Origin of the sequence: Herbiconiux liangxiaofengii (genome assembly GCF_041927335.1) — a bacterium.
Taxonomy (GTDB): domain Bacteria; phylum Actinomycetota; class Actinomycetes; order Actinomycetales; family Microbacteriaceae; genus Herbiconiux; species Herbiconiux liangxiaofengii.
Window position 1 is genome coordinate 1 of record NZ_JBHFHD010000016.1, and the last position, 114240, is coordinate 114240.

Genomic DNA, 114240 nt, shown 5'->3' on the forward strand with positions numbered 1-114240 from the left:
GTGTTTCGGCGGCCATAGCGAGAGGGAAACGCCCGGTCACATTCCGAACCCGGAAGCTAAGACTCTCAGCGCCGATGGTACTGCAAGGGGGACCTTGTGGGAGAGTAGGACACCGCCGGACTTACTTTAGAAAGGGCCACCTCCGGGTGGCCCTTTCGCTTTAACACGACATATTTGAACAGTGACCCAGCAGGAGGATCTGACGTGAGCGAACCCGAAGACGACAAGGGTCGATCCGACGATCGAGCGCGACGCCCTCACGGTTCGCGCCCTGCTGGATCGAACTCGGACAAGAGGCCGTTCGAGCCTCGCCGGGACAGTAGTTCACGGCCCGACCGCGGTGCTCCGCGAGGTGATCGCCCGCAGCGCGGGGAGCGGCCCTCCGGTGATCGTCCGCAGCGAGGTGGCGATCGTCCGTCGTACGGTAATCGTCCGGCACGGGGTGCTGATCGCCCGTCGCGGGACGGCGACCGCCCGCGTAGCGGGGATCGTCCGTCGTACGGGGATCGTCCGCAGCGTGGAGGCGACCGTCCGTCGTACGGGGACCGTCCCGCGCGGGGTGGTGACCGTCCGTCCTACGGGGATCGTCCCGCGCGGGGTGGCGACCGTCCGTCGTACGGGGACCGTCCGCAGCGTAGTGGCGATCGTCCGTCTAATGGGGATCGCCCTGCTCGAAGCGGGGATCGTCCGTCGTATGGGGATCGCCCGCAGCGCAGTGGGGATCGTCCGCAGCGTAGTGGGGATCGTCCGTCGTATGGGGATCGTCCGCAGCGTAGTGGGGATCGTCCGTCGTATGGGGATCGTCCGCAGCGTAGTGGGGATCGTCCGTCGTATGGGGATCGTCCGCAGCGTAGTGGGGATCGTCCGTCGTACGGGGATCGTCCGCAGCGCGGGGGCGATCGTCCGCAGCGCGGGGGGTCGGACCGTGGAGGCTCGGGGGAGCGGCGGCTGTGGACCCGGGACGGGCAGCCGGCTCGCGGTGACTCGAGTGCGTCGCGGTTCGAACGTCCGGAGCTGACCGAGGAGGAACTGCGGGCTCGCGAGCTGCGCATGGTGCGTCCTCGTCACGACGACCCGATCATCCCCGACGACGTGACCCCGCGCGACCTCGACAAGGTCGCCCGGATGGAACTCAAGACGCTCAACAAGGAGAACGCGGAGGAGGTGGCTCGCCATCTCGCGATGGCCGCCCGCCTCATCGAGGACGACCCCGAGCTCGCCCACCAGCACGCCGTCTCAGCTGCTCGACGAGCGGGCCGGATCGCCGTGGTGCGCGAGACCCTCGCCATAACGGCTTACAGCACGGGAGACTTCGCTCTCGCCCTGCGGGAGCTGCGAACCTACCGGCGCATCTCCGGGTCGAACGAGCAGCTCGCTCTGATGATCGACAGCGAGCGCGGCATGGGGCGTCCTGAGCGTGGCCTCGAAGAGGGTCGCGCCGTCGATCGTTCGACCCTGTCGGTTCCGGCCCAGGTGTCGGTGGCCATCGCGATGTCGGGCGCCCGTCTCGACCTCGGCCAGGTGGACGCGGCACTCGGCGAGCTCGAGATCCCTCAGCTGAACCCCGACGTCGCCTACTCCTACAGCCCGGCACTGTTCGACGCTTATGCGGAGGTGCTCACCGAGCTCGGCCGCGATGCCGAGGCGGCAGACTGGCGTCGGCGGGCTGAGTTGGCCGAATCCGCGCTCGGTGGCGGCGATGGTGACGACATGATCGAGGTGTTCGACGAGGAAGGCGACGACGATGAGCCTGTTCGCATCGAAGAAGACTGAGCACGTGCATCCGCTCGACGGGGTCGACGCCGTTCTGGCCGACCTCGACGGTGTGGTCTACCAGGGCGCCGACGCCATTCCGTTCGCTGTGGACGCCCTGAACCGGGTGGCCGCCGACGGCCTGCGGGTGGGCTACATCACGAACAATGCCTCGCGTACCGACGTGCAGGTGGCTGAGCACCTGTCGAGCTTCGGGCTCGCCGTGCAGGCCGACGACGTGGTGACGTCGCCCCAGGCCGCCATGCGCGTCATGCGCACATTGGTGGACCCCGGCTCGCGCATCCTCGTGGTGGGCGGCGTGGGCCTCGTGTCAGAGGTCGAGAAGGCCGGTTTCGAGCCGACCCGTTCCGCTGAGGACTCGCCTGCGGCCGTGGTGCAGGGGTTCGCGCCCGAGGTGGGCTGGACGCAGTTGGCCGAGGCCGCCTTCGCTCTGCACGACGCATCCGTTCACTGGGTCGCCACGAACACCGACTGGACCATTCCGGTGGCCCGTGGCATCGCTCCCGGCAACGGCACCCTCGTGTCGGCCGTGCACACCGCTGTGGGACGTCTGCCGGTCGTCGCCGGCAAGCCCGAGACGACGATCTTCGAGGTGGCGGCCGATCGGTTCGCGGCATCGAACGCGGCGTTCATCGGCGACCGGCTCGACACCGACACCCTAGGAGCGAAGCGGGCGGGGCTGCGCGCCATCCATGTGCTGACCGGCATCGACCGGGCGAAGCAGTTGCTCGCGGCACCGGCCGATTCCCGCCCTGACTTCATCCTCGACGACCTCCGACAGCTGTCGGAGCCGTACCCGGTGGCGCGCGTCTCGAAGGACGGCAGTGAGACCAAGGTGGGCTCGAGCGTGGTGCGGGTGGCCGGCAACCGGGTGCGCGTGGTCAAGCCGGGCGACTCCGCCGTAGACCTGCTGCGAGCGGGATGTGCGATGATCTGGGGTTCGGGTATCTCCATCCACGCGCTCGACGTCGACCCGGCGCTGTACAGCTGAGCCGGTCGCCGTCAGCGCCGACGGCGGTGGGATGCGCCCGCGCCCGCGATGTGGCAGGAACTCGGTGGCGGGTGACCGCCACGGCATGGAACGGCCGGTACCGGCGGCCCTAGGCTCGAGCCATGGCGATCGTTCCTGACACGAAGAACTGGACCTGGGTGCTCGAGCGCGAGTGCCCCGAATGCGGATTCGACTCCTCCGCCACTCCGGCACACCTGGTGCCCGGACTGCTGCGCGCGAACGCCGCGGCGTGGCCGGCGGTACTCGAGCGTTCCGACGTGACTGAGCGGCCGGACGCCGAGACGTGGTCTGCGCTGGAGTACGCCGCCCACGTGCGCGACGTGTTCCGCATCTTCGCGGTGCGGCTGCAGCTGATGCTGGAGCAGGACGAACCCCGCTTCGCCAACTGGGACCAGGACGAGACCGCCGTCGCGGAGCGCTACAACGAGCAGGATCCGGCCACGGTGTCGGCTGAGCTGACGGCGGCAGCCGAGGTGATGGCCTCGGCCCTCGAGGCGGTGCCCGCCGACGCGTGGGACCGCACCGGATTCCGGGGGGACGGCTCGACGTTCACGGTCGACACCCTCACGCGCTATTTCATCCACGACCCCGTGCATCACCTGCACGACGTGCGCGGTTAGTCGACGTTCTCGATCAGGTGCAGCTGGGTTCCGTCGAGGTCGACGAGGAACCCGGCTCGCCGGCCCCACTGCTGGGCACGCACCGGATGCAGCCGTGGGCATCCGGTGGACTTCTCCTCGACTCCCGCCTCCCTGATGTGCGCGTACAGGGCGTCGACGTCGTCGACGCGCAGGCTGCACATGAAGGAACTCTCGGCGGGCACGAGCTCCAGGAAGGGGAAGAACTCCAGCTCGAGCTCTCCGCGTCGGAGGATCAGCCAGTCGACGTAGCTGTAGGCCGGCTCGAAACCGAACGATCCGTAGAACGCGATGGTGGCCTCGAAGTCGCGGGAGGGCAGGTTCGGCGTCGCATGATCGACCATGCCCACAGCCTAGGCCGCCGCCGAGTTGCGCCAAATCGCCCCTTGCGAGCCCGCAAGAGGGCGATTTGGCGCAACTCGGCGAAGGGGTGGGGCCAGGGGGCTAGGCGGGGTCGCCGATGCGTTCGAGGGCGTCGACGATGAGCGACCAGAAGCGCTCGTGGTCGAGGTCGACCGCGACGTGGGTGGTGCAGTCGTCGGGTGCCGGTGCCCGGAAGTCGGCGACGGTCATGCCGAGGGTGAGTGTTCCGGAGAGCTCGACGTCGAGTGGCACGCGACGGGTGGTCATGACGGCGGGGTCGATGACGAGCGCCACGGCGCACGGGTCGTGGACCGGCGGATGCACGAAGCCCTGCGCCTCGAGGTAGGTGTGGGCGAAGAACTCCAGCAGCTCCTCGACGAACCGCGAGGGCCCGGTGCCGATGGCGCGGATGCGCTCGACGACCTCGGGGGTGGCCAAGGCCTGGTGCGTGAGGTCGAGGCCCACCATGGTGAGCGGCCATGACTCGTTGAACACGATGTGTGCGGCCTCGGGATCGATGATGATGTTGAACTCGCTCGTCGCGCTCCAGTTGCCGACGTGGTAGCCGCCGCCCATCAGCACGACCTCCTTGACGCGGGGCACGATGCGCGGCTCCTTGCGTGCGGCGAGGGCGATGTTCGTGAGGCCGCCCGTGGGCACCAGGGTGACCGTGCCGGGCTCGTGCGCCATGATCGTGTCGATGATGAGGTCGACGGCGTGCCGGCCGTCGACCTCGATCTCGGGCTCGGGCAGCACGGGGCCGTCGAGGCCCGACTCGCCGTGGATGTCGGGTGCGACCTCGACCGACCGCACCAGCGGCCGGGCGCATCCGGCTGCGAACGGGACGCCCGTGATACCCGCCACGCGGGCGACCGAGAGAGCATTGCGTGTGACCTTCTCGAGCGTCTGGTTGCCGACCACCGTGGTGACCGCGAGCAGCTCGATCTCGGGGCTGCCGTGCGCGAGGAGGAGGGCGATGGCGTCGTCGTGGCCGGGGTCGCAGTCCAGGATGATCTTCTTCGGCACGGGTCTCCAGAGGTCGGGTGGGATGCACGTCGGGCAGGATGCGGATCGAGCCCGACCGGTTCTGTGATCATATATGAAACACGCGTTCATCTGTGCAATACTCGCGCCATGACTGATGCCCCGATGGATGCCCGAGCAGACGACCCCACCCGCGCCCTGGCCGCCAGCGGCGCCGCCCGGGTGGAGTGGATCCGGTCGCGGATGCCGTTGCTCGCCCAGGCCAGGGAAGACCTCGCGCGAACCCGGCCGTTCGAGGGCCGACGGATCGGGATGTCGCTGCACATCGAGCCCAAGACGGCGGTGCTGCTGGAGACGCTGGCCGCCGGCGGAGCCGAGATCGTGGGCACCGGCAACCACGGGTCGACCCAGGACGACGTGGTGGCCTACCTCAACACGCTCGGGCCGACCCTGTTCGGCCGCCGCGACGACACCCTCGAGGAACACCACGCGAACGTGCAGCGGGTGCTCGACGCCGAGCCCGACATGCTGCTGGACAACGGCGGCGACCTCGCGGCCGGGATCGTGGCTCGGGGCCGCACCGCCTCAATCCTCGGCGGCACGGAGGAGACCACCTCGGGCGGCGACCGGCTCCGCGGAGAGCTGGCCGGACAGGTGCCCTTCCCGGTGATCGTGATCAACGACAGCCTGCTCAAGGCCATCGGCGAGAACAAGCACGCCGTGGGCCAGTCGGTGGTGGAGAGCTTCATGCGCATCACCAACCTGATGGTGCCCGGCCGGCGGTTCGTGGTGTTCGGCTACGGCTGGTGCGGGCGCGGGGTGGCGCACTACCTGCGCGCGCTCGGCGGCAAGGTGGCCGTGGTGGAGGTGGACGAGCTGAAGGCCTTCGAAGCCGCACTCGACGGCTTCCGGGTGTCCGACGCGCTGTCGCTCGCATCCTGGGGCGACGTGTTCATCACCGCCACCGGGCACCCCGACGTGCTCACCCTCGACGCGATCTCGCTGATGCAGGACGGCGCGGTTCTGGCCAACTGCGGTCACTTCCCGTGGGAGATCGACGTGGCCGCTCTGCGCGCCGAGGCGGTGCAGAGCCGGGAGATCATCGACGCGGTCGAGCGCATCGACCTGCCGAACGGGCGGCACGTGGTGCTGCTCGCCGGAGGGCGGATGTTCAACCTCGCGGGCAAGGAGCCCAAGGGCAACTCGCTCGAGTCGATGGACCTCGGGTTCTTGCTGCAGACCCTCTCGCTCGAGCGGGTGGCGACGGATGCGGCGGGGCTCGTCGCCGGCGCGCAGCCGGTTCCCGACGACATCGACCGCACCATCGCGCGGCGCATGCTCGCGGCGATGCACGCCTCGGAGTGACGGCCGCATGAGTGGGGCGGACCCCGAGAAGGGCAGCGGGCCCGAGTACGCGGTGCCGGCGCTGGACAAGGCCCTCGACATCCTCGAGGTGCTCTCCGGCCGGCGCGACGGGATGAGTCAGGTGGAGATCGCGGCCGCCGTGGAACGCTCGCCCAGCCAGATCTTCCGGGTGCTCAGCACGCTCGAACGACGGGGCTACCTCTTCCGCGATCGGCAGACCGCGCTGTACTCGCTGTCGCTCCGGCTGTTCGATCTGGCGCACCGTCAGGAGCCGCTGCGGGCGCTGACCACGGCGGCGCTCGGGCCGATGCGGCGGCTCGCCGACGAGACCGGGCAGTCGTGCAACCTCAGCGTGCTGGACGTCGATCGCGTGCGGGTGGTGGCCCAGGCGGAGTCGCCGGGGGACTTCGGGTTCCGGGTGCGGGTGGGGGCCACGTTCTCAGTGGAGGACACGGCCACGGGCGCGGTGCTGAGTGCCTTCGACGGCACCGGGGTCGGCAGCGGGGGTTCGGGAGGCGTGGTGGTGGGCGATGCCGGTGACGTGCTGGCCGACATCCGGAATCGCGGTCATCTCGAGCGGGCGGATGCGCTGCAGCCGTCGATCACGGATGTGGTGTTCCCGATTCTCGGGGCGTCGGGCGGGGCCGTGGCGGCGCTGACCGTGCCGTATGTGGCGACGAGTTTCAGCGCGGTGAGCGCGGAGCGGGTGCGGGAGGCGGCCGGGCGGGCGGCGGCCGAGATCTCGGCGAGCCTGGGGCTCTAGGGGCTCTCAGGCCAGGCCAGGCGGGGCCCGGCCGTGCCGCCGTCAGTCGCACTCGGCGGCGGTGGCGATCTGCTCGTCGGTGGGGCGCCCGTAGGCCTCGATTCCCGAACCCGGAAGGTCGAAGCCCTGGGCGATGGCCCAGGCGGTGGCCCAGGCCTCCTGGTCGTTCGCGAACACCGGGCCCGAGAACAGCGGCTGGCAGTTCGGGCGGTAGATCTGGGTGTGGCCCACCTCGTGGGTCACGAGCGCCCGGGGATTGGGGTCGGAGTACCAGTCGTCCTCGACCGGGTAGTTGAGGGAGATGATGGCCCAGCCGCCGTCGGAGTCGAAGGTCTGGGCGGTGCCGGAGTACCAGCCCTCGCCCTTGCCGCTGACCTCAGGCGACCAGTCGAAGTCGAGCGTGATCCCGTGGCTGATGGAGCGGGCGTAGGCCTCGATCTCGTTGCGCACCGCCCACGCCGGGTCGGCGAGCTGGGCGGCGATGGTCTGCTGGGAGGCCTCGACGTCGCGCTCGGCCGCCACGAGCTCGACGAGCAGCGGGCCGGTGTGCGCGGCGGGCTGGGTGAGGTCGTCGGCCTGCTCGACCAGGCGGGTCAGGGCCACCGTGGAGCGTTTGGTGGCGAGGGTGTTGTTCGCGATGGTGGTGCGGGCTTCGGCGGCGACGGCGGTGAAGTAGGCGTCGGAAGCGTCGCCGAGGGCGTCGTCGGCGGTGGCGGTGCGGTCGGTGAGGTCGGTGAGAGCGGCCGTCGAGGCGGTGATGTCGTCGGCGATGCGCGCGATCGAGTCGGCCTCGGCGGTCACGTCCCAGGGTGGGCGCCAGCCGTCGGCGGAGGCGGGGGCGGCCCAGTCGTCGTCGGTGTTCTGGCTCTCGGCCTCGGTCTCGAGGTCGCCCAGCTCGGTGGTGCGGGACTGCAGGGGCTCAGACTCGGGGAGGGGATCGGCCGCGAACTCCGCGGTGGACACCACGGACCGGGTGCGCACGAGTGTGGAGTGCGCCGAGCGCAGGCGTGCCTTGAGGGCGGCCGAGGCGTCGTCGTGGGCCTCCAGGGCCGTGGCGTAGTCGGTGCGCGCCTCCACCGAGCGGTTGTCGGCGAGCACCGTCCAGGCGTAGAACCCCGCGGCCAGGAGCAGGGCGAGCAGGGCTACGAGGAGGGCGACGAGCCACGGTCGGGGCCGCCGGCGGCCTGAGGGGGAAGGAGCCGGAGCCTCGGTGGGCACGCCGGCCGTGGCGGGTGATGAGGCGGGCACGGGGGCCGCATCCGTTCGGCCCGGCTGTTCGCCTGGTTCGCCCGGGGTGCCGGGGTGCGTGGTCATGGTGCTCTCCTCGTGCCGCACGCGCCCCCGCGGGCGCGGCTCGCACAGCTTAGCCGCGCCGGCCTGCGCTCAGGCGGGGATGAGGCGCCGCTCGCGGAGGTCGCGGAAGATGCGCAGGAACATCTCCTCGGTCTCGACGTACTCGTGGAAGCCGGCCCGCCGCGACTTCGAGGTGTCGGCTATGACGTCGTAGTCCCAACCGAACACGAAGTCGCCGAACTCCCACGACGACACGTCGGAGTAGGGCGTGCGGATGAGGCCGTGCCGTTCGGTCATCCTGTTCCAGAGTGCCTCCTTGTCGGCCATCACCTCGGTGAGCTGCAACGGCAACGGGGGCGCGACCTCCAGGTCGAAGAACGCCGCGATCCTCGGCCACATCGACGACCAGCGGAACATGTCGCCGTTGGTGATGTTGAACGCCTCGCCTCGACCGCCCGGATCGGTGGCGGCCCAGACGGTGGCCTTCGCGAGCAGGTCGGCATCCGTCATCTCGATCAGGCTGTCGTAGGCCCCCGGTGCGCCGGGGAAACGGAACGGGACCCCCAGCTCCTTGCTGATGGAGGCGTAGACGGCGATCACCAGAGCGAGGTTCATCGGGTTGCCGAGCCCCACTCCGGCCACCACCGAGGGGCGCAGGGCCGACCACGACCAGGCGGCGCCGGCCGCCCGGCGCTCGAGCAGCTGCTGCTGGTCGACATTGAACTCGGGCGGCATGTGCGGCGGGTCGGACTCCTTCGCCGGCGTGGCGAACGGGCCGAGGTGCGCGCCGTAGACCTTGTAGCCCTGCATCAGGCTGATGTGTTCGAGCGTGGGTGCCGATGCGATGGCGTCGACGACGTTCGAGAGCATCGCGAGGTTCGGCTGCACCAGTTCGGCCCAGGTGGCGCGGTGCTGGTAGGCGGCGTAGAAGACGTGGGTGACGTCGGTGTGCGGCTGCAGCGCGTCGACGGTGGCGGCCGGGTCGAGGAGATCGACGCCGAGGTGTCGGACCGCTCCCCGGTCGGAGCCGCCGCGGCGCGAGACGCCGATGATCGACCAGTCTCCGAGTCGCTCGAGATGATCGATCAGGTTGCCGCCGATGACGCCGTGCGCACCGATCACCATCGCCGTCTTCCGAGGTCGCGCCGGGGTGGTCGTCTTGATCGTCTCGAGGGTCATGTCTCTCCTTGCATCGTGAATTACCGATGTACTGTCTAGCACATCATCGGTAAATCGCGATGTTGCGATAGACTTCGGACATGGCAGACCAGACAGAGCCGGACCTGGTGGCGGCGTTCAAGGCGCTCGGGCATCCGACGCGGCTCGCCATTCTGGGGTGGCTGCGGGAACCGGAGTCGTTTCCGCCGCAGGACCGACCGGCGGCGGAGGTGGGGGTGTGCTTGAAGCACATCCAGGCGCGCGCCGGGGTGTCGCAGTCGACCGCATCCCAGTTCATGGCCACGTTGCAGCGGGCAGGGCTCGTGACCTGCACCCGGGTGGGGCAGTGGTCGCACTACCGGCGCAACGAGGAGGCGATCGCGGAGCTCGGGCGCACGGTCTCCGTGACGGTGTGATCTGCGCGGGGCGGGGCTCGGTTCCGGCCCCGCGGCGGTGAGGTCCGGCACCTAAGCTGGTGCCATGACCAGCGCACCGGAGGAATACCTCGTTCCCGGATCAACCATCAGCTTCAACCGCCTGCCGAAGGTGTCGCTGCACGACCACCTCGACGGCGGGCTCCGACCCGCGACCATCATCGAGCTCGCCGACGAGATCGGCCTCGAGCTGCCCTCGACCGACCCGATCGACCTCGGCGACTGGTTCGAGGACACGGCCGACTCCGGCTCGCTGACCGACTACATCGCCACCTTCGACCTCACCATCGCCGTGATGCAGACCCGTGAAGGTCTCACCCGCGTGGCGCGGGAGTACGTGAACGACCTCGCCGCCGACGGCGTGCTCTACGGCGAGGTACGCTGGGCGCCCGGGCAGCATCTCACGAAGGGGCTCAGCCTCGACGAGGTCGTGGAAGCCGTTCAGGAGGGGCTCGAGCTCGGCAGCGACGACGTGCGACAGAGCGGCCGCGGCATCCGGATCGGCCAGCTGCTGAGCGCCATGCGTCACGCCGGCGACGGCCTCGAGATCGCCGAGCTGGCCGTGCGGCACCGTGACCGCGGTGTGGTGGGCTTCGACATCGCCGGAGCCGAGGCCGGCTACCCAGCGAGGAACCAGCTCGCCGCCTTCGACTACCTGGCGAAGAACTACGTGCCGGTCACCGTTCACGCCGGCGAGGCGGACGGGCTGGAGAGCATCCGGGGCGCGCTCTTCGACGGCCGGGCGCTGCGCCTGGGCCACGGCGTGCGCATCGCGGAGGACATCGCGGTGGAGCGGCAGGACGACGAGGCGACCTACGTGACGCTCGGTCTCCTGGCGCAGTGGGTGAAGGACCGCGAGATCACCCTCGAGCTCTCGCCCTCGTCGAACCTGCAGACCGGCGCGATCGCGGCCTGGGGCGACGACATCGCCGACCACCCGTTCGACCTGCTCTACCAGCTGGGCTTCCAGACGACGGTGAACACCGACAACCGATTGATGAGCAACACCACCATCAGCCGCGAGCTCGCCCTGCTCACCGACGCGTTCGACTACGAGCTCGCCGACCACGAGGTCTTCCAGCTCAACGCCGCCGCGGCCGCCTTCCTGCCGGTGGAGGACCGTGAGGACCTCGCCGACGCCATCTCCGAGGGCTTCGAGGCGCTCTAGGCCAGGAGGGCTCTGGGCCCGGAAGGGGCCTCCGGGCCCGGGCGATCAGGCGGCCGGTCGGTCGGGCAGCTGCTGCAGCGCCCACGTGTTGCCGTCGGGGTCTGCGAAGTAGACGAACCGGCCCCAGCCCTCATCGACCACCTGGCTGCACGTCACCCCGTTCTGTTCGAGGTGCGACCGGGCCTCGTCGGCATCCGGAACCACCACTTGGAGACCCTTCTGCGACCCCGGCGGCATATCGGTGATGCCCGTGCCGAACGCGATCGAGCACGCCGAACCGGGCGGGGTGAGCTGCACGAAGCGGATGTTCTCGGCCGGTGACGCGTCGTGGTCGGCAATGAAGCCCACCCTGTCGACGTAGAAGGCCTTGGCCCGGTCGACATCGGACACAGGGATGAAGACGAGTTCGATCTTCCAGTTCACGATCATGGTTGCCTGCCTTTCGTGCGTGCCGAGTCTGTTCGCCGGCACGCGGCGGAGTCAAGTGGTCGCCGTAGCCCCGGGTGCAGCCAACTCACCGGTTGGGCGGGGCGCGGGCTGGCAGAATGAACGGGCGATGACGTACCAGATGCCCCCGCTCGACAAGCTGCCGGAGGCGGCCATCTCGCTGCAGCAGTCAGTGGACGACTGGCAGGGGGCCGTTCGGGCGAGCGCTGCGGCACTGACCGCCATCGGAGCAGCCGACGCCTCGTACGGCGACCGGATGATCGCCATGATCCAGGAGTACGGCCCCTACATCGTGATCGCCCCCGGGCTCGCGATGACGCACGCGCGGCCCGGGCCCGACGTGCACGCGCCCGGCCTGGTGATCGTGACCCTCGCCGAGCCCGTGCACTTCGGGCACGCCCACAACGACCCGGTGTCGGTGGTGATCGGCATCGCCGCCACCGAGGCCGACGAGCACGTGGCCTCCGTCGCCGCCCTGGCGAACCTGTTCAACGACGAGACCGTGATCCCGGCGCTCGCCTCGGCCACCGATCCGGGCGCCGTGCGCCGGCTGCTCGCGGCGGCCTCGCGGCCTGGCCTATCCTGATCAGGTGAAGATCATCGCCCTCTGCGGCGCGGGCATCGGCACCTCCGAGATCCTGCGCGTGAATGCCGTGCGCGCTCTCGGCCGGCTCGACATCGAGGCCGAGGTGACGGCGTCGGATGTCGCGGGCATCGCCGCGGCCGCCGCCGACGCCCAGGTCATCCTCACCTCGCCCGAGCTGGTGTCGGCGATCGGCCGCACCAACGCCGACGTCGTGGTGATTCAGAACTACTTCGACCTCGACGAGATCACTGCCAAGCTCGAGGTGGCCGTCGGCTGAGGCTCAGCTGAACAGGCGCCGGAACACGTTGGTGTCGGCCAGGTCGACGAGTTCGTCGCCCCGCCCCGACATGATGGTGCGGATGGCGTAGAGCCCGAAGCCCTTGGCCTGCTGCACCGAGATGGTGGGTGGGATCGACAGTTCCTGACGCGCCGTGACGACGTCGATCAGCGCCGGGCCGTCGTGGGCGAAGGCCTCCTGCAGCGCACCCTCGAGGTCGTCGGGTTTCTCGACCCGGCGGCCGAAGATGCCCATCGACTCGGCCACGGCCGCGAAGTCGGGGTTGTCGAGGTCGGTGCCGTAGTTGACGAAGCCGGCCGCCTTCATCTCGACCTCCACGAAGTTGAGCGAGGAGTTGTTGAACACCACGATCTTCACCGGAAGCTTGCTCTGGCGAACAGTGAGCAGTTCGCCGAAGAGCATCGCGAGCCCGCCGTCGCCCGAGAGCGCCACCACCTGCCGCTCCGGGAACGCCGACTGCGCCCCGATGGCCTGGGGCAGGGCGTTGGCCATGCTGCCGTGGCTGAACGAGCCGATCAGGCGGCGACGGCCGTTCATCCGCAGGTAGCGGGCCGCCCACACCACCGGTGAACCGACATCCGGAATGAACACGGCATCGTCGCTGGCCAGCTCGCTGATGAGACGGGCGAGGTACTGCGGATGGATGGGGGCGCGGTTGCGGTCGTTGTCGGCCAGCTCGTCGAGACCCTTCCTGGTCTTGGCATAGTGCGCCAGGGAGCCCTCGAGGTGCTGGCTGCTGCGGGCAGAGGACTCGTCGAGCAACGGCAGCAGCGCCCGAACGGTGTCACCCACGTCGCCCACGAGACCCAGATCGATGGGGGTGCGCTTGCCGAGCTGCTCGCCGCGGAGGTCGAGCTGGATGATGGTGGCCTTCGACGGGAAGAACTGCGGGTACGGGAAGTCGGTGCCCAGCATGAGCAGCACGTCGCAGCTCTCCATGGCCCGATACCCCGACGAGAAGCCGAGCAGCCCCGTCATGCCCACGTCGTAGGGGTTGTCGTACTCCAGGAACTCCTTGCCGCGCAGGGCGTGCACGATCGGCGCCTGCAGCCGCTCCGCGAGAGCCACCACCTCGTCGTGCGAGCCCTCGACCCCGGCCCCGCCGAGGATGGTGACCTTCTTCGCGCCGTTCAGGATGCCGGCCGCCTTCGCGAGCTCGGAATCCGCCGGCCGGCTCACCGTGAGCGCCCGGGTGATGGGCGCCGACTTCTCCCGGCCCTCGCTCTGCTGCAGGAACAGCTCGCCCGGGATGACGACCACGGCGACGCCCCGCTTCTCGATGGCGGTGCGCATCGCGATCTCCAGCACGCGGGGGAGCTGCTCGGGCACGCTCACCATCTCGCTGTAGACGCTGCACTCGCGGAAGAGGTCTTGCGGGTGGGTCTCCTGGAAGTAACCGGTGCCGATCTCGGAGGCCGGGATGTGCGCGGCGATGGCGAGCACGGGCACCCGGCTGCGATTGGCGTCGTAGAGGCCGTTGATCAGGTGCAGGTTGCCGGGCCCGCAGCTGCCGGCGCAGACCGCCAGCTCGCCGGTGAGCGCCCCCTCGGCCGACGCCGCGAAGGCGGCGGCCTCCTCGTGCCGCACGTGCGCCCAGGCGAGCGCGCCCTTGCTGCGGCGGATCGCGTCCGTGAAGCCGTTGAGCGAGTCTCCGGGAAGCCCGTAGACCCGCTCGGCTCCGGCATCGTGAAGGATCTCGACGAGGGTGTCGGCAATGGTCGTCATGCTTCGAACCTACGTGCCCGACCTCCGAAGCGCATGCGACGGATGACGCGGGCCCGGCCGACAACGGGTCGGGGCCGGCGTCATCCGTTCGCCGTGTTTCAGCGGACGCGGGTCAGGAGATGCGGTCGCGCATGCCGCCCTCGAGCCGCTGCAGCAGTTCGACCACGGCGTCGCGCCGTTCGGCCACCCCGCCCTGCTCGCTCCAGGCGTCGAGGTAGATCTTGAGTTTCGGCTCGGTGCCGCTCGGCCGCACCATCACGCGCGCGCCGTCGAGGTTGAGACGCAGCACGTCGCTCGGCGGCACGCCGTCGACGCCCCGGCTGAGGTCGTCGATCGAGCGCACGGGCAGCCCGCCGATGTGGTCGGGCGGGTCGGCGCGGAGCCGGGACATGACCCGGTCGATCTGCGAGAGGTCGGTGACCCGCAGCGAGATCTGGGCCGAGCCGTAGTGACCGAAGCGCTCGCTGAACGCGTCGAGGTGCTGAGCGACGGAGCGGCCCGAGGCGGCCAGCGACGTGGCGAGGTCGAGGAAGGCGATCGCGGCCGAGATGCCGTCTTTGTCGCGCACGGTGCCCGGGTTCACCAGGTAGCCGAGGGCCTCCTCGTAGCCGAACAGCAGCCCGGGGGTGCGGGAGACCCACTTGAAGCCGGTGAGCGTCTCGGCGAAGCGCAGGCCGTAGGCCCGGGCGACCGCGCCGAGCGCGGGGGAGGAGACGATCGAACAGGCCAGAGCGCCGTCGACACCGGCCTGCGCGGCAGCCTCGGCCGCGCGCCAGCCGAGCAGCATGCCCACCTCGTTGCCGGTGAGTGCCCGGTAGCCGGTCTCCGACGCAGGGTCGGGGATGGCGACGGCCAGGCGGTCGGCGTCGGGGTCGTTCGCGATCACGAGATCGGCGCCCGCAGCCCGGGCCGTCTCGAACGCGAGATCGAGGGCGCCCGGCTCCTCGGGGTTCGGGAACGCCACCGTCGGGAAGGCGGCATCCGGCTCGATCTGGGCCGCGACGAGCGCCGGCGCGGTGAAACCGGCCGCCTCGAGCACGCGGGAGAAGGTCTCCCAGCCCACCCCGTGCATCGCCGTGTACGCCACTGTGAGCGGCGCGCGGTCGGAACGGTCGCCCGCCACGGCGGCCGTGGCCCGCACGTACTCCGTCACGAGCGACTCGTCGGCGAGCTCGTAGTCGTCGGAGCGCGGCAACTCGAGCACGCTCTGCGTCTCGGCCACGCGCAGGATGTGGGCGGCGATCTCGGCGTCGGAAGGCGCGACGATCTGCGACCCCTCGTCGGCGTCGCCGAGGTAGACCTTGTAGCCGTTGTCGCGGGGCGGGTTGTGCGAGGCCGTGACCATCACTCCGGCCGAGACGCCGAGCGCGCGCACCGCGAAGGCCACGAGGGGCGTGGGCAGCAGGCGCGGCAGCAGCACGGCGCGCACCCCGGCGCCCGCCATGATCTCGGCGGTGTCGCGTGCGAACACCTGCGAGTTCTTGCGGCCGTCGTAGCCGATCACGATCGAGGGCGGGGCATCCGGATGCGCGCGCTCGAGCAGGAAGGCCGCGAGCCCTGCGGCCGCCTGGCCCACGAGCACCCGGTTCATGCGGTTCGGGCCCGCGGCCAGCTCGCCGCGGAGCCCAGCGGTGCCGAACGCCAGCCGGGAGCCGAACCGCGCCCGCAGATCGGCCACGGCATCGGGATGGCTCGCACCCACCCGGCGGAGCAGCATGTGCAGCTCGTGGTGGGTCTCGGGGTCGGGGTCTTGGTTGAGCCAGGCCACGGCCTGCTCGACGAGCACCTCGACGTCGTTCAGGGCATCCGGATCGGTGCCGTCGGCCCCGTCGGTGCCGTCGGCGGCGCTAGGGGCCGCGTCGTGGAGGCCGCTCACAGCGCGGTGACCACCCGGGCGAGCAGGTCGCCGATGGCGGCCTCGGCGTTCTTGCCCGCCTCGATCACCTCGGCGTGGCTGAGCGGGGTCTTCTGGATGCCGGCGGCGAGGTTCGTGATGAGCGAGAAGCCCAGGATCTCCATGCCGGCCTCCCGGGCCGCGATGGCCTCGAGAGCGGTGGACATGCCCACGATGTGGCCGCCGATGGCCTTCGCCATCTGCACCTCGGCCGGGGTCTCGTAGTGCGGGCCGCGGAACTGCACGTAGACGCCGTCATCCAGGCCCGGGTCGACCGAGCGGGCGACGTCGCGCAGGCGGCTGGAGTACAGGTCGGTGAGGTCGACGAAGGTGGCCCCCTCGAGCGGCGAGTCGGCCGTGAGGTTGATGTGGTCGCTGATGAGCACGGGGGTTCCCGGCGTCCAGCTCTCCTTGATGCCGCCGGCACCGTTGGTGAGCACCATGGTCTTCGCTCCCGTGGCGGCGGCGGCGCGCACGCTGTGCACCACCCGGCGCACGCCGTGGTTCTCGTAGTAGTGGGTGCGCGCACCGATCACGAGGGCGTGCTTGCCGTTCGGCAGCCGCACCGATCGCAGGGTGCCCACGTGCCCGGGGACGGCCGGCATGCCGAAGCCCACCACGTCGGTGGCGGGGATGTTCGCGACCGTCTCGCCGATCAGGTCGGCGGCCTTGCCCCAGCCGCTGCCGAGGATGAGGGCGACGTCGTGCGAGGGCACGCCGGTCAGCTCGGCGATCTGCGCCGCGGCCTCGCGGGCGATGGCGAACGGATCGGCGTCGGGGAGGTCGAGGGGGTTGGGGGTCGGAGAGGACATTCGTCCACTCTATTAGCCCTCGCCGTTGGTTTGGCGGGGGTGCGCCGACACGGGAGAATGGCCGCATGGGCAATGAGTTCGAGCGCAAGCAGAGGGTCGTCGTCGTGGGCGGGGGCCCCGGGGGATACGAGGCGGCCATCGCGGGCGCGCAGCTGGGGGCGGAGGTGACGCTCGTCGAGCAGGTGGGGGTTGGTGGTTCCGCCGTGATCACCGACGTGGTGCCGTCGAAGACCCTGATCGCGGTGGCCGAGGCCACGAACGCCATCGGCGAGGCCGCCGACCTCGGGGTGCAGTTCTTTTCGCGCAATGACGCCGGCCGGCCGGTGCGACCCGAGGTGGCGGTGAACCTCGCGCAGGTGAACAAGCGGCTGCTCGGGCTCGCGCGCCAGCAGTCGGAGGACATGCGGGCGAACCTCGTGCGAGCCGGGGTGACGATCGTGAGCGGCCACGGCCGGCTCGACGGATCGAGCTCGGTGATCGTCTCGACCGCGGGCAAGGGCGGTACCGACTTCGACGCACTGGAGGCCGACACGATCGTGGTCTCCGTGGGCGCGAGCCCGCGCATCCTGTCCAGCGCGGTGCCGGATGGCGAGCGCATCTTCACCTGGACGCAGCTGTACAACCTGCAGTCGGTGCCCGAGCACCTGATCGTGGTGGGCTCGGGTGTCACGGGTGCGGAGTTCGCCTCGGCGTACACGGCGCTCGGGTCGAAGGTGACGCTCATCTCCAGCCGCGACCAGGTGCTGCCCGGCGAAGACGCCGATGCCGCCGCGGTGATCGAGAACGTGTTCAAGCGCAACGGCATGACCGTGCTGTCGAAGTCGCGCGCCGACCGGGTGGAGCGCACCGCCGACGGCGTGCTGGCCACCCTCTCCGACGGCCGCACCGTCGAGGGCTCGCACTGCCTGATGGCGGTCGGCTCGGTTCCGAACACCAAAGACATCGGACTCGAAGAGGCCGGCATCCAGCTCTCCGACTCGGGGCACATCCGGGTGAACCGGGTGGCCCGCACCAGCGCTCCGAACATCTACGCGGCGGGCGACTGCACCACCTTCCTGCCGCTGGCCTCGGTGGCGTCGATGCAGGGACGCACCGCGATGTTCCACGCCATGGGCGATGCGGTGAACCCCACCGAGTTGCGCAACGTGGCGTCGAACATCTTCACCCAGCCCCAGATCGCCACCGTGGGCTGGACCCAGCGGCAGATCGAGGAGGGCATCGCCCAGGGCGACATCTACAAGCTGCCGCTGTCGTCGAACCCGCGCGCCAAGATGATGGGCATCAAGGACGGCTTCGTGAAGCTGTTCGCCCGCACCGGGTCGGGCACGGTGATCGGCGGCGTGGTCGTGGCCCCGAACGCCTCGGAGCTGATCTTCCCGATCGCGCTCGCCGTCGAGCACCGGCTCACCGTGGACCAGGTGTCGCGGGCGTTCACCGTGTACCCGTCGCTGTCGGGGTCGATCTCCGACGCCGCGCGGGCGATGCACATCGTCCTGTAGCCGGCCGGGGCCCGTCGGCCCGCCGGCCCGCCGGCCCGCCGACTCAGTCCAGCGGGATGACCCGGAACGTCGTGGCGACGAGCGGCCCCGGATCCGTGGCCGACCATGCCGGGTCGGAGAGGTGCGCGCGCACGGCGTCGGTAAGGGTCTGGAAGTAGGCCACGTGGGCGGCGCGCCAGGCGTCGATCGACGGGGACTCCTGCAGGGCCAGCTCGGGGGTGACGTCGGCCAAGGTGGTCTGGACGACCTCGGTGTACTCGAGCAGGGCGGCGGGGTCGCCGGCCGAGTCGAGGAGGGCTCGGCGTTCGCCGACGCGGGGCACGGGGACGCCGCTGAGCGCATAGGCGGCCTCGAGCGTGGTCGAGCCGGTCTTGCGGCCCGAGAGGATGCGCTGCACCATCTGGTCGCGGAACGGGCCCGGATCGCCGAAGACCACCGGCACGAGTCCGGCGGAGGCCGCCCGGTCGAGTCGGGTGGAGCGGTCGGCGGCCTGGGCGGACGACGACGCGAGGATGCGGTCGCACAGGTCCATCGTGGCCACGTTGTCCCAGGCGCCGTCGGGTGAGATCGTGCCGGCGGCGACCGCGTCGGCGAAGGCGCGCACCTCGCCCACGAAACCGCGCAGGTACAGGTCGCGCCCGGTACCCGACATGGCGCTCTCGGCGGGCCGGAGAACGACGTCGCGCTCGGCGAGCGTGCCCCAGGCCGGGGGCGGCACCTCGGCCGGCGGCAGGTCGGCGCCCGGCGCGACGGCGACGGTGTGCAGGCGGAGGGTGTGCGCATCCGTCGTCTCGGCGAAACCGGCGTCGCCGATCACGCGCACGCCCTCGACCTCGTTCGCCCGGCTCGGCAGCCCCGTGAGGTCGAGGGTGCCGCTCACGCCCGAGGCGAAGCCGAGCGTGACCGACAGGGCAACGTTCGCCCCCTCGCCCGAGTTCACGGCGTGCACGGTCTCGACCTCGCCGAACAGGTAGCGCACCAGGTCGATCAGGTGGATGGCGGCGAGGGTGACGAACTCGGCCTCGGTGCGGCAGAACGGAGTGGAGTCGCAGCCGAACTGCACCGCGAACGAGCGCACGCTGCCGAGCGCCCCCTCGTCGAGCAGGGCGCGCAGCCGCTGGTAGACCGGCGCGTGGCGCTTCATGAAACCGAGCTGCACGCCGACACCGGCGTCATCCGACGCCCGGGCCACCTGCCGCGCCTCGGCCCCGGTGAGCCCGAGCGGTTTGTCGACGAACACCGGGATGCCGGCGGCCAGCGACTGCAGGGTGAGCTGCAGCTGGTCGTGGGGCTGGGCCACGATCAGCACGCCGTCGAGCCCGGGGTGGGCGAGCAGCGACTCGGCGGAGGCGTACGGAGTGCCTTCGGGGCTGCCGGCCAGCGCGAGCGCGCTCTGCGACCGCTCCACCGAACGCGTGGCCAGGGCGGCGAGCGGCAGCCCCGCCAGCCCGAGCGAGGGCAGGATGTTGGTGCGCGCGTGGAAGCCCGCCCCGATCATTCCGAGAACGGGTGGGCGGGCGCCGGCGTCGGCCACGATCAGGCCGTGATGTCCAGCAGCACGTGCCCCGAGGAGACCGTGCTGCCCACGGCGGCCGCGATGTTGGCGATCGTGCCGTCTTTGTGGGCCGTGATGGGCTGCTCCATCTTCATGGCCTCCAGCACGAGCACGAGGTCGCCCTTGACCACGGTGTCGCCGTCGGCGACCGCGATCTTCACCACGGTGGCCTGCATGGGCGCCTTCACCGAGTCGCCGGTGGCGCTCGAGACCCCACCGACGGATGCGCCCCGACGGCGCGGGGGAGCGCCGGCCGAGCGGCTCGCCCCGGCCGCGGCCGAGCGGGCCCCCGCCGCCACGAGCGTGCTGGGCAGCACCACCTCGACGCGCTTGCCGTCGACCTCGACGATCACCGTGCGGCGTTCGGCCGGCTCGGGCGAGTCCTCCAGGGAGCCGCTCCACGGCTCGGCCGGGTTGACGTAGTCGGTCTCGATCCACCGGGTGTAGATGGAGAACGGCTTACCGTCGGTGGGGGCGAAGGCCTCGTTGCGCACCACGTCGCGGTGGAAGGGCAGCACGGTGGGGAGACCGGCCACCTCGAACTCGTCGAGGGCGCGGCGGGAGCGCTCGAGCGCGTCTTCGCGGCTCGAGCCGGTGACGATGAGCTTGGCCAGCAGCGAGTCGAACGAGCCGGAGATGACGTCGCCGGCCTGCACGCCGGAGTCGACGCGCACGCCGGGGCCGCCGGCGGGCTTGAAGACGTGCACGGGGCCGGGGGAGGGGAGGAAGCCGCGGCCCGGGTCTTCGCCGTTGATGCGGAACTCGAAGGAGTGGCCGTGCGGCACCGGGTCATCGTAGTCGAGCGTGCCGCCCTCGGCGATCCTGAACTGCTCGCGCACCAGGTCGATGCCCGTGACCTCCTCGGAGACGGGGTGCTCGACCTGCAGGCGGGTGTTCACCTCGAGGAAGGAGACCGTGCCGTCTTTGCCGATCAGGAACTCGCAGGTGCCGGCGCCGAGGTAGCCGACCTCTTTCAGGATGGCCTTCGAGGCGCTGTAGAGCAGGTCGTTCTGCTCGGTGGTGAGGTACGGCGCCGGGGCCTCCTCGACCAGCTTCTGGTGGCGGCGCTGCAGCGAGCAGTCGCGGGTGGAGACCACGACCACGTTGCCGTGGGCGTCGGCCAGGCACTGCGTCTCGACGTGGCGCGGCTGGTCGAGGTACTTCTCGACGAAGCACTCCCCACGGCCGAATGCGGCGATGGCCTCGCGGGTGGCCGACTCGAACTGCTCGGGCACCTCCTCGACGGTACGGGCGATCTTGAGGCCGCGACCGCCGCCGCCGAAGGCCGCCTTGATGGCCACCGGCAGGCCGTGCTCGGCCACGAAGGCGAGCACATCGTCGGCACCCTCGACCGGGTCGATGGTGCCGGGGGCGAGCGGGGCGCCCACCTTCTCGGCCACGTGACGCGCGGAGACCTTGTCGCCGAGCTTCTCGATCGCCTCGGGCGACGGACCGATCCAGGTGAGACCGGCGGCGATGACGGCGCGGGCGAAGTCGGCGTTCTCGGCGAGGAAGCCGTAGCCCGGGTGCACGGCGTCGGCGCCGGAGCGGCGGGCCACGGAGAGGATCTTCTCGATCACGAGGTAGGTGTCGGCGCTCGAGGTGCCGTCGAGCGCGTAGGCCTCGTCGGCCAGCTGCACGTGCAGAGCGTCTCGATCCTGGTCGGCGTAGACGGCGACGGAGCCGATCCCGCTGTCTCGGGCGGCGCGGATGACGCGGACCGCGATCTCGCCTCGGTTGGCGATGAGGACCTTGGTGATACGGGGCATAGTGACCTAGCTTATTGCCGCCGACCATCCCCGATTTGGCATGTGCGCACAAAATCGCCGCGGTGGGCAGGTGTCATGTCTACAACGGCAGTCGCTCAGCGGGGCCGGATGGCGGCTCCCAGAGGTCGGTCCAGGTGACGCCGAAGCCGGCCAGCAGGTCGCGCAGCACCGGCAGAGACATGCCGATGACCGCTGAGGGCGCTCCGGTGATGCTGCGGATGAACGGAGCGGCCAGCCCGTCGATGGTGAACGCCCCGGCCACCAGCAGCGGTTCACCCGAGGCCACGTACGCGTCGATCTCGGCCTCGGAGATGTCGTCGGCGAACGTGAGTGCGGCGTGGTCGGTGCGGCCGGCGGCCCGCCGGCGCGCACCGCCCCGGTGGTCGACGAGCCAGTGCCCGGAGTGCAGCACGCCGGTGCGGCCGCGCTGGGCGAGCCAGCGTTCGCGGGCCACCTCCGGCCGGTGCGGCTTGCCGTAGGAGACGCCGTCGAGCTCGAACGCCGAGTCGCCGCCGAGCACGAATCCGTCGACGGGCACGCCACCCGGGAGGGCGTCGACCGGGAGGGCTGCCAGCGCGTCGACCACGGCCTCGGCCTTGGCCTCGGCGAGCAGCTGCACCATCGCATCCGTCGTCAGCGGGCCCTCGCCGGAGGCGGCCCGCTCACGAAGGGCGGCTTCGACCACGGCGTCCTCGTCGACCTCGGAGGGCACGACGATCGGCTCGACGCCGATCTGGCGCAGCAGTGCGAGCCGGGCGGGAGAGGTGGAAGCGAGGTAGAGGCGCACGCCGTCGGCCTTTCGCGATGAACGGGGGATGGAGGGAGCTGGAGGTGCGGTGAGCTGGAGTCGCAGCCGGCTGTGGGATGCTCGCCTGATGGCTGACAACGACAACGAGCTGATCGAGCTGACCATCGACAATGTAGCCCACGGCGGGGTCTTCGTGGCCCGGCATGAGGGCCGGGTGGTGTTCGTCGCCGACGCCGTTCCGGGTGAACGCGTGCTGGCCCGCGTGGTCGACGCGAAGTCGTCGTTCTGGCGCGCCGACACCGTCGAGGTGCTCGAGGCCTCGCCTGATCGCGTGCCGCACGTCTGGCCGGCGGCCGCGCTCGAGCGCGACCCCTCCGCCCGCGCCGGCGGAGCCGAGTTCGGTCACATCGCCCTCGCGCGTCAGCGTGCGCTCAAGGGCCAGGTGCTGACGGATGCGCTGCAGCGGTTCGGCAAGATCGACCGCCCCGTCGAGGTGGAGGCGATCCCGGGTGAGGCCGACGGCACCCGGTGGCGCACCCGCGTGCGTCTGCACGTGGGCCGCGGAGGCCGGGTGGGCCCGTACGCGGCGCGCTCGCACGACATCGTGCCTGTCGACTCGCTGCCCCTCGCCACGCTCGCCATCGAGGAGGAGGCCCGCTCGGTCGCCGGAACACTCGAGCTCGGCGGGCAGGGAGCGGTGGCCGTCGACCTGATCGAGACCTCGGGGGGCGAGCTGCGGGTGTCGCTGGTGCCCGAGGAACGCTCGAAGTCGGGGGGCGGCCGGGGCGGCCGTGGCGGACGCCAGAGCGGCGGCGGGCGGGGCCAGAGCGGTCGTAATGGTGCAGGTGGTCAGCGCGGCGGACCCCGGGGCGACGCGTCAGCGGCGGCCCGGGCATCCGGAACGGAATCGGCGGCCGGCGCACCCGCCACCATCGTGGAGCGCGTGGGCCAGCGCGAGTTCCGGCTGGCCGAGAACGGCTTCTGGCAGGTGCACCGGCACGCCGCCCAGACCCTCACGACCGCGGTTCAGGAGCTCACCCGCGCCGATCTCGTCGATCCGCGCGCGGCCAACCACGACCTCTACGGCGGGGTGGGGCTGCTCGCTGCGGCGTTCGCCGACCGCTTCGGTCAGGCCACCCGCATCACGAGCGTCGAGTCCGACGGGCTGGCCACCGACCACGCATCGGAGAACCTCGCCGAGTGGATCGGCGCCCGTGCCGTGACCGCCAGGGTGGACCGCTACCTCACCGAGCTCGAGCGCGACGCCTCGGCCGAGGACAGGCGCCGGCTCGCGGCCGCCACCATGGTGATCGACCCGCCGCGCTCGGGTGCCGGCCGCGACGTGGTGGGCTCGCTCACCCGGCTCGGCGTCGCCCAGGTGGTCTACGTCGCCTGCGACCCGGTGGCGTTCGCCCGCGACGTCGCGTTCTTCGGCGAGGCCGGGTACGTACTGGACACCGTTCGCGCCTACGACCTCTTTCCGAACACCCACCACCTCGAGACGGTGGGCGTGCTGGTCAAAGGCTGACGAGGGCGCCCGGCGTAGGATGGCGGGAGTCTTCTCAAGGGGTGAGCGGTGCACGACCAGACCACGCAGCAGACCACGAACCAGCCGACGGATGCGGGCGCCGGTGCCCCGGCCCCCGTCCGGGTCGCCATCGTCGACGACCACGAGTCGGTGCGCCTGGGCATCCGGGCCGCCTGCCAGGAGGCGGGCTTCGAGGTGGTGGCCGCCTCCGCCTCGGTGAGCGAGCTCTGGGTGGCCCTCGCCGGCCAGGAGTGCGACGTGGTGGTGCTCGACCTGAGCCTCGGCGACGGCTTCTCGGTGACCGAGAACGTGCAGCACGCCCGGTCGATGGGCGCGTCGGTGCTGGTTCACTCCATCGCCGACCGGGTGGGGCTCGTGCGCGAGGCGCTCGCCGCCGGCGCCGCGGGGGTGGTGCCGAAGTCGGCCGCCACGAAGACCGTGATCGCGTCGGTGGCCGCCGTGGCACGCGGCGACGTGCTCAACAACCTCGAGTGGGCGAGCGCCATCGACGCCGACCCCGAGTTCGGCAAGGCCCAGCTCGCCCAACGCGAGCGCGACGTGCTGCACCTGTACGCCTCCGGCCTGCCGCTGTCGCAGGTGGCGCTGAAGCTCAACATCAAGGTGTCCACGGCCAAGGAGTACCTCGACCGGGTGCGCGCGAAGTACGTGGAGGTGGGGCGACCCGCCCGCTCGAAGGTGGAGCTGCTGCGGCGCGCCGTCGAAGACGGCATCCTCGCGCTCGACGACGACGGACATGTCGGCTGACGCAGGCCGATCCGGGGCAGACCGCCCGGCGGAAGCCCGCCTGATGGGAGACCGCCCCGTGGGCGCCCGCCCGGCCGACCCGCTCGGCCGCAGTGCCCGGCGCATCCTCGCCGACGGTCGCACCCCGCTCAGCCGCGCCATGATCGACCTCGTGCTGGCCCGGCTGCAGGGCCTGTTCGGGTTCGCCTTCGCCCTCTTGTCCATCCCCGTGCTGGCGGACTCGGTGGACACCCTCAAACCGGAGTGGGCGTGGGGAGTGGCCATCGCCCTGTTCGGCGCGATCGGCGCCTGCTTCGTGTGCTCGCTCGCGGGCCGCGGCATCCGGGTGTCGATGGCGGCCTTCGCGGGGCTCTTCGCGCTCTCGTTGCTGCTCTGGCCGCTGGCGGTGCGGAGCCCCGAGGCGGCTCTCGGGGTGCAGCCGTGGCTCTGGTACATCGTGATCGTGGCGGTCGGTGCCGCCTCGATCGCCCTGCCCACCGCCTGGGCCGTGGTGTACGCCATCGGGGTGCCCGCCACGTTCTTCGTGCTGCGGCAGCTGCCGGCGGGTGGCCAGGCCTCCGTGCTGAACGCCCTGCTCGACACCGTCTACTCCCTGGTGCTCGGCGCGTTCCTGGTGATCGTGATCACGGGGCTCCGGGCGGCGGCCAGCCGGGTCGACGAGGCGCAGGCCCTGGCGGTGGAACGGTACGCGGATGCGGCCAAGCGGCATGCGACGGAGCAGGAGCGCACCCGGGTCGACACCGTCATCCACGACCGGGTGCTCTCCACCCTCCTCGCCGCGGCCCGGGCCGACTCCGCCGACGACCGGCAACGCGTGGTGGGCATGGCCGAGAGCGCCCTGGTGTCGTTGCAGAGCGCCGACGCGGAATCGGAGATCGCCCGCGACCGTCCGCTGTCGGTGCTCGTGGAGCGGGTGCGCGCGCTCGCCTCCGCCATCGCCGCCGACGTGGATTTCTCGGCCGAGGGCGACACCGGCCAGCTCGTTCCCGGCCGGGTGCTCGAGGGCTTCTACACGGCGGCCGTGCAGGCCCTCACCAACAGCGTGCAGCACGCCGGCGACCACGGGGTGACCCGACGGGTGCGGGTGCACTGTCGCGGCGCATCCGGATTCAGCGTGCTGATCGACGACGACGGAGTGGGCTTCGCCGCCGCCGAGGTGCCCGCCGACCGGCTGGGGCTGCGCATCTCGATCCGCGAACGGGTCGACTCGGTGGGCGGATCGGCCCGCGTGCGATCGCGGCCGGGCTCGGGCACGACGGTGCAGCTCGAGTGGCGCCCGGGTGCGGAGGGGGCCTCCGCATGATCTCCATTCCCCGGCTGCTGCTGGTGGGGCTCGCCGCCATCTTCTCGGCCTTCCACCTCGTGCTGGGCATCTCGGCGCTCGACGTGCCGGCGAACCCGTGGCCCGGACTCGTGGCGATGCTGCTGTACGCGCTGGCGACGGTGTTCAGCCTGGTGCCCTCGACGAGAGCGCGGATGCCCGCCGGCGTCGCCGCCGGGAACGTCGCGGTGACGGCGGTGTCGCTCATCCTGGTGCTGCCGCAACTGGAACCGCACGCCCAGAACGGGTATGCCACCTGGATCGTGGGGGCGATCGGCACCCTGATGACCATCACGGTGGTGCGTCAGCGACCATTGTTCGCCTGGACGGGGATCGGCGTGATGATCGTGGGGATGCTGGCCTGGGTGGGCGACCCGTTCGCGCTGCCCGCCCTCGGCGTGATCGGCGGCCCGGTCTGGGTGGGTATCGGCCATGCCGCCACCGCGGCCATCGTGCGGGCCACCCGGGATGCTCGATTGTTCGAGCTGGCCGAGCAGCGCGCCGTGGAGTGGCAGGCGCAGGAGCAGGCGGAGTTCTTCGAGCGCCGCGTGCGGCTCGCGCAGATGGACCGCACCGTGGCCCCGATGCTCAAGGCGATCATCGCCTCCGACGGCCGGCTCGACGAGGAGGAGCGGCAGGAGTGCCTGCACCTCGAAGCCGCGATGCGCGACGAGATCCGTGGGCGCCGGCTGCTCGACGACCGGGTGCGGCGTGAGGTGATGGAGGCCCGGCGCCGGGGCGTGGAGGTGACGCTGCTGGACGACGGCGGCATCGACGACCTCGACCGCGCCCAGCACGCCCGGGTGACGGCCGTGATCGCCGAGCAGATCGGCGGCAGCACCGCCGACCGTCTCGTGGTGCGCACCGGCCGGCCCGAGGACGACGTGGCCGTGACGATCGTGGGGCTTCGTGACGCCCCGGCCGGCGAAGGCGGCGAAGGCGGCGAGGGCGACGACGCGATGGTGGGTGGCGTCGGGCAGTTGGAGGAGGAGGCCGAGCTCGAGCTCTGGCTGGAGGTGCCCCGGGAGGCCGGAACAGAAAAAGAACCGGGGACCGATCGGAATCGGCCCCCGGTGTGAGATTTCGAGTCAGGACGATAACCCGAATATCGCCCTGACTCGCCCCCGGAACACGAGCCCGCTTACCCTAGTCGGCTCGTATCCGGCAGTGCCCCTCCGAGGAGAGACGCCTTGCATTACTTATTCTGCGGAAGTCATTGCAACCGCACAGTCGTCATTTGTGGGGACATTTTCGCCGACGCTCTCAGGGTTCTCCCGAGTTGCACCCAGGCTGAGGCTCGGCCGTGGGCCGCGCTGCGCGTCAGGCGCTGAACGAGCGCCAGGCGCCGGGCCCCGGATGCAGCGGGGCCCGAAGCCCCCGCTGGCTGCGTTCCCACGCCGAGGGGCCGACGACGGGTTCGGACTGCAGCGCCTCGAGCTCCTGCTGCACTGCCGCGTCGACGACCACCGTGACGGCGGCGAGTTCGCCCGCGGAGAGCCCGCGGGTGACCACCCGGAAGGGGGGTGTGGCGACGGTCGGATCACTCGATTCGTTCACATCGACGAGGCTACATTAGAACCCACTCAACGAAAGCGGGATCGTCGCCCATGAGGAAGACCTTCACCTTCGCGGGCCGGTACCTCGCGACCATTCCGCTCAGCCTCGGCTTCGCCGCCGTCATCCTGCTGACCTCTCTGGTGGTGGGAACGTTCTTCGGGCCGCCCTCGGAGGTGACGGCTGACACCTGGGCGGCCGGTGTGACCACCGTGGTCGACGAGGGCCACTGGTGGACGGTGCTGACGGCCCTGTTCATCCCGTGGGATCCCTACCAGCTGGTGGCGGGCATCCTGCTCTCGATCGCCCTGCTGGGTGTGGCCGAACGGCTGCTCGGGCCCCGCCGCCTCGTGCTGGCCTTCTTCGTGACCGGCCTCGTGGGCGTGGGACTCGGCGTGGTGCTGCAGTGGGCCGGGTCGCTCGCCGGCGAGTGGTGGGCCGACGGCACCAGCGTCGACCTCACCGTCGACCCGCTCACGCCGATCGTGGGGGCGCTCGTCGCGTCGAGCTCGCTCATGGGGCCGCTGTGGCGCCGGCGGGTGCGGCTCGTGGCGTTCGGCCTGCTCATCATGTTCACGCTGTACGTGGGGGACACCTCGACCGTCTATCGGCTGATCGCAGCCGTCGCCGGGCTCGCGATCGGTCACCTGATCTCGGGGCGCAGCCGCCGGATGGTGCTGCTGAAGAGCTCCTTCGGCGAGGTGCGCGTGCTGGTGGCCACCATCGTGCTGATCACGGCGATCGGGCCGCTGGTGTCGTGGCTCGACCCGAACGGCAGCGGCGCCTTCGGGCTGGCCGGCAGCTTCTACGGCGACATCTTCCCGGCCGCGGCCGACATCGACGAGTTCTGCGCCACGGCGGACTCCGAGGTCTGCGACGACATGAGACGGCTCGCCGAACTCGGCGGGCTCGGCCCGGTCGTGCAGACCTTCGTGCCTCTCGCGCTGCTGCTGGTGGCCTCCTGGGGGCTCCGCAAGGGCCGGCGGTTCGCACTGTGGCTGGGCATCGTGACGAACCTGGCCATGATCGCGCTGGCGTTCGTGTTCCTCGGCCTCATCCTCACCCTGGCCGGCGGATCGGGCGTCAGCGACGACACCCCGCTCGAGGCCGTCGACGTCGGGGAGTACATCGTGTGGGGCGGGTCGACCGTGGTGGTTCCGCTCGCGGTGGCCGTGCTGCTGTTCGTGGTGCGGCGCCGGTTCGCTCTCGCGGCGCCCCGGGAGGCGTTCATCCGGTTCCTGGTGGTGGTGGTCGGTGCGTTCCTGCTGCTGTCGCTCGCCTACGTCGCCGCGGGGGCGTTCGCCCTGGAGAGCTTCGTGCCGGGCGGCGCCACGGTGGTCGACCTGGTGTTCGACCTGCCGCGCCGCTTCCTGCCGGTGACGCTCGTGGGGGTGACGGGCGATGTGCTCGTGCCGGGCGCCGGCATTCCGCTGTTCCTGTTCCAGTGGGTGGGGCCGCTGTTCTGGGCGGTGTTCGCGGTGGCCTCGCTGCAGCTCATCGCGTCGACCGAGCAACGGGTGAATGTGGGCGACCACCAGCGCATCCGGGCTCTGCTGCGTCGCGGTGGCGGCGGCACGCTGGGCTGGATGACCACCTGGCCGGGCAACGTGTACTGGTTCAACGCGGCGGGCGATGCGGCCGTGGCCTACCGGGTGATCAACGACGTGGCGATCACCATGTCGGATCCGGTCTGCCGGCCCGGCAGCGAGCGGGAGGTGGTGCGGGAGTTCGTGACCTTCTGCGACTCCCGCAGCTGGATCCCGGTCTTCTACAGCGTGCACGAGAAATTCCTGCCCGCGTTCGACGAGCTCGAGTGGCAGCGCATGTCGGTGGGCGAGGAGACGCTGATGCACCCGCAGACCCTCGAGATGACGGGCAAGGCTTGGCAGAACGTGCGCTCGTCGCTGAACCGGGGAACCCGCGAGGGCATGACCACCGTGTGGACAACCTACGACGAGCTCTCGCGCAGCTACATGAGCCAGATCAACGCCATCTCGGAGGCCTGGGTGTCGGAGAAGGAGCTGCCCGAGATGGGCTTCACCCTCGGGGCGCTCGAAGAGATCAAAGATCCGGATGTCGCGCTGATGCTGGCCGTCGACGCCTCCGGTCGCGTCGCCGCCGTCACCAGTTGGCTGCCGATGTTCCGCGACGGGGTCGTCGTGGGCTACACGCTCGACTTCATGCGGCGGGCGGACGAGTCGATGGGCGGCACGATGGAGTTCCTCATCGCGTCGGCCGCGCTGCACATGAAGGAGCTCGGCGTTGAGGTGCTGTCGCTCTCGGGTGCGCCGCTCGCCCAGGCTCCGGTGCCCAAAGGCGAGGAGCCCCCGGCGCCGACCGTGATGACCGAGCTGAGCGACTTCCTGGCGAGAACCCTCGAGCCGGCTTACGGGTTCTCGTCGCTGTTCAAGTTCAAGGCGAAGTTCAACCCCACCTACTCGACCATCTACATGGCCTATCCCGACCCGCTCGCGCTGCCCACCATCGGCGGCGCCATCGGCCGCGCCTACCTGCCCTCCATGACCCCCAAGGAGACCGTAGCCCTGGTCCGCACCCTCGTGCGCTAACCCAATCCCACCCCCCTGCCGGCGTCGAGCCGTCGCAAACCGCCCTCTGAGAGAGGTCGAAGGGCGGTTTGCGACGGTTCGCCGGGTTAGAGGGGGATGTTGCCGTGCTTCTTGGGGGGCAGGCTCGCGCGCTTGGTCTTGAGGGCGCGGAGGGCCTTGATCACCGAGACGCGGGTGGCCGCGGGTTCGATCACGCCGTCGAGCTCGCCCCGCTCGGCCGCGAGGAAGGGGCTCGCCACGTTGTAGGTGTACTCGTTGGCGAGCTTCGTGCGCACGGCCGCGACATCCTCACCGGCCTCTTCGGCGCGCTTGATCTCGCCGCGGTAGAGGATGTTCACCGCACCCTGGCCGCCCATCACCGCGATCTCGGCGGTGGGCCAGGCGAGGTTGATGTCGGCCCCGAGCTGCTTCGAGCCCATCACGATGTAGGCGCCGCCGTAGGCCTTGCGCAGGATGACGGTGACCAGCGGCACAGTGGCCTCGGCGTAGGCGTAGAGCAGCTTCGCGCCACGGCGGATGACGCCCGTCCACTCCTGGTCGGTGCCGGGAAGGTAGCCGGGCACGTCGACCAGCGTGAGGATCGGGATGCTGAACGCGTCGCAGAACCGCACGAACCTCGAGGCCTTCTCGCCGGCCTCGATGTTGAGCGTGCCGGCCATGGAATTGGGCTGGTTGGCCACGATGCCCACCGAGCGACCCTCGATGCGGGCGAAGCCCACCACGATGTTGGGCGCGTACAGCGGCTGCGTCTCGAGGAATTCGCCGTCGTCGACGAGGTGCTCGATCACCGTGTGCACGTCGTAGGGCTGGTTCGGCGAGTCCGGGATGATCGTGTTCAGCTTGCGGTCGGCATCCGTGATCTCGAGCTCGACCTGGGAGTCGTACTCGGGCAGTTCGCCGAGGTTGTTCTGCGGCAGGAAGCTGAGCAGCGCCCGCGCGTAGTCGAGAGCGTCGTCCTCGTCGCTGGCGAGGTAGTGCGAGACGCCCGAGATGCTGTTGTGGGTGAGCGCGCCGCCGAGCTCCTCCATACCGACGTCTTCGCCGGTGACGGTCTTGATCACGTCGGGGCCGGTGACGAACATCTGGCTGGTCTTGTCGACCATGATCACGAAGTCGGTGAGGGCGGGGGAGTACACCGCTCCGCCGGCCGCCGGGCCCATGATGATCGAGATCTGGGGGATGACGCCTGACGCCGCCGTGTTGCGACGGAAGATCTCGCCGTACTTGCCGAGCGCCACCACACCCTCCTGGATGCGCGCGCCGCCCGAGTCGAGCATGCCGATGATGGGCACGCCGGTCTTCAGCGCCAGATCCATCACCTTGATGATCTTCTCGCCGGCCACCTCGCCGAGCGAGCCGCCGAAGATCGTGAAGTCCTGCGCGTACACGGCCACCTGGCGGCCGTGGATGGTGCCCGTGCCGGTCACCACCGCGTCGCCGTAGGGGCGCGACTTCTCCATGCCGAAGGCGTGCGTGCGGTGCCGCACGAACTCGTCGATCTCGACGAAGCTGCCGTGGTCGAGCAACTGCTCGATGCGTTCGCGGGCGGTCTTCTTTCCCCGCTTGTGCTGCTTCTCGATCGCCGCTTCGCCTGAGGCGGTGACGGCCTCGTGGTAGCGGTTCTTGAGGTCGGCCAGCTTTCCCGCTGTGGTGTACAGGTCGGGCTGCTCGGTGGTCGCGTCTTCACTCACGCCGTTCACTCTACCGGCCAGGCTCCGGGGCATCCGGTTGACGAAACCCTACAAATGCGGGCCGCCGGCTTGTCGCGAAGTAGCGTGGGCGCATGGATCTGCCGCTCTCCCGTGCCGTCGCCCCTCACCTCGACTGGCTGCCGCGTGCCGGCTCGACGAACGACGTGCTGGTGCAGTCGGCCGATGGCCGGCCCGACTTCTCCGTGGTGGTGACCGACGAGCAGACCGCGGGGCGCGGACGGCTCGGGCGCACCTGGGTGGCGCCGGCGGGGCGCACGTTGGCGATCTCGGTGCTGCTGAGGCCGCCGAGTGAGGTGGAGCGTGAGCGCTGGGGGCTTCTGCCGCTGGTGGCCGGAGCCGCGATGCGGCGCACCGTCGAGGCCGTGCTGCCCGCGCATCCGGTGGCTCTGAAGTGGCCAAACGACGTGCTGGTGGGCGAGAAGAAGGTGTCCGGCATCCTGGGCGAGCTGCTTCCGGATGCGCGGGGCCTCGTGCTCGGGGCGGGCCTGAATGTGACCCTGGCCGCCGACGAACTGCCCGTGCCGACCGCCACCTCCCTCACCCTCTCGGGCGCGGCTGCGGCGGATCTCGGGGCCGACGGCCTGCTCGCGCGCTACCTCGACGAGCTCGGCACGCTGTACCGGGCGTGGATCGCGCACGGCGGCGACGCGCGCGCCTCGGGGCTCCTCGACGAGCTCGCCGCCACTTCGGCCACCCTCGGCCGGGCCGTGCGCGTCGAACTCCCCGGCGGCTCGGTGCGCACCGGCACAGCGCGGGCGATCGACGACGACGGGCGGCTCGTGGTCGACACGGATGACGGCGCTCCGCTGGTGGTGGCGGCGGGCGATGTGACGCACCTCCGGCACAGCGACGGGGGGATACAGCGATAGGTGGGCTTCGGGCGAGCTCGATCCGGAGACCTCGCAAAAAATGAGATAGACTCAGGTCGCATGCGGGCTCGACTCCTGGTTTCTTCTGTCACGGTGTTCACCGTGCTTCTCTCGTTCGGTGGAGCGGGAGCGGCTTCGGCCTCACCGCGCGAGTTCGGTCTGCAGAGGTTGGACTCCACTACACCCAACCGCTTCGGCGACGGTGTCGGCGACATCGCGATCGACAGCTCCACGCAGCGCGCGTTCGTCCTCGACCAGAGGAACAAGGCGGTGCAGGTGTACGACATTGGCGGGCCGCGCTTCGAGTTCGTGGTCACCATCTACGGCGGTTTCACGTTCCCCGTGTCGGCTGCCGTGAACGAGACCACGCACACGCTCTACGTCGCCGACGCGGGGTCTGACACCATCGCCACCGTCGACGTCGATCCGGGTTCCGCCACCGCCGACTCCGTGACGGGCAGAATCGCATCCGGGGGGCTCTCCGTCGGGGCCACCGCCGTCGATCCGGTGCGTGACCGGGTGTTCGTGACCAACCGCTCCAGCCACGACGTGAGCATCCTGGACGGAACGGGGGTCACCCCTCTCCGGATCGTCTCGACGGGTCGGGAGCCGAGCGATGTCGTCGTCGACCCGGCCACGGGCCGAGCCTACGTGGCCAGCGCCGTGGACTCGTCGATCACCGTTCTGAACACGGATGGCTCCAGCACGGCCTGGCCGCTCGAGAATCGTCCGGAGTCGCTCGCGATCAGTGGCGGCTCGATCTTCGCCACGACAGACCGGCCGTACGCCGCGCACATCGAGAAGTTCTCGCTGGCGTCGAGTTCGTTGATCGCATCGTCACCACCCCTCGGAAACATGCCCGCTGAGATCGCGATCGACCCGGCACTCCACGTCCTCTACGCGGCGAACGCGGCCGGTGGCATTGCCGGCGTGGCCACGCTGCGGTCGACGGACCTCTCACTCGACGACGCAGGCCCTGAGGACTACTTCAACTCCGTCGTCGTCGATCCGACGACACACCGGATCCTGGTGGGTGAGACCCCGCGGCTCACTCGCCCCTCTGAAGTGGTGATGTTCGAGCCGAAGCCGAGGCCGCTGCCCTCGGCGGACCGGATCGGCGGCACCGACCGATTCGAGGTGTCGGCGAACGTAGCCGGCGACGCCTTCGCCTCCGGTGTGCCGGTGGTCTATGTGGCGTCCGGCGGGGCGTTCGCCGACGCGCTGTCAGGATCCGTGGCCGCCGGCGTGCAGCGCGGCCCGGTCCTTCTGGTGTCGAGGGACTCGGTGCCGCCGGTCGTCGCGGCACGGCTGAAGTCGTTGCGACCACAGCGCATCGTCATCCTCGGCGGACCGGCCAGCGTGAGCACGCTCGTCGAGAGGGCGCTCGCGACCTACAGCTCCTCGGTGACGCGTGTGGCGGGCGCTGATCGGTATGCCGTCTCGGCCGGGGTCTCCGAAGCGGCGTTCCCCGATGGCGCAGACGTCGCCTACGTCGCCTCCGGAGCCGTGTTCGCCGACGCCCTCTCGGCGTCCGCCGCGGCAGGGCTCGAAGGCGGCCCCGTGCTGCTCACGAAGAAAGAGGTCACGCCGCCCGAGGTGCTGGCCGAACTGACACGCTTGAAGCCGAACGTCGTCATCGTGCTCGGGGGCACGAACACCGTCGACGAGTCGGTGGTCGCTGCGCTTCAGGCGACGTGGGCGGTCATCCGCGTCGGCGGGGCCGATCGGTACGCCGTCTCCGCAGCGGTCTCGGCGAGATCGTTCGGCGACGACGTCTACACGGTGTACGTGGCTTCCGGTGAGGTGTTCCCGGATGCGCTGTCCGGCTCGGCCGCCGCCATCGTGAACGACGCTCCCGTGCTCCTCGTGCAGAAAGACGCCATCCCGGGCACTGTCGCGGCCGAGCTGGACCGCCTGAACCCGTATCGGAGCGTGGTGCTCGGCGGCGCCGAGACCCTCTCCGATACCGTTCAGTCGCAGCTGGAGAGCTATCTGCCGTGACGACGACGGGCGGCTCGTGGTCGACACGGATGACGGCGCTCCGCTGGTGGTGGCGGCGGGCGATGTGACGCACCTCCGGCACAGCGACGGGGAATCCGCGGGTTCTCGGTGAAGAATGGGCGTCATGTCCCGAACCGAGCGCGATGCCGACTTCACGTCGGTGCTGTTCGGCGACCCGGGGCCCGAGGCCGCTTCGGATGACGGCACCGGGCACGGCGCCGGCGCGCATCCGGGGTACGGCGGCTACACCACCGCGGTCGAGCCGCTGCGCGAGACCATCCTCGTGCGGGTGCGCCCGCACGCCAGGCGACTGACGCTGCCGGTGTTGATCCTCCTCGCCGCGTCGACGGCCTTCGGCTGGTTCTGGGGCGGTTTTCCCGAGGAGTGGCAGAACCAGGCCGTTCTCGGCGGGGCCGCGGCGCTGGTGTTCTTCGGCACGCTGCTGCCGTTCCTCGCCTGGCTCGGCCACCGGTACACCATCACCACGCGGCGCATCATCGCCCGGCGCGGGCTGCTCAGCCGGCACCGACAGGACCTCTACCTCACGCGGGTGACAGCGGTGCGGATGCGGCGGAACCCCGTGCAGGCCGCGTTCGCCACCGGCAACGTGTTCGTGGAGTCGGGGTCGGACCTCACCCTCGAGTTGCACGACGTGCCCTCGGCCAAGCTCGTGGCCGCGATGCTCGGCGAACTCACCGAGCACACGCCCGCGCCCCGCGGCTGAGCGCCCGATCCACACCAGACCCGTCACTTTCCGCCCCAAAACGGCCTGGGAAGGGCCGAAAGTGACGGAACTGGTGTGGCGCGGGCGGTGTCGTAGGGTGGTGGCGTGACTTATCGAGTGGGCGTTATCGGTGGTGGACAGCTGGCGCGCATGATGGTGCCGCCCGCGATCGAACTGGGCATCGACATCCGGGTGCTGGCCGAGGCTGAGGGCATGTCGGCGGCCATCGCCGCGACAGCAGTCGGCGACTACACCGATGTCGACACGGTGCTCGAGTTCGCCCGCACCGTCGACGTCGTCACCTTCGACCACGAGCACGTGCCGCAGCCGGTGCTGCGGGCGCTGGTGGAGGCCGGCGTGGCCGTGCATCCGGGGCCCGATGCGCTGCAGTACGCCCAAGACAAACTGCTGATGCGCGAACGCCTCGGCGAGCTCGGCGTGCCCATGCCCGAGTGGGCGCGGGTGACGGATGCCGCCGAGCTCGACGCGTTCATCGCCTCGCACGGCGGGCGCGCGGTCGTGAAGACGGCCCGCGGCGGTTACGACGGCAAGGGCGTGCGCGTGGTGTCGAGCGGCGCCGAGGCCTCGGACTGGTTCGGCACTCTCGCCGAGGACGGCCGGGGTGGGGCGCTGCTCGCCGAGGAGCTGGTCGACTTCACGCGCGAGCTCGCGCAGCTCGTGGCACGACGGCCGAACGGCGACGTGACGCTGTGGCCCGTGGTCGAGTCGATCCAGCGCGACGGCGTGTGCGCCGAGGTGCTGGCCCCGGCTCCGGGCGGTTTCGTGCGGGTGGCCGAGGTGGCGGCGCAGATCGGCACCTCCGTCGCCGAGCAGCTCGGGGTGACCGGGGTGCTCGCGGTCGAGCTGTTCGAGACGACGGATGGGCGCATCCTCGTGAACGAGCTGGCCATGCGCCCGCACAACACCGGCCACTGGACCATCGACGGTTCCACCACCAGCCAGTTCGAGCAGCACCTGCGGGCCGTGCTCGACCTGCCGTTCGGGGCGACCGGGCACACGCAGCCGTGGTCGGTGATGGTGAACATCCTGGGCGGGCCGGCCGACGGCGACCTCGACGCGCCGCTGCGGGCGGCCGCCGGCGCGCAGCCCACGGCGAAACTGCACCTCTACGGCAAGTCGCCGCGGCCGGGGCGCAAAGTGGGGCACGTGACGGTCTCGGGTGACGAGCTCGACGAGGTCGTGTACGAGGCGCGAGCGGCGGCCGCTTACTTCGACTGACAAATCCTCAATTCTGGTGGTAGCGTGGGCGGATGTCGCCATCCATCATTCGCCCCGTCGTTGCAGCTCTGCTCGGCTCGCTTTCCCTCTTCGGAATGTCGGCGCCGGCGTTCGCCGAAGAGTCGGTCGTCGGCTCGCCGCCCACGAATGCGCGCTTCGAAGAGGTCACGGCGGTGCTACCCAATGTGGAGTCGTACGGATTGGCGATAGACAACGCATCCCACCGCGTTTTCACCCATGACGTGCGCGATCGCACGGTGCGGACGTACGACATCTCGGGCGACGCGTTCACATCGACCGGGGGGATCGACGTCGGCGGCATCAAAGGCAAACAGCACGGCCTGCAGTTCAATGACATCGAGCAGGAGGTCTACTTGCTCGACCAGGGTGTCACGCGCGATGAGTTGGTCCTCGTCGACGTAGGTCCGTCACCTGCCTCGCCTAAACGGGTAGATCTCGGTGCGCTCGGTGCTTTTCGTCTCGGTGTCGACACTGCGGCACACCGCGTAGTGATTCTCAACACGCGCGCGCCGCAGGTTGTGATCCTGGACTTCGATGATGGATCGAGGACCTCGATCGATACCGGGGCGGTTCCGGTATCCGTGGCGGTCGACCCCGGAACGCAGACGGTCTTCGTGGCCAGCTCCGTCGACTCGTCCCTCGCGGCCATTCGGCGCGACGGCTCGTGGACCAAGACCCCTCTGAGCAACCCGCCCACCGAGATCGCGGTGGTTCGCAACCAGCTCCTCGTCGCGACAGCAGTCCCGTCGAACCGCCTGGACGCATTCGATGTCGTGACGATGGCCAAGCGCGGCACCTCGGAAGGATTGGCGGGTCGGGTCGTGGCGATCGCGGCCGACGTCGAGCGACACTCGGTCTTCGTCGCCTACGATTCGTTCGCTCCGATCGGTATCGAGGCCCTCCGCGAGGACAGTCTCTCGATTCTCGGTGGGGGGCCGGCCGGAAGCTACGGAGAACTGGTGCTGAATACGGTGAATCATCAATTGGTGGTCCTCAGAAACGGAATCGGGGCGAAGATGACCCTGCTACGGCCGGTCGTGACGCCGGTGCCCTCGGTGGACAGGGTGGGCGGTGCCGACCGATTCGCAGTAGCTGCGGAGGCATCCCGAGTCGCGTTTGAGCCCGGAGCGGCGCCTGTGGCGTATGTCGCGTCGGGGTCTGTCTTTGCGGATGCCCTGAGCGGTGCGGCGGCGGCCGGGGTTCGCGGAGGTCCGATGCTTCTGGTGACCAAGGGCGGGATCCCGGATGTCACGGCGGCCGAACTCAGGCGTTTGCAGCCCGGTGAGATCGTGGTGCTCGGTGGTCCAGAGAGCGTGAGCGGCGACGTCGAGGCGGCTCTGAGGCGCTTCGGGCCCGTGTCGAGGATTGAGGGTGCTGACCGGTATTCGCTCTCGTCATCGATTTCCGCGAAGACTTTTCCGGCTGGCGCCGGCGTCGCGTACTTGGCTTCGGGCGAGGTGTTCTCCGATGCCCTATCGGCGTCGCCGCTGAGCGGTCGGGAGGTGGGGCCGGTGCTACTGACCCGTAAAGAGATGCTGCCGCCGAGCGTGGCCGCCGAGATCGCCCGGTTGAACGCCCGATACGTGTACGTGCTCGGCGGGGAGGCGACCGTGAGTTCCGCTGTGATTGCGGAGATTGAAAAGTTGGCTGCGGTGGTCCGAATCGACGGGTCGGACCGTTTCGCAGTCTCGGCGGCGGCCTCGTCCCGGATGTTCAGGGCCGGTTCTCACACGGTGTACGTCGCGTCGGGTGAAGTGTTCCCCGACGCGTTGGCGGGTTCGCCGGCTGCGATCAGGGAGGGGGCGCCGGTTCTGCTCGTCCGACGGACCGATGTTCCTGCGGAGATCGACGCTGAACTGAACCGGTTGGCGCCCTATCGGATTGTGGTGCTCGGCGGGTCCAACACCATCGCAGAATCTGTTGTGTCTCAGTTGAAATCGTACTTGCCTGATTGAGAGCGACGATTCGGATGCTGAAGATTACTCATGTATGAGGTAGGCTCAGGGGATGAATCATCTGACTCGGGGTCTTCTTGCCGGGGCGCTCGTCGTTGTGACCGTCGCCGGTTCGGCGCTGGCAGCTGCTGCTGCCGACGATGCGGCGGAGCTGGCGGCCGGGCGCGGGGTGAGCTTCCGGATGCTCGACGAGATCGAGCCGGGAAGCGATCAGCTGTACGAGCTCGAGATCGACAGTGTCACGCGTCGGGCCTTCGTGCTCGACCGCCGAGCCCGCGCGGTGCGGGTGTACGACATCTCCGACGGCACGCTGAAGCCTGCCGGAGTGGTGCCCTTCGGCACCGGGGCCAGCAGCCCTGACGGTTTGGCCGTGAATGACGTCGAGCACGAGGTGTACGTCATCGACGACAGTTCAGGATTCGACGAGGTGGTCGGGATCGACGCCGATCCTGGGTCGGAGGGCGTGAATACGGTGATGTGGAGAGAGCCCACTCGTGGAGTGAGAGGCATCGCGATCGCCGTGGATACGTCGACGCACAGTGTGGCGATCGCGAATGGGACGTCGAAGGATGTGTCGGTCATCGACCTGGACGACGGAGCGCACCGGACAATTCCGATCGGCCTGTGGCTGCAGGACATAACAGTCGACCCGATCACGCACACCGTGTACGTCGCGAGTTCTGTGGACTCCTCCATCGTCGCCATCAAGGGCGACGGATCATGGACGACAACACCACTGCGCAACAGCCCGTCCACCGTTGAGGTGGTCAACGGCCAGCTCATCGTTGCGACCGACAGGCCTTCCTCGAACCACCTCGAGAGCTATGACCTGCCATCCATGACCAAGACCGGCGCATCGCCGGCCCTCGAGGGGTACGTGTCGGACATCACAGCGGACGTGTCCCGGCACGCCATCTACGTCTCGCGCTCCGCGGACGGGATGCCGGGGATCGAGGTCCTCCGTACGGGAGACCTGTCCCGCCAGGGGGCGCAGCCCGTGGGCAGCTACTACGGCCACCTCAGCGTCGATCCGGTCAGCCATCGCCTCATCGGCATCGACAACTCGATCTCGTCGTCGGTGGTGCTGCTCGAGGCGCGGCAGAGTCCGTTGCCCGCGGTCGATCGCCTCGGCGGCGCGGATCGATTCGCGGTGGCGGCCGCGGTGTCTCGCGACTCCTTCTCGTCGGGGGCCGCGCCGGTGGCCTACGTGGCATCCGGGGCCGTGTACGCCGACGCCCTGTCGGGTGCGGCCGCTGCCGGGCTCGAGGGAGGGCCCGTGCTGCTGGCCACCCGCGACTCCCTGCCGGAGGCGACCGTCACAGAGCTGCGCCGCCTGCAGCCGTCCTCCATCGTGATCCTCGGCGGCCCGGCATCGATCGGCGCCGGAGTGGAGAAGGCGCTCGCCGAGTTCGGCCGCGTGACCCGGCTGGCGGGAGCAGACCGCTACGCCGTCTCGGCGGCGGTCTCGGCGCGCGCCTTCCCTGAGGGCGCCGACATCGCCTACCTGGCCTCAGGCGAGGTGTTCCCCGACGCGTTGTCGGCGGCCCCCTCCGCCGGACGGGAGAAGGGCCCGGTGCTGCTCACGGGAAAAGACGCACTGCCCGGCAGCGTCGTGGCCGAACTGGCCCGCCTCACCCCGAACTACGTGTACGTGTTGGGTGGCCCGGCCACGGTGAGCCCGGCGGTGGTGACCGAGCTCGAGAAGACGACGACCGTCATCCGGATCGCGGGTGCCGACCGTTTCGCGGTGTCGGCGGCCGCCTCCGCACGAGCGTTCCGGCCCGGAACCGACACCGTCTACATCGCTTCGGGCGAGACGTTCGCCGACGCGCTCGCCGGAGGCCCGCCCGCGATCATCGGCGGCTCCCCGGTGCTGCTGGTGAGCCGGGACTCGATCCCGGCGGCCATCGATACCGAACTGAAGCGGTTGTCGCCGTACCGGATCGTGCTGCTCGGGGGCGAGAACACCGTGTCGAAGGAGATCGCCGAGAAGCTGACGGAGTACCTGCCCAATTGACCGGAACGAGCGGATTCGTCGCAGCTGAAGAGCCGCCGGGCGCGCGTGCCGTTCCCGGGAACTCGGGGGCTGACGCCTAGCATGGGGGCCATGCCCGAACAGAGACCCGTCGTGGGCGTCGTCATGGGGTCGGACTCCGACTTCACCGTCATGAGCGACGCCGTGCAGGTGCTGAAAGACTTCGGCGTGCCCCACGAGGTGCAGGTCGTGTCGGCCCACCGCACCCCCGAGAAGATGATCGCCTACGGGCGCAGCGCCCGGGAGCGCGGGCTCAAGGTGATCGTCGCGGGCGCCGGCGGGGCCGCCCACCTGCCCGGCATGATCGCCGCCGTCACCACGATCCCGGTGGTGGGGGTGCCGGTACCGCTGTCGCGGCTCGACGGCCTCGACTCGCTGCTGTCCATCGTGCAGATGCCCGCCGGCATCCCGGTGGCCACCGTCTCGATCGGCGGCGCCAAGAACGCCGCGCTCGTGGCTGTCAGCATTCTCTCGACCGGTGATGGTGAGCTAGCCAGCGCCCTCGACCGCTATCGTTCGGAGCTCGAACAGCTCGTCGATCAGAAGAACGAAGACCTTCAGACCCGCCTATGACCAGTACGACCGCCAGTCCGATCCGCTACCCGGACACCAGCTCCTCGAAGGCCATGACCGTTCGGGGCTGGTGGCTCGTGGTGATGAACGTGCTCGTCCCCGGATCGGCCCAGGTACTCGCCGGCAACCGAAAGCTCGGCCGCTTCGGGCTGTACTTCACGCTCGCGCTGTGGGCTGCCGCGGTGGTGGGCTTCGTGATCTACCTCATCTGGCCGCAGGTGATCTTCTCCATCGCGAGCAACAGCATCCCGCTCACCGTGGTGCAGGTGGTGCTCGTGGCGTACGCGGTTCTGTGGGTGGTGCTCACGCTCGACACGCTGCGCCTCATCCGTCTCGTGCGGGTGGGCGAGCGGGCGCGGCCCGCGCTCGCCGCGTTCTCGGTGCTGCTGCTGGTGGCCACCTCGGGCGTGGCCGCCGCGGGGGCCTATTACGCCAACGTGGCGCAGTCGGGGTTGAACTCCATCTTCTCGGCGCAGGCGGCCGCCGAGCCGCCCGTCGACGGGCGCTACAACATCCTGCTGCTCGGCGGCGACGCCGGGCCCGACCGCGACGGGATGCGGCCCGACAGCATGACGGTGGTGTCGATCGAGGCCGACACCGGCCGCGCCACCATGATCGGGGTGCCGCGCAACCTCGAGCAGGTGCCGATCGTGGCCGACTCGCCGCTGATCGGCAGCGACTATGCGCCCGACGGCTCCTACGACTGCGGCAGTGACTGCCAGATCAGCTTCCTCTACCCGCGGGTCGAGGCCTTCGACCAGGATCTCTACCCGAACGCCGAGGCCGAGGGTTCGAATCCGGGCGTCGAGGCCACGAAGGACGCCATCGAGGGCGCGCTGGGCATCACCATCCAGTACTACGTGATGATCGACATGCAGGGCTTCTCCGACCTCATCGACGCGCTCGGCGGGGTGGACATCAACGTCACCGAAGCGCTGCCCATGGGCGGCGACGAGGAGGGCAACGAGATCGAGGGCTGGATCTGGCCCGGCGAGCAGCACATGAACGGCTACACGGCCCTCTGGTACGCCCGCTCGCGCCACACCACGAGCGACTACGACCGGATGCAGCGGCAGGGCGAGCTGCAGACGGCCATCCTGCAGCAGTTCCAGCCGGTGAACGTGCTCACGAAGTTCCAGGGCATCGTGGAAGCGGGAACCCAAGTCGTGCAGACCGACATCCCGCAGTCGACCCTGTCGTACTTCATCGACCTCGCGATGAAGACGAAGGAGCTCCCGATCGACCGCATCGACCTCACCCCACCGCTGATCGACCCCGAGGAGCCCGACTGGGACCTGGTGCACCAGACGGTGGCGAACGCCCTGGTGCTCTCGAACGCGCCTGCCAGTTAGGGCGTGTTGCCGAGGGTGCCGGCGACCTCGACAGCGAGCGGGTACAAGGGCTCAGCCTTCGTCTGAGGCGGATCCACAGGTCTGCATGGTCCACAGGATGAAGGCCTGATAGTCCGGGTCACTCACCGCGTTCCGTGTCGCTTCGGACTGCGTGAACGCCGGATCGAGCCCGACATCCGAGACGAGACTGTCGGCCGGGAACCGGGCGAGGATCGCAGCGTCCTCCTCGGCCGCTGTCGCGAACAGCTCGGCGCCCGCGGCGACTTCCGCGCTCACGCCCTGCAGGGGGAGGAGCCCACGAATGGTGGACGCCTGCGCGCTGACCGCATTCAGATCCTCACCGACAGTGCCCGCCTTCGCGGCGGCGGCCGCGTCGTTCGCGGCACACAGAGCCGAATAGTCGACGTTCGCGGACGACTCAGGGGGCGGCGTGGGCGTTGTCGAGAGAGAAGCCGGTTCGGAGGCAGTCGGCTCCGGTGTGGCTGCCGGGTCGGAGCACCCGGCGAGGACGGCGGCCGTGGCCAGTGCAGCGCCACACAGCAGCGCGAACTTCGCGGGTCGCATCCTTGCCATCGATCTTTCACTCCTTCAGGTCGACGATGTAGGCACTGTGCAGTCTACGAGCCGAAGCCGACGAGCGATCCACGGTCGTCGAATCGCGCTGTGGGGGCCCAGGCGATTTCCCATCGGTTTTCTTCCGGATCGGCGATGTATCCGGAACGCCCGCCCCATTCGCGTGTTGCGGGGGTCGAGATCGGTGTGGCCCCGGCGTTCACGGCAGCCTCGAATGAGGTGTCGACATCTCCGGGGAGGTCGACATTGCAGGCGAGCGTCACTCCTGACCAGGCTGCCTGCCGATCGCCTGCTCCAGCCTCTGTCGCGAGCTCGTCGAACGGATACAGCGCGAACAGCACCCCGCCGACGAGGTAGGCCGCCCAGTCGTCATCGCTGCCGTCGATCTCTTCCCAGCCCAGGGCGCCAGAGAACGTCCGCGTCAGCCACAGAGACTCGCCCGATCCACCGACTCAGGCTAGAGGTCGGCGTGCAGCTGCCAGACCTTGTCGGCCGAGTCGCGCCAGGAGAAGGCGCGGGCGCGGTCCAGGCCCGAGATGGCGAGGCGGGCCCGGAGTGCGCTGTCGTCGGTGACCGCGTGGATCGCCTCGGCGAGGCGCGCCGGGTAGGAGTCGGCAGGGCCGCGTTCGACCACGAACGTCGAGCCGGCGGCCACCTCGAGCAGCGCGGGCACGTCGGCGTGGATGACGGGGGTGCCGAAGTTCAAGGCCTCGACCACCGGCAGCCCGAAGCCCTCCGCGAGGCTCGGGTACACGAACACGGTGGCCCGGTCGAGCACCAGCGCCAGGTCGGTGTCGCTCAGGAAACCGAGCACGCGCACCCGCGCCGGGTCGACGCCCGCGGTGGCGGTCACCTGGGCCACGTCGACGTCGCCCCAGCCCTCGGGGCCGGCGATCAGCAGCGGCAGGTCGCCGGTGGCCGGATGCGCGAGGGCCTCGATGAGCGAGCGGAGCCCTTTGCGCGGCTCCAGCGTGCCCACGGCGAGCAGGTAACGCTCGGGCAGGTCGAGTTCGAGTGCGCGCTCAGCCGGGTTCGACGGCAGGCGCAGTTCCTCGCTCACGGCACCCCCGATCACCCGGATGCGGTCTCCGAAGCGGAAGTACCGCGAGAGCTCCTCGGCCACGGCGTGCGTGGGAACCACGACGGCGTCGGCGAACCGCGCCGCCCGCTTCGCCATGGCCTTGTGCCAGCTGACACCGCGCGGCGTGAGGGTCTCCGGGTGCGTCCACGGCACCACGTCATGGATGGTGACGGCCGTCTGGGTGCCGAGGTCGGCTCGCCGGTCGTGCTTTCGCAGCGGTGCCATCAGGCTCGTGGCGTGCACCATCCCACTTCCGGATGAGCCGATGACGCCGTGCTGCCAGGCAGCCGAGAGCTCCCGCCGCGGCAGGGTGGCCCGGTGAAGTCCGGCGAGGCCCGGCAGCAGGGCCGTGATCTCGTCGGCCTTCTCCTGCGAGACGGCCGAGACGATGCCCTCGACGTCGCAGTCGCGGGGCGCCGTGGCGATCAGCTGTTTCGTGAGTTCGAGGGTGTAACGGCCGATTCCGCCGGGCACCGGGGCGACCAACTGGTCGACGACTACCCGCAGCGTGGCCATCATTCTCCAAAGACTCCCGAGGTCACCGCCTCGTGCAGGGCGGTGCGCCAGCTTCGCAGCGGCTCCAGACCCGCTCGGGACCACGCGTCGTGCCCGAGTACCGAGTACGCGGGCCGCGGGGCGGGACGGACGAACTGCGAGCTGTCCGTTGGCTTGACCTTATCAGGGTCGAGTCCGGCTTCCTGGAAGGTCGCCTGGGCGAAATCGAACCACGAACCCTCGCCGGAGTTGGTGCCGTGGTAGACACCGGCGGGGGCCGAGGAGTCGGCGAGTTCGACCAGTTTGGCGGCGAGATCGGCGGTCCAGGTGGGCTGGCCCACCTGGTCGTGCACCACGCTCACCGAGTCGCGTTCGCGGCCCAGTCGCAGCATGGTGGCGGGGAAGTTGGCGCCGTGCCGGCCGTAGAGCCAGGCGGTGCGCACGACGTAGCCGCCGGAGGGGTTGCCCGACAGCACGGCCACCTCGCCGCCGGCCTTCGTGCGGCCGTAGGCGTTCAGCGGGTCGCGCGGTTCGTCCTCCGGATAGGGCGACGTGGCGTCGCCCTGGAAGACGTAGTCGGTGGAGACCTGGATGAGCTTCGCGCCGGTGGCGTTCGTCGCCTCCGCGAGGGTGGCGGGGCCGACCGCGTTCACGAGGTGGGCGGCCTCCTCGTCGGTCTCGGCGGCGTCGACCGCGGTGTAGGCCGCGCAGTTGAAGACCACGTCGACGCCGGCGACGGCGGCCGCCACGGCCGCCGCATCCGTGATGTCGAGCTCGCTCCGGGTGAGCGCCACGACGTCGCGGCCGGCGAGGGCCTCCTGCAGGTCGCGGCCGAGCATGCCGGCGGCGCCGGTGATGAGATAGCGCGTCATGTCAGACAGCCCGGCCGCTCAGTTGAGTGCCGCGCGGGCCTTGAGGGGCTCCCACCACTGACGGTTGTCGCGGTACCACTGCACCACGTCGGCGAGGCCCTGCTCGAACGGAACCTGCGGCTCGTAGCCCAGTTCGTTCTGGATCTTGGAGATGTCGACCGAGTAGCGCAGGTCGTGGCCGAGGCGGTCGGCGACGCGGTCGACGTACGACCAGTCCTTGCCGGTCGCATCCAGCAGCAGCTGCGTGAGTTCTTTGTTGGTGAGCTCGGTGCCGCCGCCGATGTTGTAGATCTCGCCGGCGCGGCCGTTCACGAGCACCATCGCGATGCCACGGGTGTGGTCGTCGACGTGCAGCCAGTCGCGGATGTTGTTGCCCTCGCCGTAGAGCGGCACGTGCTTGTCGTCGATGAGGTTGGTGACGAACAGCGGGATGACCTTCTCAGGGAAGTGGAAGGGCCCGTAGTTGTTCGAGCAGCGGGTGATGGAGATGTTCATGCCGTGCGTGCGGTGGTAGCTGCGCGCGAGCAGGTCGCTGCCGGCCTTCGACGCCGAGTAGGGGGAGTTCGGCTCGAGCGGGCGGTCTTCGGCCCAGGAGCCCTCGGCGATGGAGCCGTAGACCTCGTCGGTGGAGACGTGCACGAAGCGGGGGAGGTTGTTGCGGAGCGCCGCGTCGAGCAGCTGCTGGGTGCCGAGCACGTTGGTCTCGACGAAGATCGAGGCGTCGCGCACCGAGCGGTCGACGTGGGACTCGGCGGCGAAGTGCACCACCGCGTCCAGACCGGGGAAGAGCTCGTCGAGCAGACCGCCGTCGCGGATGTCGCCCTTCACGAAGGTGTAGCGGGGGCTGTCGGCCACCGACGCCAGGTTCTCGAGGTTGCCCGAGTAGGTGAGGGCGTCGAGCACGACGACCTCGGCACCCTCGAGGCCGGGGTAGGCGTCTTCGAGCGTGCGTCGGACGAAGTTGGAGCCGATGAATCCGGCGCCGCCGGTGACAAGAATCTTCATGGTGGGGAGGTCTCCTCAGATGTGGTCGCCTCCGATTGTACGGGAGGGCCCGCCGGGCGCCTTCGGGCGCCGAGGGTGTCGTGAGGTGAACTCACGCCGAGCGCCTCTAGAGTGGCGAGCGTGATCCACCCCTCGCCCGTTCCGGGGCCGTTGCTGCGGCTCGTGCGCGACCAACGGGTGGCGTTCCTGCTGGTGGGTGCCACGAACACCGGCGTCGGATTCCTGATCTTCATCGCGTTCGACCTCACCCTCGGCCGCTGGCTCGACGCCACCGTGAACGAGACGGTCGGGTCGCTCGGCACGCTCGCCTGCGCCCACGTGCTGGGCGTGCTGTTCGCCTTCGTGCTCTACCGTCGCTTCGTGTTCAAGGTGCGTGGTCACGTCTGGCGCGATCTCGCCCGGTTCGAGAGCGTGTACCTCGTGGCCATCGTCATCAACGCCGTCATCCTGCCGGTGCTGGTGGGCTTCGGCTGGAACCGCATCCTGGCTCAGCTGTCGATCCTCGTGGTCACCACGTCGATCAGCTGGTTCGGCCACCGCGGGTTCTCGTTCCGCCGGGGCGCCGAGGAGGCCGAGGCCGCCACCGAACTCGACCTCGAGCCGAACACCGACACCGGCACCGACACCGACACCGACACCGACCACGACCGGAAGGCCCGCTGATGCCCAAGCTCTCCGTGGTGATCCCCGCGTTCGACAACGCCGACTACATCGGTGCCGCCGTCGAGTCGGTACTCGCGCAGGGGCACCCCGACTTCGAGCTGGTGGTGGCCGACCACTCCTCCACCGACGACACCCTCGCGCGGCTCGCGGAGTTCGAGGGCGACCCTCGGCTGACCGTGCTCTCCACTCCGGCCGGCGGCGGTGCCGAGGCCAACTGGCGGCGCGTCTCCGAGGCCGCCTCGGGGGAGTACCTCAAGCTGCTGCCCGGCGACGACCTGCTCTACCCGGGCGCCCTCGAGGCGCACTCCGACGCGCTCGACGCGCATCCGGGTGTGGTGCTGGTGTCGAGCCCCCGCGACATCGTGGATGCGCGCGGCCGGGTCACCATCCGCAACCGCGGTCTGCAGGGGGTGCCGCGCCGCGTGCAGCCCGGCGTCGAGGCGATCCGGCAGACGGTGCGGCGCGGCACCAACGTGTTCGGCGAGCCCGGTTGCGTGACGATGCGCCGCGCCGAGCTCGAGGCCGCCGGCGGGTGGGATGCCCGGTTCCCGTACCTCATCGACCAGACCACCTACTCGAAGGTGCTGCTGCGCGGCGACTACCTGCCCGTCGACCGCACGCTCGCCGTGTTCCGGGTGAACGACACCCAGTGGAGCGTGGCGCTGGTCGACGACCAGGCCACGCAGGCCAAGGCCTACCACGCGTGGTGCCGCAGCCAGGCGCCCGAGGTGATCAGCGCATCCGACGTGCGGTGGGGCGACCGCCGCGCCGAGTTCATGGCCCTGGCCCGCCGCGCCTACTACACGATCAACGCCCGCCGGATGCGGGCAGACGCATGAGAGCAGACGGATGACCGCCTTCACCACCCGCCTCGCCGCGGCCCGCTGGCTGCCGTACGCGGTCGCTGCGCTGATCTCGCTCGCGGCGCTCTGGTTCGGCCTGAACCTCTGGGCCGTGGACTGGAAGGTGCCCTTCTACTACTCCGGCGACGCGCTGGCGGTGGCGTCGCACTTCAAGACCATCATCGAGACCGGCTGGTTCACCCACCAGCCCGACCTCGGGGCGCCCTACGGGCAGTTCTACAGCGACTACCCGCAGGCCGACAACCTGCACTTCCTCGCCGCCGACGTGCTGCGGCTGTTCACGTCGGACTTCGGCGTGGCGATGAACGTGTACTTCGTGATCGGCTTCCCGCTCGCGGCGATCACGGGCCTGTGGTTCCTGCGACTGGTGGGCGTGGGCCGCGTGCTCGGGGTGGCGCTGGGCGTCGTGTACTCCATCGCGCCGTACCACTTCATCAAGGGCGAGGGGCACCTCTTCCTGGCCGCCTACTTCGTGGTGCCGCTGGCGCTGGGGCTGCTCTTCCTGGTCGCCACCGGGCGCCCGCTCTGGGGGCTGCGCCCGGTCCACCGCCCCGACGGGCGGCCCGAGCCGCGGTGGCTGCGCCCGGTGACGGCACGCAACGCCGCCACGATCGGCACAGTGGCCCTGCTCGGAACGGCGTCGAGCTACTACTCGGTGTTCGTGGCCCTGGTGCTCGCGGTGGCGGGACTGTCGAAGCTCTGGCAGACCCGGGCCTGGCGGAGGTTCTTCGGGGCGGCTGCAGCCGGTGTGCTGATCGCGGTGACGATGCTCGTGAACCTGACCCCGAGCATCCTGTACCGGCTGGCCAACGGGGTGAACGAGGCCGTGCTGGTGCGCAGCCCGCCCGAGGCGGAGCTGTACTCGTTCAAGCTCTCGTCGCTGCTGCTGCCGGTGCCCGGGCACCGGTTCGGGCCGTTCGCGACGTTGCGGCAGCTCTACGACGCCCACTACCCGCTGCCCTCCGAGGAGCCCGCGCTGGGGCTGATCGCCGCGGCCGGGTTCGTGGCCCTCGTGGTGGTGGGCCTGCACCTGCTGCTCACCGCCGGCCGATCGGGATGGGCGCAGCCGCGCCGCACCACCCGCACCCTGTCGATCCTCTCCGGGCTCACGCTCGTGGCGTTCCTGTTCGGAACCGTGGGCGGGCTGTCGACGCTGCTCTCGTTCGTCGACTTCCCCATCCGGTCGTGGAACCGCATCGCCATCCTGATCGCCATGCTCGCGCTCGCGGCCGTCGGCCTGCTGCTGGAACGCGTGGCCATGCGGATCACCGCCCGGGTGGCGGCGCGCCGGCGTGACGCCTCCGCGCGGCGGTGGCTCGTGACCGTGCCGCTCGCGCTGGTTCTGGTGCTCCTCGGTGTCTGGGATCAGATCCCGCCCGTCGATCCGGCCGCCCGCGCCGCCACCGTCGCCGAGTTCGACTCCGACGAGACCTTCACCGAGCAGGTCGAGGCGACCGTGCAGCCGGACTGCCTGATCTACCAGCTGCCCTACATCGCCTTCCCGGAGTCGCCGCCGGTGAACGGCGTCACCGACAGCGAGGAGCTGCGGCCGTTCCTGCACTCGGAGGACCTGCGCTGGTCGGCCGGCGGTATCAAGGGCCGCGCCCCGATCGACGAGGTGGGCGCCTACGCCTCGCTGCCGGCTCCCGAAATGCTGCAAGCCGTGGAGTCGATCGGCGCGTGCGCCTTCGTGCTCGACCGGGCGGCCTACACTGACCAAGGCGCCACGGTCGTCGAGCAACTGCGTTCGGCCATCGGGGTGCCGGTCACCGCATTCGACTCACCCGACGGTCGATTCACCTTCCTGGAGATCCCTCGGTCATGAACCCCGTCGAACCATCGAGCCCGACGCCGTCGCCGGTGTACACGATGTCGGTCGTGGTGCCCGTGTACCAGGGCGAGCGCACCCTCGCCGCCATGGTGGGCGAGCTCGTGCCGTACACCCACGGCGCCATCAGCCCCGACGGGGTGGCGTACCGCGTGAGCGAGGTCATCCTCGTGCACGACAACGGGCCCGACCAGTCCGACACGGTGATGCGCGCGCTCGCCGAGGCCCACCCGTTCGTGAGCATCATCTGGCTCAGCCGCAACTTCGGCCAGCACGCCGCCACCATCGCGGGCATGGCGGCCTCGAAGGGCCGCTGGATCGTGACGATGGACGAGGACGGGCAGCACGACCCGGCCGACCTCGGCTCGTTCCTCGACACCGCCATCCGCGAGCGGGCCGGCGTGGTCTACGCGCGGTTCACGAACGAGCGCCCGCACGGCTTCTTCCGTGCGGCGGCCTCGAAGTCGTCGAAGCGGATGCTCGGCACCACGTTCGGTCTGCCCGACGCCACCCAGTTCCAGAGCTACCGTCTCGTGCGCGGCGACATGGGCCGCAAGCTCGCCTCGTTCGCCGCGACCGGGGTGTACCTCGACGTGGCGCTGAGCTGGGTGACGAACCGGGTGGCCACCAGCCCCACGGTGCTGCGCTCGACCGACGGCCGGGTGTCCGGCTACTCGCTGCCGGCGCTGTTCGCCTACTTCTGGCGCATGGTGCTCACCAGCGGCACCACGGGCCTGCGTCTGGTGAGTGTGCTGGGCGGCGTGATCGCCGCGATCGGCCTCGTGATCGCGCTCTACATCATCATCTCGCCGGTGATCGGCCAAGACCCCGAGACGGCGGGCTGGGCGTCGCTGATGGTCGTCATCCTGCTCTGTTCGGGAGCCGTTCTGGTGTCGCTCGGGGTGATCGCCGAGTACATCGGCGTCTCGCTGAACGTCTCGATGGGGCGCCCGCTGTACCTGACGGTCGACAACCCGGAGACGATCATGCCCGATGAGGACGAGCGCGCCGATGCCGGAGGGGCGGGTCCCGATGTTCGATGAGATCGTCTTCAGCCGCCCGTTCCGGGCGCCGGGTGAGCTCGCCAACCTCGAGGCGGTGCTCGCCTCCGACCACTCGCACGGCGACGGCGCCTTCACCGAGCGCGCCACCGGCCGGTTGAAGGAGCTGACCGGCGCATCCGACGCCCTGCTCACCACCTCGTGCACGCACGCGCTGGAGATGGCGATGCTGCTGCTGGAGGTGCGGCCGGGCGACGAGGTGGTGCTGCCGAGCTTCACGTTCACCTCGGCGGCCACCGCGGTGGTGGCGCGCGGGGCGACCCCCGTGTTCGTCGACATCGAGGGCGCGAGCGGCAACCTCGACGTCCAGCAGGTGGCCGAGGCACTCACCCCGCGCACGAAGGCTGTGATCGCCATGCACTACGGCGGTGCGGCAGTCGACCTCGACGCGCTGCTGTCGGTGACCGCCTCGAGCGGCGTGGCACTGGTGGAGGACAACGCCCACGGCTTCGGGGGCACGGCGGGCGGGCACCGGCTCGGTACCGCCGGCGTGCTCGGCACCCAGAGCTTCCACGACACCAAGAACGTGCACTGCGGCGAGGGCGGGGCGTTGCTGGTGAACGACCCGGCGCTCTGGGAGCGTGCAGAGATCGTCCGTGAGAAGGGCACCAACCGCGCGCGCTTCCTGCGCGGCCAGGTCGACAAGTACACCTGGCAGGACGAGGGGTCGAGCTACCTGCCGAGCGAACTCAACGCCGCGGTGCTCGATGCCCAGCTGGCCGCGTTCGGCGAGATCCAGAAGCGCCGGCTGCGGGTGTGGAACGCCTATGCCGCCGGCCTCGCCGACTGGGCGGCACCGCGCGGCATCGGCCTCGTCTCCGACACCGCCGGGCTCGAGCACAGCGCCCACCTCTTCTACCTCGTGATGCCCGACCACGAGAGCCGGCAGGGACTCATCGACCACCTGCGCGGTCTCGGCGTTCGCGCCGCATTCCACTACGTGCCGCTTGACTCCTCGCCGGCCGGTCGGCGCTTCGGGCGCACGTCGACGTCGCGGGAACTCGACCGCACGGCGGCGTTCTCGTCGCGGCTGGTTCGGCTGCCGCTCTGGGCGGGGCTGACGGATGCGCAGGTCGAGCGCGTGGTGCAGGGCGTGCGCGCCTTCGAGCCGGTGGGCGCTGGGTTCGCGAGGACGACCGTCAGTACGCGAACTTCGCGAACGTGATGGTCGGGCTGCCCGGGTCGCCCGTTGCGTAGCACAGCGCGATCACCTCGGTGGTGTCGCCGCCCCCGAGCTGGATGTGGGTGTTGATCGCCGTGTCCACGCCATTCGCTGCCAGGAAGACGAAAGCGGGATCAAAAGGCTCAAGGGACGCCGGCATGCCCAACTGGTCTTTCGGCGCCGTGTCGAAACAGGTCTGATACGCGCCGGCGGGGTCGCCGATGGTGCTGGCGGCACGCGTCGGAGCCACCGACGGCTCCGCAACGGTGGGCGGACCGTCGGTCGTCTCGGCTTCGCCGGGGGCCGACTGCGCGCTCGGTGTCGATGTCGGAACCGACGGAGACGCCTCGACGGCCTGTGAGGTTCCGCTGGGCGTCGGCGACGGAGTGGACGATGCCGGTGAAGCCGCCGTACCCGTCGGGCCCGATTCTGCGGTGGCGACGCAGGCCGTCAGCGTGAGGGCGATGACGGAGCCCGCGGCGAGGGAGGGCAACCAGCGATTCATGCCGGCCTTTCGTCGTGTGGAGCGGGATTTCCTCGTGGTCATCAGTTCGATAACTGTGGATTAGTCTATCGCTTGGATTTCGCACGAAGTTCACAGGTGAAATGGGGAACGGTGAACACAGAAAACGACGAGCGCACGCGGAAGAATCGAAGGCGCGGGTCTGCGGGCAGGCTGTTCGCCGCCATGGTGGCGTGTCTGGCATGCATGGGCATCCTCCTCAGCCCGACTCTTGTGGACGCCCAGAGTGCGCAAGCGGTCTACATCGAACAGTGCGGAACGTCCTGCAACGACATCTCCGCGAACCCGCAAGTACTCGCTGCTCAGCTGGTGCAGTTCGGTGCGGCCGGCCAGTTCGAGGCCACATCGAACACGGTGAGGAACGACATCCTCGACCAGGAGATCGCCCCCATCGCCCGGGGTGAGAGCCGGGCCGGGTGCGGCATCGACGGTCGGTTGCTTCAGATGCTCGTCATCATGGTCAAGAACTACGGGTACCTTCGCGTCTCCGAGTTGAACCGCGGGTGCGCATTCATCTCGTCGGACGTGAGTTGCGCGAATTCGTCGTCCTTGCATTGTGAAGCTACGGCACGTGCCGTCGACCTCTACAGCATCGGTAGTTCGACTGGTGGAGGTTCGCGAGTCCAGGTAGACGGAGGTTCGGAGACCGAGCCCTATCTCGCCTTTCTCAATACGTTCATGCCGCCCCAGACGAACGCCCTGCAGGGTCAATGCGGTCGGACCAACGATTCACGATGGAACAACCTCGTCATCGGGTTCTTCGATGATTGCACCCACCAGCACATCGACCTGCGTGCAGCGAGTTCCGGTCTGACACTGGGCGCGGGAACCCCGAGCAATCCGACACCGCCGGCCATCCCGTTGAGTGGGATGCAGATGATCATCGACGGGAACTCGGCCGTGTGGGCGAAAGGCCCTGGAGACTATTCGACCAGCTGGAGCCGCGAGACAGGGGTGACCGGCGGCATCGTGAAGATCGCGGCAGGCGGTGGTATCCAGCTGGCCCTCGACAGCACCGGAAAGGTCTGGCAACGATCCGCCGTCAGCTCTGACACGGGCTGGACTGCCCAGACGGGCGCCAACGGAGCCAAAGACATCGCTGTCGGTTCCGACGGCACGCAGATGCTGCTCGACAACGTCGGCGCTGTCTGGGCGAAGACGAAAGACACGTCTCCGGGATCGTGGAGCATGGAGACCCCGCAGCCCGGTGGCATCGTCAAGATCGCGGCGAACGGAGGGATTCAGATGGCGCTTGACAGCACCGGCAAGGTCTTCACCAGGACGACCGTCAGCACGAACCAGACGTGGACGCTGCAGGCCAACGCCAACAGCGCGAAGGACATCGCCATCGGTTCGGACGGCACGATGATGATCATCGACACCGTCAGTGCGGTGTGGGCGAAAACGAAGGATGCCGCGCCCCTGAACTGGACTCGCGAGACGAGCCAGCCAGGCGGCATCGTGAAGATCGCGACCAACGGAGGAATCCAACTGGCTCTGGATAGCACGGGCAAGGTCTGGCACCGGAACTCCGTGAGCGCCAGCACGGCATGGACTGGAGAGACGGGAGCAAGCGGAGCCGCTCAGATAGCGGTCGGGTCGAACGGCATGCAGATGATTCTGGACACGGTCGGTCAGGTGTGGATCCAACCTCCTGGCCAGGTGTCATCGGGGTGGACCCGCGAGACGCCATCCGGCCATAGGGCAATCGCGGCAGGCTAGCGGTTCACCGCCGCAGCCGGTGGATGGGTGGGGCCTGCTCCCATCCATCCACCCCTGGGGTCGGCCATGAACTCGTCCGCATCTCGGACGGCGCGGTGGCTCTCACTCCGCCGCCGCTTGCTCACGCGCCCGGCGCTGGGCTGCCAGATCGGGGTAGAGGACGTCGAAGAACTCCTCTTTGAGGTCGAGCAGGCCGTGGTACTGGTTCGTCTCATCCATCACCATCGAGATCTCGACCGGCAGCTTCGCGAGAGTGTAGCCGCGGTCCCGGGCCCACCAGGTGAGCCACAGGTCATCCAGATAGAGGTAGCGGTCCGGGATGTCGGTGAAGAAGGAGCGATCCGAGAAGATCGCCGCATCCATCACCGAACCACCGGGGCCGATGTGGTCGACGCGTCCGCCAGGCTCGGCTGGAACACGGGCGAAGTAGGCGTCGCCGACGCTGAACGCCCACCAGGCGGTGATGGCCTTCGGGTCGAAGTGCTGCTGGGCGACGGAGACGAAGCTCGAGTCGAAGACCTCGTCGTCGTCGATCACGATCACCGGGGTGGAGCCGCGTTCGGCGGCGATGCGCCTGGCCAGGTAGAACCGGCCGATGGAGCCCAGGTTGTAGGGCGTGCGGGCGATCCAGGCGGAGCGGAGGGCCCCGGTCGGTCGGGCACGACGCAGCACGTCCCGGTAGTGGTCGTGGTCGAGCTTGTTGTTGTTCCAGATGTGAAGCTCGACACCGTCGGGCACATCCAGCTGACTGTCGAGCATCGCGATGACGTCGGCGAGCCGGGTCGGGCGGTTCCAGAGGCAGATCAGCACGGGCTGCGGCGCACGGGAGCCGGCCTCGGAATAGGAGAAGTGCTCCATCGCGAACCGGTCAGCCAGGAGACGACGCCGGAGCAGGGCCTTCACCGGCGTCTCGATTCGCCCTCTGAGTGTCATGCTGCCATTATGGCCGCGACCCTGAACTGAGCAAAACTTGAAAACGGGCCGCTGGGGGTGCGGGTACACTCGAACGGTGCAGATCCGTGAATTGACGATCCCCGACAGCTACGAGATCACGCCGAAGCAGTTCGGCGACGACCGTGGCGTGTTCCTGGAGTGGTATCGCTTCGACAAGCTCGAGGAGACCATCGGCCACTCGCTCGACCTGGCGCAGGCGAACACGTCGGTGTCGAAGAAGGGCGTCGTCCGCGGCATCCACTTCGCCGACATCCCGCCGAGCCAGGCGAAGTACGTCACCTGCACGCACGGGGCGGTGCTCGACTACGTGATCGACATCCGCGTGGGGTCGCCCACCTTCGGGCAGTGGGACTCGGTGCTGCTGGACGGCGTGGACCGCCGGGCCATCTACCTCAGCGAGGGCCTCGGCCACGCGTTCGTGGCGCTCACCGACGACGCCACGGTGAGCTACCTCGTCACCTCGACCTTCAACGCGGACCGCGAGCACGGCATCGACCCGCTGGATGCGCAGATCGGCCTGGTCTTCCCGCCCGAGGCGGGCGAGCCGCTGCTGTCGCCCAAAGACACGGATGCGCCCACGCTGGCCGAGGCGGCCGAGCAGGGCCTGCTGCCCACGTGGGATGAAGCGCGCGCGTTCTACGCGTCGCTGAACGAGAAGGGGCGCTGAGCATGCGCGGAATCATCCTGGCCGGAGGCTCGGGCACGCGGTTGTGGCCGATCACGAAGGGCATCTCGAAGCAGCTGATGCCGATCTACGACAAGCCGATGGTGTACTACCCCCTGTCGACGCTGATGATGGCCGGCATCAACGAGATCCTGATCATCACGACCCCCGAGTACAACGAGCAGTTCAAGGCCCTGCTCGGCGACGGCAGCGAGCTGGGCATCCGGCTGGAGTACGCCGTGCAGCCCTCGCCCGACGGCCTCGCGCAGGCCTTCATCATCGGCGAGGAGTTCATCGGCGACGAGAGCGTCGCGCTGGTGCTGGGCGACAACATCTTCCACGGTGTGGGCCTCGGCTCGTCGCTGCGCAACAACGAGGAGCTCGAGGGCGCCCGGATCTTCGCGTACCACGTGGCCGAGCCGCGGGCCTACGGCGTGGTGGAGTTCGACGAGAACTTCACGGCGCTCTCGATCGAGGAGAAGCCGGCCGAGCCCAAGAGCAACTACGCCGTTCCCGGGCTGTACTTCTACGACAACTCGGTGGTGGAGATCGCGAAGTCGATCGAACCGTCGGCGCGCGGCGAGCTGGAGATCTCGACGGTGAACGAGCGCTACCTCGAGCGCGGCGACCTCACGGTGCAGGTGCTCGACCGTGGCACCGCGTGGCTGGACACCGGAACCTTCGAGTCGATGATGCAGGCCTCGGAGTACGTGCGGGTGATCGAGGACCGTCAGGGCTTCAAGATCGGCTGCATCGAGGAGATCGCGTGGCGCGCCGGCTGGATCGACACCGAGCAGCTCGCGAAGCTCGCCAAGCCCCTCGTGAAGAGCGGCTACGGCGCGTACCTGCAGACGCTCATCGCGAGCGAAGCGGGCTGATCGCGGGGCGGTCGGGTGCTTCGGCGGTGGTGGCTCAGGAGCTGATGCGAGTCGTACCGCAGCAACAGGGCGGAGCCGCCCTACCGTTGGGACATGCGCGCCTCCGTTCTCACCTTGACCGCTCGACGATGCGCCGCCGCGGCCGGGGTTCTGGCGCTCGGGGCGGCTCTGCTGGTACCGGGGGCATCGCAGGCCGCTGAGGCCGCGCAGCCCGCGCCGGAGATCGCGGCCGGCGCCGCGGTGATGCCCTCGATCCTGCCTGGGTCTTTCGACGCCCTGGCGTCGGAACTGCCGCCTGCTCTCGCAGCAGCTGTCGAGCGCGACCTGGGCGAAGAGCCCTCCGAGTATCTCGCTCGGTCGGCGGCCGCAGATGCCGCCAGTGACGTGCTGGCCGCGCTCGCGTCAGAGGGGATGAACGTCTCCGCGTCGAGGCTCGACGGCACCGAACTCGTCGTGACGGTGTCGAACGACGTCGATGCCGCTCGCGTGCAGGCCGCCGGGGCGCGAGCCGAGGTCGGCGATCCGGCGGACGCCGCAGGCTACGACCATCTCCCGCTCCGGGCCCTGGCCGATTTGGAGGGTGGCCAGCCGTTCACCTTCTCCACGTTCACCGGCAGCACGCGCGTCACGTATGCCTGCTCCGCCGCGTTCAACGGTGTGGACGTCACGTCGCGTCAGTCGCAGCTGCTCACGGCGGGCCACTGCATCGCGCCGGATCGCACTGACGGCGGCGTCTTCTTCGATGCGCGGCAGACCTCCGCCGGCACGACCCCCTACCGGAACACCGTCCTCGGTAGTCCCCTGGAATCGGCGTTCCGGTTCGGCAGCGGCATGGATTCCGGATTGATCGCCACCGCCGCCACCTGGAACCCGCTTCCCGTGGTGGCCACGTGGGGCGGCGCGGCGGGAGCGCTCGGTGACGGCGATCCCGTCGTCGTCCGCGACACCGTGACGAGCGTCGCCGGTGCCCCGATCTGCAAATCGGGCCGGCAGACCGGCTGGACGTGCGGGGAGATCCTGGCCACCAACGTTCCGTCGCAGGTGTACAACCGGGACGGCGCACCCGTGATCGTGAACCTCACCCTGACCTCGGCGTGCATGCTCGCGGGTGACAGCGGCAGTGCGGCCGTGGTCGGCACATCGGCGCTCGGAGTCGGATCGTCCGGTTCGTTCGACGGAGATTGCGTGAACCCGACGGACGGCGAGATCAGCGCCTTCTTCTCGCTCCGCACCGACGACGGCAGCGCGAGTGTGGCGACAGCGAATCCCGGGTGGGAGCCGATCGTCGCGATCGACGCCCCCGTCGTGAAAGCCCCGGTCTTCGTGGGCGACAGCATCCGGGGTGTCCTGCCCGGTGGGGGCCCTCGCCACCGGATGACGGTCAAGATCGACGGGGTGTCGACGTTCACGGCCACCCCCGATTCCGAGGGGGCCTGGGCGGTTCCGGTACCGGCCTCCCTGTCCAGTGGGCGCCACGACTTCTCGGTGCAGGCGAGCTGGGGAACCTCGGTATCGACGGTCGTGGCCGGAGAGTATCGACTCGCGCCCCGGCCGAACGTGGAGCGCATCGCCGGACCCGATCGGTATGCGGTCGCGGCGGCCGTGGCTCAGGCGGCCTTCCCCGGGACCGCTCCCACGGTGCTCCTCGCCACGGGGGCGAACTATCCGGATGCGCTGAGTGCAGGCCCGGCGGCCGTGAAGCTCGGCGGCCCGCTGCTGCTCACCTCGCGCGACGCCCTCCCGGCGGTCACCGCGTCCGAACTCCGGCGGCTGCGACCGAGCCAGGTGATCGTCGTCGGGGGGCCGGCATCGGTCTCGGAAGACGTGCTGGCCGCCGTGCGGGACATCGTCCCCGACACGATCCGCCTCTCGGGGGCTGACCGGTACGAGGCGTCGCGCACCGTCGTCGACTACGCGTTCAGTTCAGCAGCGACCGCCTACCTGGCCACCGGCGCGAACTTCCCTGACGCCCTGTCGGCCAGTGCGGCCGCGGGGTCGCAGGACGCTCCGGTCGTGCTGGTGGACGGCGGTGCCGCCGGTGCCGATCAGCCGACGTTGACTCTCCTGGATCGCCTGAAGATCAGATCGGCGACGGTGGCCGGCGGCCCGAATTCCGTTTCGACCGGGATCGAGGCGTCGCTGGCCGCCCGGTACACGACGGTTCGCCAATCCGGGGCCGATCGTTACGCGGCATCCGTGAACATCAACAAAGCAGCCTTCACCACGAGTTCGACCGTGTATCTCGCGACGGGGCTCAACTATCCCGATGCCCTCGCCGGAGGCGTTCTCGCGGGATTGACGGACTCGCCGTTGTTCGTCGTCCCGACGACCTGCGTCCCTGGTCCGGTGCTCGCGCAGATCCGCACGCTCGGAGCGACCGACGTGGTGCTCCTCGGGGGACCGGTGTCGCTCAGCGGCGCGGTGGAGAAGCTCGTACCGTGCATCTAGGCACGCCTGGCCAGTCCAAAGGCCTGGCGCGAGAGATCATCCGCGGAGCCGACGGAGTCGGCGGCGCGCGGCGTCGGTGACCCGCACCTCGGGCCGTCTCATGAGCCGACCGAGATGAGCCTGCAATGCGGCGAGCTCGGCGGCGGAGATCTCGCGGTGCTCGCTGGTCTGGAAATGAGCCGTGCGCTCGGCGAGGAGTCGGGCCTCGGCCTCGTCGAGACGCCGACGGGTCTCCGCGAGCGCTGCGTCGGTCTCTTCGAGCAGGGCTCGTGCCGCGGCGCCCTCGTTCTGCGCGACCTCGAGCTCCGCGGCCAGCTGCCGTGCTCGAAGAGTCTGTGTCTCGGCTCGCGAGATGATCGGGCGAACGCGGCGCCACTCGTCGAAGGTCTCCGGCGGCAACGACACGTCGGGCACCGGAGAGTCGAGTCTGTCGGCGAGTACCCGCTCTTCGACGAGCCACCCTCGGGTGAGCCCCTCGTCGAGCTCCTCGGGCAGCGGATGACGCACGAGGTAGTACGCGAACAGTGACCCCTCGTGCTGGCGGCCCCGGTCGCGCATGCCGTGGTGGTCGGGGCCGGGGATCCGCTCGGGACTCAGCTCGTAACCCGTGCCGGCCATCTCGACCTTGCGGCGGAGCTGTGCCCACGAACGCCAGGGGAGGTGGAGGTTCTCGATCTCGAGCCCGGGTTCGGGGGATCCGAGCGACGCCAGGTCGACCAGATGGTTGCCCTGCCCGACCACGATGTCGGGATGCCCGACGTGGATCGCGTTCGGGATGGGCTGCGAGAGCAACCCCTTCTCACGGATCACGTCGGCCGGGCGCAGGTCGCGGTACACGAGTCGCTGCAATCCGGTTCCGTCGAGCGCCGGTTCGCCGACGAGGTTCACCGTCGACGCGGTGAAGGATGCGATCTCCTTCGGTATCCGTTCGAGCGCGTCGCGGAGCGTCAGGGTGCGGTCGCACGGCAGGAAGAACTCGTCGGCATCCGCATTGACGACCCAGTCGGCGCCGTGGACCGTGTACGCGTCGCGCGCCATCGTGGTCACGACCTCGGACTGCTGCTTGCGATGCTCGGAGTCGTGGCGCAGGTCCACCAGCCCGCGAGACTGGTACTCGCGGAGGATCTCGGTGGTGCCGTCGGTCGAAGCGTTGTCGGTGACGATCACGAGGTCGACACCCTGAGCGAGGTGATGGTCGAGCACGGGCGCTATGACGTCCGCTTCGTTGCGGACCATCATGGTCATCACGAGCTTCACTGGTTCTCCATCAGGTCGGGTCTGAGGTTCCCGACAGCCTACCCTGCCCCTCAGGTGGGGGTCTGGAAACGACTCTCGCGGCGTGCGGCCCGGGTGGCCAACCTCGCTCGGAGCGCCAGCCCGATCCTGATCGCGATCCGCACGGGCAGGAGGAGCGGGTGGGCGTATCGACCCGCCAGGAAGCGATACGCGCTTCGATGGTGTGCTTCGACCATGGCGGCGGATTCGCTCTCCGTGGAATGCCCGCCGGAGTGCTCGACGACGGCTGCCGGAGCATAGCGGTTGCGCCAGCCGGCCTGGCCGAGGCGGTAACCGAGGTCGACGTCCTCGAAGTACATGAAGTACCGCTGGTCGAAGCCGGAGACCTGGTCGAAGGCGCTCCGGCGTACCAGCAAGCAGGCGCCGCTGAGCCAGCCTGCGTCGCGCTCGGCCCCGTCCGTGGCATTGCCAAGGTGATAACGCGTCGTCCACCGGTTGGTCGGCCGCACGTTCGCGAGCAGCGCGTGGCCGATCCCGGTGGCGAGCGACGGTACGGCCCGGGCCGAGGGGTAGGGGACACCTCCCGTCATGACCAGGGGGCCGACGGCTCCGATGTCGGACGCAGCAAGGCCCGCGGCGACGAGCCGGTCGATCGAGTCGGGACCGAGCACGATGTCGGGATTGGAGACGAGGATCCACTCGACAGACGGGGAGAGCGCCCTCACCCCTTCGTTCACGGCTCCGCCGTAACCAGGGTTCGAGGGCAGCGGCAGGTAGCGTCCGCCACGTCCCTCTGTCATCTCGCGGACGGTCTCACCGGTGGGCTTGTTGTCGACGACGACGAGTTCGATCTCCTCCGACGTGGCACTGTCGAGCGACGCGAAGAAGTCGGGCAGGATCTCATCGGAACGATAGGCGACGGTCACCACACCGATGCGAGCCGTCATGCAGCCACCGCCGTGTAGCGCTCGACGTAGACGGCGCTGCACGCCGTCCAGGTGAATTCAGCGCTCCGCTCCCGGGCGGCCGCGGAGAGTTCTGCTCGTCGCGCACGGTCGCCCAGCAATGAGGAGAGAGCCCGCTCCAGCGAGAGCGCGTCCGGCTCCGAATACTCCACCGCGTCGCCGCCCACCTCGGGGATCGAGAGTCGCCGAGTCGTGAGCACCGGCGAGGCACACGCCATGGCCTCCAGGACGGGTAGCCCGAAGCCCTCGCCGAGGCTGGGGTACACGACGACCGTGGCGCCGCCGAGGAGTGCGTGCAGCGATCCGATGGGCAGATACCCCGCTTCCACCACATCCTGACGGACGGCGGGGTCGTCGAGGAGTCGTGACGCTTCCGCATCCCAGCCGCGTGAACCCGAAAGCACCAGACGTGGCGCCGACGGATCGGCGGCGCGGAGAGCTCGCACCGCCGAGATCAACGCCGGAACGTTCTTGCGCGGCTCGATGGTTCCGAGGAAGGCCAGATACTCTTCGCCGGATCGCAGGCCGACCGCGGTGCGCAGGTCGCCGATCTCCGAGTCGGTCGGAGGATGGAACACCGATCCGTCGACTCCGAGATGGGCTACTGCGACGCGGCGTCCCTTGCCGCCGGCCCGGCGGAGCACTTCGTCGGCGGTCGTCCGGCTGACGGCGACGAGGTCACCGGCGCGGCGCACGGCCAGGCGCGTCCAGGTTCGGAACAACAGCCCCTTCAGTCGTGAGTGCGCGGCGGGGTCGCTGAAGAAGGTGGCATCGTGCACGGTGACGAGGCATCGACCGGCCGCGGCGAGCGGAAAGGTGTAGTGCGGCGAATGGATGACTCCAGCGCGGAGCCGTCGGGCGAGACGCGGGAGTGCGATCTGCTCCCAGACCAGCCGCGCGGCACGCCGGCTGACGACGCGCGGAGCCAGATGGTAGCGGTGTCCTGGTGCCTCGTGCCGGAGGAAATCGAGGTCTTCGGCCTTCACGACGACGTCGATGGGTGCGCCGAGCTCGTCCAGCCCACTCAGCAACCCGGCCAGGAACCGTGCCACTCCACCGCGAGACGGCGGTATGGAGGTCGCGTCGAGCAAGACGCGGGGGAGTGCAGGCACGAATGACTTTCCTTCGGCGATCGAAGAGCGGATGCCTCATCCTACGGCGCGGCATCCACGCGTTCGGCTATCAGTCAGGGAAGGGGACTCTAAGCTAGATTGGTCTGCGGTCATCCGAGCCGCAATCACAGCGAGGGAACATGAACTATCTGAAGGAAGTCTTCCAGTCACGGGAGCTTCTGGCCAATCTCACGCTGCGCGAGATCCGTGGGCAGTACAAGCGCACGGTCTTCGGCCAGCTCTGGTCATTGGCCAACCCCCTGGCGGCGATGGTGGTCTACACCTTCGTGTTCGCCCTCATCTTCCGCGCGAAGCCGGATGTCGGTGACCCGAGTGGGCTCGACGTCTTCGCCCTGTGGCTGCTCTGCGGTCTGCTTCCGTGGACGTTCTTCGCCAATGTGGTCAACACCGGCATGGGATCGCTCCTGGTCAATGCCGGACTGGTTCAGAAGGTGTACTTCACGCGGATCGTCCTGCCGGTCTCGGCCGTGGGATCGATCGGGTTCAACTGGCTCTTCGAGATGGCGGTCCTCTTGATCGCCCTCTCGATCGCCGGAGCCTTCGTGCTCCCGTGGATTCCGATGATGCTCGTGACCATGGTGCTTCTGGCCATCTTCGCCACCGGCGTCGCGCTGATGCTGGCCGTGGCGAACGTGCACTTCCGGGATACCCAGTACTTCATGGGCATCCTGCTGCAGATCTGGATGTACCTGACCCCCATCGTCTACCCGATCAACCTGATCATCGAACGCTCCAACGAGGTCGGTGGTCTGTTCGGGTCGAACATCCAGATCGTCCAGCTGTACCGGATCAACCCGATGGAACGTTTCGTCGAGGTGTTCCGGTCGCTGCTCTATGACAACCGCTGGCCCGAACTGAACGACTTCGCCTACTGCGTGATCTGGGCCTTCGTGTCCCTCGTCATCGGCGTCATCATCTTCCGGCGAAATGAGAAAGGTCTGGCCGAGGCCCTATGAGCAACTCCGCTGTCACAGTCGATGATGTGAGCAAACGCTTCCGTATGTATAAGGAGCGCAACCAGACCCTCAAGGCGGCCGTCATGCGCGGCCGTCGCTCCGTGCACGAGGAGTTCTGGGCGCTTCGCGACGTCTCGTTCGACGTGCCGCAGGGATCGACGTTCGGTCTGATCGGCAGCAACGGTTCCGGCAAGTCGACCCTGCTGAAGTGCTTGGCCAAGATCTACTACCCCGAGAAGGGCAGCATCAGCGCCAACGGCAAGGTCGCGGCGCTCCTGGAAGTGGGCTCGGGTTTCCATCCCGAGCTCTCCGGCCGGGAGAACATCTTCCTGAACGGGTCCATTCTGGGCATGTCCAAGAAGGAGGTGGCGGCCCGCTTCGACGAGATCGTCGACTTCTCCGGAGTCGAGCAGTTCATCGATCAGCCGGTGAAGAACTACTCCTCCGGTATGTACGTGCGTCTGGGCTTCTCGGTGGCGATCAACGTCAACCCCGACATCCTGGTCGTCGACGAGGTGCTCTCGGTCGGTGACGCGGAGTTCCAGGAGAAGTGCCGCCAGAAGTTCAAGGACTTCAAGGCCGTCGGCAAGACGGTCATCCTGGTGAGCCACTCCATGGGAACCGTCAAGGACATGTGCGACCAGGTGGCCTGGCTCCGGCACGGTGAACTCGTCGAGACCGGCGAGGCGAAGACCGTCATCAACGCCTACCTCGATTCTCTCCCCGGGCGCGAACACCAGGGCTAGCCCTCGAGCCCTGGTCTCCCGTACAACGAGAACGGCCCGCTCCCGCCTTTCGGCGGAGCGGGCCGTTCTCGTGTTCGAGAGGGCGTCGCGGCCCGTCAGTCCTCCAGCTCGCGCTGCGAGCGCTCGCGCGTGGACATGCGGTTCTTCACCTTCTGGCGCAGCATGTCGACTCCGCCCTCGGCGATGTAGAAACGGGCCAGCGCGATGTCGCGCGTGACGCCGTGGCGCGAGGTGGCGATCGCGTGCAGGCGTTCCTCAGGGGTCTGACGGCGCTTCTGCTTCTTCGACGAGCCCGAGTGACCGTGTCCGTGATCCCGATCGCGGTTGTTCGCGTTCAGGAGCATCTGACGATCCGCAGCCGGCTGAGGATCGCGGCAGAACTCCACCAGGGGGCGGAGCGCGTTGTCCCAGCGGAACTGCTCGCGCACCACGTCGATGGCGGCCCGCGACGAGGCGGCGTACTCGTCGTCGTAGAGGACGAGTTCCAGAGCGTCGGCCAAGGCGTCGACGTCGCGCTCGGGCACGCTCACGCCCATCCCGGCGGCCCCCACGATGTCACCGAAGCTGTCACCCTCGGTCGTCACGATCGGCAGACGTGCCCACATGTAGTCGAGGATGCGGGTGCGGAAGGAGAAGGTCGTCTCGATGTGGTCGTAGTGGGTGCTCACGCCCGCATCGGCCTCGAGGAGGTAGTTCTGACGGTCGTCCAGCGCCACCCAGTTCTCGTTGAAGAAGACGTTCTTGCCAGACACTCCGAGGGAGGAGGCGAGCTCGCGGGTCTTCGCGACGATCGCCATCTCGGGCACGTCGGGGTTCGGATGCGCGACACCGAGGAAGAACAGACGGACGTTCTCGCGTCGCTCCGCCAGCTTGGCGATCGCGCGGACGAGGGTGAACGTGTCGAACCAGTTGTAGATGCCCCCGCCCCAGATGACGACCTTGTCGTCTTCGGAGATGCCGGGGACGACGCCGCGGATGGCTGCACGGGTGTGCTCAGGGTCTTGCGCATCCATGCCGAAGGGCACGATCGAGATCAGGGAGTCGAGGTTGGAGTCGGCCATGTAGGTGAAGGCGTTCACGCGGCCCAGACCGGCCAGCTGGCCCAGCCAGAACATCCGCTGGCGCTCGGAGGCGCAGAGGAAGTAGTCGCAGCGCGCGAGCTGCTGGTTGAGCACCTCCGTCGCTCCGGCGACCTGGGCGTTCCACTGTGCGGTGCCGAACTCTCGACCCTGCTCGAGCTGCTCCAGGTGCATCGGGTCGTACAGGTCGGCCACCATGATCTTGTCGCTGGCCTGCAGCGTCGTGAAGTGGTGCAGGGCGTGGCCCTGGAAGATGATGACGTCGGCCCACTCCTCGTGCACCCGCATCTCGCGCTCGTTCTGCAGGCGCACCCGGGAGACCTCGAAGTCGTTCGACGACCGGGAGGCGACGTTCCAGGTGACGAGGCGCACGTCGTTCTCCTTGGAGAGCGCCTCGCTGATCTTCCAGGCGCGCATCGCTGGTCCGGCCATCTTGCGGCCGATCGAGTCGCCCGTGATCACGAGGATGCGGCGACGGATCGTGCTGGTGCGGATGCCGAACGTGTCGACGATGCCCGCATAACCCTCGAGGAAGTAGGGGTCGTGGAAGAGCGGCTCGACGAGGTTGCCGAACAGCCGCATCAGGTCGTCGTCGGTGCGGGCTCGCCGGTTCTGGATCTCCGAGCGGGCTTCGTCGAGGGCGGGCAGCTCGCTGACGAACTGGTCCAGGGCGAACAGCCCCGCGAGGGTGTCCTTCGCGACCGGTGTCGTCGGGTCGAACTCGTCGGAGGCCCCGGTGAACCGACGGATGTCGAACGACTCGGGGTCGAGGCCGCTCTTGGCGACCGCGCGGCGCCCGAGCAGGGCGAGGGCAGCGGGCAGGAAGCGCGCGAGGTTCTCGTCGGACAGGTTCTTGTACAGCACGAACAACGCGTTCCGCTCGAGCAGGTACATCTCGCGGTACTCGCCGAAGCTCTTCATGGAACCGTGATGCTTGTGATAGACGACCGAATCGGGGGCGAAGCGCACCCGGTAGCCCAGCACGTTCAGACGCCAGCCGAGGTCGACGTCGTCGTAGAACATGAACAGGCGCTCATCGAAGCCACCCACCTCGGTGAAGACGGAGGCGCGGACGAACAGGGCGGACCCGGTACCGAAGAGGATGTCCTTCGGCTCGCTGAACCGGCCGTCGTCGGGTTCGGCGATGTTGTTCTTGTAGCCCATGCCGAACCAGGTGACGCTGCCGTCGACGAAGTCGATCGTCTTGCCCTCCCAGTCGAGGACCTTGCTGCCGACCGCCGCGACGCTCGGGCTCACGTCGAACTGGCCGATGGCACCCGCGATCCACCCCGGCGCCGGCTTCGCATCGTTGTTCAGGAACGCGAGGTACTCGCCCGAGGCGTTCTTGGCGCCCAGGTTGCTGCCCCCGGTGAAGCCGAGGTTGTCGTCGGAGATGATGATCTTGACGTTCGACTGCTCCCCGAGGGCGCCGGTCAGCCGGTCTGCGCTGTCGTCGCCGGAGCCGTTCTCGACCACCACGATCTCGAGCCGCTCCTTGGGCCAGTCGACCTCGTTCAGGCGGGCGACCGCCTCGAGGGTGTCGTCGGTGCCCCGGAAGTTGACGATAATGACTGAGACGACACCGGGTTGAGACAGCGACACGCGAACTCCAAAGATCAGTGGCCAGAGTTTGGCCAGTCCAGCATAACGAACGAAAACGTGAACCCTCATGAGTACTGAGCCGACAGTGCTGCCGCTCGTGTCGGTCATCGTCGTGAATTGGCGCCAGTCGGAGCTCACCGCACGCAGTGTGAGCTCGCTGGATCACCCGCATCCGGGTCTGGACGTCGAGGTGGTGGTCGTCGACAACGAGTCGACCGAGGAGAGTCTGGCCGCCCTGGAGCAGGGATGTCCCGGAGCGGTCCTGGTGACGGAGCGGGAGAACCGCGGTTTCGCCGGGGGCGTGACGGCCGGACTCCGGGCGGCGCGTGGCGAGATCATCGTGCTGCTGAACAACGACGCGGTGGCGCTGCCGGGTTTCCTCCTCTCCGGGGCGGGTCGTCTTCTCGGCGGCCCCGGCGAACTCGCTGCCGTTGCGGCGCGGGTCGACCTCGAGGGTTCGTTCTCGCCGGTGGCTGACGGTGAACCACCCTCGTCCGAGCAGTTGGACGGGCTCGACGGCACCCGCTGGCGGCCCGACCCCCAGGGGACGGCACTCCTCAACAGCACAGGTGTCGAGCTGGGCCCGGGGGCCAACGGCTTCGACCGCGACTGGCTCCGACCGGTCGAGCGCCTCCGACGCACCGCCGACGACCACCCGTTCGCCGCCAGCGGCGCCGCGGTCTTCCTGCGACGATCGGCCGTCGAGGCCGTCGGCGGATTCGATACCTCCTACTTCATGTACTACGAGGATCTCGATCTGTCGTGGCGGCTGCGACTCTCCGGGTACACGATCGGCTACGAGCCGGCGGCGCGAGTCGTTCATCGGCACGCTGCGAGCTCGTCGCACAGTTCGTCCCTCATCCGGGTGAACAGCGTGCGCAACCGGTGGCTGACCGTGCTGAAGAACGGCTCGGTGCGGCTCGTCCTCTCCGTCACCGCCCGCACGGCGGCCCGCCTGCTGATCGATCTCACCAGGTCGTCGCTGCGCAGGGACGGCGCGTTCATCGCGCCTCGCGAGTGGCGTCGGTTGCTCCGGGATGCGGCACGACTGGCCCCCGGCGCCGTTCGTGCACGCCGGTCCGGCCGGTCGGTGGCAGAGACCCGCCGGGCCCTCGAGCGCAGGTTCATCGGGCGATCCGTGTGACGACGGGGGCAGCCGCAATCCGCAGCCGAGCGGCGATGCGCCACCCTCTGGACCGTCCAGACCATAGGATCCAGACATGGATTCCACACACTCGCTGCGGGCCGGCGTGCTCGTGGTCGGGAGCTCACTGGCGTTGCTCCTGACGGGATGCGTCGCTCCAGAACCGGCTCCGTCCAGCGCGGCATCGACGCCGTCGGTGGTCTCGACCCCGACTCCCAGCGCCTCCTCCGCTCCCGCACCCGGCACGAGTGCGCCGCCGACCGACGAAGCCGAGCCGACGCACAAGCCCGAGCCGTCACCCACTCCGACGAAGAACCCGGATGCGCCGCTCTCGGTCGAGCTGCTCAGCACGAGTTACGACCCGTCGACCGGGAGCGTCTCCGCGGCGGCCATGGTCACCGACCGGGTCTCGAACGAGGGCTCGTGCACGATGACCGTGAGTCAGAACGGGGTGTCCGTGTCCGCCCAGTCGGCGGGTACCGCCGGCCCGAGCATGACCTACTGCGCCGGACTCTCTGCGGTGCTGCCCGCGGGGTCCTCCGGGGTGTGGACCGTGACCATCGACTACGCCGAGGCCTCGATGGCCGGCTCGACCACAGGGACTGTGACCATCTCATGACGCGACGGCGGCCCAACCCGATTCTCGCCTTCCTGCTCGGCGCGCTCGTCGTGGCCTCAGGACTCACCGCTTTCCAGATCGCGGTCGCTCCGGCGCCCTCGGCCCAGGCCATCACCGGGTCCGACTTCCAGCCCGGCAACATCATCAGTGACCAGAAGTTCTTCAACGGTTCCGCGCTCGATGCGAACAGCGTGCAGGCGTTCCTCAACAGCAAGGTCTCCGAGTGCCGCTCGGGGTACACCTGCCTCAAGGACTACCGGCAGACCACCTGGACGCGGGCGGCGGACCCGATGTGCGGCCAGTACTCGGGGGCCGCCAACGAGTCGGCGGCCCAGATCATCACCAAGGTCGGCAACGCCTGCGGCGTGAGCCAGATGGTGCTCCTCGTGCTGCTGCAGAAGGAGCAGTCCCTCGTCACCGACAGCTGGCCCGGCCCCGGGCAGTACGAGTCGGCGACCGGTTTCGCGTGCCCCGACACCGCTCCCTGCGACGCGGAGTACGCGGGCTTCTACAACCAGGTGTACAAGGCCGCCTGGCAGTACAAGCGGTACACGAACCCGGCCGGCACGTCGAACTTCTTCAACTGGTTCCCCGTCGGGTCGTACTCCGCCGTGCGATACCACCCCAACGCCGCCTGCGGTTCCTCGTCTGTGCTCATCCAGAACAAGGCGACTGCGGCGCTGTACTACTACACGCCGTACCAGCCGAACGCCGTGGCTCTGTCGAATCTCTACGGTGGCCAGACCGACGGATGCTCGTCCTACGGCAACCGCAACTTCTGGCGTCTGTACACCGACTGGTTCGGTTCGACCACGGGCGGGGTCGTACCGATCGGTGGGATGAACGTGGTGAACCTGTCGACGGGTGACGTCGAGGTGCAGGGCTGGGCCATCGACCGCGACACCAAGGATGCGGTCGCCATCCACGTGTACATGGACGGTGGCATTCTCGCGACCGGTGTCGCCAATGCCAGCCGGCCCGACGTCGGCGCCGCGTATCCGGGGTTCGGAGACAACCACGGGATCAAGATCAAGGTGTCACCACCGTCCGGATCGCATAACTTCTGCGCCTGGGCCATCAATGACACACCCGGGGCGAACACGCTGCTGGGATGCCAGACCCTGACGGTGACCAATCTGTCGCCGTTCGGCGGCATGAACGCGTTCTCGACCCAGTTCTCCGGCAAGATCACCGTCAACGGCTGGACGATCGACCCGGAGACGAAGGATCCGATCGCCGTGCACGTCTACGTGGACGGTGCACCGGTCGCGGCCATCACCGCGGACGCGAACCGCCCCGACGTCGGTCGCGCCTACCCCTCGGCGGGACCGAGGCACGGCATCGACTACACGTTCGAGGCGAGCCCGGGCTCCCACAACGTCTGCGCCTACGGCATCAACGTGAAGAACGGCACGAACAGCGGCCTCGGCTGCCAGACCGTGTTCGTCGACGACATGTCACCGTTCGGCGGCATGGATGTCACCGTCGACGGCACCGACCTGGTGGTGCGTGGCTGGACGATCGATCCGGAGACCACGTCGGCCATCCCGGTGCACATCTACATGGACGGCCAGGCGGTCGCCGTGACGACCGCGAACGTCGATCGACCAGACGTGGCACGTGCCTTCCCCGGTTACGGCTCCAAGCACGGGATCAACGTGCGGTTCACCCCGAGTGTCGGGACGCATCAGGTGTGCGCCTACGGCATCAACACCGGCCGAGGAACCAACAACCTGCTCGGGTGCCAGACGGTGACCGTGCGCAACGTCTCTCCCATCGGCGGAATTGACGCTCGAGTCGAGGGCGGTCGGATCATCGTGAACGGCTGGACGATCGACCCCGACACGACCGCCCCGCTCGCGGTGCACGTCTACGTCAACGGGGTGGGCGCCGCCATCACCACGGCCGACTTCAGCCGACCGGATGTCGGCCGGGCCTACCCGGACTTCGGGCCGAACCACGGCATCAACGTGTCGACGCCGGCGGTGCGCGGGGCGAACTCGGTCTGCGCCTACGGCATCAACGTCGGCCCCGGCACGAACACGCTCCTCGGCTGCCAGACCGTGACCTACTGACCCTCACCCTGACTGTGCGGCCAGCCGTGGGCGGGTCGCACGGTCAGGGGGACTCGGGTTCTTCCTGCGCGGAGAGGTGCGACAGCGGCCGGCTGAAGTGATCGGGCGCGGAGTAGCTCAGGTACACCAGACGTGCAGACTCGCGCCGGGCGCGGGTGATGCCGTCGAGGATGAACCCGAGCAGCCAGATCAGGAAAGCGATGATCCCGAGCGATGCCGCGAGGAACGCGGTCGGGAAGCGCGGCACGTAGCCGGTCTCCGCGAACTCGGCGATGACGGGCAGTCCCAGCGCGAGTGCGACGAGCATCACGACCAGGCCGATCACCCCGTGGAACAGGAGGGGGCGTTCGTGGCGTGTGAGCTGCGTGATCAGCGAGAGGATCTTGAAACCGTCGCGGTAGGTGTTCAGCTTCGATTCGCTGCCCTCCGGTCGATCGCGGAAGTCGACCTCGTGCTCGATCTGCGGCACCCGCAGACTCATCGAGTGCACGGTGAGCTCCGTCTCGATCTCGAATTCTCGAGACACTGCCGGAAACGACTTGACGAAGCGGCGCGAGAAGATCCGGTACCCGCTGAGCATGTCGGTCACCTGGGAGCCGAACACCCGGCTGACGAGGGAGTTGAACGCCTTGTTGCCGGCAGAGTGCCCGGGGCGGTACGCCGTCTCCGACGTCTGCTTGCGGACGCCGAGCACGTGGTCGTAGGGGCCTGAGAGCAGCTCGGCGATCATCGCCGGCGCGGCGAACGCATCGTAGGTGTCGTCACCGTCGATGAGCAGGTAGATGTCTGCGTCGATGTCGCCGAACGCTCGGCGCACGACGTTGCCTTTGCCCTTGGTGTTCTCGTACCGGACGATCGCTCCCGACTGGAGCGCGATCTCCGCCGTTCGGTCGGTGCTCAGGTTGTCGTAGACGTAGATGACCATTCCGGGCACGGCCGCCTTGAGATCGGCGATGACCTTGGCTATCGCGGCTTCTTCGTTGTGGCAAGGAACGATGGCCGCGATGACGGGGGTGTCAGTTGACACGTGATGTTCTCCGTAGGGTTCGGCGCCGTCGCGTGGAAGAAATGCGATGCGCAGGGACTCGTATAGAGTACTGGACGCGTTCTCGTTCCATCGGATCGCCATGGCGAGAGGATCCACGATGACATCTGAGGGCCTGATGGGTCATCTCAAGCGAGGTGGGGCTTTTCTCGTCGTGGGCGGGGGCGCGTTCGTGGTCGACGCAGTGACGTACAACGTGCTGGTCTTCTGGCCCGGTCCGCTTGCCGACGAGCCCATCTGGGCGAAGATCATCTCGATCGCCATCGCGTCGGTGTTCACCTACGTGGGGAACCGGCTCTGGACGTTCGCCGACCGGAAGTCACGGCTCACGCTGCAGCGTGCCGCCGTCTTCGTGGGGCTCAATCTCGTCGCCATCGCGCTCCAGCTGGGGTGCCTGAGCTTCTCGCGTTACGTTCTCCACCTGAGCGATCCGGTCTCCGACAACGTGTCGGGCACGCTGATCGGCCAGGCCCTCGCCACGGTCTTCCGGTACGTCACCTACGGCCGGTGGGTCTTCCCCGACGATGCCGGGAGCCGCGAAGACGTACCGTCCCCGGGCCCCGACGGCACCGCCCTCCCGAAACGTTACGACGCAGGAACCACGTCGTAGATCCAGAACCGTGACGCGCCCTGCGTCTCGACGGCGACCGTCTTCAGGCACGGCTGATCGATGGCCGTATCGGACAGCACGTGCGTGACCTCCCGCTGCGCGAACGCGCTGCACGAATCGAAACTGACCCTGATCTGATCGCGGATCGGGCTCGTGACGACCGGTTCGCCCTGACCGACGTCCCAGCTGACATTCGCCAACCGATTCCAGACGTCCGGGTACCGACCGGCAGGGTCGATCATCGACCACATCTCCTTCGGCGGATACGTCTGGACGCCGTTGAGCGCTTCCACGCCCGACTCGACGAGGAGGGCGGTGGACTCGTACCCGCCGACGCCGACCCAGACGCCGGGATCAGCGTCGTTCAGGTCGCCGATCTCTTCGCCGACCTTCGTCGAATTCAGGTCGAAGACGCCGGAGTAGAGCGGGTTCACGGAACCGCCGATGAGCAGGGATGCGGCCAGGAACGCCACGGCCGCGAGGAACGGCAACCGCTTCAGCAGGAGGAAGACGCTCGCCAGCACCAGGAGGGCGACGATCCGCCAGGGGCTCGCCGACAGGGTGGCGGGATCGTTCTTGGACAGGATGAACCACGGAACGAGAATGCTCCCCGCCGTTGCACCGAGCGACACCCACACCACCGACCACGGCATGGTCACGTCGCGCTCGTCGAGGCGGCGGATCAGCACGACGACGGCCACGATGGCGAGGATCGCGAACGCCAGCCGCATGCGCGACCCGGGAGAACGGTCGATGAGGATGAGGTGAGCGATCCGGTCCCACCCGGGCACGTACAGGAACGCGAAGATGAGCACGGTCACGGCGACGGTCCCCGCGATCGTCCAATCGACCCGGCGCTTCGTGGTCCAGTCCCGATAGAGCAACCAAGCCAGCGGGACGAAGAGGAAGACCACGAACATCAGCGCCGTGGACGACTCCGATTCGTTCGGGCCGAGCGCACCGACGACACCGTTCTGGAGTGCCCCGTCGAAGGGCGCACCGAACAAGCTGATGGTGGCGTTCAACCCGGCCAGACCCGTGCTCTCGAAGCGCTGTCCCGGATAGACCGTCGAGAACAGTGCGGCGATCGTGTCCTTCCTCGTGAGCAGCCAGAGACCGACGACCGCACCGGCGGCCACGCCGGCAGCGATCAGGGGAATCAGCCGCCGAAGAACCTGCCGCCATCCTGTGCGGTGATTGAGCAGCTCATTGAGCACGCAGCCGATGAAGAACGCGATGAACACCAGGGCCGCCGGGATGATGAAGGGTGCGTAGATGCTCAACACCATCGCCACAGCGACATATCCCGTGAGAGCGGCCCAGCCCACCCTCACCCACCGTCGGTCGTCGCGGAACAGCCAGATCACCGCTGTCATGCCGATGAACGCCCATGCGACCGGGAGAAGCGTCGTGGGCAGGAACCACCACTGCAGGATCGGAGTGAAGAACAGCCCTCCGGTGAGCAGCGCGGCCGTCAGGGGGCGCCGCGGGAGGACGGTGACGATGAACCAGTAGCAACCGGCCGCGAGCAGCAGCGCGGGCAGCCACCACCGGACCGCCATCCCGTTGTCGAGCGGCAGGACGAGGAAGCCCAGTACGTGCGGCCGGAAGATCGAGGACCAGTCCCAGCTGGGCAGGTCGTTCTGCACCGTGGCGTCCATGCCGCCGGGGAGGGTCTCGTTGAGCGTCGGGAAACCCTGCTGGGACTGCGACACGATCCAGCTCGACTGCACGAGCCACTCATCGCTTCGGATCTGCCGCGGCTTACCGGCGATCAAGGCCGGATCGACACCCTCGCCGAAGGTGTTCCAGTGGATTCCGGTCGACGAGCCCGAGATGCCCGACGCCACGAGCACGATGAACGCGACCACGAGCACGGCCGGGAACCAGAAGAACGCCAGACGGTTGGGAAGCCCGTTGGCCAGCGGAACCACGAGACGCAGATAGCCTTCCCGAAGCCGAGCTGCCTGCGTGGAGACCGTTCTGGTCCACCGTTGTTCCGGCATCGAGCCGCCTCTCTCGCGATGGCGTCTCGTCCGACGCCGATCCATGCTAGCGGGCAGGAGCCGTCGCTTTCGCGCATTCGTGGTCTCGCGGCGTCGTGGCGGTCAGCGCGGCGAGCGCCAGGGCGAACAGCGCGAAAAGGATGGTCGTCAGGACGACGCCGGACGGCGGCGCCCACGCATCGGGGCCCAGCATCTGGGCCCATCCGGTGCTGTAGCCCACCGTCATCCGTCGCAGTGTCGTGAGGAAGGCCCAGATGGTGACGAACGCCCAGATGAGGGCGACCACCCAGGGCGCGATGGCGGCGAGCCTTCGATGGCTCCCGATCCACGCCTGGAACCGCTCGGAGCGCGCGATGCCGAAGGCCATGCACACGAGCAGCGCGAGCAGCAGGATGAGTGAGTAGCGGCCCTGCCAGATGAAGCCGCCGCGTGCGACGTAGACCGACTGCACGGCCGGAGGCGCAACGAGGAAGACGACGGCGGTGGCGCCGACGAAGACGAGCGCGCGGCCGCGCACGAACACGACGACGCCGAGAACAAGGAGGCCGAAGAGCAGGTAACAGAGGTAGTACGCCAGGGGGTTGAGTGGGGTGTCGAGCCAGCCGAGCACCCCGACCATCTGCCGCATCCGAAGGTAGAAGTTGCCGAACTCGCCGATGAATGCCGGGAGCGGCGAGAGGCCGACGCCCGGCACATCGGGCACTACTTCCGGCCCGGTGCTGGGCCCGGTGCCCAGCGAATTGCTCGACAGGGTCCACCAGGCGCTGTAGAGCGCAGAGGCCACGATCACTCCCGCACCCACCAGCACGGAGGGCCGTCGGAACAGCGCTACCACCTGGCGGCCGGTGAGCAGCAGGAGGGGCAGCACGAGCAACAGAGCCACCCAGAGCGGGGAGATGCCCCGGGCGTTCGAGACCAGGGCGGCGGCGACCACGGCGATGGCCAGCGCGGGCCCGAACCGTTTCGCCCCGGGGTCGGACGTGATGCTCACCATCGCGACGAACAACGCCAGGCCGCCGGAGAACTCGAGCGCGTTGGGATTCACCGTGCCCATCAGGTAGACGACGATGGGGGTCAGCCCGATGAGCACCCCGAGCGACGGGAGGCGCCTGGTCTGCCATGAGGCGATCAGCCAGAACGCGCTCGCCACGAAGAACGAGCACAGCACCGCACTCACGATGCGCATCGCGTAGATGCCGACGACGTCGGGTGCGATAAGCGACGGCCATCCCACGAGCGCGTAGTAGACCGGGTTGTAGAGACTCGCCGAGGAATGGCTCTCGACCAGGGCCGCCGGATCGCCCTGGAGCGGCGGAGCGCACGATGCGGGAACGTCGGCGAAGAAGGCGAAGCACCCCTGGCTGTACTCGTGGTCGAAAGCCGCCGGAACCTCGAGCACACCGCCCGCTGCGATCATCTCGGTCGGGAGCAGCTGCCCTCGCACCACCGAGGCGGCCTTCACCACGTGAGCCGGCTCGTCGGGTGAGCCGCCGATCGGCGTCGCCAGAGCCCACAACGAACTCAGCGCTGCGATGAGGAACCACGGCAGCAGCAGCGACCTGACGAGCGACGATCGTGCAACCGAACGGGGCAACCCTGACGGGGTGGAGCTATGGAACCGCTGGGTCATTGATTCCTTCGGGCGTCGCGCTTCGCGCCGGCGGTGGCGTCTGCGCTGTTTCGGGCGGAAGCGCTGCCTCGGGCGTGCGGGCCGTCGATCGCCTCGGCGAGCGATCTCTCCAGCTCCCGGATGCGCAGATCCTGCAGGGCGACCGACTCGGCGAGCGTGCGGGTCTCGCTCTCGAGCTCGGTCAGCTCGCCGGAGTGCTGGATGGACACGAGGAACAGCACCGCGATGCTGAGGAAGAAGACCAGGTTCGTCGGCACCGTGACGCCCACCAGGCCCGCGGCCCAGCCGAGCACGTCGGGGAAGACGCCCAGCACGAGCGCCACGATGCCCGCGAACAGCCACCACACGGCATGCCGTTCGCGCAGGTGGTGCCGGCGCAGCGACTCGATCACCACGCCCAGCACGATCAGCGCCGAGACGATGCCGAGGATGTAGCTCGCGACCGTCACGACGCCGCCACGATCGCGGGAGCCGGCTCGGTGAACGTGACCGGAGGGCGGATGAGGGCCACGAACAGCGCCATGCCGGCGCGGCCGAGGTAGACGGCGGCCTTGTACGGGTTGTGCGAGGGCACGCCGCCCGCGCGGGGCCGCATCGCCACCGGCACCTGGCCGACCGTGAGCTTCGCCCGCGAGGCGATCACGAGCGACTCCACGGTGTCGCCGAGGTACTCCGAGGGGTAGTGCTGGGCGAACAGCGCCACCGCCCGGGGCCCGCTGGCGCGGAAGCCCGAGGTGGTGTCGGTGAGCGTGGTCTTGGTGAGACCGCTCAGGATGCCCGAGAGAACCCGCATCGCCCACTGCCGGGGGCCTCGCACCGCGTAGTCGCCCACTCCGGCGAACCGGGCGCCGAGCACGAGGTCGTGGCTGCCGAGCTGCTCCACCAGGGTGGCGATGCCGGCCGGGTCGTGCTGGCCGTCGGAGTCGACCTGCACCACGTTGTCGAAGCCCTTGGCGAGGGCGTACTTGAAGCCGGCCCGCATGGCGCCGCCCACTCCCAGATTGATGGGCAGTTGCAGCACCGTGGCGCCGGCGGCTGCGGCCTCGCGCGCGGTGGAGTCCCGCGATCCGTCGTCGACCACCAGCACGGCGACGCCGGGCACCTTCTCGAAGACCTCGCGCACCACGGCGGCGACGGCCTCCTCCTCGTTGTACGCAGGCATGACGATCAGCGTGCGTTCGAGGGCGGTCGGCATGGCCCCCATCATAGCGCCGGGGCCTGCCCGAACCCGGGAGCGGGCGGGGGAGCGGCCGGGGGCCCTCAGCCCCTCAGGCGCGCCTCGACGGCGGCCGGGATGCGGCCCGTGCGGCCCGCCCAGCCGTCACGCAGGCCGGCCAGCGCCGCCCGCAACCGGCGACCGCGGCCGGGCACGAAGAGCGTCACCACGGCCAGGTGGCGGAGGTCTGCGAGCGTCTCGCGGCCGGCCCGGTAGCCCGCGTAGCGGTGGCGCCGGCGGTTCAGCAGCACCCGGTTGCGCAGCAGGTAGTAGTAGCGGAACGGGGCGCTGTGGGTGAGGCTGAGCGGCCGTCCGAGCACGGTGACCTCGTGGCCGCTGCCCAGGCTGTGCCCGAGCTCGGTTCCTCTGGCGTGCACCACCGCGAGGCCGGCTCCGGCGGCGCGCAGCGCGAAGTCGGTGTCGACGCCGTCGATGAACAGCTCCTCGGCGAAGCCGCCGATGCGGTCGAGCGTGTCGAAGGGCACCAGCAGGCCCGACTGGATGGGGGTGCGGCCCACGAGGATGCCGCGCTGGGAGCGCACCGTCAGGTCGGGCAGTCCTGCCACGCGTTCCGGGGCGGCGAGACCGGCGGGGATGCCGGCTCCGCGGGCGGCGTCGCGGGTGGACAGCAGGGCTCCGACGAGACCGTCCTCGACCGAGGAATCCTGATCGAAGGTGACCACGTGACGGGCGCCCTCGACGGCGCGGGCGGCGGCGATGCCGGTGTTGAGGGCCGCCGCGATGCCGCGGTTGGAGCCGTGCCGAACCACCGTGGCGCCCGCCTCCTCGGCGTCGGCCAGGGCCTGGCGCGTCTCGCCCGCGCCCGCCGGACTGCCGTCGTCGACCACGATCACCCGGCCCACCTGAGGGGTGAGGCTCCGCACCAGGTCGACCAGCCGGGGGCCGGGGGAGTAGGCGGTGATGACGGCCACGACGACCTCAGGCACTGGGCTCCGTTCCGCTCCCGGGGGTCCGCCGGACGCGACTACTATGCTTGCACGCTATGACCGACCAGGCCCGAGCCACCATCGGCCGGCGCTCGTTCGTGGGCGTCGGGGTGGCCTCGCTCATCTCGGCGGGCGTTGGTTTCGCGGTCATCCTGATCGTGCCGAACGTGCTCGACAAGGCGGCCACGGGAGTCTTCCTGGCGTTCTGGTCGTTCTTGTTCGCGTGGTTCGGCATCCTGGGCGGCCTGTCGTCGGAGACCACCCGCGCGGTGCACGCGAGCGACCGTATCGTGGCCGCCGAGAGCGAGCGCCGTGAGCCCCGGATGCTCGCCGTCGGCCTGGTGCTCGGCGTCGCGGTGGGCGTGCTGCTGTGGGCCACGAGCCTGTGGTGGGCCCCGATCGTGTTCCTCAGTCCCGACAACGCGTGGCTGGCGGCGCCGCTCAGCTGTTCGGTGGCACTGTTCTCCGGACACGCGACCATCGTGGGCATCCTCGGCGGACGGCTCGAATGGGGAACCTTCGCGCGCCTCGTCATCGGCGACTCGGTCCTGCGATTCGTGCTCGTCGGGGGCGCCGCCCTCGTGGCCGCCACGGTGGCCGGTTTCGCAGTCGCCGCCAGCATCGCCTCGGTGACCTGGTTGATCGGGTTGCTGTTCTCGCCCACCCTGCGCCGGGCGGCCCGTGCCCGCAGCGACGTGGGGCTCGGTGATTTCCTGAGGCGGGTGGGTCACGCCTGCCTCGCGTCGGGATCCAGCGCCGTGCTCGTGGTCGGGTTCCCTGTCATCCTCACGATCACCTCGACGCGGGCCGAGTACATCGCCGCCGCTCCTCTGCTGGTGGCGGTCACGTTCACCCGCGCGCCGCTCCTCATCCCGTTGAACGCCTACCAGGGCGTGGCGATCGCGCACTTCGTGAACAACCGCTCGGCGGGGCTGAAGACGTTGTTCCCGATCGCCCGGCTGATCGCCCTGATCGCGGTGGTGGGGGCCGTGCTCGGCTATCTTCTCGGCCCCTGGCTGATCCTGCTGGTGTACCCGCCCGACTACGTCGTGAGCGGCTGGGCGATCGGCGGGCTCGTGCTCGCGGCCGCCATGCTGGCGCTGCTCACGCTCACGGGCGCGCTCTGCCTCGCGTTGGAGAAGCACCGCTCGTTCTCGCTCGGATGGCTGGCGGCAACGGCGCTCGCCGTCGTCATCCTGCTGCTGCCCTTCGAGGGCGAGGCCGGTACGGAGCTGCGGACGGTTCTGGCCCTCGGGCTCGGGCCGCTCGCGGGGCTCGCCATCCACCTCGTCACCCTGCGCCGCGCAGGCCGGCAGGCCGGAGTCGAGGCATGACCGGCCGCGACATCCGGGCCAGCGTCTGCATGGCCACCTACAAGGGTTCGGCCTACGTCGCCGAGCAGATCGAGTCGATCGTGGCGCAACTGGGGCCCGACGACGAGCTGGTGATCGTCGACGACAGCTCGCCCGACGACACGGCCGCGGTGATCGTGCAGACCGTCGCCCGCCTGAACGAGTCGCGGGTGTTCCTCACCTCCACGAACGAGAACGTCGGCTACGTGCGGGCCTTCGAGACCGCGATCCGCCGGGCCCGCGGGCGGTTCGTCTTCCTCTCCGACCAGGACGACGTGTGGACCCCGGGCCGCCACGAGGCGATGATCGCCGGGCTCGACGACGCGCTCGTGGTGGCCGGGAACCACTCCATCCTCGGCCAGGCCGGCAAGCGCCTCTGGTACCCGCCCCTGCGCGCGAGCACCTCCACGCGGCACCTCGCGAACCTGTTCGCGATCATGGTGGGCTACCGACCGTACTTCGGCTGCGCGATGGGGTTCCGCCGCGAGGTCGTCGCCGGCGGCGTGCTGCCGATCCCGGCATTCATCACCGAGTCGCACGACGTGTGGATCGCCATCACGGGCAACGTGCGGGGGAGCATCCGGCACCTGGAGCAGGACGTGGTGGAACGCCGCCTGCACGACTCGAACCAGACCCCGCTCGGCATCCGGGGCCTCGGCACCATCCTGCGCGCCCGGCGCATGCTCGCCCGCGCGGTTCTCGAGGCCTGGCGCCGCTCGCGCGCCTAGCGCAGGAGGTGGCGCAGCAGGGCGCGCCGCCCCGCGGGGTCGTGCGCGCGGAGGGCCGCCGGCAGCTCGCTCACCGCGTTGAGGCGCGAGGTGGCGTGCAGCCGGGCCGCCCGCGCCGCCCTCGGCCAGCCGTGCCGCCGCGCGCGTTCCGCCGCCTCGGCGAACAGGGCCCGCTCCTCGGCGAACTTCGCGCCGTCGGGCCCGGTCACGGCCGAGACGCTCGCGGCGTGCCGGCGGTAGGAGAAGCACACCTCGTCGTCCAGCAGCAGCGAACCGTCGTCGAACACGATGTCCAGCAGCAGCTGCAGGTCCTGCACCACCTCGTAGCCCGGGCGGAACCCGAACCGTCGCAGGTCGTCGGCCCGCCACACCAGCGACGGGAAGTAGGCCCAGTTGCCGGTGAGCAGGCTGGTGGCGAGACGCTCGCCGGTCAGCAGCTCCGGCTTCGCCCCGCGGGGCCGGATGACGCCCTTCACCCGGTCGGCCAGCGGGCGGTGCGGCGCGCCGTCGGCGTCGATCACCTCCACCCCGGGCTGCACGATGGAGGCCTCGGGGTGCGCGGCCACGAGGGCGGCCACCCGGGCGACGTAGCCCGGGTGCATCCGGTCGTCGCAGCCCATCAGCACGGCGCGGTCGTTCTCGATCAGGCCGACGCACTCGCGGAAGTTGCCGCCCACCCCGAGGTTCACCGCGTTGCGGCGGTAGTGCACCCGCGGGTCGTCGATGGCGGCGGCCCAGCGGCCCGGTTCGGGATCGGGGTAGACGTCGTCGACGATCACGAGGCGCCAGTCGGGGTCGGTCTGGGCGAGCACGCTGCCCACCGCCTCGCGGAAGTGGTCGAAGCGGCCCCAGAACGGCATCATGATGTCGAGCGTCACGGCGAGGTCGTCTCCTCTCGAGGGGCGGGCACCGGTTCGTCGGCCCGCCGGAGGTTGCGGCGCCAGCTCAGGTCGCGCGCGGCTTTCACCGAGCAGATCACCAGCAGCAGCCAGCCGTACTCCACCAGCACGGCGCTCTCGGCGGTGCTGGTGACCACGAGCACCACCATCACCAGCGCGATCCAGACGTACACGATGCTCCTGCGCGCCGCCGCCAGCACCCAGGCCCTCCCGAAGGTGAGGGCGACGAGCACCACGAACGCGGCCAGCCCGATCAGCCCGGTCTGGAAGTACACGTCGAAGTAGGCGTTCAGGGCGGAGGTGTGGGCACGGTTGCCGATCACGTCGAGCGCGAAGAACGGCGACACGTTCGAGCGCCAGAACCCGGTCCAGCCCCAGCCCTCGAGGGGGTTGAGGTCGATCAGCCGCCAGAGCTCCCGCCAGATCTCGAGGCGGTAGGTGAACTCGCGCCGGGTGGAGAGGATCTCCAGGATGCGACCGCGCACGAGGAAGCCCACCACGAGCGACAGCAGGCCGAGCGCCAGCAGCACGTAGTGCCAGCCCCGCCGCGTCTCGGGCGCCGCGCGGCGCAGCGCCGCGAGCACCAGCACCGCCACCGCCGTCACCACGGCCACGCCCACCGTGACGGGCGAACCCGAGAACACGATGGCGAGCACGGCGACCGCCACGCCGAAGTACCCGGTGCCGCGCCCCACCGACCGGGTGGCGAGCTCGATCACGAAGGTCACCAGCGCGATCAGTGCCACGAAGCCGAGCATGTTGCGGGTGCCGAGCACACCCTGGATCGGCCCGCCGGCCGCGAGCGAGCCGGTCACCCCGAGAAACCGGATGGGCAGGTCGAGCAGGATGCCCGCCAGCACCTCGATCGCGAGCGACAGCGTCAGCACGAGGCGGAGCACGTCGCCGAGCGCCCGCACGATCTGGATCAGGTCGCGCACCACGGCCACGTAGATGCCCAGGAAGGCATACGCCAGCAGGTACAGCAGCCCAGACACCGTCGACGGCAGATACTTGCTCCACAAGAGCGTCAGCACGCACCAGGCCAGGAAGACCAGCAGCGACACCGGCAGCAGGCCGTGCCAGTCGAGTTGCCGCCATCGCCCGGCGAACGACAGTGCGGCGAACACCACGAGGGTGGCCACGACGGCGACGAGCCCGGGCCAACCCACGGTCGACCTCAGCGCGTGCGAGAGGAACGCGGTGCCGAGGATGGCGACGGTGAGGGCCTTGGCGAACCGCGTCTGGCCGAAGAAGGTGAGCGTCACCGCCACCGGGTGATGCGGATGCCGGGCCTCGGCGGTCATCGCCGCCCGGATCCGGCGGCGGGTACCCGCTCCAGCCGGGGCGGATCGGCGCCGAGGTCCTGGGCCACGGCTCCGAGGTCGAGCTTGGTCTTCACGCCGATCACGATGAGCAGCAGCCAGCCGCCCTCCACCAGCAGCCGGCTCTCCACGACGCTCTGCGCGAGCAGGGCCGTGAGCAGCAGCGCCGGCACCAGGGTGATCGCCACGCGGGGCAGCGGCCGGCCGCGTTCGTCGAGCGGATGGTCGACGGCGAACCACCAGCTGCGGTAGGCGGTCGCCAGCACGAAGGCGGCGAAGACCACGAGCCCCACGATGCCCACCTGCAGCCAGACATCCAGCCACGCGTCATGGGCCTGCAGGTACGTGACGCCCTTGCGCACGGCGAGGTCGTCGAAGGGCTCCACCCAGGGCACCCAGTAGCTCACCCAGCCCCAGCCGAACACGGGCCGTTGGGCGGCGAGCGTCGACACCGCGCTCCAGATGTCGAGCCGACCGGTGAGGTCGTCCGACTTGCCGAAGAGCGACAGGATGGCCGACCAGAACGTGTTCACCAGCACAGCGGCCAGTGCGGTCACGCCCACCACGCCCACGAGCAGCCACACCCGGCGGCCGGGGCCGACCCGGCGGGCGAGCAGCAGCACGCCGAGCATCGCGGCGGTGATCAGCAGGGCGCCGATGGCCGTGGCCGAGCGGGTGAGGCCGAGCACGAGCACGGCGATCACCAGCCAGGCGATGGCCGGCCGGGGCCGCCGCAGTTTCTGCGCCAGCTGCATGCCCACGAGCACGAGGGCCAGAACCGCCACGAAGGCGAGCAGGTTGCGGTTGCCCACGATGCCCTGGATGGGGCCGCCGTGGAAGAGGTCGGCCTGCGACCAGTAGAACGCGTCGGGCACTTTCTGCCCGGAGTAGTCGGTGAAGAAGGGCAGCACCGGGTGCCGCACGAACACCGCCACGATCAGCTCGAACACCAGGGAGAGGCCGAGGATCCAGTTCAGTGCCGTCGCCGCAGCGGCCACGAGCTGGGGCCAGCTGAGCGCCGCCACCAGGAACAGGGCGCCGAGGGTGGTCGCCACCTGAGCGAGGAGACCCAGCACCGTGGCGCCGGGGTAGAACGACCAGGCGAGCGACGCGACGAGCAGGATGCCGAACAGCAGCAGCGTGCGCGGCATCCGGCGCGGGGCCAGCCGTCGCCACAGCCCACGCCGGGTCAGCACCACCGCGGCCGCCGTGGTCAGCACGAGGGCCACCGCGAGGTAGCCCCACCAGCTGATCAGATCGCGCCAGAACTCGCCCGCGAACGCCGTGAAGACGATGAGCACGGCGAGCGACCGCGTGACGGCGTCGGTCGGATATCGCATGGGCAGAAGCCTACTTTCTCGCCCGCCCGGCCGCGTGCCGGTCGGGCGCCCACCGGCCCGACGCTGCCCGCGCCGTCACACGAACGCGGCGAAGCCCGTGAGGCTGCGCCCCACGATGAGCGTGTTCATCTCGCGGGTGCCCTCGTAGGAGTAGAGCGCCTCGGCGTCGGCGAAGTGGCGGGCGACGTCGTACTCCAGCACGATGCCGTTGCCGCCGAGCGCTTCGCGGCACCAGGCGACGGTCTCGCGCATCCGGGCTGTGGTGTACGCCTTCGCCAGGGCCGAGTGCTCGTCGCGCTGCGTGCCGTCGTCGAGCATCTGCGACACCCGCACCACCATCCCGAGGCTCGCCGTGATGTTGCCGATGCTCTTCACGAGCAGATCCTGGATGAGCTGGTGACTCGCGATGGGCTTGCCGAACTGCACGCGCTCCTTCGTGTAGCGAAGCGCCGCCTCGTAGGCGCCGACCGAGTTGCCGACGGCCGCCCAGGCCACCTCGGCGCGGGTGAGTCGCAGCACCTTCGCCGTGTCGCGGAACGAGTTGGCGTTCTGCAGCCGCAGGCTCTCGGGAATCCGCACGTCGTCGAGCGTGATGTCGGCGTTCTGCACGATGCGCAGGCTCTGCTTGCCCTCAATCTTGGTGGCCGTGTAACCGGGGGTGTCGGTGGGCACGATGAAGCCCTTGACCTGGCCGTCGGCCGCATCCTTCGCCCAGATGACGGTGATGTCGCTGAATGTCGCGTTGCCGATCCAGCGCTTGGAGCCGTTCAGCACCCAGTCGTCGCCGTCGCGGGTGGCCACCGTGCGCAGGCCCTGCGCCGAGTCGGAGCCGGAGGTGGGCTCGGTGAGGCCGAAGGCTCCCACCACCTCGCCCGAGGCCATCCTGGGCAGCCACTCGGCGCGCTGCTCGGGCGAGCCGGTGACGCTGATCGATCCCATGGCCAGGCCGTTCTGCACACCCACCAGGGTGGCGACGCTCGCGTCGACGCGAGCGAGCTCGAGCGCCACGAAGCCGCGGAACACGGCCGAGTTCTCGAACGGCTTCGTCTCGTCCCACGCGTAGCTGTACACGCCGTGGGCGGCGAGCCCCTTCACGATCTCGTGCGGGAAGGTCGCGGCCTCCCAGTGCCCGTTCACGATCGGCTTCACCTCTGACTCGAGGTACCCGCGCAGGGCGCCGAGCGCCTCCTGCTCCTCGGGGCTGAGAAGGTTCGCGTAGGCGTAGAGGTCGCTGGCGAGTGGCTCGAAGGTCATCTGTGCTCCGTTGCGTGCGTGATGGTGGTTCCTGCGCCGGGCCACGCTCCGTCTCGCGCTCCCGCGCGGCGGGCGTCACTCCGACGGGCCGAGCCTATTCGGGCGTGCTCGGGCCGTGGCGGGCGCTTGGTAGTTTTGTCTAAAGGGCCCGTTGGCCGCCGACCGCGGCTTGTAGGTCGTGTGATAACGACCGTGATGTGGAGCAGCAACGATGTTCGTACCGATCACCAACACCCCCCGCGACTACGCCTGGGGGTCGGTCACGGCCATCCCCGAGCTGCTGGGCACCGAGGAGACGGGCGAGCCGCAGGCGGAGCTCTGGCTCGGCGCCCACCCCGGCAGCCCGGCGCGCATCCTGGACACCTCGCTCACCGACGGGCACGACGATCTCGAGGCGTGGATCGCGAGCGACCCCACCCGCATCGTGGGGCGACGCGGGCCGCTTCCGTACCTGCTGAAGATCCTGGCCGCCGCGCATCCGCTCTCGTTGCAGGCGCACCCCACTCTGGAGCGCGCCCGCGAGGGCTTCGCCCGCGAGAACGAGGCCGGGGTGCCGCTGGACTCGCCGAGCCGCAACTACAAAGACCCGCTGCACAAACCCGAGCTCGTGGTGGCGCTGAGCGAGAGGTACGACGCGCTCTGCGGGTTCCGGCCGCTCGTCGAGGTGCGTCAGATCATCGACCTGCTCGTGATGATCGACGGCTCGCAGGCCGCTCCGCGCTGGGAGCTCTACGGCCCGATCGTGCACCTGCTGGAGGACTCGGTGACGGTGGGGGAGTCGGATGCCGACATCCTGCGCTCGGTGGTGGAGTACCTGCTCGGGGGCGGTGAGGAGGTGCCCGTGCTGGTGGGCCATCTCGTGCGCACGGCCGAGAAGGCACTGCACCCGGCGCACGCGCACCTCACCGACCCGTACACGCCGTCGCTGGAGACGGTCGTGCGCCTCAACGAGGAGTACCCGGGCGACCCCGGCATCGTGATCTCGCTGCTGCTGAACCGGGTGACGCTCGCCAAGGGGCAGGCGCTGTACCTGCCGGCCGGCAACATCCACGCCTACCTCTCCGGTCTCGGCGTGGAGCTCATGGCGGCCAGCGACAACGTGCTCCGGGGTGGGCTGACGCCCAAGCACGTCGACGTGCCGGAGCTTCTCGAGGTGCTCGACTTCGACCCGTTGCCGGTGCCGTATCTGGTGCCGACGCATCCGGTGCCGGGATTGTCGGTGTTCACCCCGTCGGTGCCCGACTTCGTGCTCGCGCAGATCGACGTCGGGATCGACCGGCCCTCGGCCGCGCCGTCGGTGGGGTTCAGCCCGCTGGGGGCCGCGATCGGCATCTGCACAGCGGGGTCGGTGACGGTGTCGGGGTCGGCTGCAGGCTCGGGTTCCGGGGTCGGATCGCATCGGCTCTCGCGCGGCGACGCGGTGTTCATCACGCCCGACGAGGGGGCGCTGCAATTCACGGGCACGGGCACGGTGTTCCTCGCGGCGCCGGGCGCGCCGGCCGCCGAGCTGCCCTGAGCGGCTCGCCGTCCGAGCTGCGCGTCAGGCGCTGGCGCGCACCGAAAATGCCCGCCGGTACGCCGCCGGAGTGGTGTCGAGCGTCTTGGCGAAGTGGTGCCGCATCACAGCGGCCGTGCCGAACCCGCTGTCGGCCGCCACCACGTCGAGGCCGTTGTTGCTCTCCTCGAGCAGCTGCTGAGCGCGCAGCAGCCGCTGCCGGTTGAGCCAGGCTCCCGGGGTGGTGCCGGTGTCGGCCTTGAACCGGCGAGCGAAGGTGCGCGGTGACATCAAGGCCCGCTTGGCCAGCTCGTCGACCGTGAGCTCCTGGTCGAGGTTCGCCAGCATCCAGGCGGTCACCTCGCCGAACGAGTCGCTGCTGCACTCGGGGATGGGCGTGGCGATGTACTGCGACTGCCCGCCCGAGCGCTGCGGCGGCACCACCATGCGGCGCGCCACCACGTTCGCAGCCGAGGCGCCCAGTTCCTTGCGGATGAGGTGCAGGCACGCGTCGATCCCGGATGCGGTGCCCGCGCCGGTGATGATCCTCCCGTCCTCCACGAACAGCACGTCGGGGTCGACCGCCACGTCGGGGAACTCCCGCGCCAGGCGTTCGGCGTGCATCCAGTGCGTGGTGGCGGTGCGGCCCGAGAGCAGGCCCGCCTTGGCCAGGGTGAACGCGCCGCTGCAGATGCTCAGGATCCAGGCGCCGCGATCGGCCGCCTCGCGGAGCACCCGCACCACCTCGGGATGCACGTCGGCGTCGATCTCGTGGGCGGGCACGGCGATCAGATCGGCCTCGGCGGCGGCCTCGAGACCGTTCTCGATGATCATGTCGTAGCCGAGGCTCGTGCGCACGGGACCGGGCTCGGCCGCCACGATGGTGAACTCGAAGGCCGGGCCGCCGTGGTTCGTGCGGTCGATGCCGAAGACCTCGCAGACGGTGCCGAACTCGAACGGGGCGACGCCCGGGATGGCGATGAGGGCGACCTTCTTCAGCATGGTGGCAGGTTATCGACGAATCGCGAGAAATGTCTAGTTCTGCCGGTGATCCGGCACGACACGCCCGGTGTCGCAACACTCGATGCCTGGTTGAGGGTTTACCATCTGCGACTTGACGGGAGCGAACTACACGGGTGTAATTAGTCGACGGGGTTTTCGGCAGGTCGCAACGAGTTCAGAGGGTGGAGCGTGATATGGCCGTATCAGATTATCGCCCCGGCGTTCCCGACGACTGGTTCGTCGATCCGGTTCAGCTGGGTGTCCCGGGAGTGCGCAAGCCCCGGGTCGAAGAAACAGAAGAGAACCAGCTCGCCTGGCAGGCGGATTCGCTCTGCGCACAGACCGATCCTGAGGCGTTCTTCCCCGAGAAGGGCGGCTCCACCCGCGATGCCAAGCGCATCTGCACCTCGTGCGAGGTCAAGGCCCAGTGCCTCGACTACGCGCTGGCGAACGATGAGCGCTTCGGCATCTGGGGCGGCCTGAGTGAGCGCGAACGGCGAAAGCTGCGCAAGCGCGCGGTGTGAGGCTGCACGGCCTCGTGCTGTGAGGTGAGGGGAGCGCAGGTCGCTCCCCTTTTTTCGCGTCTCACACGCGATTCATAAGAAAACGGCACGCCGACAGGGGCGGCCGGGTTCATCCGGGCCGCCGCTTAGAGTCGTCCCGATGCAAGCCCGAGTCACTGCCGTCCTCGTCTCCTCCAACGGAGCCGAACACCTTCCGCGAACCCTCGCTGCGATCGCGGCCCAGACCCGTGCACCCGATGCGCTGGTGGTGGTGGACTGCGCCTCGACCGACGCGACGTCGGCGCTGCTCGCGGCCGCGCATCCCACCCGCTTCATCCAGGCCTCCAGTCGGCTCAGCTTCGGCACCGCGGTGGCCCACGCCCTCGGCGTCGCTCCGCCCCCGAACGACGAGAACGAATGGCTGTGGCTGCTCGCCCACGACACCGCCCCCGAGCCGGATGCGCTGGCCGCCCTGCTCGCCGCCGTCGAGGTGAACCCCTCCGTCGCCGCCGCCGGGCCCAAGCAGATGGAGTGGGACGACCCCGACTACATCAGCGAGTTCGGCGAGACCGTCACCAGTACGGGCGCCAGCGTTCCGCTCGTGGAGACCGAGCTCGATCAGGCTCAGCACGACCGGATGAGCGACGTTCTCGCGATGGGGGCCGCCGGTCTGCTCGTGCGCCACACCGTCTGGAACGAGGTGGGCGGCTTCGACCCCGCTCTGCCGACGGCCGACAACGGACTCGACTTCGGCATCCGGATCAGGCTGGCCGGTCACCGCGTGATGGCCGTCCCCGCCTCCCGGGTGGCCACCGACGGCGACGGGCTCGCCGGGCCGGGTCGCTCGATCAAGGGCTCGGCGCGCCGACGCCGGCAGACCGCCCGCCGCGCGGCGCAGCTGCACCGCCGGCTCGTCTACGCGCCCTCCTTCGCCGTGGTGTTCCACTGGCTCTCGCTTGTGCCGCTGGCGGTGGCGCGCTCGCTCTTCCAGCTCGTGCGCAAGCAGCCGGGGGCCATCGGCGGCGAGTTCGCGGCCGCGTTCAAGACGGCTTTCGGCTCGCACATCGGCGCGGCCCGCCGACGGCTGAAGGCCTCGCGCCGGGTCGGCTGGCGGGCCATCGCACCGCTCAGGATGCCAGGCGACGAGATCCGCCGCCGCCGGTCGCTGCAGCGCGAGATCGCGCTCACCTACCTGCGGGGCGAACGCGACCGCATCCAGTTCATCTCCAGCGGCGGGGTCGCGACGGTGCTCGTGGTGGCGCTGATCGGGTTCGTGGTGTTCCTCCCCGTGTTCGGGGCGGCCGCCATCACCGGCGGGGGCGCGCTGCCGCTCGGCACCACCGTGGGCGGACTCTGGTCGGAGATCGGCACCGGATTCCGCGATCTCGGTCTCGGTTTCGTGGGCGCGGCCGATCCGTTCGCCGCCGTGCTGGCCGTTCTCGGCAGCATCACGTTCTGGTCGCCGTCGTTCGCCATCGTCTGCCTCTACCTGGTGGCGTTGCCGCTGGCGGCACTGGCCGCCTGGTTCTGCGCGGCGCGACTGACCGACCGGCCCGTTCTCCGCACCGCGGCGGCCGTGCTCTGGGTTCTCGCGCCGTCGTTCCTCGGCGCGCTCGACGCCGGGCAGATCGGTGCCGTGCTCGCGCACCTGCTGCTGCCGTGGCTCGTGCTCGCGGGGCTCGCCGCGCCCAAGTCGTGGTCGGCCTCGGCCATCGCGTCCATCCTCTTCGCCGCCGTGCTGGCGGTGGCTCCGTCGCTCTGGCCCGCGCTGATCGTGATCTGGCTGATCGCCACCGTCGCCAGCCGTCGCGACGTCGCCCGGCTGCTCGGCATCCCCCTGCCGGCCCTGGCGCTGTTCGCACCGCTCATCTGGAACCAGTTCCAGCGCGGAACGCCGCTGGCGCTGCTCGCCGACCCCGGCCTTCCCGTGTGGCGGCCCACTGTTCCGGTGGTCGACCTGCTGATCGGGCTGCCGCGCACCGGCCTCGGCGGCTGGGAGAGCATCGCGGGCGGGGTGGGCATCGACACCTCCCTGGTGCTGCTGGTCCTCGGCATCCTCGTCGTTCCGCTGGCGCTGGTCGCACTGGCCGCACTCTTCCTGCCGGGTTCGTACCGCGCCGTCGTCGCGGTGATCATCGCGATCCTCGGATTCGCCACGGCCGTCGGCTCGCAGCAGCTGGCACTGGCGACCACCGGCTCGCAGTCGGTCACCATCTGGCCGGGCTCGGGCCTGAGCCTCTACTGGCTCGGACTCGTGGGCGCCGCCGTTCTCGGACTCTCCGCCCTGCCGCGGCTCGCCGCGCTGCCGGCCGTGGTGGCCACGGCCGCCGTGGCCGTGATCGTGCTTCCGTCGGCCCTCGGGGTGCTGCTCGGTACGGCCGAGGTCGCCGGAGGCGACGGGCGACGACTGCCGGCCTACGTCACGGCCGAGGCGTCGAACAATCCCCGGGTGGGCACACTCGTCCTCGCACCGCAGGGCGACGGCGGGCTCGGCGCATCCGTCGTCCACGGCCCGGGGGAGACGCTGGATCAGCAGTCGACGCTGGCGGCCACCGAGGCGCTCGGCGGCTCCGTCGACGGCTCCACGGAGGCCGAGACCGAGGCCGCGACCGACCTGGCCGACGTCGTGGGCAATGCGGCCTCGATCAGCGGCGCCGACGTGTCGAGCCGCCTCACCGAGCTGGGCGTCGAGTTCGTCCTGCTCGCTCCGGCGACCGCCGACGAGCAGGGCGCCGCCGCGGGCGACATCACCTCGCGCACCACGAACGCCTTGAACAGCAACGCGCAGTTCACCTTCATCGGCAACACCTTCGCCGGCTCGCTCTGGCAGGTGGCGGGCGATGACGTCATCGCGACGCTTCCGGCGCCGAACCCCGGCAACACCGGCACCCCGATGGGCGTGCTCGTGCTGATCGTGCAGGCGTTCGTGTTCGGCGTGGCACTCCTCCTGGCCCTCCCTGCCGGCCGCCTGCAGGTGCAGGGCAACCGGGCCGTCAGCACCACGGCGCACGTGGGAGCGGTCGACTCCGTCGAGGAGGAGATCGCCGAGGACAAGCACTCGGAGTACGACGACCGGCTCGCCGTGGGCGAGGAGCCCGAGGCGCTCGAGGTCGACGAGACCCCTGCACGGCCGGGTGGCGCGGCTCCATCGCGCGCCGCCGAGTCAGCGCGGGCGGGATCCGGAGGCTCCCCGTCGGGCGCCGCCGGCCAGGCTTCCGCCGCCGGTCTCGCCGCCGCTGCCGGAGCGGCGGGTGTCGTGGGCGGACGCCCGCAGGACACCCACCCCGACAGCGCCGCCACCGACGTCACCACCCCCGCGGGAACGTACGCGGCCCGCTACGTCGAGGCTCGTCCCGAGGCTCCGGATGCACGGTCCGCCGACTCGGCGGCCCGTGGCGGCGAGTCCGCCGCGGCCTCGTCCGCCACCGCTGCAGCCGCCTCCGCCACCCCCACGGCTGCGCCTGACGCCACCGCCCCCGGCCAGGCTCCGTCAGACCGTGGAGTGGACGCTCCGTGGTGGGCCGGCACCGGCCGCCCCACCGTGCCGAACGCTCCCGAGGGTGCGGGCACCCCGGAAGCCGACCCCGGATCGTACGCGACGGCCGAGTTCGCGGCCCACCGCCCCGCGCCCGCCGTCGAGCCGCCTGCGCCCGCCGGCCAGCTGACGTCGGACGAGCAGCTCGCCGCGGCCCATGCCGATACGGCGCCCACGCCGGTGATCCCCGCTCCCGTGACGCCCGCCGCGCCGGTGACGTCCGACCCCGCTCCCGAAGCGGCCCAGTCGGACCCCGAGTCTGTGCCGGAACCCGAACCCGAAGCGCCGCAGCCTCCGGTGGAGCCCACAGCCGACCAATCGCAGTCGTCGTCAGCCCCTGAGCACCAGCCCGGGGCCGAGTTCCCGTCGCCGATGTCGGCCAGCGATCATGCCGCAGCGCCGGTCGCGGAACCGACCCCGGCGGCACCGGCCCCGGCTCCGGCAGCACCGACCCCCGCGGAGTACTTCGCTGCTCCCACCGATGCCCCTCCGGCCCCTGAACCGGTCACCCCCGAGGCGGCCACCCCTGAACCGGTCACCCCCGAGCCGGCATCCGACCCGAGCGGCCCGGCCGAGCGCCCCGTGTCGCGGTTCGCGCCCGGATACGTCGCTCCGGCCGGCGCGCCCCTGCCGGGTCACGACGCAGCGCTGGCCGACTACGACCCCAACGACGAGACGGTGCTGAGCATCCGAGACGCCGCCGACCACGACGAGGCCGCAGATCGTCCCGATCCCGACCCCGACCGCCCGACCCATCACTCCGAGGAGGACCCGACCGATGGCCGATGACTCCCGCCCCGACCGCACCACCCCCGACCGCACCACCCCCGACGGCACCACCCCCGACGGCACCACCACCTCCGCCGCCGCACCCGTCGATCCCGAGCCCGCCGGCCGGCTCGACCCCGACGCCGCACCGGCTCGTGACGCCGCCACCACCGACCGTCGCGCCGAGACCGGCGATCCCGCCGCCACCGATGCCCGTGAGCCGAACGAGCCCGAACTGCCGGCCGCGTCCGCCGAGCCCCCGGCATCCGACGCAGCCCCCGAGTCCGCCGAGCCCCCGGCATCCGACGCTGCCGACGCCCCCGCGACCTCCGCCGAGCCCGCCACCTCCGCCGAGCCCGCCACCTCCGCCGCGCCCCGCCCCAAGCGCCTCGGTGTCGGCGCCCGCCGCACGCGCCGCCCCGCCCGCACCCCCGCCGCCCCCCGCTCCGGCGGCCGCCGCGCCGTCGCCACCGGAGCCCGCATCGCCACCGGTGTCGTGGTGGCCGCCCTCGCCGCCAGTGCCGTGGGAGCCGCCTTCGTGCTGCCGCTTCCCTCGGTGACGGCGGCTCCCGCATCCGTCACCGTCGAGCCCGCCCCCGCCGAGCAGGTGCGCTCGTGCGCCGGACCGCTGGCCAGGCTCTCCGACGCCACCGGACAAGACGCCACCGCCATCTCGGGTGTCGGCTCGCCCCAGGTGGCGTCGGCCGTCTCGAACCCCGACGTCGCACTCGTCGTGAACCCCCTGCAGTCGCCCGACGACCGCACCTTCACCGAGTCCACCGCACCCCAGCGCGTCGCCCTCCCCGCCGACGCGGCCTCGGGCGACGTGCTCTTCGCCGCCGCGCAGTCGCAGTCCGTCTCCGACGGCGACCTCGTGGGCTTCGCCGCCGCCGCGTGCGGCGAGGCCACCAGCGACAGCTGGCTCGTGGCGGGCGCCACCACGGTGGGCCGCACCAGCTTCGTGGTGCTGGGCAACCCCGGCGACGTCGCCGCGGTGGTCGACCTGGCCGTCTACGGCGATCAGGGCGCCATCGACGCCCCCGGCGCCAACGACATCGACGTGCCCGCACGATCCACGCGCATTCTGTCGCTGGCCGGTCTCGCCCCTGAGCTCGCCGCTCCCGTGGTGCATGTCACGGCCGAGGTGGGGGCCGTCACGGCCGCCCTGCAGCAGAGCGTGGTGCGCGGGCTCGCCCCCGGCGGCGTCGAACTCGCCGGCTCCACCGCCGGCCCGGCCACCGAGCAGGTCATCGCCGGCATCCAGGTCTCCGGCACGTCGTCCATCGCCGAACAGCTCGGCACGCCCGACACCTCCGACCTGCAGAGCGTGCTCCGGATGCTCGTGCCCGGCGCCGACCCGGCGTCGGTCACGATCCGCGTGGCCGAGGAGCGCACGGGCGGCACCTCCACCGAGTACCAGGTGGGCCTCACCCCCGGCGTCGCGACCGAGTTCCCCCTGCAGGACATCCCCGACGGCACCTACTCGGTGACCATCTCGAGCGATCAGCCCGTGGTGGCCGGTGCCCGCACCACGAGCATCGTGAACGGAGCCACCGACTTCGCCTGGTACCAGCCGGTCGAGACGCTCGACTCGCCCTTCTTCGTGGCCGTTCCCGCCGGGCCCGGCGCGCGCCTGCACCTCGTGAACCAGAGCGACGCCGATGCCGAGGTGGTGCTCACCGCAGCGGATGGCACGGCGAACACGGTGACGTTCGTGCCCGGTGCGCGCTCGGTGGCCGTCAACCCCGGTTCGTACACGGTCACCTCGTCGTCGCCGGTGGGAGCCGTCGTCACCTACGCCGGAGCCGGGGCGCTCTCGTCGTTCGCTGTGGCACGGCCCGGAGCCGAGGCGTCGCCGATCACCGTCTACCCCTGAGGCGCTGCGCGTCTCCTCGCGGGCCCGTGGGGCAGGTGGCCGCTCAGAGGTGGCGGAAGCGCTCCGGCGCGAGGTCCCAGGGGTCTTTGCCCAGCAGCTCGGCCACGGCCCGGAACACGCACGACTCGATCGCGAGCCGCCGGTGCACCTCGTCGTCCTCGTGCAGCCGCGACATCCGCTCGATCGGCAGGCGGAACATGATCACCCGGTTCGGCGCCACCGCCCAGCGGTCGACGTGGTCGGGAGACCCGAAGCGCCCGAACGGCATGGTCGCCACCTCGAACCGCACGTCGGCGAGCTCGTTCGGCCAGACGCTGCGCAGGTACTCGGCGGTGGAGGCGACGGTCTGGTCGAACAGGTCGATGCGCGACCGCAGGAACGGCAGATGCGGACCGGCCACCGACGACCGCAGGTCGCGGCCGTGCCGGCTGCGGGTGCGGGCCCGGATGGCCGCCGAACGCGGGGCCTTGCGGGAACGTGCCATGCCCTCAGTCTAGAGTCGCGCCGCCCGCGCCGCGCGGCGCACGAGTCGTGCGACACGGCACCCGGCTGCGGCCCGCCCCGGATGCCCGCGGCTACTGTTGAACCGATGACGAACCGGGAATGCTCGCGACCCTCGTGCCGCGGTGAGGCCACCACCACGCTCACCTACGACTACGCCGATTCGCTCATCGTCGTGGGCCCGCTCAGCCCGGTGGCCGAGCCGCACAGCTACGACCTCTGCGCCCGCCACATCGAGCGCTTCTCGGCGCCCCAGGGCTGGCAGGTCATGCGGCACGTCTACATCGAGCACTAGCCGCTGAACCCGGGGGTCGGCAGAACGTCAGTCCGACGGGTCTCCGGATGCCGCTTCCGACCGCATGGCGCTGAGCCGACGTTCGCGCGCGCAGAGGAACAGCGGGAACGCGAAGGCCAACGCCACCAGTGGCACGAGCACGATGTATGCGGCGACGCCGCGCATCCGGAGTCGCCTCGCCTCGGCGACCATGAACACGATCGCCGCCACGGCGACCACCAGCAGGTCGACGCCGAGCGAGTTCACCGAGGGTCCGCTACCGAACCACTCGCCGAGGAAGTCGCGCCGTTCGACGATGGCGACGATGTTGAAGGTCCAGGTGCCCACGAGTCCGGCCGCCGCCAGCACGAGGTAGACCACGGCGGCGGGGGTCCAGCTGCCCGACCGTTCCCGCGCCGGTCCGGTGCTCATGACCGGGCCTCGGCCGGAACGGCTTCCGGCGCGAGCGCGGGTGGGCGCGCAGAGCGCCGCCCGGCGAGCACGAGCACTCCTACCCACGCCACCACCGTGCCGAGGGCCACGATCCAGCCGGCTGCAGCGAACCCTGCGTCGGGCCGCACGATCGACTGCCCGGCCAGCGCCTGCGCCGTGAGCACCGCGAGGGTCGCGGCGTAGGCCGCCACGGTGACCACCACGAGCCTCAGGCGCACCCTGTCGTCGGCGAGTCGCCGCCCCCGCCGCCCCAGGGCGTCGAGCGCGATGGCCACGAGGGGGATGACCTGCAGCGCGTGCATGCCCACGAAGTGCGGGATGCGCAGGTCGCCGGCCACGGTGCTCCAGCCGAGCAGAGGCAGCCCGGGCCCGCCGTCGGCGAGCCCCACGGTGTGCGCCCCCACGATGCCCTGGTAGTCGTCGAGCTGGGCGGCGGTCGGCCCCGTCATGAGGAAGGCGAGCCCCATGCCCACGAGCGCGATCAGCGCGCCGGCCCGTACCGCCACCGTGAGCGAGCGGGTGGACAGCCGCAGCCGGAACAGCAGCGCCGTGGTCACGAAGCTCGCGACGTAGAGCACCGTGATCGACACGGCCATCGTGCCCCACACCGTCGCCGCGAAACCGTTCGAGACGTTGAAGTGACTCGTCACCCCGGCCGCCGCGGCCCCCACGATCGCCACCTGCTCCACCGCGAGGGCGACCGCGATCACGGTGCCGGCCCTGTGCGCCGTCCGTCGCAGCCGCCCGCGCCCCTCGGGCAACTGGGCGATCAGCCAGGCCCAGGTGACGCTGTAGACGAGGATCGACAGCGAGAACTTCAGCGGCTTCAGCCACACCTCGGCGCCGGTCACCTGCCGGGGGTCGACGATGGCTCCCACCACGCACACCACGCTGCACACCACCATCAGCGCGGCCACCGCCATCAGCGGGCGGTGCCAGGCGAACGCCCGAGCCAGGCCGCCTCGCGCGGAATCGACGGGGGAGGTGGTCATGACGGCATCCTTTCGGCGGTGCGGTGAGCCTGGGCGATGCGCCGCAGGCCCTGGGAGAGTGTGTCGCCGAGCACCGTGCCCACGACCATGAGCTCGGTGCGGTCGGCCGGGTCGGCGATGGCCGCCACGGCGTCGAGGTCGGCCGCCGCCACGGTCGATGCCGCGGCGGCGTACTGGTCGAGGTACTCGTCGGTGGGCGGATGTCCCGCCTTCGCGTACCCGTCGATGGTCTGGGCCACGATCCGCCGCCCCACGTTGTCGCCGCAATGCAGCCAGCCGGCACGCTCGACGACGCCGTCCGTGCGGGCGAGGCTCTCGGGCGACGGATCGCTCACCCCGGTCACCGCGTCGCGCGAGAGCGCGTTCTGAGCCACCTCGAAGGTCTCGGCGAGGGGCTTCGACGAATCGTCGAGGGCGGCCAGCACGGCGGTCACCGAGCCCACCGACAGCTTGCCCACCTCGAGCATCGCCCGGATGAGCCGCAGCCGGTGCACGTGCGACTCGTCGTAGCTGGTGCGGTTGCCGCCCTGCCGAACTCCGGCGGGGAGCAGGCCCTCGCGCACGTAGTACTTGATCGTGGCGGCGGGGGTGCCGGTCAGGTCGACGAGCTGGGAGATCTGCATGTACCGATAGTAACGCTATCGATAGCGGCACTACCAGTTAAATCTTCAGCGGTCGGGAAACCCGTTCGGCAGGCCCGAGAGAATGGGGGCGACCCGCGCCAGGCGCTCCCGCTCGATCATCAGGCCGCGGTACTCGCGGTCGCGGCGCAGCGCCGCGACGGCCACGAGGAAGGCCTCGGGGTGAACGTCGGGCAGGGGCGACACGTACGGCGCGGCCTCCGACGCGAGCTCGGTGGCGAGCCGGATGCGCGTGGCCGGCGACATCCGTTCGGCCTGCGTGAGAAAGGCCACGAGCCGTCGTGAGAGGCGGTCGGGCAGCTTCGCCACGTCGGCCGTCACCGCCCAGGCCGCGAGTTCGGGCGGAACGCCGAGCCGGAACGGCTTGGGGGCCGGAACCCGCTCGTGCTGGCTGTAGGTGCCGGCGAGCAGGTCGCCGAGGCGCTTCGAGCGCGAGTTGAGGAGCGCGACGATGAAGGCGAGCCCGCCGAGGGTGGCGAACACCTCGACGAAGCCGAGCAGGCCGCGGATGATCGAGTGCCGGAGCGTGATGGCGCCGCCGTCGTCGCGCACGATCCGGGCCCCGACGGCCAGCCGGCCGAGCGACCGGCCACCGGTGGCGACCTCCACCGCGATCGGCGCCACCACGAGGAACAGCACGGTGAGCGCGATGGAGAGCGCCTGGGTGAGCGCGGGGTCGAACGCCACGCCGGTGGCGACCACGGCCGAGTAGAACCACAGCGCCGCGATCAGCGGCAGGATGTACGCCACCAGGTCGATGGCCCCGCTGGCGCTGCGCAGCAGGAATCCGGCGGGTCGCACGTCGAGGGCGACGGCCTCTCCGGTGAGCAGTTCGTCGTCGCCGGGCGCGGAAACTGCGGATGTTCCGACCCCGAACGGCTGCGACATGAATATCATCTAATCAGATGGATCTCGACGCGTACTCCGAAGCCCATCGTGACGAGTGGGATCGTCTCGATGAACTCGGTCGACGCCGCGCGTTCAGCGGGCGCGAGGCCGACGAGCTGATCGAGCGCTACCAGTCGGGTTCCACCCAGCTGTCGGCCATCAAGACGGTGGCGGGTTCCACGGTTCAGGGCGACCGGTTGTCGGTCTCGCTCTCGCGGGCGCGGCTGCGCTTCACGGGCACCGGCTCGAACATCCTGCGCCGGGTGCCGATGTTCTTCGCGGTGCAGCTGCCCGCAGCGCTCTACCGGCTGCGCTGGCTCACGCTCGCGGCGGCCGTGGCCACGGTGATCATCGCCACCCTGTACGCGGTGTGGATCTCGCAGAACCCGGCCGTGATGGCCGCCCTCGGCGACAGTGCCGACCTGAAGAAGCTGGCCGACGAGGACTTCGTCGACTACTACTCCGAGAACCCGGCGGCCTCGTTCACCGGGCTGGTCTGGACCAACAACGCCTGGATCGCCGCCCAGTGCATCGCGTTCGGCATCCTGGGCGTCTTCGTGCCGTACATCATCATCAGCAATGCGCAGAACCTCGGCGTGAACGCGGCCGTGATGTTCGAGTACCAGCACGGCGACGTGTTCTTCCTCTACATCCTCCCGCACGGCCTGCTCGAGCTCACCGCCATCTTCGTGGCCGCCGCCGCGGGGCTGCGCATCTTCTGGGCCTGGGTGGCCCCCGGTGCGAAGACCCGCAGCCGCTCGCTGGCCGAGAACGGCCGTTCGCTGTTCACGGTGGCGCTCGGCCTCGTGGTGGTGCTGTTCGTCTCGGGAGTCATCGAGGGCTTCGTCACGCCGTCGCCGTTGCCGTGGTGGCTCAAGATCGGCATCGGAGTCGTGGCGCTCCTGGCGTTCCTGTTCTACATGGTCGTCATCGGCGGCCGTGCTGCGCGGGCGGGCGAGACCGGCGACCTCGAGGAGTTCGAGGCCGGAGCCACCCAGCTCGTCGCCGGCTGACCCCCCCCACGTCGGCGAGTTGCGCCAAAACGCCCTTTCGCGGTGCCGCGAAGGGCGTTTTGGCGCAACTCGACGAGGCTAGAGGCGGCCGGCGGCCTTGAGCGCGATGTAGCGGTCGGCCAGCGCCGGGGGCAGGTCGGCGGGCGACCCCGTGATCACGTCGGCACCGAAACGCTTCAGCACCGTGGTCACGCGGGCGGCGTCGAGCAGCGCGCGCTCCGCCGCCGCGGCACGGTAGACCTCCTCGCGGTCGCTGCGCTGCAGCACGCCGGCGAGCACGTCGGGGTCGGTCACCGAGCTCACCACCACCATGTGGTTGCGGGTCAGCTGCGGCACGATGGCCATCAGCTCGCGCGAGATGCCGGGGGCGTCGATCGCCGTGGCGAGCACCACGAGCGAGCGCTGCGTGGTCACCTGACGAACGAGGCCGGGCACGGCCGACCAGTCCATCTCGATCAGGTCGGGATCGATGGGCGCCATCACGTCGACCATGCGCGAGAGCAGCTCGGGCCCTGAGGCCCCGTGCACCCGCCCCCGCAGCCGCCGGTCGTACAGGATGACGTCGACCCGGTCGCCTGCACGGGTCGCTAGGGCGGCCAGCAGCAGCGCACTCTCGAACGCGGTGTCGATGCGCGTCTCGTCGTCGATGCGTGCCGCCTGGGTGCGCCCGGTGTCGATCACGATCACCACGCGACGGTCGCGCTCGGGCCGCCAGGTGCGCACCATCACGTCGGTGTGCCGCGCGGTGGCGCGCCAGTCGATGGAGCGCACGTCGTCACCGCGCACGTACTCACGCAGGCTGTCGAACTCGGTGCCCTGGCCCCGGATCATCACGCTCGCGCGTCCGTCGAGCTCCCGCAGTCTCGCCAGTCGCGAGGGGAGGTGCTTGCGGGCGTTGAACGGGGGCAGAACCCGGATGCGGCCGGGCGCCGTGAGGGTCGCCTGCCGCCCGGCCAGCCCGAGCGGGCCGGTGCTGCGCACGGTGATGCGTTCGGTGCGGCGCTCGCCCCGGCGGAACGGGGTCAGCGCGAGCGACAGGGCCCGGCGCTCTCCGGGCGGGATCGCCACGGGCTGCCGCGCGGTGCTCGGCCCCGCGGAGGGCTGCCAGGCGTCACGCACGACGGCCCGCAGCATCCGTCGACCGGTGTTGGTGAGGTAGAGCGTGCTGGTCGAGGTCTCCCCGAGCCGTACCCGGGCCGGCAGGGTGCGCTCGACGGCGAGCCGGCGCGGCGAGGCGGCGGCCACGAGATCGACGATCACGAGCACCAGCACGAGGGCGATCCAGCCCAGCAGCGCCTCGACGGCGCGATCGTAGATCGTGCTGATCAGCACCACCGGCAGCACGCCGAGTGCGAGCAGCGCGACGGCCCTCCCCGTGAGCGTCACCGTCGGCCGTCCCGTGCGCCCCGTCGAGTTGCGCCGAATCGCCCCTTCACGGCGCCCCAGAGGGCACTTCGGCGCAATTCGACGGTGGATGGAGGCGTCATCAGATGGGCACCCGCACCTGGGTGAGGATGGAGCGGAGGATGGCGTCGACCGACACGCCCTCCAGCTCGGCCTCGGGCCGCAACTGGATGCGGTGACGCAGCACCGGCAGCACCATCGCCTGCACGTGGTCGGGCGTGATGCCGGGGGAGCCGTTCAGCCAGGCCCAGGCCTTCGCGGCGGCCAGCAGCGCGGTGGAGCCTCGGGGCGAGACGCCCAGCTTCACCGAGGGGCTCTGCCGGGTGGCCCGGGCGAGGTCGACGATGTAACCCAGCACGTCGGGCGAGGCCTGGACCCGGGCCACGGCCTGCTGCGCGCGGGTGAGCTCGGCGGCACCGAGCACCGGGGTGACGCCGGCGCCCACGAGGTCGCGCGGGTTGAACCCGTTGGCGTGCCGGGTGAGCACGTTCACCTCCACCTCGCGTTCGGGCAGGTCGAGCACGAGCTTCAGCAGGAAGCGGTCGAGCTGCGCCTCGGGCAGCGTGTAGGTGCCCTCGTACTCGATCGGGTTCTGCGTGGCGGCCACCAGGAACGGGTCGGGCAGGGCGCGGGTGACGCCGTCGGCCGACACCTGGCGCTCCTCCATCGCCTCCAGCAGCGACGACTGCGTCTTCGGAGGCGTGCGGTTGATCTCGTCGGCGAGCAGGATGTTGGTGAACACCGGCCCCTCGCGGAACGAGAACTCGCCGGCCTTGGCGTCGTAGATGAGCGAACCGGTCACGTCGCCCGGCATCAGGTCGGGGGTGAACTGCACGCGCTTGGTGTCCAGGCTCAGCGCCTGGCTGATCGAGCGCACCAGCAGCGTCTTCGCCACGCCGGGAACACCCTCGAGCAGCACATGACCGCGCGCGAGCAGGGCGATGATCATGCCGGTGACGGCGCCGTCCTGACCCACCACGGCCTTGCCCACCTCGGCACGCACCCGGGCGAGCGACTGCCTGAGCTGGTCGTCGCTGGGCGCGGGAGCTGAAAGGTGCTGATCGGTCATCCGTTGTTCCTCACTGTGCGGGGTCTTCGGGGGTCGTGGCGGGCCCGCTCATCGCAGGCTCGTCGCGGCGGCGACCTGCTGCTCGAGCACGAGCAGACGGTCGGAGTAGAGCATGAGTTCGCGCTCGGAGGCGGGCAGCGCGCCCACGAGGATGTCGTGCACCTCGTCGACGGGCCGGCCGGTGGTGTTGGCGACCGAACGGCTCACCTCGGCCACCGGAGCGTAGCGCGGCAGGTTGAGCATGGTGGTGAGCCGCGAGACGGTGCCGATGCGCAGGGCGTCCAGCGCCCGGGCGTGGGCGGCCTGACGGGCGTAGAGGCGGGCTCGGCCCTCCATGGTCTCCGAGGCGCGCACCGTCACGGGCAGGTTCTCCACCACCACCGGGCCGAAGCGCCGGCCACGCCAGACACCCGCGGCGACGGTCACGGCGATCAGCAGCAGGATGACCGGGGTCACCCACCCGGGAGTGAGGTCGCCGAGCGTCGGAGCGGCTCCCTCCAGGTCCTCGTAGCTCGGCAGGTACCAGACGAGCGTCTCGTGGGTGCCGAGCAGTCCCAGCGCGAGGGCGGCGTTGCCCTGGAGCACCACCTCGTCGTTGGTGAGCACGCTGCCCGCGCCGAGCACCGTCACGGTGCCCTGACCGGAGGGCTGCTGGATGAGCGAGTAGGCGTCGTCCACCGAGCCGAAGCAGGTGGTGGCCGAGGAGGCATCGGCCTGGGCGGTGAGGCGGTAGGCGGCGTAGGGCTGCGAGATGGTGCCTGCTCGCTCGGCGGCCGGCAGGGAGCATCCGGCGGTCACCGCTGTCGACTCGGCCGCGGCGCCCGCGTTCGCCACCCCGTCGGTGAGCGCGTCGAGCTCGGTCGACCCCGGCTCCACCAGCACCAGGTCGGCGCCGAGGGAGGTCATCGCGTCGAGCTGCCCGAGCCCGTCGTCGTTCAGGTAACCGAGGGCGTCGAAGAACAGGATGGAGGCGTCGCCGTCGGCCGAGTCCACGGCGGCCCGTGCCTCGTCGAGGTTGGAGGCCTCGACCACGTCGACCCCCTGCTCGCGCAGCACCTCCGCCACCGCGCGGCTGCCCCGAGGCCCGGCGTTGTCGATGGAGTAGGTGCTCGCGTCGGAGACGCCGGAGGCGCCGGAGAACAGCGTGAAGAGCGCCGCGAGGAGGGCCAGCAGACCGGCCACGATCCAGAACAGGCGGCGGCGCAGGGTGGTGCGCACGCGCGGCGTCTCGGCGGTCGCGTCGACGGGGCCGGCGGTTGCGGTAGGCGGGGCGGGCGGGCGGGCGGACGACGGCGCGGCGGGCGTGGGCAGGCTCATCGGATCAGCTCGCTCGGCACACGGTCGAGGGTTGCGGGGCGCTCGTTCTGCAGGCGGCGGTCGAGGGTGACGATGCGTTCGTAGTCGGCGTGCGTGGCAGGCCGGTCGAGGTAACGCACGTCGTCGAAAAGCCCGGCTCCGGCGGCGAGCTCGTCGCGGGCGGGTGGGAAGGCGGTGGCCGCACGGCGGGAGAAGTCCTGGGCTGTGGTGCCGGGTGAGGTGGTGACCACGGTGCGCTCCTCGAGGCCGCGGGCGAGGGCCCGGAACGACTCCTCCACCGCGGTGGTGAAGTCGCCGGCGGCGGCAGCACGGGCGGCCGACGCTCGCAGTTCGGCGGCGGAGCGGGTGTCGTCGGTGCCGAAGAGAGAGCCGATCGGCGCCCGACTGTGACGGTTGATGCGCGGGCGGCCGTACACCAGGAACGCCACGACGATCAGCGCCACCACCACGAGCACCACGATCAGCGGGATCAGCCCGCTGAAGCCGGAGCCGTCCGGCACCCGCAGCGAGGCGAACCAGTCGGCCACGGCCTGCGAGAGTCGGTCGAACCAGGTGGGCTGAGCCGCCTGGTAGGGAGTCTTGCTGAGTTCGCCGATCAGCCAGTCGCGCGCCTCGTCGGCGCCCGGCTCCACCGGCACGTCGGCCACTGCGGCCAGCACGAGCGAGGCGGTCATTTGCGGGGCGCGGTGTCGACGACGTACGGGTCCGGCCAGGCGTCCGAACCCTCCTGGCGCGACTCGACGAAGCGCTGCAGCTCGATGTCCAGACCCTCCTTGCGCATCCGGAGGTCGATGTAGACCACCGCCACCGTCGCCGCCTGAACCACCGAGGTGACGGCACCGAGCAGGAGGGTGAGGGCCAGGAACCCGATGTACAGCGCGATGATGGCCACGACGCCGCTGCCGGTGTTGTTCGGGTCGATCACCGACGCCACGATCGGCAGCAGGAACGAGAACGGTGTCTGGATGATCTGACCCGCCGCCGAGAGGATGACCGAGACCAGCCAGATCACGCCGAGAGTGCGCCAGAAGTTGCCGTTCGTGAGGCTCCACGAGCGGCGCATCGCCTGCACGAGGCCCACCCGCTCGAGCACGATCACGCTCGGCACCAGGGCCAGCTTGGTCGAGACCCAGGCGGCGGGCACCACGAGGGCGAGCGAGAGCAGGATGACCACCACGATGCTCACCGCGAGGCCGGTGCTCCCGCCGAGCACGCCGGCCAGCACCACGATCCCCACCAGCACGGCCACCACGATCAGCACCGCCACGAAGAGCAAGGCGACCCAGCCGGTGAGGGGGAGGGTGCGCTTGAACGCCGCCTTCCAGAGCTCGCCGAGCTTGCGCTTCTCGCCGAGGGTGCCCCGGGCCACCTCGATCACGAGAACCGCCTGCAGCAGGGCCGAGGCGAACAGCGACAGGATGATCGGCACGATCGCCGAGGCGATCACGATGCCGAAGCTCCCGGCCGCGATCGCGTCGGCGTCGGCATCGTCCTGCGCCGCCACGGTGCGGGAGATGGCCCAGAACGTGGCGAGGCCCACGAACACGCCGGTGACCAGCACGATCACCAGCTGGATCAGCAGCCCGGAGCCGAAGGTGGCCTTGGGGTTGCGCCGGAGCACCTGGAACGGAGCGCCGAGCAGGGTGCCGAAGCCGAGCGGCCGCAACGGGATGAGGCCGGGCTTGGGCGGCGGCGCCCACTGGTTCTGGCCCCACGGCGCGGTGGTGCTGCGCGGGGTGGCGTACTGCCAGGCGGGCTGCTGCGCCGGCGGGGCGTACTGACCGTACGGCGTCTGGGGCGGCGTGGGCTGCGGGGGAGCGTACTGACCGTACTGGGGCTGGGGGGCGTACTGCCCGTACTGGGGCTCGGGGGCGTACTGACCGTACTGGGGCTGTGGCGGGGGCGGCGGAGCGTACTGACCGTACTGGGGTTGTGGCGGGGGCGGCGGAGCGTACTGCCCGTACTGCGGCGGCGGAGGCGGCGTGGGCTGCCCGTACTGCGGGGCCACCGGGGCATTCGGGTAGGGCGGCCTCGCCGGCGCGGCCGGCGCATCCGGAACCTGCTCGCCCCGACCGTCACGCCGCGCATCGCGCTCACTGTCGGGCACACCACCGGGCGCGGCCCAGTCGCCTCTGTCGCTCATCGGCACTCCTCGCCTCTCGTGACGACCCGACCCCCGTGCCGACCCACGCTTGCTGCCCCCATGCTTTCACACTCCCTCCGAGAATTCCCGGCAGCACTCGCGCAGCCGCTGACCGCCCGGCCCGCTCGACTACTCTGGTCGCCATGGACCCTCGCATTCTCGTTGTCGACGACGACACGGCTCTTGCGGAGATGATCGGCATCGTTCTGCGCGCGGAGGGCTTCGATCCCGTGTTCTGCGCCGACGGCGGAGAGGCGCTCGCCGCTTTCCGCGACGCCAAGCCCGACCTCGTGCTGCTCGATCTGATGCTGCCCGGAATGGACGGCATCGAGGTGTGCGGGCTCATCCGCGCCGAGTCGGGCACGCCCATCATCATGCTCACCGCCCGCACCGACACCTCCGACGTGGTGAAGGGCCTCGAGTCGGGGGCCGACGACTACGTGGTGAAGCCGTTCAATCCGAAGGAACTGGTGGCGCGCATCCGTACCCGCCTGCGGCCCGCGCCCGAGTCGACGCCCGACACGCTGCAGATCGGCGATCTCACGCTCGACGTGGCCGGCCACGAGGTCAAGCGCGGCGCCGACCGCATCAACCTCACGCCGCTCGAGTTCGACCTGCTGCTCGCCCTGGCGTCGAAGCCGCAGCAGGTGTTCACCCGCGAGATGCTGCTCGAGCAGGTGTGGGGCTACCACTACAAGGCCGACACGAGGCTCGTGAACGTGCACGTGCAGCGCCTGCGCGCCAAGGTCGAGGAAGACCCTGACAACCCCAAGATCGTGATGACCGTGCGCGGGGTCGGTTACCGCGCCGGGTCGTCCTGAACCGGCGATGACCGCATCGGCCGGCGCGCGGCGCGGCCTCGGGGCGTCGCTCGCCAACTGGCGCTCGTGGCCGCGCTCGACCGTGCGGGCCTGGCGGCGGTCGCTGCAGTTCCGCACCGTGGTGATCACGGTGGCCCTGTCGGCGGTGGCGGTGCTCATCACGGGCAGCTACATGGCCATCTCCATCGGCAACGACCTCTTCCAGTCGCGGTTGCAGCAGGTGCTCGTCGAATCGAAGAACGCCGCGTCGGCCGCGCAGACCATCTTCGACTCCTCGGATGCGGGGGGCGAGGCCTCCACCATCTCGCTGCTGTCGTCGGCCAAGTCGGCCATCATCGCCTCGTCGTCGAGCCGGCTGATCGCGCTCTACGCGACTCCGGGCCAGTCCACCGGCGAGACCACGGTGCTCTCCTTCGCCAGCCCCGAGCTCGCCGGCAACGGCGTGATCACCGAGCAGCTGCAGGATGCGGTCGCCGGTGACACCGACGACCAGCAGTACTGGCAGTCGGTGCCCTTGCCCAATCAGGCCGGCGGCACCGACCCGGGCATCGTGGTGGGCTCGCCGCTCACCATCCCGGGAGCCGGCCAGTTCGAGCTGTACATCGGCTACAACCTGGCCGAGGCCGAGCAGACGCTGGTGTTCGTGCAGCAGACCCTGCTGCTGTCGAGCATCGCGTTGGTCGTGCTGATCGGGCTCATCGCGGGCCTGATCGTGCGCCTGGTGGTGAAGCCCATCCGCACGGCGGCCGAGACGAGCGAGCGGCTGGCCGCGGGGCAGCTCGAGGTTCGCCTGCCCGAGCGCGGTCAAGACGTCATCTCCACCCTCGCCCGCTCCTTCAACGGGATGGCCGACAGCATGCAGTCGCAGATCACCCAGCTGGCCGAGCTGTCTCAGGTGCAGCAGCGATTCGTCTCGGATGTCTCGCACGAGCTGCGCACGCCTCTCACCACGATCCGGCTGGCCGGCGACGTGCTCTACGACCAGCGCGGGAGCTTCCCGCCCGCCACCAGCCGCACGGCGGAGCTGCTGCACACCCAGACCGAGCGGTTCGAGGTGCTGCTCGGCGACCTGCTGGAGATCAGCCGCTTCGACGCCGGTTCGGCGTCGCTGGACACCGAGCCCACCAACCTGGTGCGCCTGGCCGAGGACGCCATCGAGCAGATGGAGTCGCTCGCCGACCAGGCGGGCTCACCGCTGCGCCTGGTGGCGCCCGGCGGATATTTCGAGGCCGAGGTCGACGCCCGCCGCATCCGTCGCATCGTGCGCAACCTGCTCGGCAACGCCATCGAGCACGGAGACGGCAAGCCGATCGTGGTGAGCGTCGACAGCGACGAGCGCGCCGTGGCGCTGTCGGTGCGCGACTACGGCAGCGGAATGACCGAGTCCGACGCCGAGCGGGTGTTCGACCGGTTCTGGCGCGCCGATCCTTCGCGCAAGCGCACCATCGGAGGCACCGGCCTCGGCCTCGCCATCTCGCTGGAAGACGCGACGCTGCACGGCGGGGCGCTCGAGGTGTGGTCGCGACCGGGCGCGGGCAGCTGCTTCCGGCTCACCCTGCCGCGGGTGCAGGCCCGGCCCCGCGACTCCGACGAGTCGCCGCTGCCGCTCGTGCCCGCCGACGCCTTCGGCGAGGCGCCCGCCGTCGCCGAGCTGCGCTCACCCACCGGGTCGGTGCCGACGGTGCGGGAGAACGGGGGAGACCGTGGCTGAACGGCATGAGGTACATCGTTCCCGGTCGGCCGGACGGCGCCTGGTGTCGCTCCTGGCGGCCCTGCTCGCCGTCGTGCTGCTGGCCGGGTTGAGCGCCTGCTCCGGCATCCCGCGCTCGGGTTCGGTGCAGCCGGGCGACGCCATCGGAACCGATGACGACATCGACGTGGTGTTCCTGGCCGAGGGGCCGACCGCGGGTGCCACGCAGCAGGCCATCCTGAACGGTTTCATCCAGGCGGCGAAGAGCCCGCAGGACGACTACGCCGTCGCCCGCCAGTACCTCACCGACTCGGCGGCGGCGGGCTGGAAGCCGAACGAGAAGACCCTGGTCGACTCCGGCACCCGGCCCACCAGCCGCGTCGACGACAACACCCTCGAGATGGCGGCGACCCCCGTGGCCCAGGTCGACTCCGACGGCATCTACACCAGCCTGCCGAGCGCCCCCACCTCGCTGAGGTTCGGCTTCCAGCAGGAGGACGGCGAGTGGCGCATCAACCTGCTCGACGACGGCACGGTGGTCGAAGACGTCTTCTTCGACCAGATCTTCAGCTCGTACGCGCTGTACTTCTACGACCCCAGCTTCAGCTTCCTGGTACCCGACCAGCGCTGGTTCGCCACCTCGAGCGCCGTCGGCACCCGTGCGGTGAAGGCGCTGCTGAAGGGACCGGTGCCCTGGCTCGGAAACGGAGCCGTGGTCACCGCCTTCCCGGAGGGCACGAGCACGACTGCCGTGGTGACGGCGTCGGGCCAGACCCAGGTGGAGCTCTCCAGCAATGTGCTCCAGGCCGGCGAGACCGACCTCCGGCGGATGCAGGCGCAGCTGAGGTCGAGCCTGTCGACCCTCGCCTCCGCCTCCTCGGTGGTGATCTCGGTCGATCAGAACATCGTGCCGATCCCGGGCTCCGACTCGGCGGTCGCCGACGCGACACCCCGGGTCAACGCCCTGCCCCTGGTGCTGCGCGACGGCCAGTTCGGGTACGTCAGCGGAAGCGGTGTCACCGCCATCGAGGGCATCAGCGAGGGCGTGCAGTCGCTGCAGCCGCAGTCCGCCGCCTACTCGGCGGAGTCCGGGACGGCCGCCGTGAAGGCGGGCAACGGTGCCGCGGTGGCCGTGCGCAAGACCGCGAACGGAGTGCCGATCGTGCAGCAGGTCGACGCCAGACCCGGGCTGATCGACCCGGCCGTCGACCCCTGGGGCTACGTGTGGTCGGTTCCGGCCGGCGAACCGACGGCCGTGGTGGCGGCAGGTGCCGGCAACGACACCCCGCTCGCCATCCCCACCACGTGGGACGGGGCGACCAGCATCACGAGCTTCGAGGTCTCCCGCGACGGAACCAGAGTGGTGGCGTTCCTGAACGTGGGCGGGGTCGCCAAACTCGTGGTGGCAGCCGTCATCCGCGATCAGGATGGCGCGCCCGAGCGGCTTGGCGAGGCGGTGGAGCTCGCCGCCGGCCCGGGCACGCCCATCGACGCCACCTGGGTGGATCAGTTCTCGGTGGCCTCGGCGACCGCGCTGCCCTCCGGCGAGGTGCGCGTGGTGGCCCAGCAGCTCGGCGGCCGCAGCTCGAACCTGGGGTCGCCGCCGAGTGCGGTGGCGCTCGCCGGGGCCAACGACCTCGACGGCCTGCGGGTGCTGGCGGCCGACGGCAGCATCCTGCAGCAGCGCGGGCGGGCCTGGCAGGCCACCACGACCGGGGTGGCCGAGCTCGGGGTGCAGAACTGACCTCTCGTCCTGCACCGTCGTGGCCACGGGCGGAGTTCTGCACCGTGTTCTCGGGCACGATGCCGGGCGAGGGGGGAACCGGCATCCTCAGGGCATGACCTTCGCTCCGGCCGCCGCGTTCCCTCGATCTCTCCGTCCATCCGCCCCGTCGTCGTCGCCTCCTCGTCCTGGGCTGTCTCTGCCGCCGTCTCCCCGCCGGAGCGCGCGGTGGGTGGGCAGGGCGGTGCTCGAGGCCGCCTCCGTGCTGGCGCCGGTGTGCTGCGCCGGCTGCGGGGTGCCCGATGTCGGTGTCTGCCCGGCCTGCCGCGCCGCTCTCGTGCCCTCAGCGGCCGTGGTGCCGACGGGCGGTTTCGCCGTCGTCACCGCGCTCGACTACGGGGGTGTGACCGCCCGTCTGCTGGGGGCCCTGAAAGAGAAAGGGCGAACGGATGCGGTGGGTCCGCTCGCTCCGTGCCTCGGCGTCGCGCTGGCCGAGTTCGACGGGCTGGCCGAGGGGCCGGGATCGACCTCGGCGGGGCTCGCCCGTCCGATCGTCGTCACGGTGCCCTCGACGCGGGCCGCGGTGCGCCGACGCGGGTTCCGGCCGGTCGACGCCCTGGTGCTCCGCGCCGGCTACGGCCGCCCGGCGACGCGGGCGCTCACGCTCGAACGGGAGGTGGTCGACCAGGCGGGGCTCGGGGTGGCCGAACGGCGACGCAATCTGCACGGCGCTCTGCGCGCATCCGTTCGGCTCGCCGGCCGCCGGGTGGTCGTGGTCGACGACGTGCTCACCACCGGAGCCACACTGATCGAGGCGCACCGGGCCCTCACCGAGGTGGGAGCCGTCGTGGTGGGCGCGGCCTGCCTCGCCTACACGCGGCGGCGGCGGCCGCCGGGAGAACCACAGGCGACTGCGAGGTGACCGGCAGGCAATTGGTCGGTGACTAAACGGTGTGCGCGTACTAGCGTGAGTCGCACAAGGCGCGAACGGTCCCGGCTTGTCGGGTCCGTGCCAACCAATACGGCTAGGAGGTCTCCATGGAAATCAACATCACTGGACGAAACCTAGGGATCACCGATCGATTTCGCGAGTACGCGACGGAGAAGGCGGAGAAGGTCGGCCACCTCGCCGACAAGGCTCTCGCCCTCGAGATCAAGGTGAGCCGACACAACTCGGCGAGCGGGGTCCAGAGTGGCGACGACCGCGTCGAACTCACCCTGATCGGCCCCGGCCCGCTCGTGCGGGCCGAGTGCGCGGCGAGCGACAAGTACGCGGCCTTCGATCTGGCGCTGGCCAAGCTGATGCAGCGGGTGCGCCGGGCGAAAGACCGAAAGAAGGTTCATCGCGGTCAGCACCGGCCGGTCTCGCTGCACGAGGCCGCCACCGGCAACTTCGCCGCGATCGCGCTGGAACCGGCGTCGGCGGAGCTCCTCACCGGGTCGGTTCCGGTGGTGAACGACTCGGCGGCGTCCTCGGCGGCGGAGGAGGTCGAAGACGACTACAGCCCCGTGGTGATCCGCAAGAAGGTCTACGGAGCCGCCCCGATGACGGTCGACGACGCGCTCTACCACATGGAGCTCGTCGGCCACGATTTCTACCTCTTCATCGATGCCGAATCCGGTCGGCCGAGTGTGGTCTATCGCCGCAAGGGCTGGGACTACGGAGTGATCGGTCTCGAGCAGAACGCGGCGGCCTTCGCTGAGCTGTCGTCGGAGACGATCGGCGCCGGAGCCGCCGCCCGGTGACCCGCGAGACGGCCTCGTGACCACGGGCCACGGAGTCCTCCGTCGTCAGGGAGCTCCCGTTTCGCGACGAGCAGATCTGCCGCTGATGCTCAGGTGTGAGCAACTAGTATGGCTATCGCTTGTGCGATCCGCACGAGATCTACTGCAGTAGGAGACTCCGTGGCCTCAGTTCTCGAAAAGGTCCTTCGTGTCGGCGAGGGCCGCACGCTTCGCAGGCTCCAGGCCTATGCGAAGGCCATCAATGCGCTGGAGGAAGACTTCCAGGCGCTCTCCGACGAGGAGCTCAAAGACGAGACTCCGCGCCTGCGCGAACGTTTCCAGGCGGGGGAGAGCCTCGACCACCTCCTGCCCGAGGCCTTCGCCGCGGTGCGCGAGGCGTCCACCCGAACGCTGGGGCTCCGCCACTTCGACGTGCAGCTGATGGGTGGAGCGGCTCTCCACCTCGGCAACATCGCCGAGATGAAGACCGGTGAGGGCAAGACCCTGGTGGCCACCACCGCCGCCTACCTCAACGCCATCGCCGGCAAGGGCGTGCACGTCATCACGGTGAACGACTACCTCGCCGGTTACCAGAGCGAGCTGATGGGCCGCGTGTTCCGCGCCCTCGGGATGACCACCGGCTGCATCCTCGCCGGCCAGACCCCGGCCGAGCGTCGCGTGCAGTACGAGGCCGACATCACGTACGGCACGAACAACGAGTTCGGCTTCGACTACCTGCGCGACAACATGGCGTGGCAGGCCAGCGACATGGTGCAGCGCGGTCACTTCTTCGCGGTGGTCGACGAGGTCGACTCCATCCTCATCGACGAGGCGCGCACGCCGCTGATCATCTCCGGCCCGGCCTCGGGTGAGGCGAACCGCTGGTTCAACGAGTTCGCCGTCATCGCCACCAAGCTGGTTCCCGAGGTCGACTACGAGGTCGACGAGAAGAAGCGCACCGTGGGCGTACTCGAGCCCGGCATCGAGAAGGTCGAGGACTACCTCGGCATCGACAACCTCTACGAGTCGGCCAACACCCCGCTCATCTCCTTCCTGAACAACGCCATCAAGGCCAAGGCCCTGTTCAAGAAAGACAAGGACTACGTGGTGCTGAACGGCGAGGTGCTCATCGTCGACGAGCACACCGGCCGCATCCTGGCCGGGCGTCGCTACAACGAGGGCATCCACCAGGCCATCGAGGCCAAGGAGGGTGTGGCGGTCAAGGCCGAGAACCAGACTCTGGCCACGGTCACCCTGCAGAACTACTTCCGCCTCTACGAGAAGCTCTCGGGCATGACGGGTACGGCCGAGACCGAGGCCGCGGAGTTCATGAGCACCTACAAGCTCGGCGTCGTCTCCATCCCCACCAACAAGCCGATGCAGCGCATCGACCAGGCCGACCTGGTCTACAAGAACGAGCAGTCGAAGTTCGACCAGGTGGTCGAAGACATCGTGCAGCGCCACGAGAAGGGCCAGCCCGTGCTGGTGGGCACCACGAGCGTGGAGAAGAGCGAGTACCTGTCGCGACTGCTCGCCAAGCGCGGGGTGCGTCACGAGGTGCTCAACGCCAAGAACCACGCCCGTGAGGCCGCGATCGTCGCCCAGGCGGGCCGGCTCGGCTCGGTCACCGTGGCCACCAACATGGCCGGCCGTGGAACCGACATCATGCTCGGCGGCAACGCCGAGTTCCTGGCGGTGGCGGAGATGAACGCCCGTGGCCTCAGCCCGGTCGACACACCCGAGGAGTACGAGGCCGCGTGGGACGACGTGTTCGCCTCGGTCAAGGGCGACGTCGACACCGAGGCTCAGAAGGTCATCGAGGCCGGTGGTCTCTACGTGCTCGGCACCGAGCGGCACGAGTCGCGCCGCATCGACAACCAGCTGCGAGGCCGCAGCGGGCGCCAGGGCGACCCGGGCGAGAGCCGCTTCTACCTGTCGTTGACGGATGACCTGATGCGGCTCTTCAACGCCGGCGCGGCCGAGAGCCTGATGGGCCGCAACGGCGTGCCCGACGATCTGGCCATCGAGTCGAAGGTCGTCTCGCGGGCCATCCGCAGCGCACAGTCGCAGGTCGAGGGCCGTAACGCCGAGATCCGCAAGAACGTGCTGAAGTACGACGACGTGCTGAACCGTCAGCGCGAGGCGATCTACAGCGACCGCCGACACATCCTCGAGGGCGACAACCTGCAGGATCGCGCCCAGAAGTTCCTCGAAGACGTCATCGAGGCGGTCATCAACGACCACGCCGCGGCGGGCAGCGGAGACGACTGGGACTTCGACGCGCTCTGGGCCGAGCTGAAGACGCTCTACCCGATCTCCATCACCATCGACGAGGTGGTGGCCGAGGCCGGCAACAAGGGGCGCATCAACCGCGAGTTCGTGCTGCGCGAGGTGCTCTCCGACGCGAAGCTGGCGTACCAGCGCCGCGAGGAGACCCTCGGCGAGTCGGCCATGCGCGAGCTGGAGCGACGCGTGGTGCTCTCGGTGATCGACCGCCGCTGGCGCGACCACCTCTACGAGATGGACTACCTCAAAGACGGCATCGGCTTGCGCGCCATGGCGCAGCGCGACCCGCTCGTGGAGTACCAGCGCGAGGGTTTCGCCCTGTTCCAGTCGATGATGGGCCAGATCCGCGAGGAGACCGTCGGATTCCTCTTCAACCTCGAGGTGGAGGTGAACGCCGCGCCCAGCGAGGTGGGCGCTCCGACCGTCGAGGCGAAGGGGCTCACGCCTCCCGTGGCCCCGGCCGAGAAGCTCAGCTTCTCCGCGCCGAGCGACTCCGGTGGGGTCGAGGTGCGCAACCAGCGCGGTCAGATCGAGCAGGCGGCCACCGCCCGTGCGCAGCAGGCCGAGGAGAAGGCCGTTCCCGTCACGAGTGCGTTCGCCCGCACGGGTGGGGCGCCGACGGCCGGCTCGGGCGCGCAGCCGTCGAAGCAGGGCTCGTCGTCGCAGGGCTCCGGCAAGCAGGGTTCGGGTTCGGGTTCTGCCAAGCAGGGTTCGGCCCAGGGCGGCCAGAAGCAGGGTGGTTCGGCGCAGTCGTCGGGCCAGGGCGGCTCGAACAACCGTGCCCAGCGCCGAGCTCAAGGCAAGAAGAAGGCCTGATCTCCCGCGCCGACATCGGCGTACCGCACCTGTGCCCCGGGCTCTGACGCCCGGGGCACACTGCGCTCCCGGGGCATGAGTCCCGCCCAGCCTGATAGCACGAGGTGCG

Annotated in this window: 99 protein-coding genes and 1 rRNA gene; 55 read left to right on the plus strand and 45 right to left on the minus strand. The window is 70.0% G+C overall.

The genetic code is table 11. From position 1 onward, the window contains the following. Window positions 1-4: 4 nt before the first annotated feature. The 5 genes from rrf (at window position 5) to ACEXOR_RS16260 (ending at window position 3405) form a co-directional block, all read left to right on the plus strand. Window positions 5-121 (plus strand): 5S ribosomal RNA (gene rrf, locus ACEXOR_RS16240). Between the two features lie 264 nt (window positions 122-385). Beyond that, window positions 386-1018 (plus strand): hypothetical protein, encoded by a 633-nt coding sequence (locus tag ACEXOR_RS16245; protein ID WP_374850780.1) that lies wholly within the window; start codon window positions 386-388, stop codon window positions 1016-1018. Between the two features lie 32 nt (window positions 1019-1050). After that, a complete protein-coding gene (locus tag ACEXOR_RS16250; RefSeq protein WP_374850781.1) occupies window positions 1051-1773 on the plus strand; it encodes a tetratricopeptide repeat protein in 723 nt (240 codons plus the stop codon). Further along, on the plus strand, window positions 1745-2764 hold the full coding sequence (locus ACEXOR_RS16255) for an HAD-IIA family hydrolase (RefSeq protein ID WP_374850782.1): 1020 nt from the start codon (window positions 1745-1747) through the stop codon (window positions 2762-2764). The genes ACEXOR_RS16250 and ACEXOR_RS16255 overlap by 29 nt, the downstream gene beginning before the upstream one ends. 122 nt (window positions 2765-2886) lie before the next feature. Further along, window positions 2887-3405, plus strand: a complete 519-nt coding sequence (locus tag ACEXOR_RS16260; RefSeq protein WP_374850783.1) for a DinB family protein — start codon at window positions 2887-2889, stop codon at window positions 3403-3405. On the opposite strand, the gene ACEXOR_RS16265 is transcribed toward ACEXOR_RS16260, so the two are convergent. Both ACEXOR_RS16265 and uriH read right to left on the minus strand, forming a co-directional pair. Continuing rightward, a complete protein-coding gene (locus ACEXOR_RS16265) occupies window positions 3402-3767 on the minus strand; it encodes a bleomycin resistance protein (RefSeq protein ID WP_374850784.1) in 366 nt (121 codons plus the stop codon). The two genes, ACEXOR_RS16260 and ACEXOR_RS16265, sit on opposite strands and share 4 nt — an antisense overlap. A gap of 100 nt (window positions 3768-3867) precedes the next feature. Further along, the gene (gene uriH, locus ACEXOR_RS16270; RefSeq protein WP_374850921.1) at window positions 3868-4836 is read right to left on the minus strand and encodes a uridine-preferring nucleoside hydrolase UriH; all 969 of its coding nucleotides are present in this window, start codon (window positions 4834-4836) and stop codon (window positions 3868-3870) included. 84 nt (window positions 4837-4920) lie between these two features. Here uriH and ACEXOR_RS16275 point away from each other — a divergent pair, with 84 nt between their 5' ends. Both ACEXOR_RS16275 and ACEXOR_RS16280 read left to right on the plus strand, forming a co-directional pair. Further along, a complete protein-coding gene (locus tag ACEXOR_RS16275; RefSeq protein ID WP_374850785.1) occupies window positions 4921-6135 on the plus strand; it encodes an adenosylhomocysteinase in 1215 nt (404 codons plus the stop codon). Window positions 6136-6142: 7 nt separating this feature from the next. Then, window positions 6143-6898 (plus strand): IclR family transcriptional regulator, encoded by a 756-nt coding sequence (locus ACEXOR_RS16280; protein WP_374850786.1) that lies wholly within the window; start codon window positions 6143-6145, stop codon window positions 6896-6898. 42 nt (window positions 6899-6940) lie between these two features. Here the strand turns inward: ACEXOR_RS16280 and ACEXOR_RS16285 are convergent, their stop codons facing one another. Beyond that, window positions 6941-8212 carry a hypothetical protein gene (locus ACEXOR_RS16285; RefSeq protein ID WP_374850787.1) on the minus strand — a complete coding sequence of 424 codons (1272 nt, stop codon included), beginning with the start codon at window positions 8210-8212 and terminating at the stop codon, window positions 6941-6943. A 69-nt stretch (window positions 8213-8281) separates the two neighbouring features. Further along, on the minus strand, window positions 8282-9370 hold the full coding sequence (locus tag ACEXOR_RS16290; RefSeq protein WP_374850788.1) for an SDR family oxidoreductase: 1089 nt from the start codon (window positions 9368-9370) through the stop codon (window positions 8282-8284). An 80-nt stretch (window positions 9371-9450) separates the two neighbouring features. Between ACEXOR_RS16290 and ACEXOR_RS16295 the strand changes: the two genes are divergently transcribed. Then, window positions 9451-9765: an ArsR/SmtB family transcription factor gene (locus ACEXOR_RS16295; protein WP_374850789.1), complete on the plus strand. Its 315-nt coding sequence runs from the start codon at window positions 9451-9453 to the stop codon at window positions 9763-9765. Window positions 9766-9829: 64 nt separating this feature from the next. Then, window positions 9830-10951, plus strand: a complete 1122-nt coding sequence (locus tag ACEXOR_RS16300) for an adenosine deaminase (protein WP_374850790.1) — start codon at window positions 9830-9832, stop codon at window positions 10949-10951. Window positions 10952-10996: 45 nt separating this feature from the next. Here the strand turns inward: ACEXOR_RS16300 and ACEXOR_RS16305 are convergent, their stop codons facing one another. After that, window positions 10997-11374 carry a VOC family protein gene (locus ACEXOR_RS16305; RefSeq protein ID WP_374850922.1) on the minus strand — a complete coding sequence of 126 codons (378 nt, stop codon included), beginning with the start codon at window positions 11372-11374 and terminating at the stop codon, window positions 10997-10999. 133 nt (window positions 11375-11507) lie between these two features. On the opposite strand from ACEXOR_RS16305, the gene ACEXOR_RS16310 reads away from it, so the two are divergent. Both ACEXOR_RS16310 and ACEXOR_RS16315 read left to right on the plus strand, forming a co-directional pair. Then, window positions 11508-11984 carry a PTS sugar transporter subunit IIA gene (locus ACEXOR_RS16310; RefSeq protein ID WP_374850791.1) on the plus strand — a complete coding sequence of 159 codons (477 nt, stop codon included), beginning with the start codon at window positions 11508-11510 and terminating at the stop codon, window positions 11982-11984. A gap of 4 nt (window positions 11985-11988) precedes the next feature. Continuing rightward, on the plus strand, window positions 11989-12261 hold the full coding sequence (locus ACEXOR_RS16315; protein ID WP_374850792.1) for a PTS sugar transporter subunit IIB: 273 nt from the start codon (window positions 11989-11991) through the stop codon (window positions 12259-12261). A gap of 3 nt (window positions 12262-12264) precedes the next feature. Here the strand turns inward: ACEXOR_RS16315 and poxB are convergent, their stop codons facing one another. The 3 genes from poxB to ACEXOR_RS16330 form a co-directional block, all read right to left on the minus strand. Then, entirely contained in the window at window positions 12265-14007 is a 1743-nt protein-coding gene (gene poxB / locus ACEXOR_RS16320) for a ubiquinone-dependent pyruvate dehydrogenase (RefSeq protein WP_374850793.1), read from the minus strand. 112 nt (window positions 14008-14119) lie between these two features. Next, window positions 14120-15808 carry a phospho-sugar mutase gene (locus ACEXOR_RS16325; protein WP_374850923.1) on the minus strand — a complete coding sequence of 563 codons (1689 nt, stop codon included), beginning with the start codon at window positions 15806-15808 and terminating at the stop codon, window positions 14120-14122. A 71-nt stretch (window positions 15809-15879) separates the two neighbouring features. After that, window positions 15880-16713, minus strand: coding sequence for a purine-nucleoside phosphorylase (locus ACEXOR_RS16330; protein WP_374850794.1), 834 nt, complete (start codon window positions 16711-16713; stop codon window positions 15880-15882). A gap of 65 nt (window positions 16714-16778) precedes the next feature. Here ACEXOR_RS16330 and ACEXOR_RS16335 point away from each other — a divergent pair, with 65 nt between their 5' ends. Next, window positions 16779-18212, plus strand: a complete 1434-nt coding sequence (locus ACEXOR_RS16335; RefSeq protein WP_374850795.1) for an NAD(P)H-quinone dehydrogenase — start codon at window positions 16779-16781, stop codon at window positions 18210-18212. 43 nt (window positions 18213-18255) lie between these two features. On the opposite strand, the gene ACEXOR_RS16340 is transcribed toward ACEXOR_RS16335, so the two are convergent. The 3 genes from ACEXOR_RS16340 to ACEXOR_RS16350 all read right to left on the minus strand — a co-directional run bounded on the left by ACEXOR_RS16340 (window position 18256) and on the right by ACEXOR_RS16350 (window position 22323). Further along, entirely contained in the window at window positions 18256-19746 is a 1491-nt protein-coding gene (locus tag ACEXOR_RS16340) for a Gfo/Idh/MocA family oxidoreductase (RefSeq protein ID WP_374850796.1), read from the minus strand. A gap of 2 nt (window positions 19747-19748) precedes the next feature. Further along, entirely contained in the window at window positions 19749-21536 is a 1788-nt protein-coding gene (locus ACEXOR_RS16345; RefSeq protein WP_374850797.1) for an ATP-binding protein, read from the minus strand. 79 nt (window positions 21537-21615) lie between these two features. Next, window positions 21616-22323: a Maf family protein gene (locus tag ACEXOR_RS16350; RefSeq protein WP_374850798.1), complete on the minus strand. Its 708-nt coding sequence runs from the start codon at window positions 22321-22323 to the stop codon at window positions 21616-21618. Between the two features lie 88 nt (window positions 22324-22411). Here ACEXOR_RS16350 and ACEXOR_RS16355 point away from each other — a divergent pair, with 88 nt between their 5' ends. The 4 genes from ACEXOR_RS16355 to ACEXOR_RS16370 are packed head-to-tail and all read left to right on the plus strand — an operon-like array spanning window position 22412 to window position 26977. Next, window positions 22412-23812, plus strand: coding sequence for a class I SAM-dependent RNA methyltransferase (locus ACEXOR_RS16355; RefSeq protein WP_374850799.1), 1401 nt, complete (start codon window positions 22412-22414; stop codon window positions 23810-23812). 48 nt (window positions 23813-23860) lie between these two features. After that, window positions 23861-24577: a response regulator transcription factor gene (locus ACEXOR_RS16360; protein WP_374850800.1), complete on the plus strand. Its 717-nt coding sequence runs from the start codon at window positions 23861-23863 to the stop codon at window positions 24575-24577. Window positions 24578-24620: 43 nt separating this feature from the next. Further along, the gene (locus ACEXOR_RS16365; protein WP_374850801.1) at window positions 24621-25880 is read left to right on the plus strand and encodes a sensor histidine kinase; all 1260 of its coding nucleotides are present in this window, start codon (window positions 24621-24623) and stop codon (window positions 25878-25880) included. Then, on the plus strand, window positions 25877-26977 hold the full coding sequence (locus tag ACEXOR_RS16370) for a DUF8320 family protein (RefSeq protein WP_374850802.1): 1101 nt from the start codon (window positions 25877-25879) through the stop codon (window positions 26975-26977). Before ACEXOR_RS16365 ends, ACEXOR_RS16370 begins: the two co-directional genes overlap by 4 nt. A 241-nt stretch (window positions 26978-27218) precedes the next feature. On the opposite strand, the gene ACEXOR_RS16375 is transcribed toward ACEXOR_RS16370, so the two are convergent. Next, window positions 27219-27455 (minus strand): acyl-CoA carboxylase epsilon subunit, encoded by a 237-nt coding sequence (locus ACEXOR_RS16375; protein WP_374850803.1) that lies wholly within the window; start codon window positions 27453-27455, stop codon window positions 27219-27221. A gap of 50 nt (window positions 27456-27505) precedes the next feature. Between ACEXOR_RS16375 and ACEXOR_RS16380 the strand changes: the two genes are divergently transcribed. Beyond that, complete coding sequence (locus ACEXOR_RS16380; RefSeq protein WP_374850804.1) at window positions 27506-30019, plus strand: MprF family protein; 2514 nt, start codon at window positions 27506-27508, stop codon at window positions 30017-30019. Between the two features lie 86 nt (window positions 30020-30105). On the opposite strand, the gene ACEXOR_RS16385 is transcribed toward ACEXOR_RS16380, so the two are convergent. After that, window positions 30106-31710 (minus strand): acyl-CoA carboxylase subunit beta, encoded by a 1605-nt coding sequence (locus tag ACEXOR_RS16385; RefSeq protein WP_374850805.1) that lies wholly within the window; start codon window positions 31708-31710, stop codon window positions 30106-30108. Between the two features lie 92 nt (window positions 31711-31802). Here ACEXOR_RS16385 and ACEXOR_RS16390 point away from each other — a divergent pair, with 92 nt between their 5' ends. The 9 genes from ACEXOR_RS16390 to ACEXOR_RS16430 all read left to right on the plus strand — a co-directional run bounded on the left by ACEXOR_RS16390 (window position 31803) and on the right by ACEXOR_RS16430 (window position 42500). Further along, complete coding sequence (locus ACEXOR_RS16390; RefSeq protein WP_374850806.1) at window positions 31803-32600, plus strand: biotin--[acetyl-CoA-carboxylase] ligase; 798 nt, start codon at window positions 31803-31805, stop codon at window positions 32598-32600. A 60-nt stretch (window positions 32601-32660) separates the two neighbouring features. Further along, window positions 32661-34601, plus strand: coding sequence for a cell wall-binding repeat-containing protein (locus ACEXOR_RS16395; protein ID WP_374850807.1), 1941 nt, complete (start codon window positions 32661-32663; stop codon window positions 34599-34601). Continuing rightward, the gene (locus ACEXOR_RS16400) at window positions 34591-34713 is read left to right on the plus strand and encodes a biotin protein ligase-related protein (RefSeq protein ID WP_374850924.1); all 123 of its coding nucleotides are present in this window, start codon (window positions 34591-34593) and stop codon (window positions 34711-34713) included. The genes ACEXOR_RS16395 and ACEXOR_RS16400 overlap by 11 nt, the downstream gene beginning before the upstream one ends. A 12-nt stretch (window positions 34714-34725) precedes the next feature. Then, window positions 34726-35325 (plus strand): PH domain-containing protein, encoded by a 600-nt coding sequence (locus ACEXOR_RS16405; protein ID WP_374850808.1) that lies wholly within the window; start codon window positions 34726-34728, stop codon window positions 35323-35325. A 105-nt stretch (window positions 35326-35430) separates the two neighbouring features. Further along, window positions 35431-36564, plus strand: coding sequence for a 5-(carboxyamino)imidazole ribonucleotide synthase (locus ACEXOR_RS16410; RefSeq protein WP_374850809.1), 1134 nt, complete (start codon window positions 35431-35433; stop codon window positions 36562-36564). 32 nt (window positions 36565-36596) lie between these two features. After that, window positions 36597-38540, plus strand: a complete 1944-nt coding sequence (locus ACEXOR_RS16415) for a cell wall-binding repeat-containing protein (protein ID WP_374850810.1) — start codon at window positions 36597-36599, stop codon at window positions 38538-38540. A 52-nt stretch (window positions 38541-38592) separates the two neighbouring features. Next, window positions 38593-40557, plus strand: coding sequence for a cell wall-binding repeat-containing protein (locus tag ACEXOR_RS16420; RefSeq protein ID WP_374850811.1), 1965 nt, complete (start codon window positions 38593-38595; stop codon window positions 40555-40557). Between the two features lie 81 nt (window positions 40558-40638). Next, window positions 40639-41148 carry a 5-(carboxyamino)imidazole ribonucleotide mutase gene (purE, locus tag ACEXOR_RS16425; protein ID WP_374850812.1) on the plus strand — a complete coding sequence of 170 codons (510 nt, stop codon included), beginning with the start codon at window positions 40639-40641 and terminating at the stop codon, window positions 41146-41148. Continuing rightward, window positions 41145-42500 (plus strand): LCP family protein, encoded by a 1356-nt coding sequence (locus ACEXOR_RS16430; RefSeq protein WP_374850813.1) that lies wholly within the window; start codon window positions 41145-41147, stop codon window positions 42498-42500. Before purE ends, ACEXOR_RS16430 begins: the two co-directional genes overlap by 4 nt. Window positions 42501-42551: 51 nt before the next feature. Here ACEXOR_RS16430 and ACEXOR_RS16435 read toward each other — a convergent pair whose 3' ends face one another. Genes ACEXOR_RS16435 through rfbB form a run of 5 tightly spaced genes read right to left on the minus strand, consistent with a single transcriptional unit; the run spans window position 42552 to window position 46526 of the window. Continuing rightward, window positions 42552-43073, minus strand: coding sequence for a putative cross-wall-targeting lipoprotein signal domain-containing protein (locus ACEXOR_RS16435; protein WP_374850814.1), 522 nt, complete (start codon window positions 43071-43073; stop codon window positions 42552-42554). Window positions 43074-43117: 44 nt separating this feature from the next. Beyond that, window positions 43118-43504, minus strand: coding sequence for a VOC family protein (locus ACEXOR_RS16440; RefSeq protein WP_374850925.1), 387 nt, complete (start codon window positions 43502-43504; stop codon window positions 43118-43120). Between the two features lie 26 nt (window positions 43505-43530). After that, a complete protein-coding gene (locus ACEXOR_RS16445) occupies window positions 43531-44673 on the minus strand; it encodes a glycosyltransferase family 4 protein (RefSeq protein ID WP_374850815.1) in 1143 nt (380 codons plus the stop codon). Next, window positions 44670-45521: a dTDP-4-dehydrorhamnose reductase gene (gene rfbD, locus ACEXOR_RS16450; protein ID WP_374850816.1), complete on the minus strand. Its 852-nt coding sequence runs from the start codon at window positions 45519-45521 to the stop codon at window positions 44670-44672. Before rfbD ends, ACEXOR_RS16445 begins: the two co-directional genes overlap by 4 nt. A gap of 18 nt (window positions 45522-45539) precedes the next feature. Then, a complete protein-coding gene (rfbB, locus tag ACEXOR_RS16455; protein ID WP_374850817.1) occupies window positions 45540-46526 on the minus strand; it encodes a dTDP-glucose 4,6-dehydratase in 987 nt (328 codons plus the stop codon). A gap of 120 nt (window positions 46527-46646) precedes the next feature. On the opposite strand from rfbB, the gene ACEXOR_RS16460 reads away from it, so the two are divergent. From ACEXOR_RS16460 to rffA, 5 genes are read left to right on the plus strand one after another with little or no spacing between them, the layout of a single operon-like run. Beyond that, window positions 46647-47189 (plus strand): GtrA family protein, encoded by a 543-nt coding sequence (locus tag ACEXOR_RS16460; RefSeq protein WP_374850818.1) that lies wholly within the window; start codon window positions 46647-46649, stop codon window positions 47187-47189. Beyond that, complete coding sequence (locus ACEXOR_RS16465) at window positions 47189-48028, plus strand: glycosyltransferase family 2 protein (RefSeq protein ID WP_374850819.1); 840 nt, start codon at window positions 47189-47191, stop codon at window positions 48026-48028. Before ACEXOR_RS16460 ends, ACEXOR_RS16465 begins: the two co-directional genes overlap by 1 nt. A 10-nt stretch (window positions 48029-48038) precedes the next feature. After that, window positions 48039-49877 (plus strand): hypothetical protein, encoded by a 1839-nt coding sequence (locus tag ACEXOR_RS16470; protein ID WP_374850820.1) that lies wholly within the window; start codon window positions 48039-48041, stop codon window positions 49875-49877. Continuing rightward, on the plus strand, window positions 49874-50923 hold the full coding sequence (locus ACEXOR_RS16475) for a glycosyltransferase (protein WP_374850821.1): 1050 nt from the start codon (window positions 49874-49876) through the stop codon (window positions 50921-50923). Before ACEXOR_RS16470 ends, ACEXOR_RS16475 begins: the two co-directional genes overlap by 4 nt. Further along, window positions 50913-52106, plus strand: a complete 1194-nt coding sequence (gene rffA, locus ACEXOR_RS16480; protein WP_374850822.1) for a dTDP-4-amino-4,6-dideoxygalactose transaminase — start codon at window positions 50913-50915, stop codon at window positions 52104-52106. The genes ACEXOR_RS16475 and rffA overlap by 11 nt, the downstream gene beginning before the upstream one ends. On the opposite strand, the gene ACEXOR_RS16485 is transcribed toward rffA, so the two are convergent. Continuing rightward, entirely contained in the window at window positions 52081-52353 is a 273-nt protein-coding gene (locus ACEXOR_RS16485) for a hypothetical protein (protein ID WP_374850823.1), read from the minus strand. The genes rffA and ACEXOR_RS16485 overlap by 26 nt on opposite strands. A gap of 459 nt (window positions 52354-52812) precedes the next feature. Between ACEXOR_RS16485 and ACEXOR_RS16490 the strand changes: the two genes are divergently transcribed. Further along, window positions 52813-54348: an RCC1 domain-containing protein gene (locus tag ACEXOR_RS16490; protein ID WP_374850824.1), complete on the plus strand. Its 1536-nt coding sequence runs from the start codon at window positions 52813-52815 to the stop codon at window positions 54346-54348. A gap of 102 nt (window positions 54349-54450) precedes the next feature. Here ACEXOR_RS16490 and ACEXOR_RS16495 read toward each other — a convergent pair whose 3' ends face one another. Continuing rightward, the gene (locus ACEXOR_RS16495) at window positions 54451-55281 is read right to left on the minus strand and encodes a hypothetical protein (RefSeq protein WP_374850825.1); all 831 of its coding nucleotides are present in this window, start codon (window positions 55279-55281) and stop codon (window positions 54451-54453) included. A gap of 76 nt (window positions 55282-55357) precedes the next feature. Here ACEXOR_RS16495 and ACEXOR_RS16500 point away from each other — a divergent pair, with 76 nt between their 5' ends. The 3 genes from ACEXOR_RS16500 to ACEXOR_RS16510 all read left to right on the plus strand — a co-directional run bounded on the left by ACEXOR_RS16500 (window position 55358) and on the right by ACEXOR_RS16510 (window position 59292). Further along, entirely contained in the window at window positions 55358-55969 is a 612-nt protein-coding gene (locus ACEXOR_RS16500) for a dTDP-4-dehydrorhamnose 3,5-epimerase family protein (protein ID WP_374850826.1), read from the plus strand. Between the two features lie 2 nt (window positions 55970-55971). After that, on the plus strand, window positions 55972-56844 hold the full coding sequence (rfbA, locus tag ACEXOR_RS16505; RefSeq protein WP_374850827.1) for a glucose-1-phosphate thymidylyltransferase RfbA: 873 nt from the start codon (window positions 55972-55974) through the stop codon (window positions 56842-56844). Window positions 56845-56937: 93 nt separating this feature from the next. Further along, window positions 56938-59292, plus strand: a complete 2355-nt coding sequence (locus ACEXOR_RS16510; protein ID WP_374850828.1) for a cell wall-binding repeat-containing protein — start codon at window positions 56938-56940, stop codon at window positions 59290-59292. 36 nt (window positions 59293-59328) lie between these two features. Here ACEXOR_RS16510 and ACEXOR_RS16515 read toward each other — a convergent pair whose 3' ends face one another. From ACEXOR_RS16515 to ACEXOR_RS16525, 3 genes are all read right to left on the minus strand, one after another. After that, window positions 59329-60537, minus strand: a complete 1209-nt coding sequence (locus ACEXOR_RS16515; RefSeq protein ID WP_374850829.1) for a glycosyltransferase family 2 protein — start codon at window positions 60535-60537, stop codon at window positions 59329-59331. Between the two features lie 62 nt (window positions 60538-60599). Beyond that, complete coding sequence (locus tag ACEXOR_RS16520) at window positions 60600-61475, minus strand: glycosyltransferase family 2 protein (RefSeq protein ID WP_374850830.1); 876 nt, start codon at window positions 61473-61475, stop codon at window positions 60600-60602. Then, window positions 61472-62605 (minus strand): glycosyltransferase family 4 protein, encoded by a 1134-nt coding sequence (locus ACEXOR_RS16525; protein WP_374850831.1) that lies wholly within the window; start codon window positions 62603-62605, stop codon window positions 61472-61474. The genes ACEXOR_RS16520 and ACEXOR_RS16525 overlap by 4 nt, the downstream gene beginning before the upstream one ends. A 140-nt stretch (window positions 62606-62745) precedes the next feature. Here ACEXOR_RS16525 and ACEXOR_RS16530 point away from each other — a divergent pair, with 140 nt between their 5' ends. Together ACEXOR_RS16530 and ACEXOR_RS16535 are read left to right on the plus strand one after the other, a co-directional pair. Continuing rightward, window positions 62746-63582, plus strand: a complete 837-nt coding sequence (locus tag ACEXOR_RS16530; protein WP_374850832.1) for an ABC transporter permease — start codon at window positions 62746-62748, stop codon at window positions 63580-63582. Window positions 63583-63608: 26 nt separating this feature from the next. Continuing rightward, on the plus strand, window positions 63609-64328 hold the full coding sequence (locus tag ACEXOR_RS16535) for an ABC transporter ATP-binding protein (protein WP_374850833.1): 720 nt from the start codon (window positions 63609-63611) through the stop codon (window positions 64326-64328). A gap of 95 nt (window positions 64329-64423) precedes the next feature. On the opposite strand, the gene ACEXOR_RS16540 is transcribed toward ACEXOR_RS16535, so the two are convergent. Then, complete coding sequence (locus ACEXOR_RS16540) at window positions 64424-67009, minus strand: glycosyltransferase (RefSeq protein WP_374850834.1); 2586 nt, start codon at window positions 67007-67009, stop codon at window positions 64424-64426. A gap of 67 nt (window positions 67010-67076) precedes the next feature. Between ACEXOR_RS16540 and ACEXOR_RS16545 the strand changes: the two genes are divergently transcribed. The 3 genes from ACEXOR_RS16545 to ACEXOR_RS16555 all read left to right on the plus strand — a co-directional run bounded on the left by ACEXOR_RS16545 (window position 67077) and on the right by ACEXOR_RS16555 (window position 70847). Further along, window positions 67077-68153: a glycosyltransferase gene (locus tag ACEXOR_RS16545; protein ID WP_374850835.1), complete on the plus strand. Its 1077-nt coding sequence runs from the start codon at window positions 67077-67079 to the stop codon at window positions 68151-68153. A 76-nt stretch (window positions 68154-68229) separates the two neighbouring features. Next, window positions 68230-68772: a hypothetical protein gene (locus tag ACEXOR_RS16550; RefSeq protein ID WP_374850836.1), complete on the plus strand. Its 543-nt coding sequence runs from the start codon at window positions 68230-68232 to the stop codon at window positions 68770-68772. Beyond that, window positions 68769-70847 (plus strand): hypothetical protein, encoded by a 2079-nt coding sequence (locus tag ACEXOR_RS16555; RefSeq protein WP_374850837.1) that lies wholly within the window; start codon window positions 68769-68771, stop codon window positions 70845-70847. Before ACEXOR_RS16550 ends, ACEXOR_RS16555 begins: the two co-directional genes overlap by 4 nt. Before the next feature lie 43 nt (window positions 70848-70890). On the opposite strand, the gene ACEXOR_RS16560 is transcribed toward ACEXOR_RS16555, so the two are convergent. After that, window positions 70891-71874, minus strand: coding sequence for a glycosyltransferase (locus ACEXOR_RS16560; protein ID WP_374850838.1), 984 nt, complete (start codon window positions 71872-71874; stop codon window positions 70891-70893). Between the two features lie 118 nt (window positions 71875-71992). Between ACEXOR_RS16560 and ACEXOR_RS16565 the strand changes: the two genes are divergently transcribed. Next, complete coding sequence (locus tag ACEXOR_RS16565) at window positions 71993-72502, plus strand: GtrA family protein (protein ID WP_374850839.1); 510 nt, start codon at window positions 71993-71995, stop codon at window positions 72500-72502. Here ACEXOR_RS16565 and ACEXOR_RS16570 read toward each other — a convergent pair. The 5 genes from ACEXOR_RS16570 to ACEXOR_RS16590 all read right to left on the minus strand — a co-directional run bounded on the left by ACEXOR_RS16570 (window position 72478) and on the right by ACEXOR_RS16590 (window position 78301). Beyond that, complete coding sequence (locus tag ACEXOR_RS16570; protein ID WP_374850840.1) at window positions 72478-74436, minus strand: DUF7657 domain-containing protein; 1959 nt, start codon at window positions 74434-74436, stop codon at window positions 72478-72480. The genes ACEXOR_RS16565 and ACEXOR_RS16570 overlap by 25 nt on opposite strands. Window positions 74437-74554: 118 nt before the next feature. Next, entirely contained in the window at window positions 74555-76102 is a 1548-nt protein-coding gene (locus ACEXOR_RS16575; RefSeq protein WP_374850841.1) for a DUF2142 domain-containing protein, read from the minus strand. Window positions 76103-76134: 32 nt separating this feature from the next. Further along, entirely contained in the window at window positions 76135-76587 is a 453-nt protein-coding gene (locus tag ACEXOR_RS16580; RefSeq protein ID WP_374850842.1) for a DUF2304 domain-containing protein, read from the minus strand. Next, a complete protein-coding gene (locus ACEXOR_RS16585) occupies window positions 76584-77333 on the minus strand; it encodes a glycosyltransferase family 2 protein (RefSeq protein ID WP_374850843.1) in 750 nt (249 codons plus the stop codon). Before ACEXOR_RS16585 ends, ACEXOR_RS16580 begins: the two co-directional genes overlap by 4 nt. 65 nt (window positions 77334-77398) lie before the next feature. After that, window positions 77399-78301 (minus strand): glycosyltransferase, encoded by a 903-nt coding sequence (locus ACEXOR_RS16590; RefSeq protein WP_374850844.1) that lies wholly within the window; start codon window positions 78299-78301, stop codon window positions 77399-77401. A 56-nt stretch (window positions 78302-78357) separates the two neighbouring features. Here ACEXOR_RS16590 and ACEXOR_RS16595 point away from each other — a divergent pair, with 56 nt between their 5' ends. Together ACEXOR_RS16595 and ACEXOR_RS16600 are read left to right on the plus strand one after the other, a co-directional pair. Beyond that, window positions 78358-79635, plus strand: a complete 1278-nt coding sequence (locus ACEXOR_RS16595) for a lipopolysaccharide biosynthesis protein (protein WP_374850845.1) — start codon at window positions 78358-78360, stop codon at window positions 79633-79635. Continuing rightward, a complete protein-coding gene (locus tag ACEXOR_RS16600) occupies window positions 79632-80381 on the plus strand; it encodes a glycosyltransferase (RefSeq protein ID WP_374850846.1) in 750 nt (249 codons plus the stop codon). Before ACEXOR_RS16595 ends, ACEXOR_RS16600 begins: the two co-directional genes overlap by 4 nt. Here ACEXOR_RS16600 and ACEXOR_RS16605 read toward each other — a convergent pair. The 4 genes from ACEXOR_RS16605 to ACEXOR_RS16620 form a co-directional block, all read right to left on the minus strand. Beyond that, window positions 80378-81259, minus strand: coding sequence for a glycosyltransferase (locus ACEXOR_RS16605; RefSeq protein ID WP_374850847.1), 882 nt, complete (start codon window positions 81257-81259; stop codon window positions 80378-80380). The genes ACEXOR_RS16600 and ACEXOR_RS16605 overlap by 4 nt on opposite strands. Next, the gene (locus tag ACEXOR_RS16610; protein ID WP_374850848.1) at window positions 81256-82584 is read right to left on the minus strand and encodes an O-antigen ligase family protein; all 1329 of its coding nucleotides are present in this window, start codon (window positions 82582-82584) and stop codon (window positions 81256-81258) included. Before ACEXOR_RS16610 ends, ACEXOR_RS16605 begins: the two co-directional genes overlap by 4 nt. Further along, a complete protein-coding gene (locus tag ACEXOR_RS16615) occupies window positions 82581-83942 on the minus strand; it encodes an O-antigen ligase family protein (protein ID WP_374850849.1) in 1362 nt (453 codons plus the stop codon). The genes ACEXOR_RS16610 and ACEXOR_RS16615 overlap by 4 nt, the downstream gene beginning before the upstream one ends. Before the next feature lie 75 nt (window positions 83943-84017). Next, entirely contained in the window at window positions 84018-85196 is a 1179-nt protein-coding gene (locus ACEXOR_RS16620) for an acyl-CoA dehydrogenase family protein (protein ID WP_374850850.1), read from the minus strand. A 211-nt stretch (window positions 85197-85407) separates the two neighbouring features. On the opposite strand from ACEXOR_RS16620, the gene manA reads away from it, so the two are divergent. Then, complete coding sequence (gene manA / locus ACEXOR_RS16625; protein WP_374850851.1) at window positions 85408-86712, plus strand: mannose-6-phosphate isomerase, class I; 1305 nt, start codon at window positions 85408-85410, stop codon at window positions 86710-86712. A 24-nt stretch (window positions 86713-86736) separates the two neighbouring features. Here the strand turns inward: manA and ACEXOR_RS16630 are convergent, their stop codons facing one another. Then, window positions 86737-87693: a GlxA family transcriptional regulator gene (locus ACEXOR_RS16630; protein WP_374850852.1), complete on the minus strand. Its 957-nt coding sequence runs from the start codon at window positions 87691-87693 to the stop codon at window positions 86737-86739. Between the two features lie 194 nt (window positions 87694-87887). Here ACEXOR_RS16630 and ACEXOR_RS16635 point away from each other — a divergent pair, with 194 nt between their 5' ends. From ACEXOR_RS16635 to ACEXOR_RS16645, 3 genes are all read left to right on the plus strand, one after another. Further along, entirely contained in the window at window positions 87888-88217 is a 330-nt protein-coding gene (locus ACEXOR_RS16635) for a WhiB family transcriptional regulator (protein ID WP_374850853.1), read from the plus strand. A 139-nt stretch (window positions 88218-88356) separates the two neighbouring features. Next, window positions 88357-92520 carry a glycosyltransferase gene (locus ACEXOR_RS16640; RefSeq protein WP_374850854.1) on the plus strand — a complete coding sequence of 1388 codons (4164 nt, stop codon included), beginning with the start codon at window positions 88357-88359 and terminating at the stop codon, window positions 92518-92520. Further along, a complete protein-coding gene (locus ACEXOR_RS16645) occupies window positions 92510-94375 on the plus strand; it encodes a DUF5719 family protein (protein ID WP_374850855.1) in 1866 nt (621 codons plus the stop codon). Before ACEXOR_RS16640 ends, ACEXOR_RS16645 begins: the two co-directional genes overlap by 11 nt. A 43-nt stretch (window positions 94376-94418) precedes the next feature. Here ACEXOR_RS16645 and ACEXOR_RS16650 read toward each other — a convergent pair whose 3' ends face one another. Then, window positions 94419-94859: a metallopeptidase family protein gene (locus ACEXOR_RS16650; protein ID WP_374850856.1), complete on the minus strand. Its 441-nt coding sequence runs from the start codon at window positions 94857-94859 to the stop codon at window positions 94419-94421. A 105-nt stretch (window positions 94860-94964) separates the two neighbouring features. Here ACEXOR_RS16650 and ACEXOR_RS16655 point away from each other — a divergent pair, with 105 nt between their 5' ends. After that, window positions 94965-95171 (plus strand): DUF3499 family protein, encoded by a 207-nt coding sequence (locus tag ACEXOR_RS16655; RefSeq protein ID WP_374850857.1) that lies wholly within the window; start codon window positions 94965-94967, stop codon window positions 95169-95171. A gap of 27 nt (window positions 95172-95198) precedes the next feature. Here the strand turns inward: ACEXOR_RS16655 and ACEXOR_RS16660 are convergent, their stop codons facing one another. From ACEXOR_RS16660 to ACEXOR_RS16675, 4 genes are read right to left on the minus strand one after another with little or no spacing between them, the layout of a single operon-like run. Continuing rightward, on the minus strand, window positions 95199-95582 hold the full coding sequence (locus tag ACEXOR_RS16660) for a DUF2834 domain-containing protein (RefSeq protein ID WP_374850858.1): 384 nt from the start codon (window positions 95580-95582) through the stop codon (window positions 95199-95201). Next, the gene (locus ACEXOR_RS16665; protein WP_374850859.1) at window positions 95579-96595 is read right to left on the minus strand and encodes a hypothetical protein; all 1017 of its coding nucleotides are present in this window, start codon (window positions 96593-96595) and stop codon (window positions 95579-95581) included. Before ACEXOR_RS16665 ends, ACEXOR_RS16660 begins: the two co-directional genes overlap by 4 nt. Then, window positions 96592-97218: a MerR family transcriptional regulator gene (locus tag ACEXOR_RS16670; RefSeq protein ID WP_374850860.1), complete on the minus strand. Its 627-nt coding sequence runs from the start codon at window positions 97216-97218 to the stop codon at window positions 96592-96594. Before ACEXOR_RS16670 ends, ACEXOR_RS16665 begins: the two co-directional genes overlap by 4 nt. 45 nt (window positions 97219-97263) lie before the next feature. Beyond that, window positions 97264-98124, minus strand: a complete 861-nt coding sequence (locus ACEXOR_RS16675) for an RDD family protein (protein ID WP_374850861.1) — start codon at window positions 98122-98124, stop codon at window positions 97264-97266. A 17-nt stretch (window positions 98125-98141) separates the two neighbouring features. Between ACEXOR_RS16675 and ACEXOR_RS16680 the strand changes: the two genes are divergently transcribed. Continuing rightward, window positions 98142-99137: a stage II sporulation protein M gene (locus tag ACEXOR_RS16680; RefSeq protein ID WP_374850862.1), complete on the plus strand. Its 996-nt coding sequence runs from the start codon at window positions 98142-98144 to the stop codon at window positions 99135-99137. Between the two features lie 78 nt (window positions 99138-99215). Here the strand turns inward: ACEXOR_RS16680 and ACEXOR_RS16685 are convergent, their stop codons facing one another. The 5 genes from ACEXOR_RS16685 to ACEXOR_RS16705 form a co-directional block, all read right to left on the minus strand. Then, on the minus strand, window positions 99216-100523 hold the full coding sequence (locus tag ACEXOR_RS16685; RefSeq protein WP_374850863.1) for a DUF58 domain-containing protein: 1308 nt from the start codon (window positions 100521-100523) through the stop codon (window positions 99216-99218). A gap of 100 nt (window positions 100524-100623) precedes the next feature. Next, the gene (locus tag ACEXOR_RS16690; RefSeq protein WP_374850864.1) at window positions 100624-101610 is read right to left on the minus strand and encodes an AAA family ATPase; all 987 of its coding nucleotides are present in this window, start codon (window positions 101608-101610) and stop codon (window positions 100624-100626) included. A gap of 48 nt (window positions 101611-101658) precedes the next feature. Next, entirely contained in the window at window positions 101659-102927 is a 1269-nt protein-coding gene (locus ACEXOR_RS16695) for a DUF4350 domain-containing protein (protein ID WP_374850865.1), read from the minus strand. Then, window positions 102924-103601 carry a DUF4129 domain-containing protein gene (locus ACEXOR_RS16700; protein WP_374850866.1) on the minus strand — a complete coding sequence of 226 codons (678 nt, stop codon included), beginning with the start codon at window positions 103599-103601 and terminating at the stop codon, window positions 102924-102926. Before ACEXOR_RS16700 ends, ACEXOR_RS16695 begins: the two co-directional genes overlap by 4 nt. Beyond that, complete coding sequence (locus tag ACEXOR_RS16705) at window positions 103598-105070, minus strand: DUF7847 domain-containing protein (protein ID WP_374850867.1); 1473 nt, start codon at window positions 105068-105070, stop codon at window positions 103598-103600. The genes ACEXOR_RS16700 and ACEXOR_RS16705 overlap by 4 nt, the downstream gene beginning before the upstream one ends. A 143-nt stretch (window positions 105071-105213) precedes the next feature. Between ACEXOR_RS16705 and mtrA the strand changes: the two genes are divergently transcribed. The 6 genes from mtrA (at window position 105214) to secA (ending at window position 114131) form a co-directional block, all read left to right on the plus strand. Next, window positions 105214-105891 (plus strand): MtrAB system response regulator MtrA, encoded by a 678-nt coding sequence (gene mtrA / locus ACEXOR_RS16710; protein ID WP_374850868.1) that lies wholly within the window; start codon window positions 105214-105216, stop codon window positions 105889-105891. 7 nt (window positions 105892-105898) lie between these two features. Further along, window positions 105899-107602: an MtrAB system histidine kinase MtrB gene (gene mtrB, locus ACEXOR_RS16715; RefSeq protein ID WP_374850869.1), complete on the plus strand. Its 1704-nt coding sequence runs from the start codon at window positions 105899-105901 to the stop codon at window positions 107600-107602. Window positions 107603-107645: 43 nt separating this feature from the next. Then, window positions 107646-109325 (plus strand): LpqB family beta-propeller domain-containing protein, encoded by a 1680-nt coding sequence (locus tag ACEXOR_RS16720; protein WP_374850870.1) that lies wholly within the window; start codon window positions 107646-107648, stop codon window positions 109323-109325. Window positions 109326-109536: 211 nt separating this feature from the next. Continuing rightward, a complete protein-coding gene (locus ACEXOR_RS16725; protein ID WP_374850871.1) occupies window positions 109537-110226 on the plus strand; it encodes a ComF family protein in 690 nt (229 codons plus the stop codon). Between the two features lie 116 nt (window positions 110227-110342). Then, a complete protein-coding gene (gene hpf / locus ACEXOR_RS16730) occupies window positions 110343-111050 on the plus strand; it encodes a ribosome hibernation-promoting factor, HPF/YfiA family (RefSeq protein ID WP_374850872.1) in 708 nt (235 codons plus the stop codon). Between the two features lie 159 nt (window positions 111051-111209). Next, window positions 111210-114131, plus strand: coding sequence for a preprotein translocase subunit SecA (secA, locus tag ACEXOR_RS16735; RefSeq protein ID WP_374850873.1), 2922 nt, complete (start codon window positions 111210-111212; stop codon window positions 114129-114131). The last annotated feature ends 109 nt before the right edge of the window (window positions 114132-114240 follow it).

Coding starts and splice junctions, on each gene's coding strand:
- ACEXOR_RS16670 (WP_374850860.1), bottom strand. CDS start 97,218: ATGCAGATCTCCCAGCTCGTCGACCTGACCGGCACCCCCGCCGCCACG.
- ACEXOR_RS16250 (WP_374850781.1), top strand. CDS start 1,051: ATGGTGCGTCCTCGTCACGACGACCCGATCATCCCCGACGACGTGACC.
- ACEXOR_RS16330 (WP_374850794.1), bottom strand. CDS start 16,713: ATGTCCTCTCCGACCCCCAACCCCCTCGACCTCCCCGACGCCGATCCG.
- ACEXOR_RS16600 (WP_374850846.1), top strand. CDS start 79,632: ATGACCGGCCGCGACATCCGGGCCAGCGTCTGCATGGCCACCTACAAG.
- ACEXOR_RS16365 (WP_374850801.1), top strand. CDS start 24,621: ATGGGAGACCGCCCCGTGGGCGCCCGCCCGGCCGACCCGCTCGGCCGC.
- ACEXOR_RS16640 (WP_374850854.1), top strand. CDS start 88,357: ATGCAAGCCCGAGTCACTGCCGTCCTCGTCTCCTCCAACGGAGCCGAA.
- ACEXOR_RS16675 (WP_374850861.1), bottom strand. CDS start 98,124: ATGTCGCAGCCGTTCGGGGTCGGAACATCCGCAGTTTCCGCGCCCGGC.
- ACEXOR_RS16390 (WP_374850806.1), top strand. CDS start 31,803: ATGGATCTGCCGCTCTCCCGTGCCGTCGCCCCTCACCTCGACTGGCTG.
- ACEXOR_RS16495 (WP_374850825.1), bottom strand. CDS start 55,281: ATGACACTCAGAGGGCGAATCGAGACGCCGGTGAAGGCCCTGCTCCGG.
- ACEXOR_RS16510 (WP_374850828.1), top strand. CDS start 56,938: ATGCGCGCCTCCGTTCTCACCTTGACCGCTCGACGATGCGCCGCCGCG.
- ACEXOR_RS16300 (WP_374850790.1), top strand. CDS start 9,830: ATGACCAGCGCACCGGAGGAATACCTCGTTCCCGGATCAACCATCAGC.
- ACEXOR_RS16290 (WP_374850788.1), bottom strand. CDS start 9,370: ATGACCCTCGAGACGATCAAGACGACCACCCCGGCGCGACCTCGGAAG.
- ACEXOR_RS16585 (WP_374850843.1), bottom strand. CDS start 77,333: ATGCCGACCGCCCTCGAACGCACGCTGATCGTCATGCCTGCGTACAAC.
- ACEXOR_RS16610 (WP_374850848.1), bottom strand. CDS start 82,584: ATGACCGCCGAGGCCCGGCATCCGCATCACCCGGTGGCGGTGACGCTC.
- ACEXOR_RS16565 (WP_374850839.1), top strand. CDS start 71,993: ATGACATCTGAGGGCCTGATGGGTCATCTCAAGCGAGGTGGGGCTTTT.
- ACEXOR_RS16595 (WP_374850845.1), top strand. CDS start 78,358: ATGACCGACCAGGCCCGAGCCACCATCGGCCGGCGCTCGTTCGTGGGC.
- ACEXOR_RS16655 (WP_374850857.1), top strand. CDS start 94,965: ATGACGAACCGGGAATGCTCGCGACCCTCGTGCCGCGGTGAGGCCACC.
- ACEXOR_RS16345 (WP_374850797.1), bottom strand. CDS start 21,536: ATGCCCCGTATCACCAAGGTCCTCATCGCCAACCGAGGCGAGATCGCG.
- ACEXOR_RS16645 (WP_374850855.1), top strand. CDS start 92,510: ATGGCCGATGACTCCCGCCCCGACCGCACCACCCCCGACCGCACCACC.
- ACEXOR_RS16335 (WP_374850795.1), top strand. CDS start 16,779: ATGGGCAATGAGTTCGAGCGCAAGCAGAGGGTCGTCGTCGTGGGCGGG.
- ACEXOR_RS16630 (WP_374850852.1), bottom strand. CDS start 87,693: ATGCTGAAGAAGGTCGCCCTCATCGCCATCCCGGGCGTCGCCCCGTTC.
- ACEXOR_RS16695 (WP_374850865.1), bottom strand. CDS start 102,927: ATGAGCCTGCCCACGCCCGCCGCGCCGTCGTCCGCCCGCCCGCCCGCC.
- ACEXOR_RS16265 (WP_374850784.1), bottom strand. CDS start 3,767: ATGGTCGATCATGCGACGCCGAACCTGCCCTCCCGCGACTTCGAGGCC.
- manA (WP_374850851.1), top strand. CDS start 85,408: ATGTTCGTACCGATCACCAACACCCCCCGCGACTACGCCTGGGGGTCG.
- ACEXOR_RS16635 (WP_374850853.1), top strand. CDS start 87,888: ATGGCCGTATCAGATTATCGCCCCGGCGTTCCCGACGACTGGTTCGTC.
- ACEXOR_RS16490 (WP_374850824.1), top strand. CDS start 52,813: ATGGGCATCCTCCTCAGCCCGACTCTTGTGGACGCCCAGAGTGCGCAA.
- ACEXOR_RS16465 (WP_374850819.1), top strand. CDS start 47,189: ATGCCCAAGCTCTCCGTGGTGATCCCCGCGTTCGACAACGCCGACTAC.
- ACEXOR_RS16555 (WP_374850837.1), top strand. CDS start 68,769: ATGACGCGACGGCGGCCCAACCCGATTCTCGCCTTCCTGCTCGGCGCG.
- ACEXOR_RS16620 (WP_374850850.1), bottom strand. CDS start 85,196: ATGACCTTCGAGCCACTCGCCAGCGACCTCTACGCCTACGCGAACCTT.
- ACEXOR_RS16420 (WP_374850811.1), top strand. CDS start 38,593: ATGAATCATCTGACTCGGGGTCTTCTTGCCGGGGCGCTCGTCGTTGTG.
- ACEXOR_RS16295 (WP_374850789.1), top strand. CDS start 9,451: ATGGCAGACCAGACAGAGCCGGACCTGGTGGCGGCGTTCAAGGCGCTC.
- ACEXOR_RS16415 (WP_374850810.1), top strand. CDS start 36,597: ATGTCGCCATCCATCATTCGCCCCGTCGTTGCAGCTCTGCTCGGCTCG.
- ACEXOR_RS16275 (WP_374850785.1), top strand. CDS start 4,921: ATGACTGATGCCCCGATGGATGCCCGAGCAGACGACCCCACCCGCGCC.
- ACEXOR_RS16665 (WP_374850859.1), bottom strand. CDS start 96,595: ATGACCACCTCCCCCGTCGATTCCGCGCGAGGCGGCCTGGCTCGGGCG.
- ACEXOR_RS16255 (WP_374850782.1), top strand. CDS start 1,745: ATGAGCCTGTTCGCATCGAAGAAGACTGAGCACGTGCATCCGCTCGAC.
- rfbA (WP_374850827.1), top strand. CDS start 55,972: ATGCGCGGAATCATCCTGGCCGGAGGCTCGGGCACGCGGTTGTGGCCG.
- ACEXOR_RS16680 (WP_374850862.1), top strand. CDS start 98,142: ATGGATCTCGACGCGTACTCCGAAGCCCATCGTGACGAGTGGGATCGT.
- ACEXOR_RS16705 (WP_374850867.1), bottom strand. CDS start 105,070: ATGAGCGACAGAGGCGACTGGGCCGCGCCCGGTGGTGTGCCCGACAGT.
- ACEXOR_RS16260 (WP_374850783.1), top strand. CDS start 2,887: ATGGCGATCGTTCCTGACACGAAGAACTGGACCTGGGTGCTCGAGCGC.
- ACEXOR_RS16285 (WP_374850787.1), bottom strand. CDS start 8,212: ATGACCACGCACCCCGGCACCCCGGGCGAACCAGGCGAACAGCCGGGC.
- ACEXOR_RS16660 (WP_374850858.1), bottom strand. CDS start 95,582: ATGAGCACCGGACCGGCGCGGGAACGGTCGGGCAGCTGGACCCCCGCC.
- rffA (WP_374850822.1), top strand. CDS start 50,913: ATGTTCGATGAGATCGTCTTCAGCCGCCCGTTCCGGGCGCCGGGTGAG.
- purE (WP_374850812.1), top strand. CDS start 40,639: ATGGGGGCCATGCCCGAACAGAGACCCGTCGTGGGCGTCGTCATGGGG.
- ACEXOR_RS16280 (WP_374850786.1), top strand. CDS start 6,143: ATGAGTGGGGCGGACCCCGAGAAGGGCAGCGGGCCCGAGTACGCGGTG.
- hpf (WP_374850872.1), top strand. CDS start 110,343: ATGGAAATCAACATCACTGGACGAAACCTAGGGATCACCGATCGATTT.
- ACEXOR_RS16520 (WP_374850830.1), bottom strand. CDS start 61,475: ATGACGGCTCGCATCGGTGTGGTGACCGTCGCCTATCGTTCCGATGAG.
- ACEXOR_RS16370 (WP_374850802.1), top strand. CDS start 25,877: ATGATCTCCATTCCCCGGCTGCTGCTGGTGGGGCTCGCCGCCATCTTC.
- mtrB (WP_374850869.1), top strand. CDS start 105,899: ATGACCGCATCGGCCGGCGCGCGGCGCGGCCTCGGGGCGTCGCTCGCC.
- ACEXOR_RS16650 (WP_374850856.1), bottom strand. CDS start 94,859: ATGGCACGTTCCCGCAAGGCCCCGCGTTCGGCGGCCATCCGGGCCCGC.
- ACEXOR_RS16310 (WP_374850791.1), top strand. CDS start 11,508: ATGACGTACCAGATGCCCCCGCTCGACAAGCTGCCGGAGGCGGCCATC.
- rfbD (WP_374850816.1), bottom strand. CDS start 45,521: ATGACGCGCTATCTCATCACCGGCGCCGCCGGCATGCTCGGCCGCGAC.
- ACEXOR_RS16380 (WP_374850804.1), top strand. CDS start 27,506: ATGAGGAAGACCTTCACCTTCGCGGGCCGGTACCTCGCGACCATTCCG.
- ACEXOR_RS16395 (WP_374850807.1), top strand. CDS start 32,661: ATGCGGGCTCGACTCCTGGTTTCTTCTGTCACGGTGTTCACCGTGCTT.
- ACEXOR_RS16615 (WP_374850849.1), bottom strand. CDS start 83,942: ATGCGATATCCGACCGACGCCGTCACGCGGTCGCTCGCCGTGCTCATC.
- ACEXOR_RS16475 (WP_374850821.1), top strand. CDS start 49,874: ATGAACCCCGTCGAACCATCGAGCCCGACGCCGTCGCCGGTGTACACG.
- ACEXOR_RS16545 (WP_374850835.1), top strand. CDS start 67,077: ATGAGTACTGAGCCGACAGTGCTGCCGCTCGTGTCGGTCATCGTCGTG.
- mtrA (WP_374850868.1), top strand. CDS start 105,214: ATGGACCCTCGCATTCTCGTTGTCGACGACGACACGGCTCTTGCGGAG.
- ACEXOR_RS16550 (WP_374850836.1), top strand. CDS start 68,230: ATGGATTCCACACACTCGCTGCGGGCCGGCGTGCTCGTGGTCGGGAGC.
- poxB (WP_374850793.1), bottom strand. CDS start 14,007: ATGACGACCATTGCCGACACCCTCGTCGAGATCCTTCACGATGCCGGA.
- ACEXOR_RS16430 (WP_374850813.1), top strand. CDS start 41,145: ATGACCAGTACGACCGCCAGTCCGATCCGCTACCCGGACACCAGCTCC.
- ACEXOR_RS16515 (WP_374850829.1), bottom strand. CDS start 60,537: ATGACCATGATGGTCCGCAACGAAGCGGACGTCATAGCGCCCGTGCTC.
- ACEXOR_RS16435 (WP_374850814.1), bottom strand. CDS start 43,073: ATGGCAAGGATGCGACCCGCGAAGTTCGCGCTGCTGTGTGGCGCTGCA.
- ACEXOR_RS16355 (WP_374850799.1), top strand. CDS start 22,412: ATGGCTGACAACGACAACGAGCTGATCGAGCTGACCATCGACAATGTA.
- ACEXOR_RS16405 (WP_374850808.1), top strand. CDS start 34,726: ATGTCCCGAACCGAGCGCGATGCCGACTTCACGTCGGTGCTGTTCGGC.
- ACEXOR_RS16700 (WP_374850866.1), bottom strand. CDS start 103,601: ATGACCGCCTCGCTCGTGCTGGCCGCAGTGGCCGACGTGCCGGTGGAG.
- ACEXOR_RS16470 (WP_374850820.1), top strand. CDS start 48,039: ATGACCGCCTTCACCACCCGCCTCGCCGCGGCCCGCTGGCTGCCGTAC.
- ACEXOR_RS16445 (WP_374850815.1), bottom strand. CDS start 44,673: ATGATGGCCACGCTGCGGGTAGTCGTCGACCAGTTGGTCGCCCCGGTG.
- ACEXOR_RS16530 (WP_374850832.1), top strand. CDS start 62,746: ATGAACTATCTGAAGGAAGTCTTCCAGTCACGGGAGCTTCTGGCCAAT.
- ACEXOR_RS16690 (WP_374850864.1), bottom strand. CDS start 101,610: ATGACCGATCAGCACCTTTCAGCTCCCGCGCCCAGCGACGACCAGCTC.
- rfbB (WP_374850817.1), bottom strand. CDS start 46,526: ATGAAGATTCTTGTCACCGGCGGCGCCGGATTCATCGGCTCCAACTTC.